Here is a 95099-nt window from a genome sequence, read left to right on the forward strand (position 1 = left end):
AATACGATTATGATGATATTGTTAGAGGAGAGAGTGAATTAATAGCATCATTAGATTTAGAACTAATACCTAATATTAGAAATATCCCGGGAACGGATATAGATGCATATAAGGTAGTTGGAGATATAGCAAGGGAAGTAGGACATCATGCAAAGGAAGCTATATCTGAACTTGGGAATAAAGCAGGTTACTTAGTCCATCCTTTAATGGCTGGAGCCGCAGCAGCGGGCTATGTATGGCATAAATCTACAATCTATGCTGGAGATCCAACAGAAGAAGAATTAAGGCTAAATGAAGTCAAAGGTGGAACAAATGAAAGTGAAGAAACAGATAATGAGTATGAAATTGGTAATAGTGGGGAGACGGGTGGAGCTAATACCAAAACTGGCAAACAACCAGGACCAACTATTGATCCTAATACAGGATGTGAAGTAGAAACTATATATGTTGACCCCGATGGTAATGCTATGATAAAACCAAAAGATGGAGGATTTAATTCTGGGGGATATAGGGGATTAGATACAGAAACCACTTATCCTAATGGATCTTCATACCAGAGGAATAATCCCAATGGTCATGTAAATAGCCCTGGAATAAACCATGGTCATGGTCATTTACCAGGAACAGGACCTGGTAGAGGAGGGACAGGCCCATCAATTGATGTTCATGGTAATGAAGTTCCATACAATAGTCCTGATGCACATTGGCCAACATACCCATACGGTTTCATAGAACGTATAATTATGTAATTTTACTAAGAAAAGGAAGGTAATATAGTATGTTTAAGAATGCAGAAGTTGTTAAAGAAGGGATATGTAAATATAGTGAATCTGTTGAATATAAAGTTAGAATTGTTAAATGGCACATACTTTATGGAACTGGAGATTATGAAGATTTACCAGAATTATCAGATGATAAAGAAGTTGAGTGTTATTACGTTTTACAAGAATCAATTATGGATAAAGGCAAATTTGCAACATCAAGAGGTGGTTTCTCAACAGTTCAAGAAGCTATGGAAGATGTAGAATCTAGTACGCATCAGAACATAGAATGGCTAAAAATGTGACAACGGTTACGGTGACACAGAAGGACGGAGGTTTTACATCATACTAAACAAATATACATACGATTCCGCTAGATAGATAACAAAGGGATTAAATAAACCATTCTGACTGTTCTACTGGTTGCTACGATGTAATAGACATGCTTAGAGGCTAAAAACATCCAGCACATGGGGACATTAACCTATTCACTAAAAGAATTATGGCTGTTTATCGGCGACCAATTTTAGTAGTATTTTGAGTAAAAATATTTGTACTATTAACCCTATGAAATGATATTTCTCATTTTGTGGGGTTGTTTTATTTCAGGGGAGTACACAGTGCCTAGTGAAAGGAGTGCCCAGGGAACGGGCGAATAATCCACTTAGTTTGAATTTGAATACTTATTGTGTGAATAATCCCATACAGTATTATGATCCTACAGGGCACTATTCATCAAAACATGATGAGAAAACCCCATGAAGATGCTCCTATTATGAAAGACCTATATCAGTTAATCCTAGAAAAAACCAAAAAAGCAGCAGAATACAAAGAACTAGCGACACTCCTTAAAGACATAGCAATAGGTGGAGATTCTTTTCTATTCAGAGGACATAGCAGTATAAAAGTAGAGTCAAGATGTGTATGCTTAGATACCTTTTCTCTTCAAAATGCCAGTGATAATATAAATAAAACACAATATTTTAACTTACTTACATGGTGTTGGGATATCATGACCAAAGACAGAACAGAATCAGTTTTATTAATAGCCGACGAAAGCTATCCAATGATTAATCTAAGAGTGCCACAATCTTTAATATTCCTAAGAGATGTGGCAAAACGAGCAAGAAAATATGAATCCGGGTATCCCATTCAGTAGTAGATTTTCTAGCACCTAATATCAAAATGTACGGACAGGCATTACTTGACATATCATGCTTTTTAGAAGAGCAGTACAAATAAAGCGGTCATTTAGAACTAATAGCTGAGCATTACAAAATGAAAAAAATTAACAACGGATATAGATATGACGATATATCCTATGAAGGAATGCATTCAACAAACCAAACCTTATGAGCTATCGTTCTTACAAAAGGCGAAAACAAAAGGAATAGATTACAATCTTATATTAAGTAGAAGTTGTTAATCATAAGATGTTCAAAAGCATATTAGACTTAGTAGAAAAAGCAAATTAATCTATAAATCAAAGTGATTAGAAATAGCCTTAAAGAACAATTACTTTTTAGAATTAATAAAAGCTTGAACCAGAAATATAATCAGGACATTTAGTAAAAAGGTGGTTTTACTTGTGAAAAAAATTATAGTAACAGCTCTATTACTAGTGTTGATATTAATAGGATTTTTTTATGAAGGGAATAGTGAAGAACCATATAATAGAAATTTTGAGTTTGAATATTATGAAGATGAAAGTAATCAGATGGAGTTTGATCAAGTAAAAGATAAATTCTACAGTAGTGAAGAGAAAATCAACTATACAGGTGATTTTAGTTTTGGCAATAGCACATCCACTTATTGGATAAGGATGAAGATAATAAATAGAGATTTTAAAGGGAAAGAGTATATATCTATATATAATCCAACAGTGAAAGAAGCCATTGCATTTTTACCTCAAAGGGATAAAGAAGGATATAGAAAGTTATCGTCGGGTTGGGGTTATGGTAATCATAAGCAAGATGAAAGATTTTTTTATCCCGTATTCAAAATGAATGAGGGATTTGAAAGACATGAGTACATATACCTAAAAGTACATTCGAAATTTACGCAGAATTATAGAATCACATTTTTATCAAGTGATGAATTTGAAAATATTAAACGTAAGTATCTACTCCTATATGGTGTCCTTTTTGGAGTTTTAATAGCTGTCATGATTCAAAACTTTGTCATGTTTATTCAACTTAAAAATAGAGCGTATTTATTTTACTTATTATATACTGCTTCTATGATGATTTATCAAGGAAATCTATGTGGCATATATAATGTATTTATACCTGAAAAGGCTTATGGAATAATGAATAACACCATCATATTATCACTTGTGGGCATGGGTATGATAGTTGTATTTTTTAGAGAATTTTTTCAGACAAAAGATAAATTAAGAACCTACGATAAGTTATTAAAAGGGATATTGATAATTTATGGTAGTAGCATTATTTTGTTCAGCATAATTGAGCAACCGACAATAGCTAATTTTTACGCACACAATATGGCAAGCATAGGAGCTGTCATTATGATGATGGCAACGGTAAAAGCATTTAAAGCAGGTATGCCTCAAGCTAAACTGTTTCTATTAGGATGGACATGTATGAGTGTAAGTATGATATTAAGCTTATTTAGGAATTTAGGTCTTGTTTCTAACAATATTATAACCCTGCATCTTGTGTTGATTACGATATCCCTACAAGCTATCTTCATATCCATTGATTTAATAAGACAATATCAAAAAGTAGAAAGTGATGCAAGATCCTATGAATTTGCTTTTTTACATGCTCAGATAAAACCCCACTTTTTATACAATACACTAAATGTTATTAGCAGTTTATGTAAAATAGATAGTGAAAAAGCAAGAGAGACAGTACTAGACTTAGCCGATTTACTAAGACATTTATTTGATATTTCAGTAGATAAAAAAGTAATATCCCTTAAAGATGAAATGGAATGTGTAAAAGCCTATGTACGAATAGAACAAATTAGGTTTAGAAATAAATTAACCATGACATATAATATAGATGATGACATGGATTTTAACCTACCGCCACTTGTTATACAGCCATTAGTAGAAAATGCTATCATTCATGGTATTAGAAAAAATAAAGGGACAAGTCATGTCATACTAAGTATCAAGGAAACCGAAGAGGGGTATAGAATACAAGTTGGAGATGATGGTATAGGTATGACAGGAGAAATGATAACGGGTTTAATGAAAGGGAAAAGATATAAAGAAAAAGGAATTGGGATTGCAAATATTAACAAAAGACTATATGAACTCTACAAACAAAAACTAGATATAAAAAGTACATTAGGAGAAGGAACAACTGTTTCATTTCTAGTACCAAAGGGGATGGATAAATAATGAAAGCCATATTAATAGATGATGAATATTATGCATTAAAAGGACTTGAAATGGAACTATTAGAATTAGGAGATATTGATGTTGTTGGTATGTATGAAGATGAAAGTATAGCCCTTGAAGAGGTCGAAAAGCTTAAACCAGATATCGTTTTTCTAGATATTAACATGCCAGAGATAAAAGGCACATCATTATTTACACAGATAAAAAAAGTATGTCCATTGACACAAATTGTATTCGTTACAGCTTATGATGAATATGCTGTTGAAGCCTTTGAATTAAATGCTTCCGATTATATTGTAAAACCTATACGTAAAGAAAGACTACAAAAGACCATCAAACGATTGAAAAATAGTAATAAAACAGAAGAAAAAAGCAGTGGTAATAACAAAATATCTATCAAGTGCCTTGGTGCATTTTCTATAAAAATGAATGGTACTGTATTGAATATTAATTGGAGAACAAAAAAAGTAGAAGAATTAATCGCTTACTTAGCCTGTTGCCGAGGTGAATTTATCCCTAAAGCTAAGATTGCAGGTGTATTATGGCCGGATTTGGAAACATCTAAAAGCAAGTCAAATCTATACTTAACTTACCATTACTTAAAAAAACAATCCGAGCAAAATGGTTTTGATTTCCCAATAGAGTCTATCAAAGGCAAGATGAGAATTAAGATGGAGGAAGTAGATATTGATATAGATAGGTTTATAAAAGATGTTGAGAATATAGGTGCAATTAACAAGGAAAATATCCATAAAGCATATGAAATTTTAAGATATTATTCAGAACCACTTTTAGATGGACAATACTACGAATGGATTAGAGAAAAAGAGTATTCATTAACATTACTATATGACCAATTGAAAAATAGAATTAATGAGTTTGTTAGCTGAAAATAATAAAATAAAAATCCTAGAAAATGTTAAAACAACGGCATTTTCTAGGATTTTTTTATGCCAAAACTTTGTATATTTGTAGTTTTGCAAAGGGTTTGTAAAGGTACTGTAGTGTATAATAAACATCATTTTAAAATAGAGGGAATGGCCTTGCAAAAACCAAGAATACACAGGAAAAGGAGTTAAGAAGAATGATAAGAATATCTAGGAACAAAATAGTAACGTATATAATGGCAGTAGCTATTATAGTATCTAGTATATTTCCAAATGTAGCATTTGCACAAACCAATGATAAGGAAATATTTAGTGATATAAATGGACACTGGGCGGAAGATACCATTATAAAACATGCCAAGAAAGGTATGCTAAAAGGATATCCAGATGGTACATTCAAACCAGATCAAGGGATGAAGCGTTGTGAACTCATATCCGTTATTAACCGTTACTTTGGACTAAAAAATAAATCCAATGATAACTATAACGATATTAATGAAAAAGCTTGGTATGCAGAAGATACAGCAAAGGCAAAATACTATGACTATGTGAAGGGTTTAACCGCAGAACCGAACAAAGAAGCAACAAGGGATGATGTTATTGGCATGCTGGCCCTCATATTAGATATGGAAGAACAATCAAAAACAAATAAATCAATAACTTATAGTGATATAGAAAATCTAGCGGAAGAAAATCGTAACAATATAAAGGAATTCTCTAAGATGGGTTATATACAAGGCTACCCAGACGGAAAATTCAAACCGAACAAAGTAATCAATAGAGCAGAAATACTAGCAATAACTGAAGCGGTATTAGGATACATCGTAACAAGTCAAGAAGACTTAAAAAACATTCCAAAGGATGCAAAGAAGATAACCATTATAAACCCTGATATAACAATAGAAAACTTAGAAACAGAGGCGGATATATATATCAGTGCAGGAGTAAATGGAAAACTAAATATTAAAGATAGTAAACTAAAAGGCAAAGTAGAAATAGAGGGAGGAACAGAGAAAAATCCTATCCAGCTTGAAAATGTAGAAGTAGGTAAGCTTATCATAACAAAGGCAAAGGAAAAGCCAACAATAAATATGGTGAGTACAAATGTAAAAGAAGTAAAAGTAAAATCAGAAGCTACCATAAACACCGATAAAAAGTCAGTAATAAAAAAAGCAGATATTAGGTCAAAATCCAATTGGACAGGACAAGGAAAAATTCAAAAAGCCTATGTAAAAACAAAAGATGTAACCATAGAAAAGAAACCACAATATGTAGAAGTAAGCGATAAAAAAATATCTGTAACAATAGGCAAAAAAGATATTACCTATAAAACGGATGATAAAAGACCATACAGTGGAGGGAGTAATTCAGGCTCACAGCAACCTACCAAGACAAACATTACAAAAGTAAATATAGCAGGGCAAATAAAACAAGGAGAAACACTAACTGCTAATATTTCACCTGCACGAGCAACAGCAACCTATAAGTGGCAAAGAGAAGAAGTGGCAGGAACTTATATAGACATAGTAAAGGCAACGGCATCTACATATACACTAACAGTAGATGACGTAGGCAAAAATATACGTGTAGTAGCAACAGGAACAGGAAACTACAAGGGAGAAATAACTAGCCAGACAGTGGGAGTTATACTAAACAATGACCCAATAGCAATAAAAATAAAGGATGGCTGGATACCCGTAGCAAGCAAAGAAGAACTAAAACAGATCAACAGTAATACTGACCAAACATTTGGATTAGGTACGAAGTACGAAGATACCTACACAGGTGGAATGGATAAAAAATATATGCTCGTAGCGGATATTGACTTAGTAGGCGAAAATTTTGAACCAATTGGATACTATAAGGAAAGCCCGATAGCCTTTACAGGAAAATTCACAGGAGAAGGATATACCATCAGTAATCTAACCATAGAAAGAGATGAAGAATATCAAGGATTCTTTAGTAAACTAGGACAAGGTGCAGAGATAACCCATATAAATATTGACACAGTAAAGATGAAAACATCATCCTATTCAGGGGTATTAGCGGGTGCATCAGATGGGGCAAGGATTGCAGACAGTGAAATCAAACATGTGGATTATAATCTTTTTCCTGTTAAGTTTCACGGTGAATGGAAAAGTGCTATAGGTGGATATATAGGAGATAGCACTAGTACAGTATTTGAGAACCTAAAGGTAGAAGATTTTCAATTAGTACTTGATGAAGATTCCATTGAGATTTGGGCAAAAAATCTAGGTGGACTTTCAGGTATAGTCGATGGTGGAACGGTAAAAGGGTGTACAATCAAAGATATTACTCTAAGAGCAGAAGATGATATCACTAAAAATAATTATTCTTTTAGATTAATGGGAGGCTTAATAGGGCAGCTAAATAATTCAACCAGTGAATTACTTAAAATAGTGGATAACAAAGTAGAAAATCTTGATATGAAGATAAGTGGATGGGCAATTGGAGATAATTCAGGTGGATTAATCGGCGAAATTAATAACTCGAAAGAATCTAAGGTTCCTACCAATGGAGATATTTGTATCAGCGATTGTCAGGTGACAGGTACCATTCAAGGTGGGGGTGGAGTTCGTACATCCTATGGAACAACTCTTGCAGGAGGTTTGATTGGTATAGTAGATGGCACAGGGACACCAATGGGTAAAATAGAAATTAGTAATTCAAATACCTCTGTAAGAATGTATGACTTCCTAAAGAGCCCTGGTTATTTAGATACAGCAATAGCACAAGATGGAGTAGGCGGTTTTGCAGGGCGATTAATAAATGTAAAGATAGATAACTGCTATGCAACAGGTGATATGGGTAAATTTGGTGATTTTGATCCTGATTCAGGTAGTGGAGTTAAAATCGATGAAGATGCAGTAATGGCAGGTTTTGTAGGTTGGATACAAGATAGTATAGTAGAAGATAGCTATGCAATTGGAGATATTTATGGTTCAACGTATAGCGCAGGATTTGCTAGTGCGACCATGAACAGTAAGATAAGTCGTTGCTATGCTACAGGGGATATAAATAGTAAGATAAGTACTACAAGTTGGATAGGTGGTTTTATTGCTTGGACAATTGCAGAAAATCATATACAAGATAGTTATGCAACCAGCGATGTTAACAGTGGGCATGAATCCGGAAATTTTATAGGGTTTGAATCAGGAACAACGAAGCTGCATAATGTCTATGGTGCAGGTAAGGTAACAATCAAGAATGGCGATAAAGGTGCGTTTATAGGTAATTGTATAGGTGATCCGAATATCATCAATGCCTTTTACAACATAACAGGTAACGAGACATTAGTACCTATTGGATATAAAGTAAACACTTCATTAAAAGCCAAAACTACAGAAGAGCTAAAACAAATAGCGACCTTTACAGGTTGGGATATATCTGAGGCAGGAAGCGGACAAAATACTGTATGGCTAATAGAAGAAGGTGTTACATATCCATACCTTAATGATAGCTATATACCTGTTATATCAACAGCGTGTGATGTAGCATCATGGAATGTACCATCAAACCCTACAATAGGTGGTACAGATAATACTGCGATAAACAAAACAGTGGATAACGGAACAACCGAGATAACAATAGATGTGACAGTAAGTAGTGGGGCAACTTGGAAACTATATAGTGATAGTGGCTGTACAACAGAAATAGGAAACAAAAAGCTTACTTTATCTATGGGAACTAACACAGCCTATCTAAAAGTAATAGCAAAAGATGGAAGTACAACTAAGGTATATACACTAACCATAACAAGAGAGGGTATCGTTAAAGTAACCTCCATAACCGTAACAGGACAAGGAGATTCGACTACAATCACCGATAATGATGGTACACTACAAATGTCAGCAGAAGTATTACCAACAAATGCTGATAATAAAGAAGTGATATGGTCGGTAAGTGATGAAAGTAAAGCGACAATATCAGAAACAGGCTTATTAACAGCAGTAGATAACGGTACAGTAACCGTAACAACCACTGCAAAAGATGGTTCAGGTGTTGATGGTCAGCTAGAAATAACCATAAGTGGACAATCACACTTACCTGCATTAGGAACACGAGTGGAAAAAGATTCATCAGGTCAATACGTAGTAGCTACAAATCAAAGCAGTAGCAGTAATCCAATAGGTTTATGGAGAATAGAAGATTTAGTTGCCATAGGTAACGATACTGCATCTTTATCAGAAGATTATGTTCTAATGAATGATTTAGATTTTAATAATAGAGATAGCTATCGAAATCCAGATGATACAAGTATAGATGCAGATGGGGATAGTGATAGCAGTGAAACTATCTATGATGAATTAAAACAATCAGGCAATACAGATGTAGGGTTTAAGTCCATAGGAAAAGATGGAAGTCCATTTACAGGGAACTTTAATGGAGGTGGCTATAAAATTGAGAATCTATATATTAATCGAAGCAGTGAAGATGATATAGGTTTATTCGGTAAAACAAAAACAACTGTAATAAAAAATATAGGAATTGAAAATTGTAAAGTAACAGGAAATGCTGGTGTAGGAGGATTAGTAGGATGGAACTCGGAAGGGGCAATAGTAAGCAATAGTTATAGTACAGGGAATATAGAAGGAAAAGGGTATTGTGTTGGAGGGTTAATGGGAGAGAATGATGAGAAAATAAGTAATTGCTACAGTACAGCAAATGTAAAAGGGAGAAATTCCCTAGGAGGATTAATAGGGTGTAATTTTAATGGACAAGTAAGTAACAGTTATAGTACAGGAAATGTAATTGGGATTAGTACAGAGATCGGGCTCGTAGGATTAGGAGGTTTAATCGGAAATAATGGAAATGATAAAGTTGAAAATTGCATTGCATTTAATTGCTCTTTAAGTCATACTTCAGATTATGTTAGTAGAGTAGTAGGGGCTGGTGGAGGAACACTAACCAATAACTATGCCAACTCATCCATGACGGTGACAGCAAGTGGCTCTGCCATTGCTATATCAGGTGGTGCTACTGATAATGAGAAGGGTGCAGATATAACAGCAGAACAATTCAAAGATAGCAGTAGCAGTAATTCACCCTATAACCAGTGGGATTTCACTCCTGATATAGACAATACAGGAACAGAAAAAGATAATGACGGTTATTACTGGCAAATGGGAATAGACAGACCTATTCTATATTGGTTTAACGGAACTGAAGGAGTACAAATCGGTGATGATAACGGCAGAAGATAGTACATTCACAGAGACTGGGTATTGAGAGTGAAAGACTCTATGACCTTAACGGGTTATAGAGTCTTTTGTAGATCATCCTTCTCCAAAAAACTTGACAGAATAGTATACCTATATTACTATTTTAGTATACCAGTATTACAAGAATGTTTATTAATAAAGAAAGAGGGTTATCAATGAAAAAAATAATTGCAGAATTTATGGAAGTCTCCGGCCTATATATGGAGCTTATTAAGAAGACAGAGAAGGTTAAAAGAAAATATAATGGAATAGAGCTACACCCATCTGAGATACATACATTAGTTTTTATTCAAGACAATAATGAAAGTAATATGACTGAGATAGCACAAAGATTAGGAGTTACAAAGGGGGCCATTTTTAAGATAATTGACAAGCTAGGGCAGAAAGAATTATTGAGTCGGTACAAAAAGCCCGACAACAATAAAAATACTTATTTTAAATTGAGTGAAAAAGGGCTGCTTGCCTATGATGGACATGAAAAATTTCATAAAGACTTTTTTGGCGATCCCCCTGAAGAATTTTTAAAATTTATTGATGAAAATCAAGAAACTATATTAAAAATGTTTGGATTTACTAAAGATTACTTGGTGGAGCATATAGAAAAAATAGACGCAAAATAGTAGTTGTAGAGAGAGGATGATAGTTATGTTAAAGACTAATATAGACAATATTGCTAAACCCTCCAGTCCAATGATTATAAATATGTGTACAAAGTAACTAAATGTATGTTTTATGAATTTTTCAAGCATTTAGAGGTGCCTGAACTTACAACAATAATGTGTAGCATTGATAATGCTATATTTAATTCTTACTTGCCAGAAAAAATTACTTTTCACCGTAATGGAATCAATAATAGAATGGTAGATGGGGCTTCTGAGTGCATATTTGTAATGGAAAACCATGAATAACAAATAAAAATGAGGTTTCAAAATCAAGGGGACAGTATTTCGTGACCAAGTACATTTATGTGTAAGTATGCCACACGAATATAGTGTTCCTTATAACTTTAGATATTATTATGGGGGCGATTGCCCTCTATCTAAGGTTTATTTTGGTTTACGGAATAATGATAACTTGATATAATGAGATTAAAATAATGGAATTTTAATTACCTAGATTTTGTACAAATAACTAGGTAGTATTTAGAAAACTATATAAACTTAATAACTGAAACTAGACATGCAGAAGTATTTACTACTTTATTCTCATCTAGTTTAGATCATATACTTTTCATAGGTGAGATGCCGCCTTTCTGTTAATTGAGCAAATTGCATAATTACTTTCTATAAAAACCATCTACTACATGTAGTTTAAAAATCTTCAAAGCTATGCCACCAAATATGCTTATATCCTAAGTAATTAAATTAAGGATGATATTCGCATATGCAATTGTGCCAAGTAAGAGTTATGCAATTTCCTCAATTATTTTTGTGGTAAATATATCATGGAATTTTTATTAAATTACATATTTGTTGTTTGTAGAAAACTTAGGTAATTAAATTGTAATAAGAGGGTAAGCTTATGAAAAAAATAGGTAAAAAAGAAGAAAACGTAGTAAATAAATATAAATTAATATATACACCTTTATTTATTGTGTTATTAGTTGTCCTTATCGTAAGTGTATCCAGTTTTTGTATAAGTAAGAAATTAATGTTATCCCAGATGAAGCAATCAGGACTAAATCTAGTTAAACAGACAACTAGACAGATTGAGGGAAATAATAGGGCATTAGATGTAGTAGAAGAAATGCTTGAAGAAAAAATCAGGATAGCGGGAAAAATCGTGATAAACAATGAAAAGGAATTAAATGAATCATTTTTAATAGAGTTAAAGGAAGAATTAAATGTAGATGAATTGCATTGGATGAATGAAAAAGGAGAAATTCTATATACAACCGTTGAAGGATATAGAGGTTGGGTTGCTCCAAAAGGTCATCCACTGGATGAGTTTTCATTAAGTGATAATGAAGAATTATTGGAGGAGATAAGACTTGATGCAAAGTTTGGAATTCCCATTAAATATGGAGCCATAAAGAATTCAAATGGGTATATTGTTCAAGTAGGGGTCTTAGCCAAAAACATAGAGGAATTAACAAAAGAATTCAGTTATCAGACTTTGGTTAGAGAATTAGGAAAAGAAGAAAATATTGCTTATGCAACAATTATAGATAAGAATTTAAAAACTGTTGTAGATTCAAATATAGAATACATAGGTACTTCATATGATAATGAACAAGAATTTGAAGATATTATAAATGGAAATGTGAATATGAAAGAGTTATATTGTGATGAGATAGATGCTAAAGTATTGGAATTATCAGTTCCCATATTTGTCAAAGAGGAAATTACAGGGATTTTGGTAATAGGAATTTCCATGAAACAAGTATATGTTTATATTTATACTATTTTTATAACATCATTTATTATAGCTTTTATTATGTTTTTTATATTCTTGTGGGTACAGAATATAAATCTTATAAAACCTGTGAATCGATTAAATAAACAAATTAATGAAATAGATGTAGAGAATAATTTGCCATTTAGAATCCCCTTATTGGATAATGATCCTTTTGGAGGAGTGATTATTTCTGTTAACAATTTGCTAGATAAAATAGACAATTATTTCTATCAATTAAAAGAAAATCAACAAGAGTTAGAGGCATCAAACGAAGAGATAATAGCTGCATATCAGCAGTTATCAGCATCAGAAGAAGAAATAAGAGCGCAATATTATGAAATACAAAACTATACTAAAAAATTAGAAAGTTTAAAACAGAAATATTCAATTGCTATTGAAGGTACAAATTGTGCTGTATGGGAAATAAATTTAAAGGATAAAACAATTTATTTTTCTCAAGAAATTAATATTATCTTTGATATTCCCTATCAAAAATCAGAAAAAATCGAGGAAGTTCTTAGAAAGTATCTAAGTGTTGAAGATAGAGAGAAGTTAATAAAGTCCTTTATAGAATATGAAAACGGAGAAAAAGAGGAGATAGATAATCAAATAAATTTAAAAGATAAGGATGGTGATATAAAAAACATATTAATTCGTGGAAAGGGAATTTACGATGAAAATAGGGAAATTGAGTTTATAAATGGTATTTTACTAGATATAACAACATTAAAGAAACAGGAAGCATATATAGAGAAGCTTGCTTACAATGATCCCTTAACAAACTTACCTAATAGGAGATTATTTTTTAAAAAACTTCATGAAGCAATTGTTGAAAATAAATCAGGAGCTGTAATATTACTAGATTTAGATGATTTTAAGCAAATTAATGATACTTTAGGTCATGTAAATGGGGACAAAGTATTGAAAAGAGTTGCAGATGAACTCATAAATACAAAAAGTGAAAAAGTATTTATATCAAGGTTTGGTGGAGATGAATTTCTTCTTTTAATAGAAGGCGAAAAGGATATTGAGAAGATAGAATTTTATGTAAAGAAAATAACGAATATATTTAAGGATAAAATGATCATAGAAGGAAATGAAATCTATATAAGTGCTAGCATAGGAATCACTTTATATCCTTCTGATAGTAACGATGCTGATCAATTGATTATGAATGCAGATATGGCAATGTATAAAATAAAAGATTCAGGAAAAAACAATTATTTGTTCTTTAATGAGAAAATGAATGAGAAATTAAAGAAACAACTTGAAATAAAGAATATATTAAGAAATGCAATAAAAGAAGGTGGATTCAAGTTAGTATACCAACCTCAAATATGCACTTATACAGGGAAAATTGTAGGGTTTGAAGCCCTCTTGAGGTTGAGAGATCATAATATTTCACCAGATATATTTATTTCTATGGCAGAAGAAAACGGTATGATTGTGGAAATTGGAAAGTGGGTTACAAAAGAAGCTATTAAACAAATGGCAGTATGGCAAGGGAAGGGCATGGATATAAAACTTATAGCCATTAATTTTTCAGCCAAACAGTTAAATGATTTAAACTATATTGAATTTTTAAAGGATACATTAAGAGAAACGAAGGTAGAAGCTAAACATATAGAAATAGAGATTACAGAAAGTATTTTTTTAGATAACAAAAAAGAAACTATAGTATTTTTAAATAAATTAAAGGACTTAGGTATAAGAATTGCTTTAGACGATTTTGGAACAGGATACTCATCTCTTAGTTATTTAACATTTTTACCAGTAGATAAAATAAAGCTAGATAAATCATTATGTGATAAGTTCTTAGAAATAGAAAATGTTTCAGTAATGGCTAATATTATTTCACTTGCCCATAGCTTGAATTTAGAAGTGCTGGCAGAGGGAATAGAAAATATTGAACAATATAAGAGGTTGAAGGAAGAGAGATGTAATTACATTCAAGGATATTTATTCAGTAAACCTGTAGAAGTAGATAAGGTAGAAAAAATACATGATCACAATTTTTTAGATAAGATAAAGCTTTCCTAAAAATAATCTTAAGGAAGGCTCATAAAGCAAAGGGGCAGGATGTGCAAAATTGCCTAAACAATTATCCTAATATAAAGGACCCAGCATTCACACTTTCGTTTTTCCTATGCGAAAGTATGCAAGGCTTGGTCCTCTTTTTATTATCTAAATCCATTAATATCAAACCAGATCGTTTTTCATTTATATTCCCTACATACCTTGTCATTAATATTCACTTTTGATTTACTAGCTTTGCCATCATTATACTAATTTTTTCTATATTTCTGTTGTTAGGTTGAGTGCCTTCATACATCCTACCGTCCCTTAGCTTCTTTCTTTTCTAAATATGAGTTGTTAGACAATTGTTGAGAATTTGTTGAGAACAATATGATAAAATATGAAATTATTCGACAAAAAGGTAGATTTAGGAAGTAAAATCAAGAATAATATTCCTATATTAGGCTCCAAGTAAGAGTTATGCAATTCTCCCATGTGATAAAAATAATGACTAGAATTGCAGGCATATCAGTAAATAAAATTTGAAAATTGTAAAACAATGTCTAGAAGCAGAAATTCCGTCCCTTAGCTTCGTCCCTTAGCTTCGCTTGGATTCTGGTTCTAGATATTTTGTAAAATTATATACTAAGGAGGAAATTTAATGAAGAGAACAAAAAAACACATAGCAAATATGCTCGTATTATGTATGATTATGAGCATGTTTGGGTTTGGTAGCTTTGGTATTTCATATGCTGAACCTGTAGCTAAAGCACCTGAAGTACCGGCGGATGGTGGAAATGATCAAACTGATGAAAATTCAATAGATACTGAAGTAGATGGTAAAGAGGTAATAAAAGATACCGGGGAGGAAGAGGGTTCTCCATTACAGGAAAGTGAAGAAAAGTCTGACCCAGAAGTATCTGTACCTAAAACAACCATAGAAGAAAAGCCAAAGGTAGAGGATGAACAAAATAGTGAAAGCTTAGCAGAGCCTGAAGAAAATAGTGGAGAAGTGACAAGAGATACTGATGGGGAAGAAAGCTCCGGATCACAGGCCAGTGAGGCAAAGCCTAATGAAGAAGCATCTGTACCAGAAGCACCTGCAGAAGAAAAGCCAGAGGGAGATGATGAACAGCCCAATGAAAATCCAGTAGATCCAGAGGAAAATGGGGAAGAGGAGCCAAGTGAAGGCGGTGAAGAAGCTACGCCAAAGGAAACAGTTCCGGGAGTACCCACAGAAGTATCGGTGGCCGCAAGAGATAAGCAAGTGGCTGTAAGCTTTACAGCCCCTGAGGATAACGGAGGGGCAGAGATAACAGGGTATACAGTTATATCAAGTCCAGGGGGCATAACAAAAAAAGGAGATAGCAGTCCCATAATTGTAACTGGATTGACAAATGGAACAGAATATACCTTTACGGTAAAAGCGACAAATAGTGTGGGAGATAGTAATGAGTCAGAGGCATCAGAAGCTGTAACACCTCAAGAGATTAACCCTAATGTTAGGCATGCTTTAAAAGAGGGAAATGTATTCTTAGGTGGTAAGTATATTGAACTAGGAATTTCTCCTATGGGATACTTTGGAACAACTGTAGCTGCACCCGATGGATTTCATCCTATAGGTTATGGTAATAGATTAGGAATGCAAGTAGATGGCGATGGTTTTGACAATGGAAAGGAATCTACAACAGGAGATTTCTTTCTTCCAGGCTCTCCAGTAGAAGGGTTTGGGCTTGGGTACAAACTAACTAAAGAAGCAGAACCATTGGTATTAAAAAATTATAACAGTGGATCACCCCAGAATGATATTAACGATATATCTATTGTTGATGGTAGTTCAGGAAATATTTTAGAGGCAATTTCTATAGGAACAACTGAAGATAAGAAGCTAAAAATCACCCAGAAAGTTTGGTTTGAAGTAAATGATACTTTCTTTAATAACGAAGTTACTGTAGAGAATTTAAGTGATTCTACCCTTTATGATGTGAGATATACACGCTCAGTGGATCCCGACCAAGATGCTGATAAACATAATAGGTATGATACTAAAAATTCAGTTATAAAAAATCCTCCCAAAGCTAGTACAGCAGTAGTTATTGCTAAAGGTGCAGTAACCGATGAACCTTTTATATATATGGCAAAGGACAATAGTGCAAGGGCAGCAATTGCATCTGCACCTATTTTAGATCCATATTCTAATAATCTATGGGTTGAAGACGGTGATGCACTAATAACAGAAGAAAGTACTAATGATACAAACATACATCTCACCTTCAAAATTGGAGATATACCAGCAGGGGAAACAAAAACAGTTACAATGTATAGCAGCTTGAATCCCGATTTAGACGACGCATTAAATGATTTAGGTGTTGAAGAAAAATCTAGTAACGCAAATTTAAGTGCATTAAATATTGAGGATAAAGAACTAACACCTAAATTTGCAAGTAATACAACCTCATATGTATTAGGCGTTGACCATAATACAAGGACCATAAAAATAACTCCAACGGTAGAAGATAAAAATGCAACAATAAAAGTCAATGGAGCAGCAGTAAACAGTGGTGATACAAGTGACGATATAAGCCTAAGCTATGGGAAGAATGTCATTCAAATAGTAGTCACAGCACAGGATGAAACTACAACTAAAACGTATACTTTGGAGGTATCAAGAAGCAATCCTCCAAGCCATAAATCCAAGCATAAATCAAAATCCACTCCTGGGGCAACTGTAATAGTAAATGGTGTATCTCAAACAGCAGGAACTTCAAAGGAAAATAGAGTCGATGGACTCTTAGTTGCTAAGGTTGATGTTAATGAAAAAGTTCTTAATGACAAGATAGATAGTATATTAAAAAATAAAAAATCAACTGACAGCATAGATAACCTTGTGGAAGTACCTGTAACATCAAAAAATGCCGATAAGCTTACAGTAGAATTTACTGGAGATGTTGTAAAAAAATTAGATGATAATAAGTTTAAGCTTTCCGTTCAAGCAGATAATATAGATTATATAGTTCCTGCAAAGGAAATAGATATTGAAAATATTGCAGAGCTTCTGGACGTAAAGAAGAAGAACTTGGATGATATTAAACTAGATATTAAGATAGATAAGGTAGATGAAAAGCTTGCTAAGGAAATAATGAAAAATGCGGAGAACCAGAACTATAAAATTGTTTTTCCACCAGTTGATTTCACTATTGTAGCTAAAACATCAAAAAAAGAAGTGAAAATATCCAAGTTTTCAAATTATGTAAATAGAGTTATGGAAATACCAGGGGGTATTGATCCAAAAAAAATAACAACAGGTATTGTGTATAATAAGGATGGTACCTTCTCCCATGTGCCAACAGAAATCTTCAAGAAAAATGGTAAATACTATGCTAAATTGAATTCATTGACAAACTCTTCCTATTCTGTAATTGGGAACCCAATAACCGTGGATTCTGTTGAAAAACATTGGTCTAAGGCTTATGTTAATGACATGGCATCAAGACTTGTAGTTAAGAATCCAGAAGACTTTGTACCCGATGCACATATTACCAGAGGAGATTTTGCAGAGTATATAACAAAGGCCCTAGGCTTATACAGAACTGGTGTAGCAGAAGAGGGTAAATTTAAGGATGTAGAGGTAAGGGATGGATTAGCAGACGCTATAACTATAGCCACTGAATATGGTATCATAAACGGCTATCCAGACAAAACCTTTAGACCAGATGCAGAAATTACCAGGGAAGAAGCAATGGTAATGTATGCAAGGGCCATGGATATAGTAAAGCTTAATGAAATAGATGATAATATAATAACAATCTATCAAGATCAAGATCAAATTTCAAAGTGGGCCTATGAATTTGTTGAAAAGACAATTGGAGCAGGTGTATTTAATGGAAGAACCAAGGATACAATTGTTCCACAGGGGACATTAACATATGCAGAAGCTGCTACAGCCATTAGAAACCTATTGGTAGAATCAGGCTTGATAAATGATTAGATAATTACAAATTAAAAGCCTTCCAATCATTTTATGTGATTGGGAGGTTTTTAATTATGTGATTTTATTTATGATATATAGACACTGACAATGAAAGATTTAGATATTTTCATTAAGAAAATATTAATGAAGAAAGTATCAAAAAAGATATTGGAGAAAAAAGGCGTATCAACGAGGTAATTAACTAGAAACATAGGTGTATAAGTAAATAGGATTCAGACAATGTATAGAAGCGATAACTCTGTCCCTAAGCTTCCGGCGGATTATGTTTTGTATAATAATTCAAGCTAAATCTATAAATAGTCATATGTAAGTTGTTTTGAAAATTAATACCTATGAAAAAATATTTTATTATAAAAGTAAAAAAATGGAATGAAAGTATAATGTTTTAAAAGTAAATAATAAATAATGTCACATATGTATATAAAAAAAATGAAAAAAATATTACAAAGAAGATATAAGTTTTACGATAATTAAATAAAAGAAGGGTGATGGTATAAAATAATATAATGGGTCGGTAAATTTCGGTATTGACATAATAACGTAATATCAAAGGATTTACTAATTGTTACAAATATTTAAATTTATTCATAGACTCAAATCATTGAATTTTTAAACAATTTGAGATATTATAAAAATATAGTAAATCTTTGGACAAGAATTTTTTTTTGCATGCAATTATTTGAAAAATCAATCAAATCGTACATAGTATGCCTGCCGAGAATTGCTTCTCAAAATTGAATATTTATAAAATTCCTATAGAAAAAGTATTAGTTTAATTAAACAAAGTATAGAGAGTTCTAAGTCAATCTTAAATTATACATATTAAAATATCCAATGTTTCTGGGGAGTTTTGATATGTATAAATTAAAGTTTTTGCTGGGATACCTATATAGGGATTTTAGTATAGACTTTAACTTATACAAGTACAAAATGCCTAGAACCATCGCATATTTGTCTATGTATAAATTAAGTTATACTATGAAAAAACTATATAGATGATTTAGGTTAAGATCAATAAATATTTTCTTAAATATATTTATTGATATATAGAGAACACTATATATTAAGATTAATAGCTTAGTTTGATTAAGGGAGGTGTTTGACGATAACTAAGTTTCAAAATATTGGTGTTAATAAAAAGTTTTTGACTATTTTTTTGAAGGGAGTGTAGAATTTGCTTAGATTTCTTGTGAACAGATTGGTTTCTTTATTTATTACTTTATTATTAATTATTACTGTAACCTTCTTCTTGATGCATGCAGTACCCGGTGGACCTTTTACACAAGAGAAAAAACTGCCGCCTGCAATTGAAGAGGCTTTAAGAGAAAAATATCATTTGAATGACCCATTATGGAAACAGTACATTGACTATGTGGGTGGAGTATTGAGGTTAGATCTAGGGCCTTCACTTGTTTATGAAGGGCGAAGAGTTAACGAATTTATAAAAGAAGGATTCCCTATTTCTGCAAGAGTAGGAACCTATTCGATTTTACTGATACTAGGTTTAGGAATACCCTTTGGAGTAATATCAGCACTTAAACAGAATAAATGGCAGGATAATCTCGTAATGTTTGGGGCAACCCTGGGGATTACCATACCTAACTTTGTTATTGCCACGGTACTCTTATATATATTTGCACTTAAGTTAAGATGGGTACCAACCTTCGGAGTAAAGGACCCTAAGGGATGGATATTACCTGCCATAGCTTTATCGGGATATTCACTATCCTTTGTGGCTAGATTGACTCGTTCTACTATGCTGGAGGTACTTCAACAGGATTATATAAGGACGGCTAGAGCCAAAGGGCTATCTGAAGGAGTAGTTATATTTAAACATGCTCTTAGAAATGCAATTATACCAGTTGTATCCTATGTTGGTCCACTGATTGCAGGTATATTAACGGGTGGATTCGTAGTTGAAAGAATATTTGCATTGCCTGGTATGGGTAGATATTTTGTTATAAGTATAACAAATAGAGATTATCCTACGATCATGGGGGTTACAATTTTCTTTGCCGCATTCTTAATGATCATGATTTTAATTGTTGATTTACTTTATGGATTGATCGACCCACGAATTAAAGTTACAGATTAAGGAGGGTTTGACTGACTTATGAATAAGATGAGTGATATAAATAATATAAATTTCACCCCAGATTTATGGGAAAAAGTTCAGGGGAAAGGAAAAAAGGGTGACGAAATAAGTAGACCAAGCTTGACATATTGGCAGGACGCATGGAGAAGACTTAAATTAAATAAGGCCTCTATGGGTGGACTATTTACAATTATCTTGCTAATCATTATAGCGTTTTTTGGACCATTAGTGTCGCCATATACTTACTATGATCAAGACTTGAATTTAGCAAGTATACCTAATAGATTTGAAATACATCAAGTAGATGACAGCAATTATGTTTATCTACATAAAGCATTAAGGATGTATACGGTTACAGCTAAGGGAGAAATATTAGAAAAGCTTCCTCCTGTAGAAAATAATGTAATGAAGAAATATCAGGTTTATGAAGTAAATGGTAAAAAAATCACTGTGGATTATAGTCAAAAGCCTATTCAATTAAAGGCCGAAGATGGAAATGTGATACAGCCACTAAAGAAAGTGTTTAATAAGAAGTTCTGGTTTGGTACCGATGAACTTGGTAGAGATCTATTGATAAGGGTCATTTACGGTGCCCGTATATCACTTTTAATTGGTTTCATAGCCGCAATAGTTAATTTCACTATAGGTGTTTTATATGGAGGAACTTCAGGTTATTTAGGTGGTAGAGCAGATAATATAATGATGCGTATTGTTGATATTATCAATACTATACCTTTAGTTTTATATGTTATACTTATTATGGTGGTTATAGGTTCAGGGCTTAAGAGTATTATCATAACCCTAGGTACCATTTATTGGGTAAATATGGCCCGTATAGTAAGGGGGCAAATTTTAAGTCTCAAGGAACAGGAATTCGTTTTAGCTGCCAAAACCTTAGGAGCAGACACTTGGAGGATATTAATAAGACATCTTATACCAAATGCAATGGGGCCTATAATTGTTACTATGACTATGATGATTCCAACAGCAATATTTACTGAGTCATTCCTTAGTTTTATAGGTCTAGGGGTATCAGCACCTATGGCTTCATGGGGAACTCTTTGTAATGATGCTTTAGGAGGATTGCGTTCTTATCCTTACTTACTGTTCTTCCCATCATTGGCTATATGTATAACTATGCTTGCATTCAACTTCTTAGGCGATGGGTTAAGAGACGCATTAGACCCACGTTTACGTAAATAGGAAGGGGTGATTGTTTTGAAAATATTAGAAGTTAAAGACTTGAAAACGTCGTTTTATATACATCTTGGGGAAGTACAGGCAGTTCGTGGTGTTAGCTTTTCAGTAGACAAAGGTGAGGCTATAGGTATAGTTGGAGAATCTGGAAGTGGTAAAAGTGTCACATCCATGTCCATAATGAAGCTTTTACAATTTCCTGGGAAAATTAAAGATGGAGAAATTATCTTTAAAGGTGAAAATATAGTAAAAAAATCTGATAAGGAAATGATGTCAATAAGAGGGAATGAAATCGCTATGATTTTTCAAGACCCTATGACATCCCTTAATCCTGTTTTTACAATTGGTGATCAAATAATGGAAGCCATCAGAAGGCATCAGGGCTTAAATAAAAAGGACGCTAAGGAAAAGGCTATTGATATGCTTAGACTTGTTGGGATTCCATCACCAGAAACTAGAGTAGACAATTATCCCCATGAGTTTAGTGGAGGTATGAGACAAAGGGCGATGATAGCTATAGCTCTATCATGTCAACCGGATTTACTTATTGCTGACGAGCCTACTACTGCACTGGATGTTACTATACAAGCCCAGATACTTGAACTCATGAAGGATTTAAAGGATAAGGTTAATACATCTATAATTCTTATAACCCATGATTTGGGAGTTGTTGCCGATGTATGTTCTAGAATAGTCGTTATGTATGGTGGATTGATCATGGAAGAAGGAACTTCCGAAGAAATATTTTATGATCCAAAGCATCCTTACACAATGGGTCTTCTTAAATCAATTCCAAGACTTGATCTAGGAGAAAAACAGAGACTAATACCAATAGAAGGAACTCCTCCAGATCTTATTAAACCACCTGTAGGTTGTCCATTTGCATCAAGATGTCCTTATGCTATGAAAATCTGTAAAGAGCATCGTCCTCCATATTTTGAGGTGAGTAAGGGTCACAGGTCAATGTGCTGGCTATTGCATGAAAAAGCACCAAAGGTTGAAGTAGACACAGGTGTTAAAAGGGGGACGGCATAATGAGCGAAATAAATGTGAAAAAAAATGATATTTTATTGGAAGTAAAAAACTTAAAGAAGTACTTTCCCATTAATAAAGGTCTCTTAGGAAATGATATTCAATATGTTAAAGCCGTGGATGATATAAGCTTTTATATTAGAAAAGGCGAAACCCTAGGGTTAGTTGGAGAATCGGGATGTGGTAAATCCACAACTGGTAGAACTATCATAAGATTGTACGATCTTACTGATGGGGAAGTTATATTTGATGGAGCTGAAATAGGTAAGATACGTCAAAGTCAAATGAAACCTTTTAGGAAAAAAATGCAAATGATATTTCAAGATCCATATGCTTCCTTGAACTCAAGGATGACGGTTTCCGATATAATTGGAGAACCATTGGATATTCATGGTCTTGCCAGTGGGAAAGAAAGACAAGAGATAATATATAACCTTCTTGACAAGGTAGGTTTGGGTAAAGATCATGCAAGTAGATATCCCCATGAGTTTAGTGGTGGACAAAGACAGCGTATTGGTATTGCAAGGGCATTAGCTGTAGAACCAGATTTTATAATATGTGATGAACCAATTTCAGCCCTTGATGTGTCAATTCAAGCTCAGGTTGTTAATATGCTGGAAGATTTACAAAGTGAAATGGGACTGACATATCTTTTTATCGCCCATGACCTATCAATGGTTAAGCATATTTCCGATAGAATAGGAGTTATGTATTTAGGTAAGCTTGTTGAGGTGGCGGAAAGTAAGGAATTATATAAAAAACCTACTCATCCATATACCCAAGCCCTATTATCGGCTATTCCTATTCCCGATCCTGATGTAACTAAAACTAAGCAGAGGGTCATATTGGAAGGTGACGTACCAAGTCCTATAAATCCTCCTTCAGGATGTAGGTTTAGAACTAGATGTAGATATGCTATGCCTATTTGCTCAGAAGTTGAACCGGAATTGAAGGATATTGGTGGCGGACATATGTGTGCATGCCACTTGAATGATAGATAGTATTAAATAGAGGGCGTGTTCTATTTGGCATGCCCTTTACACCAAATCACATTAAAAAAATTAAGTATCATAAATATTGTGAATATATAAATTTATTAACATATTTAAATTTTTCATTAAAATTATGCAGGATTTTTAATTTTTTTATAGAATTCTAACTAAATAGAGTGGAGTATATAAGTATATATTGGACTTGACCTTATTGGTCACATATGTGGAATAATTCCTATTAAGTTAGGAGTAAATTTTTTTGCGAAAAAAATATTCAGATTATTTCATAAGATTAATTTATGTTAATAATTTGTTTTTTAAAAAGTCAATAAGTGGTATTTATTATTTGCCACTTATATATAAAAAAAGATAGAAAATTAGGAGGGGTTACTTTGTTTAAAAGAAGCTTTGCATTATTATTAGTTCTGGTTTTAGTAGTAAGTGCATTTGCTGGCTGTGCGCAGAAGGGTGAAGAACCTGCACCAGCTAATGAAGGAGGAAAGGAAGAACCTAAAACTGAAGAACCAGCACCATCCGAAACACCTAAGGATCCACAAGTAGTAACTTATAATCTTGAAGCAGATCCAGAGACTATAGACCCACAATTAAATACTTCAGTAGGTGGATCTATAATAATTTCAAACATATTTGAAGGATTGGTTACTTTCGATGAAAATCTAAAGCCAATTCCGGGTACAGCAGAAAGCTGGGAAGTAAGCGAAGATGGACTTGTATGGACTTTCAAGCTAAGAGAAGATGCTAAATGGTCAGATGGTCAGCCAGTTACAGCTGGAGATTTTGAATATTCATGGAAGAGAGCAGTTACTCCTGAAACAGCTTGTGAATATGCATATCAATTTGATTTAATTAAAAATGGTACTAAATGTTACCAAGGTGAAGTAGCTGTAGATGAATTAGGGGTAAAAGTTATAGATGAAAAGACTTTTGAAGTAACATTAGAAGCTGCTGCTTCTTATATGATTGAAATATTTGGATTCCCAACTTTATATCCAGTAAGAAAGGATATAGTTGAAAAGGATCCTGAGGGATGGTCATTTAACCCTGAAACTGCTGTTTCAAATGGACCATTCAAATTAGCATCATATACTCAAAATGATGTTATGAAGCTAGTACCAAATGAGAATTATTGGGGAAGAGAAAATGTTAAATTAGATGAACTTAACTTAGTATTTATTACAGAACAATCAACAGCTTTATCAGCTATGGAAGCTGGAGACCTTGATGGTATTGATAATGTTCCAAACCAAGAAATTCCAAGACTTCAAGCTGAAAATGAAGACTTTATCATAGCTCCATACCTTGGAACTTATTTCTACATATTCAATGTAGAAGAAAAGCCTTTTGATAATCTTAATGTAAGAAAAGCTTTTGCAAAGGCTATAGATAGAAATGCTATTGTTACAACAGTTACATTAGGGGGACAATTACCAGCAACAGGCTTTGTTCCACTAGGAATAATGACTGGTGGAGAAGACTTTAGAAAAGCTGGTGGAGATTATGGTGTAGATGGAATGGCTGCACAGGTTGAAGAAGCTCAGAAGCTATTAGCTGAAGCTGGATTCCCTAATGGAGAAGGCTTCCCTAAGGTTACACTTAAGTACAACACTAGTGAAAACCATAAGAGAATAGCTGAAGCTATTCAAGAGATGTGGAAGAAGAACTTAAATATTGATGTAGAACTAGAAAACATGGAGTGGAGAGTATTTATACCAGCTAGACAAAATGGTGAATTCCAAGTTGCTAGACATGGTTGGATAGGTGACTATAACCATCCAATGACATTCCTTGATATGTTCTTATCAGACAGTGGTAATAACGATGCTCAATGGAAAAATGAAGAATTTGATAAGTTAATCCTAGAAGCTAAAGTTACTTCTGATGAAAAGAAAGCTGCTGAATTAATGCATAAAGCAGAAGACTTAATTATGCAAGATCAAATAGTAATGCCAATCTACTACTATACTCATCCAATGATGATGGGTCAACATGTTAAAGGTTGGTATAGATCACCACTTGGATCAATGTACTTCAAAAATGCATATGTAGAGAAGTAAGATTATAATCAAGGCGGCCTTTGGGCCGTCTTGATACCTAAAAACCCAAATTTCTTCGTTGTTGCTAAAACCCAGAACCCTTACGTATGTCTATATATGCTGTGGTCTCTGGGTTTTAGCACGCCTCGAACTTCATGTTTTTAGGAAGTCCTTTAAAAGCTTGGAGGTATATCCAATATACCTTCAAGCTTTTATTTTTTTTGAAAAATCAGATCTATTTAAGCCCCAGAATATATACCTTGAAAAATATTAATGAATAAACGAAAGTAAAGTAATAGTAAACAGTTTCTATGGATAAAGTTTAATTATAATAAATAAAATATTGACAAAAATATGAAATGTTATTATAATTATACTATAATGCAAAGCTTCTTTAAAATATTTAACAATCATGAACTTTTGTTTGAAAATATTTTTCTGATGAAACTTCATGATTGTACCCACTCTTTTTAAATGAGCAAATTACATAATTACTTTCTATAGAAACCATCTACCATATTTAGTTTTTAAATCCCCAGAGCAACACCATCAAATATTCCTATACTTTAAGTAATTACACCACAGCTTATATTCCCATATGTAACTCAGCCAAGTAAGAATTATGTGATTTATTCAATTATGTTAAAGTAGTTTCACAAAGTAAAGCTTTCACATTGGCTTATATAAATGCATTTAGATAATGTATTTTATGTATAGTTACCATTAAATTTGAAAAGAAAGAGGGAGGATATTATGGGTAAAAAAGTTATATCATTATTATTAGTATTGGTTTTAATTATTGCTTCATTTACCGCATGTACTCAGAATAACAATCATTCGGCACCAGACAATGATAAAGCTGGAGAGAAGGCGGAGTCCAATGAAAAGACACCAGTTAAAGAAGAAACAAAGGAGCCCCAGAAACTTACATATAACCTTGCTGCTGATCCAGAAACCCTTGACCCACAATTAAATTCTACTGTAGGTGGATCAGTAATATTATCCAACACATTTGAAGGGTTGGTAACCTTTGATAAAGACCTTAAGCCCGTGCCAGGTGTAGCGGAAAGCTGGACAATAAGTGATGATGGGCTTGTGTGGACCTTCAAGCTAAGAGAAGATGCAAAATGGTCTGATGGTAAGCCCGTTACCTCCGAGGATTTTGTATATGCATGGAGAAGGGCCGTAGATCCAAAAGTACCTTGTGATTATTCCTATATGTTTGACTTATTTGAAAATGGAACAGCCGCCTATACTAGTGAAGTTCCACCAAAAGAGCTTGGAGTTAGGGCAATAGATGAGAAAACATTGGAGGTTACTTTAAAGGCCGCAGCATCATATATGGTAGAAGTATTTGGGTTCCCAACCCTTTTCCCAGTTAGAAAGGATATAATTGAACAAGACCCTGAAGGTTGGGCATTTAACCCAGAACTAGCTATATCAAACGGACCTTTTAAATTATCATCATATACTCAAAATGATGTTCTTACAGTAGTACCAAACGAACACTATTGGGATAGGGATAGGGTTAAGCTTGATGAACTTAATTTTGTATTTATAGTAGAACAATCTACGGCTTTATCGGCTATGGAGGCTGGAGACCTTGATGGTATAGATGAAGTGCCAAATCAAGAGATCCCAAGGCTACAATCTGAAAGCGAAGACTTTATTATAGCACCATATTTAGGGGTATACTATTATGTATTTAATCTGACTAAGGAACCCTTTGATGATGTAAGGGTAAGAAAAGCTTTTTCAAAGGCTATAGATAGAAATGCTATTGTGACAACGGTGACTTTAGGTGGTCAGGTACCTGCTACAGGGTATGTTCCTTCAGGAGTAACCTTTGGGGGAGAAGATTTCAGAGAAGCTGGAGGAGACTTTGGAATGGATCCAATGTCTGCTCAAGTTGAAGAAGCTAAGAAGCTCCTAGCCGATGCAGGATATCCTAATGGTGAAGGACTTCCTAAAATTACATTACAGTATAATACAAGCGAAAACCATAAGAGGATAGCTGAAGCTATACAAGAAATGTGGAATGAAAACCTAAATACAAGTGTAGAACTCACAAATATGGAGACAAGGGTACATTATCCAGCCCTAGAAGAAGGTAATTTCCAAATAGCAAGGGCAGGATGGATAGGTGACTATAATCATCCAATGACATTCCTTGATTTATTATTAAGTGATAGTGGAAATAACTATACACAAGTAAGAAATGAAGAGTTCGATAAGATTATAAATGAGGCCAAGATGGCTTCCGATGAAAAAACAGCAAAGGAGTTAATGCATAAGGCAGAAAATATAATTATGGAAAACCAGATGGTGATACCAATTTATTACTATACTCTTCCAATGATGATGGGGCAACACGTTAAAGGTTGGTATAGATCACCACTTGGACAAATATACTTTAAGAACACTTATATTGAAAAATAAATATGACAATAGTATAAACTGTTGTTAAAAGTCTAAAGGAATGACGGTCATATGATCGTCATTTTTTTGTGTGTATTTTTAGTTAAGTAAATTTTAAATGGAAAAAATGGACATAAATTATGTTGATGAGCAATAAATATTACATAGGGTAAGGGGCTGTGATATCGCTAAAAATGTCATATACAGTCGAAGAATAATCAAAAAAATAGAATTGTGTCGGAAAGAAATAATTTATTACAAAAAATTAATATATTACAAAAACTTAAATATTGAAAAAATTCGGAAAATAAATTATAATAAAGCAAAGTTGTCCTATTTAAGGGGGTAGGATTATTTACATAGGTAGGAAAGAAGCTTTAATAACTTTTAGCAGCTTAATTTAGATATAGAATATATAAGCTGGATTTATTTAATAACCTATGGGTGTATATTTATAGGTTAGAAATAAATGATAAAAAATAAAAAAGGTGGGGATTATTTTGTTAAAGAAAAGCTTAGCATTATTTTTAGTGTTTGCTCTAGTAGTAGCGGCTTTTGCTGGTTGTACTCCAAAAGAGGAACCCTCAACAGCTCCTGAAGATAAGCCTAATGAAACTACTGAAGAGCCTGCAAAAGAAGAACCAAAAAAGGATGAACAAATTTTAACCTATAACCTTCTAGCTGATCCAGATAGTATTGATCCACATAAAGCAACTTCTGTTGGGGCATCAATAATTATGCAAAATATCTTTGAAGGATTAGTAAGAACAAACGAAAAGATGGAGCAGGGACCTGGGGCTGCAGAAAGTTGGGAAACAAATGATGAAAAGACTATCTGGACATTCCATTTGCGAGAAGATGCTAAGTGGTCAGATGGAAAGCCTGTAACTGCTGAAGACTTTATATATGGATGGAAAAGAGCAGTTGATCCTGCAACAGCATGTGAATATGCTTATATGTTAGATCCAGTTAAGAATGCAACAAAAATTTATTCTGGTGAATTAGGTGTTGATGAATTAGGAATAAAGGCTATAGACGAGAAAACCTTAGAGGTTACTTTAGAACAGCCTACTGCATATATACTTGAATTATTCGCATTTCCAACATATTTCCCAGTTAGAAAAGATGTAGTTGAGAAAAATCCTGAAGCGTGGGAATTTGATCCTGCAACAGCTATTACAAATGGACCATTTATATTAGGTGAATATACTCAAAATGACGTTATGAAGCTTGTACCAAATGAGAATTATTGGGATAAGGATAGAGTTAAGCTTGATGCAGTGAAATTTGTATTTATTACTGAGCAGTCCACTGGACTAGCTGCATTTGAGGCGGGGGATATCGATGGTACAGATGAAGTTCCAGCTCAAGAAATTCCAAGACTTCAATCCGAGAATGATGAGTTTATCATAGCTCCATATCTTGGAACATACTTCTATTGTTTCAATGTTACAAAGGAGCCATTTGATAATTTAAAGGTTAGGCAAGCATTTACTAAAGCCATAGATAGAAACGCAATAGTTACCACAGTTACTTTAGGTGGACAAATTCCTGCATCCGGGTTTGTTCCTCCAGGAATCATGACTGGTGGAGAAGACTTTAGAAAAGCCGGTGGAGATTATGGAATAGATCCAATGGTTGCACAGGTTGAAGAAGCACAGAAGCTGTTGTCTGAAGCAGGATATCCTAATGGAGAAGGCTTCCCTAAGGTTACATTAAAGTATAATACAAGTGAAAACCATAAGAGAATAGCTGAAGCTGTTCAAGAGATGTGGAAAAAGAACTTAAATGTAGATGTAGAACTAGAAAACATGGAGTGGAGAGTATTTATTCCAGCTAGACAGAATGGTGAATTTACTATTGCTAGACATGGCTGGATAGGTGATTATAACCACCCAATGACTTTCTTAGATATGTTCTTATCTGAGAGTGGAAATAATGATCCACAATGGCACAATGAAGAATACGATAAGTTAATATATGCCGCTAAGAAAGAAAGTGATCCTAAGAAAGCAGCTGAATTAATGCATAAAGCAGAGGATTTGATGATGAAAGATCAAATAGTAATGCCAGTTTACTACTATACTCATCCAATGATGATGAAGAATTATGTTAAGGGTTGGTATAGATCACCACTTGGAGGTATGTTCTTTGATAAAGCCTATATAGAAGGAAGGGCTCAATAATTTAATAGTATAGGTATTGATGGACGATCTGATTAAATCAGATCGTCCCTTTTGTTGTAGGTTGTTTTTTATAGAGAAATCGGTCAAAAGTAAAGTAGCTCTATGACTCCAAGCATTTATTGTATCAATTTTCTTTCCCCATGAATATGATAAATAGTAACACTACTTTAAGGGGGAGAAATATGGTTCAGCTTACTTTAATTCACTGGGTTTATGTAATGATGACTCTAGTTATTTTGGTAGTAATGTTGATGAGAAAGGATACAATAATTCCATGTATTTTAGGAGTGTTTCTTATAAGTTTTATAGCCCAAAATAATATTGTAGGTGCTACAAGGGGAGTATTTGATGCTTTTATTGTGGCGGCAAGGGAATTGATTGGAATAATAATAGTAATATCTTGTATAGTAGCTATGTCCAAGGTACTAGAGGAAATTGGTGCAAATAATCTTATGATTAAGCCCTTCACAAAATTTATAAAGACAGCTGACATAGCATTTTGGTTTATAGGCATAGTCATGCTTGTGGTCTCTTGGTTTTTCTGGCCGACTCCTGCAACCGCCTTAGTTGGAGCAGTACTTTTACCAGTGGCTTTAAAAGTAGGATTGCCGGCTATAGGAGCAGCGATGGCAATAAACCTATTCGGACATGGTTTGGCATTATCTACTGACTATGTTATACAAGGGGCTCCCACTATAACTGCAAGTGCCGCAGGTATACCAGTGGAAAAAATCATATTAAAGGGTACTCCATTATTTTTAACCATGGGTATTGTAACTATTTTAACAGCATATATTTTACTTAAAAGAGATATGAAAAAGGGAAAAATTATTGGCCCACAGTTGAGTCTAGAAGAATTAAATGATTCAAGGAGAATAAGCAAAACTGCTAAGATGGCGGCTGTAATTGTACCCATTGCATTTTTACTTGATATAGTGGCAATGTTCTATTTTGAACTTAGGGGAGGAGACGCAACGGCATTAATAGGTGGAACTGCAGTAGTATTGACTTTAATAATTACTATGGCTGAGTATAGAAAGGAATCTCTAGACAAAATAACTATATTTATCAAACAAGGATTTATGTTTGGTATGGAGATATTTGGGCCCATAATTCCTATAGCGGCATTCTTCTATTTAGGTGAGATTTCTCCTATTGAAGCAGTTTTAGGAGAAGGCGTATTGCCCTTAGGATCTCAAGGCATATTGTCTGATATGGGTAGTGCATTGGCTTCCATAGCAAAAATGAACAGACCCATAGTAGCAAGTATTGAAATGCTGGTAGGAGCCATAACTGGATTAGATGGATCGGGATTTTCAGGTATGTCTCTAGGGGGATCACTTTCTAGAGTTTTTGGTACAGCTATAAATGGTAGTATTCCAGTATTGGCGGCATTAGGTCAGATAGGAGCTATATGGGTTGGTGGTGGAACATTGGTACCTTGGGGACTAATACCAGCTGCAGCGATTTGTAGAGTAAAGCCTATGGATTTGGCGGAGCGAAACTTTATTCCAGTTGTAACAGGATTAATTGTTACGACCATTGTGGCCATGTTTTTGATTTAGACTTTCTATTTTCTCCATCCTGGGGTCTAAAGTATATGCACTGAGGATTATATACTTCTGAAGGAGTTGAAACATGAGTTAATGTACATTTTCCGTTGTTTTCAAAAACACAATCACTAATAATACAATTTATATTTATCACAATATCACCTCTATAATTATTATTTCACAATTGCAAAAAATAATTGCTTTAAAATTTAGTATATTTACAATAAATTTAACAAAACTAATAGGGAGGTGATATCATGTTTTTTTTGGACTATACTGAGACAAATAGGGTTTATCACATAATAAGTATTGTAGATATTAATATGGCCCTTAAGAATGGAATAAAATATGATGATAAAAGAACCTATTTATCTAAGTATTACAAGTTCCATGATTACATAGATAAATATAAAAACCCTAATATACCCGATTGGGTTATAAGGAAGAAAGCGATATTTTCAAGTCTAAACTTTGCCAAAAATCATAAATTTCATTCCCATACTGTTTTATTAGGTATAAAAGTCGATCCAAAAAAATGCTGGGTTGCCAACGAAAATCTAGCAAATCAAATATATGAACCCTTTATATTACAAAGTGTAGATGAGTACAATAAATGTAAAGCATATTTAGATGATAAGGGCGATGAACTTTTAAATAAATATTGGAAAACCTCCTGCTCTTTTTATGATAATCTAGATAGACGGTTGGACAAGGAGAAAGGCTATGATGCTGAAGTATTAATATTTCATGAAATAAAGCCATCTGATATTGAAGTACTGTATGTAATATCCGACCATAGAATGATGACAAAGGAAGAATGGAAAAACCTTTTTTGTGAAGGTAAATCTAAATAAAGTTCTATATGAAAAGTCATTCCTTAAGGTTGCTTATAGACCTAAAGCATATTCAAAAAATAAACTAGTCATCTTACTCGTCCTTTTATTTATTTTTCGTATATGCCTAAAAGAATGACTTTAATCTTAGAACATGGAACTTATCACTTAGAACTTTCCTCTATTCCTAGATTTAGCATTGCATCCGATGCAAATAATGCATGTTCAGAGCTAAATTCATCACAATATTTGTTGATCTTATAATCAGTCTTGTTGATTTCAAAGCCTTTTTCGATAACATAGGATCTATTATTATCAAGTATATTTTCTATGACAGATGTCTGATTATTTGAGTTTCGGAACATACTAAGCTCTATACTAAGACTAGGCAGTGGAGCTTGAAGATTTGTATCATTTATAGAAGAATCGAAGAAACTAGTTAATTGTGAATCAATACTTTCCTTTACCTTTGATGAAGGTGTGATTTTTTGAAGCTTACTAAGGGATTTTAAGATGTAGGATATACTTTTAGTAGAATATTTAATATTAGTATCTTTATTAAGTCTAAATAAATTGATATGTTCATCCCAAGTGGCGGCTAAATTGTTATAGATTTCTTCCGATGTATTTAAAAACAAGTCAAAATTTGTATATTCAAAGGCATCGACCAAAGCTTCCATGGATTTAAAATGGGATGCTAAGGAAGCAGCTTTATCTATTTGCCTGCTGTATATCATAAAGCCATTTTGCTTCTTCCTTGAATAAAGCTCATCACAAAGACTTAATACAAATTGCATATAATTTTTATCTTTATCTAAAATATTTAGTGATTCAATAATAGAGGATGTTAAACTTGAAAGTTTAGCCGTATCAAGTTCAATAATCCTATATTCATTATTTTTTAGAACACTAAGCAAATTAAAGGCATAATCCCTAAACATATTGGATTTATCCAATTGAAAATATCTGTCATGATTTGAGTTGCCCAGGGTCTCATATAGCTTTGCATAGGCCCAAAGCATATATACTTGGTCTTCCCAGTCTATTTTTTTATCCGTCTCTTGTAGTTCAGTATTATTTATATCTAAAGTAATACTTTCCTTCTTTATAAAAAAACCTTCTGAATTTTTAAGTTCATTTTGACAAAATACACCTTGATTTACAGCTGAATCTAGTAAAATCATGCCTATGAGTTTCTCAGAATAAGAGGACTCATCATTTCCCTTGATTAAACCCCTTGTATATAGGAATTGTGATAAATTTACTTCGTTCAAAATAAGTAATCCTTGGTTTTTAGGACTTAACTCTTTTTGTAAATTTCCATCCTTAAGATCTATTCCCATATTTATATCGTCTTTGATAGTATCATTAAAAGAAGAATCAAGCTTTATTCCTGAGTATATTGCTTTTATAGGAGATAAATCCTTAACAAAATATAGGCTATCATCTGAGGTAAGGTCTTGTTTATAGGTTTTCTGATCATCATCTGTATCTTTAATAGCTTCAGTGTATAACTTTTTCTTGAAATCATCAATAAGATCGTCGGATATATTATATTCTACTCCAAATCCTGAGAGCATGGATAGGGTAAATATATTTGAAAAGGAATAAACCAAAGCTTGTCTATGTACATTTTCCTTTGAGTAATCTAAACTCTCAAGCAAATCTTTAACATCCATGATATCACCACCCCAATTTAAAAGATCAGATTATTAGTACTATTATATATATATTTATTATATTTCTTGATATTCTGAGAAAATTGTATAAATTTTATAATTTGAGCAAATTCCATAATTACTTTCTATAAAAACCATCTACTGCATGTAGTTTTAAAATCCTCAAGGATATATCATATATATTATGCAATTTTCTCATTAAATCATAGTAAGTTTAAAAATATTTAAGGTGGTTTTGATATTTTAAAATAATCCATACAACTGAAATAGAAAGTGAGATATAATAGAAAGGGATGATTTAATAAATAGGCAAATCGCAAATGATTAAGAAGTATGAAAAAAATAAATAAGTTGGATCGTGAAGTGATTTTGCTTAGAATTTAAATCCACGATTAGTTGTATTTACATAAAGAAAGGATGAATGAATTGAAGGTTGGTAAACTTGACTCCGAGCTATTAAAAAAAATAATTTTTAATAATATAAAATTCCAGAGGGAAGAAGTTATGGTTAGACCCGGAATAGGTGAAGACTGTGCTGTAGTAGATTTTGGAGAGTATGCTTTAGTAATGTCAACGGACCCTATAACTGGAGCAGCTAGTGAGGTTGGGAAATTAGCTGTACATATAAATTGTAATGATATAGCTTCAAATGGGATAGAGCCCTTGGGGCTTATGATGACAATTTTGGCACCCATAGGTACAACAGAAGGACAAATAGATGGGATTATGAAGCAGGCTTCAAGGGAAGCGGCTAAGCTAGGTGTGGAGATAATAGGAGGTCATACAGAAATAACCGAAGCTGTGAATAGAATTATAATTTCTGCAACTGCCATTGGAAGACAATTAAAATCCGATATAGTAAAAAATTCCGGGGTTAAGGTTGGAGATAAAATAATTATGACCAAAACTGCTGGACTTGAAGGTACTGGTATAATAGCATATGATTTAGAAGGGAAACTCGGTTCGACATTTTCCCGGGAAATAATTAAAAAAGCTCAAAGTATGGTGGATGACATTAGTGTCGTTAAGGAAGGTATTATAGCAGGTGAAATAGGTTTTAGCAGTATGCATGATGTGACCGAAGGTGGCATCTTAGGTGCCATATGGGAAATATGTGAAGCCTCAAAGGTGGGCTGCAATATTTACAATGATAGAATTCCCATTGCCGAGGAAACTAAAGCTATTTGTGGGTTTCTAGACATTGATCCATTAAGATTAATTTCCAGCGGGACTATGCTAATAACCGTAAGTCCAAATAAGGAAAAACAATTGATTAAAGGGCTATATGAAGGGGGCATTAGGGCAAGTGTTATCGGAGAAATTGTAGAAAAAAATAAATATCTTATCAAGAATAATGAAAAGATTGTAATACAACCCCCAAAAAGTGATGAATTATATAAGGTCATATAAGAAATATATTAAATTACAATTACATTTAACTACATCAAGTTGCATAAAGTTACACCAAATGATATAAATAGAATTAGGGAATACATTTTTGGAGAAATGTATAAAGAAGAAAGTTAAAACAATAAAGGGGGCAATGGAATGAAGAAAATGTTATCGTTAATACTGGTAATTACCATATTTATGAGTATGACGATAAGCTCTTTTGGAGCTAGGAAGTTTGAAAAGGAAATGCTGAGTATTATTGATGGAGCTACAAATAATACCTATGATGTTTATACTGTGAACTTAATCATGCAGGGTAGGGATGTTGTATCTGATGTTCCTGGGATGTTGTTTAATGACATAACTTTAGTGCCCGTAAGATTTATTAGTGAAAACCTTGGAGCTGAGGTTAAGTGGAATCAGGAAAAAAAAGAAGCGACCTTAAAGACTGAAGATAAAGAGATCATTCTTAAAATAGATAGTCCTAGGGTTTTAGTAAATGGCAAGGAGTATATGTTACCAAATGGTGTACCGGCAAAGCTTATAGGATATGAGGAAAACTTTAGAACTATGGTTCCTTTAAGATTTGTTTCAGAACAGCTTGGCATGGAAGTAGGCTGGATAGGAGAAACTATGACGGCCACAATAGATAAGCCATTGCAGAAAATAGAAAACATTACATATGATGGTTCGGAAAAGTTTCCTGAGATTGTTATAAAGACTACTGGCGATGTGGCTACTTCATCCTTCTTCTTAAATGGTAGTCAAGTTGGGGGCGAAGATAAATTAGTAGTTGATATTCCCAACTCTATTTTTAATATACAAGATAGTAGTTTGCTAGATGATGAGGGAGCAGTCAATCTAGATATATATGATAGGGAAGTAAAAACCATAAGGGCTTCACAATTTGAACAAAATCCATATAAGACTAGAATTGTCGTTGATGTTGATAGAAAAAAAGGACATGAGATAGTTTATGACGATGAAAACAAGGAATTAAGGATTAAGCTTATTAACTCTGTGAAGAATTTAAAGGTTGACAAAATATATAATGTAGATACTGTAGTAATCCAAACGGCTGAGGAACCAACCTACAATGTTATGTTCTTAGATGACAAGGTTGTAGTAGATGTTCTTGATAGTTTGCTTAAGTATGATGGAGAAGGGATCGACGTCCAGCAAGGGGTTATAAGTGGAGTTAGATATTCTCAATTTAGTCCAGACCACAATTATCATCCAAATGACAAGATAACGAGGGTCGTTGTAGATTTAGAAGATGGGACTAGTCCACGGGATAATGTGTACATAGAACATGCTGAGAATGAGATATATGTTTTTGTAGCTGGCAAACCTCTAGATGGAATAGACTATTATAAAGATGATATTAATTTGGCAAAGCTTGAAATAACAGCTAACAATAAGGGGCAATACATAAAGAATTATAATGTCGCTAAAAAGGAGTTATCCTTAAGAATTTTAAAGGATAATATAGTGTTAGATCCATTGAAAATAGACATAGATGATAGTATTGTCAAATATATAGATGTTGATGGTAGCAGTGATGAATATTATGATATAGACATAAAGCTTGCAGATGGTACAAAGTATGAAGATAATTCAGAAAGTGATGTAACTGATAAAATAATGTTTAGCTTTATAAATAATAAGGTCAAAGAATCTAAGTTTAGGAATAGACTTATAGTAATTGACCCGGGTCATGGGGGACATGATTCCGGTGCATATAATCGTAATTTAGAGGTTAAGGAAAAGGAAGTTGTTTTAGATGTATCCCTAAGACTTAAAAAGCTTCTTGAAAATGAAGGGTTCAAGGTTTATATGACTCGTAAGGATGATACCTTCATTAACTTATATGATAGACCTGGCATTGCAAATGAACTTGGTGCCGATGCTTTTGTTAGTATACATGCCAATTCTGCTACTAACAGTAAGGCACAGGGAGTTGAGGTTCTATATTATCCAAATGATGGTAGAGATAATAAGACTTTCTCAAGGATAATGCAAAATTCCCTTGTTAGAGAATTAAATGCAACGGATAGGGGAATAGTACCGAGACCTAAATTGGTTGTTATTAGAGAAACAAAAATGCCAGCAGTTCTATTAGAGCTAGGATTTTTATCAAATCCTAGGGAAGGAAATTTACTTTTACAAGATGATTATAGACAAAGATGTGCTGAGGCATCTTTAAAGGGTATAATCGAATATTTCAATAGTGTATTGATGAAATAAATATACTGTGGAAAGGCTACCTCCTGTGTGGGGTAGTTTTTTATTGGAAAAATGTAAAACTATCAATTACCTTCTTTAGATTTTATCCTTTAAAAAAGTAAATAAAATAGACATAGTATGCCTATCCCTCTAATATAATTTAATATACAGTTTTGATTTAGGGGGGGATTTTGGCATGAGGCGCAAAAGATTTATAGCACTAGTAGTATCGGCTTGCTTGGTATTAAGTTTAGTAGTATGGAAAGGTACTAGCATGCTGAAGACATTTTTAAGCAAGGAAGAACAGCAAGTTCCAACACTGATTGAGAGCCCAGAAGATGATCAGAATTTAAGAAATACAGTTCTTTATTACAAGGATGACAAAGGCTTTCTTGTTCCAGTTATGAGAAAGATACCGTGGCCTGAAGGAAAGGGAATTGCAAAATCTGCTATAAGATCACTAGTAGATAACCCCGCTAATAGACAAGATATGGAAGCTATTGGATTGATGCCTGTACTACCAGCTAATACTGAAATTCTGGGTATGAGTATAAATGAAGGACTATGCAGGGTAGACTTTACAGCAGATTTTCAAAACTATGGGCAGCAAGAGGAGGAGGCTTCAATTGTTAAGGCTGTGGTATACACATTAACGGAATTCCCAACCGTTGAGAAAGTTCAAATCATGATTGAAGGAGAACAGCCAAAGAAGCTTAGCCAAGGTTTAAATCTCTCACAGCCTATTGCTAGAAAGGATATAAATTATAGTGGCAATGGTAAAAGTAAGGGAAAGGTCATAGTATATTATCAGGGAACAGTTAATGGCATGGAGAATTATTTTGTACCTGTAACCAAGGATATAGACGTAGCAGAAAATGAATCAGTGACAGTTATCAGAACACTTGAGACTTTGATAGAAGGACCATCGGAAGAATCAGGACTATTTAGTGCCATACCATGTAACCTACAAGTAAGAAATGTCGATATACTAGATGGAGTGGCATACGTTGATTTCGCCGAAGAAATTAAGGAAATCAAAGATGAAAGTATAGCCCAAGATATAGTTAAAACAATAGGGTTGACGCTTACCGAATACTATGGAAATGATATTATGATAGAAAAAGTAAGTATAATGGCTGATGGTAAAGAAATTGATTTTGGTGAAGTAGCAAAGGATGAACCGTTGGCGGTTCCAACCTTTGCAAACGAGTATTAAGAAAGTCCAGGCAGCTTGTCATCTTGTTGACTTCGTCAATAATCTGAGTCCAGGGAAACCTGGATTTTTTTATTTTGAAAAAATTGAGATACGTAAGCCATGTAATGGAAATAATAAGATAGAGGTTCTAAAATGTATAACTTCAAGCAAAACAAAATAATAAATTGTATAACAGATATAATAGTTAATATGGTAAAATATATTAATGTATAGGGAAAAACATTGAAGCTTTGGCTATTTAAAAAATCAAGGTGTAGATTTATAAGTTAAAGTCTATACTAAAATCCCTATATAATTGTTATTATTGTTTATTAATAGAAGGGAGAAAAATATGAATAGAGTAGATGGAAGAAGACCAGAGGATATTAGACCAGTGAAAATTACAAAGGACTATTTGATGCATCCCCAGGGGTCAGTTTTAATAGAAATGGGTAATACCAAGGTAATATGCACAGTTACTATAGAGGAAAAAGTTCCTCCATTCTTAAAGGGATCTGGCAAGGGTTGGATTACAGCCGAATATTCTATGCTGCCAGGAGCAACTCATTCAAGGAAGTTTAGAGAAGCTACAAAGGGAAAGTTAGAGGGAAGAACCCATGAAATCAAGAGACTCATAGGAAGAGCATTACGCTCGGTTGTTGACTTGAATAAATTAGGGGAAATAACTTTATGGATTGATTGTGATGTAATACAAGCAGATGGTGGAACAAGAACTGCTTCTATTACTGGAGCCTATGTTGCATTGGTAGATGCCCTAAGTAAGTTAGTTGATAAAGGTGTATTGGAATCTTTGCCTATTACCAGCTATGTTGCAGCAATAAGTGTTGGGGTAGTTAAAGATACTCCTATATTAGATTTATGCTATAAAGAAGATTCAACAGCTAAGGTTGACATGAATGTAATCATGACGGATAAGGGTGAATTTATAGAAATACAGGGAACAGGGGAAGAGTCGCCATTTAATAAGGCCGAATTAATTGATCTGTTGAGTCTTTCTGAGAAGGGGATAAATGAACTCATTGAGATTCAGAAGGAAATCTTAGATATTGAAATATAGAATGGTGGTGTAAGAAATATGAAAATGATATTATCGTCAAAAAACAAACATAAGCTGAAGGAAATAGGTGAAATACTCAAAAACCTAGATATTCAGCTTGTATCAATGGACGAAGCCGGTCTAGGTAGCCTTGAGGTAGTAGAGGATGGAGAAACCTTTGAAGAGAACTCTATGAAAAAGGCCATTGTGGTTATGGAAAAAACCAATACTGTCACTATAGCCGATGATTCAGGGTTAGAGGTAGATTACCTAGGTGGAAGACCAGGAGTTTATTCTGCACGATTTGCTGGAGAAAATGCTATGGATAAGGATAATAATAAAAAGTTATTAAAAATGTTAGATGGAGTTTCCAATAATGATAGATCGGGAAGATTTGTATCAGTAATATCAGCTGCATTTCCCGATGGAAGAAGGATTAGCGTAAGAGGAGAATGTGAAGGAATAATAGGTCTAGAAGAAAAGGGTTTACAAGGTTTTGGATATGATCCTTTATTTATAGTTCCGGAGTATAATAAAACCTTTGCTGAACTTGGAAGTGATATAAAAAATGAAATTAGTCATAGAGCTAAAGCCCTTGAAAAATTCAAAATAGAACTTGAAAGTATGTTAGGTAAAAAGTGATGAAGATTGGATTAATTAGTGATACCCATGGGGATGTTTTTAGTGGTGAGAAAGCCATAAAGGCCATGGGTGATGTTGATTTGATTCTACATGCTGGGGACACATATAGTGACGCTAAATTATTGCAAAAAATTACTGGCATTGATGTGGTAGCAGTAAAAGGTAACACGGACTTTGATTGTGAAGCAGATTCAGAAACTATTTTAACTATTGAAGATAAAAAGATATTTTTAACCCATGGGCATAAATATAGTGTGAAATCTGGTATTTATAGATTGTATTATAGAGCTTTAGAAACTAATTCGGACATTGTTGTTTTTGGACATAGCCATATTCCCATACATGTACAAGAAAATGGGATAGTTTTTATAAATCCAGGAAGTACATCTATACCAAGGGGAGGGAGTAACCCCTCCTATGGCATAATTGATATATCAAAAAAAGATATAGAAATTAAGTTATATAGCTTGTAAATATATTTATGGGTTGGAATAATGTATAAAAATCCATTCCTTAGCAAATAATTATAAAAAAAATCGTAAAAAATGTTGACGAAGGGCTATATATGTTGTATAATAATTTTCGTCAGCTAATCGGGGTGTAGCGCAGTTTGGTAGCGCATCTGGTTTGGGACCAGAGGGTCGCGGGTTCAAATCCTGCCACCCCGACCAGTTATGCGGGTGTAGCTCAGTGGTAGAGCCCCGGCCTTCCAAGCCGGTTGCGAGGGTTCGATCCCCTTCACCCGCTCCAATGTGCCCATAGCTCAGCAGGATAGAGCAACGGCCTTCTAAGCCGTGTGTCCGGGGTTCGAATCCCTGTGGGCACGCCATAAATATTTTGAAAAACATGGCGGCTGTCGTCAAGTGGTTAAGACACAGGATTGTGGCTCCTGTATGCGTGGGTTCGAATCCCATCAGCCGCCCCATTTTAAAAAATATTGGGGATTAGCCAAGTCGGTAAGGCAACGGACTTTGACTCCGTCATTCACAGGTTCGAGTCCTGTATCCCCAGCCATTTATACATAACTGACACTTGAATTTATATTAAATTTATAAATAATGATGCTTCTACATTTTTTATAAATTTGATTACTTTAAAGTTAGTTATTGTTATGACCCATTAGCTCAGTCGGTAGAGCACCTGACTTTTAATCAGGGTGTCCCGCGTTCGAGTCGCGGATGGGTCACCAAAACATACAACATATTATATGCGGGTATGGCGGAATTGGCAGACGCGCTAGACTTAGGATCTAGTGTCTTGTACGTGGGGGTTCAAGTCCCTCTACCCGCACCAGTAAAAAACTAAAAGCAAAATTGCTTTTAGTTTTTTTAAATTTTTGAAATTCCCAAGGAGTATAAATACCAATTAAATAATGAAAATTAATGTCTTACTTCTTTCATTTTATTGAATATATATTAAATGTTTTCCTAAGATTTTGTTATAAATTAGATAAGGTCATATTTTTTAGAAAAAATCCGTTAATATTTTGAAACCACTGGTCTGGAAATAATAACCGTACTAAAGTATTAAGTTTTTGATAATAATATTAATAATAATTAAAAACCTGTACATACTAGTCGTTTCAATGGATATAGCCTGTGTAAAATTGTACCACCATTTAAACTATTGCTTTTTCAAGTGAATTTATTTATTATAGTTATTGTCAACAAAATGCGACAAATGCCATCATATGATCATAATTGTTTGAAAATTCAAGTCATTTGATATATAACAAATCAAAAAACAATTTCTCAGAAAAAGCTATTTCCATTGTATTAAAAATCTATTGGATTGAATTTTTAAAGATTGTTTAATTTAGCTAAAATTTATAGGGGACCCTTAAAATTTAATATTTAGTAAAAAAATTATTTTTAGGGAGGAAAACGTTATGCTAAGAAATAAAAAAATCATAATGATTTTGTCAGCAGTAATGGTTTTTGCTTTAGTTTTAACTGCATGTGGCACAAAACCAGCTGAAGAAGGAAACCCAAGTGGAGATAAAGTGGAAAAGGATAATTTAGTTATTGCTCAAGGTGCAGATGCAAAATCCCTTGATCCCCATTCTACAAATGACCAACCATCTTCAAGGGTAAGCAAGCAAATTTATAATACTTTAGTTGAGTCAACTGTGGATATGGAATTAGTACCTGGTTTAGCTGAAAGTTGGAATCAAGTAGATGAAACTACTTGGGAATTCAACATAAGAAAAGGTGTTAAATTCCACAATGGAGAAGAATTAAAAGCAAGTGACGTTAAATTCTCAATAGATAGAATGTTAGCATCTAAAAAAGTAGCCCATATAGTTGAGGCTATAGAATCCGTTGAAGTGGCAGATGATTATAAAGTTATTGTAAAAACTGCTGAGCCCTTCGGACCACTTTTAGCTCATTTATCCCATACTGCAACTTCAATTGTTAATGAGAAAGCTGTAACAGAAGCTGGAGAGAACTATGGACAAAATCCAGTGGGAACTGGCCCATTTAAGTTTACAAGTTGGGATGCTGGGGACAAGATAACTTTAGAAAGATTCGATGAATACTATAAGGGTGCAGCTAATGTTAAGACTGTTGTTTTCAGAAACATTACTGAAGGAACCAACAGAACAATTGGACTTGAGACAGGTGAATTAGATATAGCCTATGAAATCGAACCAATCGATAAAGATAGAGTAGCAAATCATGAAAGTCTACAATTAATTGAAGGGCCTTCACTATCAATGAATTATATTGGTATGAACAATCAAAAAGAGCCATTCAACAACGATAAAGTTAGAAAAGCAATTAATTATGCAATTGATGTTGATGAAATTATCACAGCCGTTGAAAATAATGCAGCTCAATTAGCAAATTCACCAATAGGACCTAGAGTTTTTGCACATAATGATGCTATAAATGCATATGAATATAATCCAGAAAAAGCTAAAGAATTATTAAAAGAAGCTGGGTATGAAAACGGATTTAAGACTACAATCTGGACAAATGATAGTCCAGTAAGAATGCAAATTGCTCAAATAGTACAAGCTAAATTAAAGGATATAGGAATCGAAGTTGTGATCGAGCCACTAGAGTGGGGAAGTTACTTAGAGAGAACTTCTAAGGGTGAACATGACATGTTTATTCTTGGATGGGTTACTGTAACAGCAGATCCTGATTACGGACTATACGCATTATACCACAGTACACAACAGGGTGGAGCAGGTAACAGAAACTTCTACGCTAATGAAGAAGTAGATAAGCTTCTAGAAGAAGGTAGAACAGCTATAGATTCTGAAAAAAGAGCTGAGGCCTATAAGAAAGCTCAGGAAATCATAGTAGACAATGCGCCAGATGTACTGTTATACTACAAGACTCAAAATGTTGGAGCCCAAAAATCTGTTAAAGGATTTGAATTACATCCAGCAGGACACCACAGTGTTTATGGTGTAAGCTTCGAGTAGTATTAATAAGTTAAATGTAATTCTATGATAATTAAATAATAAAAAGTAGGACCCTAGGGTCCTACTTTTACTTTGAAGAAGAAAAATTACAGAAAGTTAATTTCGTATACAAAAACGTAATAATTTATTAGATGTTCGCTTTTACAAATTAATATTGGATATATATGTATATCCAAGTTGAGTTTTAAAAGCGAGTATCTTAATTGTAAAATTTGAAGGGAGGACAACAATGAGTAAGTATATATTAAAAAGACTATTACTTCTTATACCAGTACTATTAGGTGTTACATTTATAGTTTTTACAATCATGTCACTTACACCTGGTGATCCTGCACAGCTAATGCTTGGAGAAAGTGCGCCACCGGAAGCAGTTCAGGAGCTTAGATCAGAAATGGGATTAGATGATCCATTCTTTGTACAATATTTTAGATTTGTTGGTAATGCAATGAAGGGTGATTTTGGTAGATCCTATGCAACTAAAAGAGAAGTGTTTTCCGAAATATTTGCAAGATTCCCTAATACTTTGATATTAGCAGCAGTTGGTGTAGCTATAGCCGTTGCCATCGGTATACCTGTTGGTATAATATCAGCCACCAAACAGTACTCATTGATGGATAGTATAAGTATGATTGCAGCATTACTTGGGGTGTCTATGCCAAACTTTTGGCTAGGGATGATGCTTATACTGGTATTCTCTGTTGGACTAGGATGGCTTCCATTTGCGGGATTTGAAAGTGCCAAAAGTATAATCTTACCAGCAATAACTTTGGGAACAGGAGCGGCGGCGATTATAACGCGTATGACTCGTTCCTCAATGCTTGAGGTTATAAGACAAGACTACATCAGGACTGCAAGGGCCAAGGGTGTGGCTGAGAAAAAGGTTGTCAATAAACATGCTCTTAAAAACGCGCTTATTCCTGTTATCACTGTAGTTGGTCTACAGTTTGGATATTTACTAGGGGGAGCAGTTTTAACGGAGACAGTCTTTTCATGGCCAGGGGTAGGTAGATTGCTAGTTGAAGCTATTAGACAAAAAGATACCCCTACAGTTTTAGCTTCAGTGGTTTTCATGGCTACAACTTTCAGTTTTGTTAACTTACTAGTTGATATATTATATGCATATGTTGATCCAAGAATTAAATCTCAATATAGCAAGTAATTTTATTTGAAAAGGAGGTATAAAGATGGCTTCAAATATAGGGCAAGGAACAGTGGCTGCTGTAAAGAAGAAAAATAAAAAAAGAAGTCAATGGGCTGAAGTATGGAGAAGATTAAAGAAAAATAAAATGGCTATGCTAGGCTTAGCCATATTAACTATATTAGTGTTAGCAGCAATATTTGCGGATTTTATAGCCGATTATGATGATGTGGTTGTTAGTATGGATCTTACAAATAAATTAAAGGGACCAAGTGCTGACCACTGGTTTGGGACTGACGAATTTGGTAGAGATATTTTTGCTAGAATGGTACATGGAGCTAGAGTATCCCTTAAGGTTGGTATTTTAGCTGTAGGTATATCTATAATAATAGGGGGTTCCCTAGGTGCGGTAGCAGGTTATTATGGTGGAAAACTGGATAATACAGTAATGAGAATTATGGATATTTTTCTAGCAATTCCTAGTATTCTTTTAGCCATTGCTATAGTTTCGGCTTTGGGACCGAGTCTCATGAACCTAATGATTGCCATTAGTGTATCTTCGGTACCCACCTATGCAAGGATAGTTAGAGCCTCAGTGCTTTCAATTAGAGATCAAGAATTTATCGAGGCTGCCAAGGCCATAGGGGCCAAGGACCTTAGAATAATCCTAAAACATATAATTCCAAATGCGTTGGCACCGGTTATAGTTCAGGGTACTTTAGGTGTTGCGAGTGCTATTCTTTCAACGGCGGGACTTAGCTTTATAGGGCTTGGGATACAGCCACCGGCACCGGAGTGGGGAGCAATGCTGGCAACGGGGAGACCTTATTTGAGATATGCATGGCACGTAACTACTTTCCCAGGACTTGCTATTATGATTACAATATTAGCCCTTAATCTTGTAGGTGATGGTTTGAGGGATGCATTAGATCCAAGATTAAAGCAGTAATTTATAGAGGAAAATCATTCTTAGGAGGGAGTGAAAAAAATGAGCAAAAAAGAGCTTTTAAATATAGAAGACTTAACTATTCATTATATAACAGAAGACGGTACGGTAAATGCCGTTAATAATATAGATGTAAAACTTAATAAAGGCGAAACCCTAGGCTTAGTTGGAGAAACTGGTGCGGGTAAAACAACTACAGCACTTGGAATAATGAGACTAATACCAAATCCTCCAGGGAAAATAATGAGCGGGAAAATTGAATTTGAAGGTAAAGATTTATTAAATGTTCCAGAAGAGGAAATGAGAATGACTAGGGGAAATAAAATATCAATGATTTTTCAGGACCCTATGACTTCTTTAAATCCCGTTATGACAGTTGGTGAACAGATTTCTGAGGTTATAGAAATTCACCAGGATTTAAATAAACAAGAGGCAATGAAAAAAGCAGAAGAGATGCTTGAGCTTGTTGGTATCCCAGGGGGAAGGGTAAACGATTATCCACACCAATTTTCAGGGGGTATGAAGCAAAGGGTGGTTATTGCTATATCACTTGCATGTAATCCCCAGCTTCTTATTGCAGATGAGCCAACTACAGCATTAGACGTTACTATTCAAGCTCAGGTTCTTGATTTAATGAACAATCTAAAGAAAGAATTTAATACCGCAATGATATTGATTACCCATGACCTAGGAGTTGTGTCAGAGGTTTGTGATAAGGTAGCTATAATGTATGCAGGTGAGATTATTGAAACCGCAACACTGGAGCAGTTGTTTGAGAATCCTAGACATCCTTATACATTAGGATTATTTGGTTCTATTCCAAACTTAGATGAAGAAACCGATAGATTGAAACCCATAAAAGGTTTAATGCCGGACCCTACTAATCTTCCTACAGGTTGTAAATTTCATCCTAGATGTCCATATGCTACGGATATATGTTCTAAACAATCACCAAAGGACACTGAAATCCAAGGTGGACATAGGGTTAAATGTTTAATATATGAAGGTCTTGTAGATGCGGAGGTGAAAAGATAATGGCTGATAAAATATTAGAAGTAAGAAATTTAAAGAAACACTTTAAGACTCCTAAGGGAATGCTACATGCAGTAGATGGAGTGGACTTTTCTATAGAAAGTGGTAAGACTCTTGGTATAGTCGGTGAGTCTGGTTGTGGAAAGTCAACTACGGGTAGAGTTGTGTTGAGACTTCTAGAGGCTACGGATGGAGACATTATCTTTGAAGGTAAGAATATTAGAATGTTCGATAAAAAACAATTGAGGGAACTTCGTAGAGAAATGCAAATAATCTTTCAAGACCCCTTTGCATCTTTAAATCCAAGGATGACTGTTAGTGAGATCATTGGAGAACCGTTAATAATTCATGGTATTACTAAAAACAAAAATGAGCTTAGCAAAAAAGTTTCAGAGCTTATGGATACGGTTGGATTAGCTGATAGACTTGTAAATGCTTATCCTCATGAGCTTGATGGTGGAAGAAGGCAAAGGATAGGTATTGCCAGGGCACTTTCCTTAAACCCTAAATTTATAGTATGTGATGAACCAGTATCTGCCCTTGACGTTTCTATTCAGGCACAGGTACTAAATCTAATGCAGGATTTACAAAAAGAATTAGGACTTACTTATATGTTCATAACCCACGATTTATCAGTGGTTAAACATTTTTCAGATGATATAGCGGTTATGTACCTTGGACAACTGGTTGAAAAAGCACCTGCAAGAGAACTGTTCAAGAATCCAGTTCATCCATATACAAAGGCATTACTTTCAGCTATTCCTGTACCAAGCTTAAAAAACAAAAAAGAAAGAATAATCCTTAAGGGCGAGATCACATCTCCAGTTAATCCTAAGCCAGGATGTAGATTTGCTAAAAGATGTCCCCATGCAGATAAATGTACAAATGCAAATTCACAACCTGTATTAAAGGATATTGGAAATGAGCATTATGTGGCTTGCCATATGGTAGATAAATTTATATAGTATAAACGATAAAATAATAGGGGTGTCTTTGAAGACATCCCTATTATTTATTTTTGACAATACCCATGGTGTAATCATATATACAAACCCCTTGAAACTATTGATAAAATATTCTGAATATGTTAATATAACTTAACAAACATCGGGTTAAAATTAAATAGGAGGAAGATATTGTTGATTTTAAGAGGGGGTGAAACTATGTTAAATTTCAGGAATGTCAAAGCTAAGGATTTAATGGATAAGTCCATAAAGGGTTTAGATGAGAATTCATCTATTAAAAAAGCGGCTGAGTATATAATTGAGAATAGGGTCGATAATGTACCTATTATAGATGAACATAATATATTGCAAGGTATATTACATAAACAAAAAATCCTTAATAGAATTAATAAACAGGATTTTTTTTCAAGAAAGCTAAGGGATATGTCCTTTAGAGATTGCTTAGACAATTGTATAGGGAAGGAAGACCCAGCAAACATTATATATAATAAGAAGCATGGGGAGCTTTTTGTCGTAGATGAAGAAAATAGATTATGCGGAGTATTAAAGAAGTTTAAATATCTTTCAGAAGAGTTGAACTTTCTTTTGCTGAGCATTAATTCTATCATTGAATCTACCAATCATGCCATAATTGCTATTGATAAGGATTCAAATATTATTATGTTTAATAATGTTGCTGAACATATTTTAGGAATTAAAGCCAGTGAAGCCTTAGGGAAAAGAATTAATGATGTACTGTCTGCATCCCAGCTGCCCGATGTAATTGAGGATAGAAAAACCCATATCAATTCCCTAATACATATAAGTGGAAAGAAAATTATTACTAATAGGGCACCTATAATAAAAAATGGTGAAATTTTGGGAGCTATAGCCCTGTTTTTTGATGTGACCGAGCATGATAATCTATTAAAGGAGCTTGAGGAACAGAAAAATGTTTCCCAAGTTCTCAATACCATATTAGAAACTGTATATGATGGCATATTGGTTGTTGATAAAGAGGGCTATATCACCATGATTAGCAAAACCTATGAAATGTTTCTAGAGGTCGAGGGTCAAGACGTTATTGGTAAGCATGTAACAAAGGTAATAGAAAATACAAGAATGCATATTGTAGTAAAAACTGGTATACCTGAAATAGCAGATATACAGAAAATTAAAGGAAGCTATATGGTTGCTTCTAGAATACCCATAGTAAAAAATGGAGAAGTAGTAGGGGCTGTTGGAAAAGTTCTTTTTAGGAATGTGGACGATTTAAATGATTTGTATAAAAAGATCAGCCTCATGGAACAGGAAATAGAGGAATATAAGGGGGAGCTGAAAAATATAAATAGGGCTAAATATACATTTGCAAATATTATAGGTGTAAGTAAAAGGATATCAGAGACCAAGAGGTTAGCCCGGAGAGCTTCTCATACAGATTCAAATGTATTGATATTAGGAGAAAGTGGAACAGGTAAGGAGCTATTGGCCCATGCCATTCATAATGAGAGTAGTAGAAGCTTTGGCCCTTTTATAAGGGTTAATTGTGCAGCAATACCTTCAGAATTATTGGAATCAGAACTGTTCGGCTACGAAGAAGGTGCATTTACTGGAGCTAAAAAGGGAGGGAAAATAGGGAAATTTGAATTGGCTAATGGTGGAACAATATTCCTTGATGAAATCGGAGATATGCCCTTATCCATGCAGTCAAAATTATTGAGAGTAATACAAGAAAGAGAAATAGAGAGGGTTGGAGCATCGGTGGCAAAAAGAATATATGTTAGGATAATTGCTGCTACCAATAAGAATCTTGAAGAAATGATAGCAAAGGGTGAATATAGGGAGGATATTTATTATAGACTTAATGTATTTACCATTTTTGTTCCAGCGTTAAGGGATAGACCTGAGGATATTGTTCCTCTGAGTAAATATTTTCTTAGTAATTTAGACAATAAATATCATAAAAACATAGAAAAAATTTCCCGTAAAGCCATGAACTATTTAGTAAAATACACATGGCCAGGAAATGCCAGAGAACTTGAAAATGTCATTGAAAGAGCAATGAATCTGGTTGATATGGGTGCTTCTATTGATGTAGAACATTTACCGGAAAAGATTATTGGCAATCAATATAGTAATAATATTAAAAATCTAAAGGATATTTTATCAAAGGCCGAAAAAGAAGCAATAGTAGAGAGTATGAGAATCACTAATGGTAACAAAACAAAGGCTGCTAGTTTGCTTGGAATAGGGCGGACGACATTATATGAAAAATTAGAAAAATATGGTCTGAAAAATATATCATAGAACAATCTGTAGAAAAAGTGTTTGTTTAACTGAACATATTCATAATACTACCAAAATATAGTCCGAGAATCAGTACAATAACTATATAAATGAGAATCCTATGTTCGAAAATCCAAACATAAAAACTCTAATGAAACTTCTTTTGTTTTGTTAGAGTTTTTTTATGTTGCCCTTTTGCCCTCTACTCATATCATAATATGATATTTATGTAAAAAATAAACTGGCATGTAATTTGCATAATTGTATTTTTAGATATAGAAAACTAACTTTATAGGGTTTGTATAGTGAAGCTTAATTAATACATATCAAATACTCAGTGTTTTTTGGAAGTTTTTGATGGATATAAATTAAGGTTTCTACTTGAATTCCTATGGTGTGGAAGGGAGGATTTAATTTGAATTCAAAAGTAATGCCTGCCGCCAGGGCAATTGCTATGATCAAGGATGGGGATATGGTGGCTAGCGGTGGATTTGTTGGTAACTGCCATCCCGAAGAATTAACATCAGCACTAAAAAAACGTTTTCTTGAGAAGGGGACACCTAAAAATCTTAGTTTGGTTTATGCTGCTGGACAAGGTGATAGTAAGGACAAAGGACTGAATCATCTTGGACATGAGGGGTTAGTAAAAAAGGTTGTTGGAGGACACTGGGGATTAGCACCTAAGCTACAGAAATTAGCATTGGAGAATAAAATTGAGGCATATAATTTACCCCAAGGTGTAATAACCCACTTGTTTAGGGATATTGCCGCCGGCAAACCTGGTACAATCACCCACGTAGGATTAAAAACCTTTGTTGACCCTAGAATTGAGGGAGGAAAAATAAATGATGTTACTAAAGAAGATATAGTTAAACTGATAGAATTAGAGGGAAAAGAATATCTGTTTTACAAAGCATTTCCAATAGATGTAGCTTTGATAAGAGCTACATATGCCGATGAAATCGGCAACGCCACCATGGAAAAGGAGGCGGTTTCTTTAGAGGTAACATCCATGGCTCAAGCAGTTAAGAACTCAGGGGGTATCGTAATTTTACAGGTTGAAAAGGTAGTGAAGAGGGGAAGCTTAGATCCAAAGTTGGTAAAGATACCAGGAATATATGTTGATGCCATTGTTATATCTAATCCAGAGAACCATATGCAGACCTTTAAAGAGCAATATAATCCGGCTTATACGGGAGCAATAAGGGAACCCGATGGAGCGTTAGAAGAGCTTGAGCTTGATGCAAGGAAAGTAATCGCAAGAAGAGCCGCCATGGAGCTTATACCAAATGGTGTAACAAACCTAGGAATAGGGATGCCTGAAGGGATAGCCCTGGTTGCGAGTGAAGAGGGTATTGATAGGGAAATGGACTTGACAATAGAATCGGGACCTATTGGAGGAATACCAGCTGGGGGATTAAGCTTTGGAGCGGCAACTAATCCCGAAGCAATAATCGATCAGCCCTATCAGTTTGATTTTTATGATGGTGGTGGTCTAGATGTAGCATTTTTAGGATTAGCCCAATGTGACAAGTACGGAAATATCAATGTTAGTAAATTTGGGCCTAAGATAGCTGGATGTGGGGGATTTATTAATATTACTCAGAATGCCAAAAAGGTGGTATATTGCGGCACTTTTACTGCAGGTGGATTAAGCTTAGAAATATTAGATGGAAAGCTTATCATAGAACAAGAGGGAAGAATTAAGAAATTCACAGATCATGTGGAGCAAATAACCTTTAGTGGAAATTATGCTGCTGAGAATGGACAAAGGGTTATATATATAACTGAAAGAGCCGTCTTCGAGCTTTCTAAGGAGGGTATGGTTTTAATTGAAGTAGCACCGGGAGTAGATTTAAAGAAGGATATACTAGGTCTTATGGAGTTTGAACCAATTATTGCTGATAATTTAAAGCTAATGGATATGAGAATTTTTAAAGATGAACCTATGAATTTGAAAATAGATTAAGAGGAAAGAGTGTATAAACAATAGATTTTTGTACTAATTATTGAATTAGAAAAAGGAGGGTATTGAATGTTAGGAGTTATTGCTATTATCTTAACCTTAGGTGCATTAATGTATTTTGCCTATAGGGGAGTTACGGTTCTTGTATTAGCACCCCTATTGGCCATGACAGCAGTATTAGTTTCCGGTGAGTTTCCACCCCTTTATGCATTATCTAATGTGTTCATGCCGGCGGCTGTTGGGTACATTGGCAAGTATTTCCCTGTATTTTTAGCTGGAGCCATATTTGGAAAGCTTATGGGTGTAACAGGAGCAGCGACATCAATCGCTAATTTAGTAGCCGATAAGTTTGGAGAGAAAAAAGCTATTACAGCTGTGGTAATTGCGACCTCTTTATTAACCTATGGTGGAGTATCATTATTCGTTGTTGTTTTCGCAATGTATCCAATCGGAGCAACATTACTTAGAAGAGCCAATGTTCCTAAAAGATTATTACCGGCAGCTATTGCCCTTGGAGCATTTACCTTCACAATGACTGCCCTTCCAGGTTCTCCACAATATATAAATACTATGCCAACGGTTTATTTTGGAACGGATATTTATGCGGCTCCCATTTTGGGTATCATAGCAACCGCAATCATGATGCTTGGGGGTATATACTATTTAAATCGTAGATCAGACAAACTGATGGCTTCCGGTGAGGGATATGGAGACCATCCAAATGAAAATCTTCATGAGCTTGATGATAATATTCCAAGATTTGGGCTTGCCATTGCTCCCATATTAATCGTATTTATAGTAAACTTTATTCTTACAAATTGGTATTTTAAAATACCTTCAGTTGTTGAAAAATATAAAAATATTGGTGGAGCTGTAAATGGTACTTGGCCGGTTATTCTAGGACTTGGAATAGCAGTTATATTCATAATTCTTACTATGAGAAAGTTCCTTCCACAGACAAATAAAACTGTATTTGAGGGGGCAGTAGGAGCGCTCCTTCCTATATTCAACACCGCATCCGAGGTTGGTTACGGTGGCGTAATCAAGTCATTGGCAGCATTTACAACGGTAAAATTAGGTATAGTAGGTATGGCAATTCCATCGGTATTTAAGGTAGGAATTTCAACCACATTACTTGCTGGTATTGTGGGTTCAGCTTCAGGGGGTACAGCTATAGCATTAGAAATATTGTCAAAGGAGTTTTTGGCGATGGGAATAGCCCCGGAGGCTCTTCATAGAATCATGATCATAGCAGCGGGAGGGCTAGATTCTTTACCCCACTGCGGGGCAATAATTACCTTATTGGCAGTTACTCAGCTTACCCATAAGGAAAGCTATAAGGATATAGCTGTCAATACCATAGCATTACCACTCTTAGCATCTTTCATCATTTCATTATTCTATTTGATTACTGGCTTATATTAGGAATGATTATATAAATATTTAAAAAAAGTGAAATAATGGATTTGTAATTAGCGGAGGTGCCATAGGGCACCCCCGCTAGTTTTCAAAGAAAACACATAATCAAGCTGAGATAAACCCCGTAACTTTTCATTGATTAATTAAAATAATTATGTTAATATATTCTATGTTAAAGAAAATCAAATATCATGCGCCATTGGCTCAATTGGATAGAGTAGCTGACTTCGAATCAGTTGGTTGCAGGTTCGAGTCCTGCATGGCGTGCCATTTGTAACTAAGTAAACTCAACACATATAACGGTGTTGAGTTTATCTTTGTATTGGGATAAGATGCTAGATGGAGATAAAAAAGGAAATTTTATGATGTTTTTTAGTAGATAATCTTGATTTTCATTTTGATATATAAGTCTTAACGGTCCTAATGCCTGTAATTGCCAAGTAATATTCTGTAAACTTTCATTATATAATGTCAAAAAAGATAAAAACAGACTGTTTCTTTCTAAAATTTACATATAGAATAATATATGAATTTGAAGACAATTTAAGGAGGACGAAAGATGAAGACTAAGAAATTAGGAGTTTATTTTGTAGTATCTATGTTAATGGTATCATTTGTGTTTGTGGCGGCAGGGATACAGGTTTATGCGGCAGAGGTTGGTGATCAATTACCGCAACCAGAAGATGGATGGAAGAGGTACGACAATGGGAATGATAAGATTATATATGAAGGTGATTATTGGAGAAATGTTCATGGATTTGCTGGATTTTACAAGGATACGCATCATTCAACATTTCCCAATGCTTCTCTAGGTCATGCTATCAAATTCAAATTTACTGGAACAAAATTAAGAATTCTTTCAGGCTCTAATGCAACTTACTCAGATCATATTATCATAAATATAGATGGTGTTGAGCATTATTTCTCAGAGAAAGGTCCAGAGAATTTCGGAGCATTGAATTTCGAAGCCACGGGATTACAAAACAGTATACATGACGTACAAATTATAGGGACAGATTCAGAATACATGGCGTTAGATGCCATAGACATAGACGAAACAGGTGAATTATTAGATATAAATACTCCTACTTTGGTAACAAACTTAACAGCAACAGCAGGAAATAAAGAAGTAAAGCTTTCATGGGATAAAGTAGAAGGGGCTGAAAAATACGTCGTAAAAAGATCAACAACAAAAGGTGGAGAATATAAGGAAATAGGAGAAACTAAAGAAACAAGTTATACAGATAGTGGTCTTGAAAATGGTACTACATACTATTATGTTGTATGTGCCGTAAAAAGTGGAGTAACAAGTCCAGACTCAAAAGAAGCATCAGCAACACCGCAAAAAAGTAGTAGTGGTGGCGGTAGTGGAGACAGAGCAATATTAAGAATTACCATGGTAAATGGTAAGATAAACGAATATGATCTATCAATGGATGATGTAAATGACTTTATTGATTGGTATGAAGATAGTATTGATGATAAGGATGATCCATATTATACTATTGAGAAAGACTACAATATAGGACCATTTGAAAGTAAAAAGGATTACATAGTAGCCGATAAGATACTACAGTTTGAAGTAATGGAATATGAAGATTAAAAATGAAACCCTTGAATTTTCAAGGGTTTTACTAATATATATATATATTCCTTGTAGAGTTTAAATCTCAAAATATAAATCATTACATTTTTGGAACAAAATAAATACTTATACCGTCTAAGTTCATGAGGAGGGATAGAGAATGAAGAAGGTATCTTTTATATTAGTGATTTCTTTGCTGTTATCAAGTATAACAGGCTGTGCTGATTTAGGGGGAAATGTAGCAATTGATAGTGCAAGTACATTAAAAAAAATTCACATTGATGATGGGAAGGTTGATGAAAAAATAATAAATAGCATCAATAATATAGGAATTGATGTTATGAAGAATGCTAGTGAAGAAGGTGATAATGTTATAACTTCACCTTTAAGTCTTGCAGTTGTTCTTACTATATTAGCTAATGGTGCAGAGGGTGATACAAAAAAGGAATTAGAGTCAATCATTAACCCATCGAATATTTCAAGGGAGCAGCTAAATGATCAATATTGTTTATTGCTAAATATGCTTAATGATTCGGGCTATGAGGAAAATAATAAAAAAACCACTATGATAAATACTGCAAATTCCTTGTGGACATCAAAGGATTTTTCTTTAAAGGATGATTTTATAAAAAATTGTACTTCGTATTATGATGCAGGAATTTATAATGTTGATTTTCATAATAAGAATACTCTTTCCACAATAAACCAGTGGATAAGTGATAAAACAAGTGGAAAGATTAAAGATTATTTGAAGAATATAAACCCAGGGACTGTAATGTACATATTTAACTCCCTATATTTCAAAGGAAAATGGCAAGATGAATTTTCTAAGAAGAATACAAAGTCCGAGGATTTCTATCTTAAGGATGGAAGTAAGAAAAAAGTAAAGATGATGAATGCTGAAAGACAAATGTCATCCTATGAGGATGATGATATTGTTGCAGGAAATTTAAATTATTATGGATGCAGTATGCAGCTTGTTATACCCAAGGGAGATATAGATAAGTATATAGAAGCCTTAGATTATCAAAAACTTCAGGAAAACCTAAAAAATAGTGAATATGTAAAAACAAAAATAAAACTTCCTAAATTCCAATATGAAGGGGAGTATTCCTATAAGAAGATTCTTCAGAAGCTAGGTGTTAATAAGACCTTTGCTATGGATGATGCGAATTTCAGCTATATTTCAGATGATAAACCGTTATTTGTAAATGACATATCTCAAAAGTGTGTTATAGATGTGGATGAAGAGGGAACAGAAGCGGCAGCACTTACAACTGTACATTTATGTGGAGCAGCTCAGCCTCCGGAAAAAATAATAGAACTTTATGCTGATAGGCCATTTATATATTTTATAAAGCACGGTAGAACAGGGGTCTTGATGTTTGCAGGGGTTGTTTATGAACCTTAGACCACTGAAATATAATAATATATACTTGACTGTTAATTATATATGGTTTAATATTTTGTAGTATGGAAATTGCAATAAGTCTTTTACATTTTAATTCTTTGAAAAGCATTGAAGCTTTGGCTATTCAAAAAATCAAAATGTAGATTTATAAGTGCGTTCTATATAGTTTAATTATGTTTAAGAAAGGAAGAACCCAATGGATACACTAGATCAATTTATAAAGTATGTAAGATTAGATGAGGAAAAAAGGATTATAGTTTCTGTTCAAAATCAATTTGAAGCATATTTACAGGATAATAATACAAGGGTTATGCTAAAGCAAAGCGTACAAAACATATTAAAGGATGATTTTGAATTAATGGAAGTTGGGAAAAATACATGTAGAATCACAGTGAAAAAGGGTACGGAAGATAAAAATTTAGAGTTGATAAGGACTGAGCTTGTAAAAGGACTTGAGATGGCCATGGCATTTTTGAGTCAAATGGGTAGCATGAATAAATAAACTAAATATATTCTTTAAGATTTAATAATTGAGCAAATTACATAATTACTTTCTACAGAAATCATCTACTACATAGTTTTGAAAGCCACAAAGATATGCCATATCTTAAATATTCAAATTAAGGATGATATTCGCATATTAGGCTTAGCCAAGTCAGAGTTATGCAATTTCCTCAATTTATGAATCCCCTAAATAATTTAACTGTTATTTAGGGGATTTTATTATGCAACTTAGCCAAGTTAGAATTATGCAAATTCCTCTATTTATAAAGTTAACGGTATGAATATGGCAGCAAGGACATAAAGGGGTAAAATAATTACTTGAAGCAATCATGAATTTTGTCACTAAATATAGTGACATTACATTAATATCTTTGTGTTGAACGACAGAATAAATATATATATAATTAACTTGACAGAATAGTCTGATTAAAACGCATGTTAAGTTTTGTCACTATTAAATCATGTCAGTAATAAATAAGGAGGAGATTTTATGTCGAAAAGTGCTGCTGAAAGCCTACGAAGTTCGCAGCAAGGTGGAGCAAAGGAAAAAATTCAAGAGTTTGGTAGATTTCTTAGTGGTATGGTTATGCCAAACATAGGTGCATTTATTGCTTGGGGATTGATAACAGCACTATTTATACCTACGGGTTGGACTCCAAATGAGAAGCTAAGTGCTTTAGTAGGTCCTATGATTTTGTATTTGCTACCATTATTAATTGGCTATACTGGTGGGAAATTAGTAGGAGGTACAAGGGGAGGAGTCATTGGAGCAGTGGCAACCATGGGAGTAGTTGTTGGAGTAGATATTCCTATGTTTATAGGGGCTATGATAATGGGACCTGTGGGAGGCTATATAATAAAGAAATTTGATGAGGCTATAGAAGGTAAAGTAGTATCGGGATTTGAAATGTTAGTGAACAATTTTTCTGCAGGAATTATAGGTATGATATTAGCTTTAGTGGCTTATTTAGGAATAGGCCCAGTAGTATTAGGATTAAATAATATATTAAAATCTGGAGTAGCGACAATAGTAAATGCCGGTTTACTACCCCTTTCATCCTTGTTTATTGAACCAGGTAAAATACTATTTCTAAATAATGCAATAAACCATGGCGTGTTAGGCCCCCTAGGCCTACAAGAAGCAAAGGAACTAGGAAAGTCAATATTCTTCCTATTAGAAACAAACCCAGGGCCTGGACTAGGAATATTATTGGCCTATTGGGTATTTAGCAAAGGAATGGTAAAACAATCAGCACCTGGAGCAATTATAATACACTTCTTAGGTGGAATACATGAGATATATTTTCCATACGTTTTAATGAATCCGATATTAGTGTTAGCTGTAATGGCAGGAGGAGCAAGTGGAGTTCTTACCTTTAGCCTTTTTGGAGCAGGGCTTGTTGCAACACCATCACCGGGAAGCATCTTTGCATTGCTGGCGATGACTCCAAAGGGTGGCTTTATAGGTGTAATACTGGGGGTAATAGTATCCACAGCAGTTTCCTTCCTTGTGGCTGCATTCTTCATAAAAAGAAAGAGCAATACTATTGTGGAAGAAGGACTAGAAAGTGCAAAGGAAAGGGTAATGGAATTGAAGGGCAAGAAATTTAAGCAAGGAGTTAAGAAAATTGTATTTGCATGTGATGCAGGTATGGGATCAAGTGCCATGGGGGCATCGACCTTAAGGAAAAAATTAGAAAAAGCTGGGATAGATGTTGAGACAGTCAATAGTGCAATTGATCAGATACCCGGGGATGCAGATATAGTCATTAGTCATAGCAGACTGACTCAAAGGGCAAAGGCCACAGCACCCAATGCTGAACATATTTCAATTGATAACTTTATAGGGAGCCCAGTATATGATGAATTAGTAAAGAGATTATCAAAATAGTAAGTGGATGGGGCTTTATATATTAATTAAAGCAGTGAAGATATAGTTCTTCACTGTTTTAGTTATTTGAGGGGGACTGCATAACTCTAACTTGGCTAAGGCTAATATGGGAATATCATCCTTGAATTATACAATTTACTCATTTATAAAATATTGAAAAATGTCATTAATAAATAATGACAAAGAAAATTATGTTTAACTTGATTTCAAGCTTTTTCCAAGGATATAATGAAACTAAAGAGAATTGCTAATTTACTAATGTCACTAATAAAGATAATCGCTTCAGGCCGATGACCAAAGCCCAATTTCTTCTTTGCCGATTAATTCCAGTCTGCTGTGAACTTGAACTTTTGTTGAAACCTGGAATGTTGTGGAGGTTATATACATGCTGAAGCCAATATCTATAACGAATGAGGGTGAGTAAATGTGACTGAGTTATCATTATCTTCAAGGACAAAAGGAATTCTGGAAATAATTAGTAATGAATGCAACACAATTACTATAAAGGAAATAGCAAAAAGATTAGCCGTTAGTTCTAGAACCATATTAAGGGAAATGCCTTCCGTTGAAAAATGGCTTGAAAGTAATGAATTTCAATTAATAAAGAAACCGAGGGTGGGAATAAAGCTAGTGGCTACATTAGACGATAAAGAAAGATTAAAAAGTTTATTGGAGGATGAATCGGTTGAAAAAACCTTTACGCCAGAGGAAAGACAATCATTGATTATTGGAGAGCTTTTACAAAACAAGGAACCCACAAAGCTGTATTACTTTTCCAGTAGTTTTAAAGTGTCGGAAGGAACCATAAGCCATGATCTTGATAAGGTAGAAGCTTGGTTTGAAAAGTACAAATTGACATTAGTTAGGAAACCAGGACTTGGAGTATATTTAAAGGGTAAGGAAAATACATTTAGAAAAGCTATGATTAATTTACTGTATGAGAATCTGAATGAAGAGCAGATATTAAATGTAATTCGTCAAAATTTGACCCCTGGTAACAAATCAAATGGAAGGATTGAAATTAATACTAAAAATAGGCTAATGAACCTAATAGACAAAGAAATAATAAAGACCATAGAACAAACAATACATGAAGCAGAAGGAGACTTGGAATATAGGCTTACAGATAGTTCTTATGCAGGATTAATTGTTCATCTCGCCCTAGCCATACAGAGAATAAAAAATAATGAAAACATCACAATGAAGGATGAATTTTTAACGGAGCTTAGTGAAAGTCAAGAATATACAACAGCGGAGAAAATAGCATATAAGATAGCTAAATCCTTAAATATAGAGATTCCTAATGATGAAATAGGATATATAACAATGCACCTAAAGGGTTCAAAAATGAGAAATGGAGCATATAAGGGGGATTCTAAGGGTGTTGACGAATTTATAATAGGAAATTTTGAACTAACTAAGCTGGTAAATGAAATGATCAAAATTGCAGAGGAAAAATCAGGCTATTCCTTAAAGGGAAATGAAAATCTTTTAGTCGGATTAGTAAGTCACTTAAGACCTACTATTAATAGGTTAAAGATGAATTTAGATATTAGAAACCCCCTGTTGGAAAAGATAAAGGAAATGTATCCTGGGATATTTAGTATCAGTGCAAAATGTGCAGAGGTTATAAATAAAAGGTTCAATTTAGAGATGCCTGAAGCTGAAATAGGGTTTATTGCCATGCACATAGGGGCGGCAATAGAAAAAGAAAGACGAAGGGTAGAAAAAGACAATAGGATTTATAATGTTGTAGTTGCTTGTACTAGTGGAATTGGTACATCTAAGCTTTTGGCCACAAGATTAAAAAAAGAATTTAATAATTTACAGATTATAGATACCATTTCTACTATTGAAATCAATGAAGAATGGCTTAAAAAAAATGAAGTCGATCTGGTCATTTCAACTGTTTATGTAAAGGAGAAGTCTATCCCAATAGTAAATGTAAATCCAGTTTTATTGAAGAATGATATAAATAGGATAAAAAAAATATTAGAAAAGCTAAATGTATATTCGGTAAAGAATTTATACACTAGTAATCAAAAAAATATTGACTTGATGGATAGGGCCAGTGCTTTGAAGGATTATGGGGAGGGTGTAATTGAAATCTTAAGTAATTTCTTTTTTGAAGAAAGCATACATGCTAATAGCATTAATGAATTAATTAGATGTGTGAGTTCCCTGGTAGGTAAAAATAAGGAAGAAGTAGATATTATTGAAAGGGATTTAAAAGAAAGGGAGAAGCATGGGAGTACCATACTAAATGGAAAAGAACTGATCCTATTACATTGCCGAACCAATGGGGTTAATACCCTTAAGCTTGGGGTGGCCAGATTAAGCCCACAAAAACCAATTTTTTGCATGAATACAAATGGAGATAAGGAAAAAATAGTTACAGCTTTGGTCATGATGACTCCCTTTAATAAAAGCAACAGACACTTAGAAGCCATTAGTGAGATTAGTAGAAATCTGATAGACGATCCCATGTTTATCGATGTTTTAGCTAGGGGAACAAAGAAGGATATATATAATGCAGTAAATGGTGTTTTAAATGGATTTCTTGATTCTAGAATTAAAATGTAGGAGGGGATAGATATGGTGATAAAGCTTGGAATCAGCCATGTACCACTTGCAATAATAAAACAAGGGGGGGCCATGGGAATAGTAATACTCGGAATAGTTTTAATCCTATTAACAGCTTTTATTTTAAAAAGGATAAATACAACTAATAACAAGGCTCACCTTAAAAATACTACTAACAATAAAGAAGCCATGGGAAATAAAGGTGCTGAAAAGCATTCTAATGGAATACTAAGAAAAGAAAACATACTATTAAACTTAGGCAAAATAAAAAAAGCTGATGCTATACAAATGGCGGGTCAACTTTTAATTGATGGGGGATATACAGGACAGGGGTATATACAAGCAATGTTAGAAAGAGAAAAGGTTGTATCAACTTATATTGGGAATGGAGTAGCTATACCCCATGGTGTGGGCTCATCTAAAAATCAGATAAAGCAATCTGGGATTGTAGTTCTCCAATTCCCACAGGGAATAGATTTTGGAGATGGCAATACGGCTTACTTGATTATTGGAATAGCAGGTAAGGGGGATGAACACTTGAAGATACTTTCTAATATTGCAGCATCTTTGGAAAATGAAAAAGTAGTAGAAAAGCTTGTGAACACAAAGAATGTAAATGATATTTATGATATATTTATTAGCAACTAATCTAGAGGAAGGAGTGATGTAGTGATTACTACCATAACTTTGAACCCTGCCATAGATAAAACAATGATAATAGACAATTTTCAAGCTGGAAAAGTAAATAGGGAGTTAAGCCTAAGAATAGATGCTGCAGGAAAGGGAATAAATGTATCAAAGGTCATACAAAAACTTGGTGGGAAAAGCCAAGCTATGGGAATACTTGCTGGCAATACAGGAGAATTTATAAAAAATGAATTAGATAGAATGAAAATCGAATATGATTTTATGATGATAGAGGGACAAACCAGGACGAATACAAAGATAGTAGATAGAGAAAATAATTTAGTCACCGATATAAATGAAAACGGGCCATGGGTTTCCCATGAGGATTTAAAGAAATTTGAAAAGAATATTATGGATGGACTATCTAAAGGGTCTATAGCAGTATTTTCTGGAAGTGTACCTAGAAATGTAGATAAAAAAATATACACTCGCTTAATTAATGGAGCCAAGGCTAAGGGTGCAAAAACCATTTTGGATGCCGATGGAGAGCTGTTGATAGAAGGATTGAAGGCAGGCCCTTATCTTGTAAAACCTAATATACACGAGTTAGAAAAAATATTTTCTATAAAGATAGAAAGTACAGAAGAGATTATAAGATATGGAAAGAAAATTTTAGAATATGGTGTAGATTATGTAGTTGTTTCCCGTGGAGAAGAGGGCTCAGTTTTGATAAGTAATAATGAAATTGCCATAGTAAAGGGTATAAAAGTTGAAGCAAAGAGTACGGTGGGGGCAGGAGATTCATTGGTGGCTGCCATATCATTATCAATTAGTAGGGGGTATACTTTGGAAGATACGATAAAATTAGCTGTTGCCACAAGCATAGCCAGTGTCATGACCGATGGAACACAATCAGGGAGTATGGATACCATTAATGAATTAATAGAAAAAGTAGAGTTTAAATTAGTTGATAGGGGGATGATTAAAGATGAAAACTAGAGCAGTAAGAATGTATGGGAAAGATGACTTAAGATTAGAAGAATTTGAGCTTCCAGAAATAAAGGATGATGAGATTCTAGTCACAATTGTTTCAAACAGTATTTGTATGTCTACCTACAAAGCGGCGAAACAAGGAGCAATGCATAAAAGAGTACCTGAAGACGTTGCGATTAATCCAATAATAACGGGGCATGAGTTTTCCGGTGAAATTATAAAGGTTGGGGATAAATGGAAGAATAAATTTAAAGCAGGAAATAAATATGCCCTTCAGCCAGCATTGAATTACAAAGGCAGTCCATATTCACCGGGATATTCCTATAAGTTTTTTGGAGGTAATGCGACCTATGCAATTATTCCCCAGGAGGTTATGGAGCTTGGATGTTTAATCAATTATGGTGGAGAAGGCTTTTTTGAAGCATCTTTAGCTGAGCCCATGTCATGCATAATAGGTGGTTTCCATTCAAATTATCATACCAAAAGCGGAGTATATAAGCATGAAATGGGAATAACCCCCAAGGGTAAAATGGCAATACTAGGAGGAGCAGGGCCCATGGGCCTTGGAGCAATAGATTATATTATTCATTGTGAAAGAAAACCAAAGCTTTTAGTTATAACTGATATTGATGACAAAAGGCTGGAAAGGGCTCAAAGTATACTTACTATAGAAGAAGCAGAAAAAAATGGTGTGGAGTTAAAATATGTTAACACAAAGAATTTTGAAAATCCCGATGAATATCTAATGTCCCTTACGGATAATAAAGGATTTGATGATGTATATGTCTATGCCCCCATTGAAGTTCTTGCAGAGCAAGGGGATAAAATATTAGGTAAGGATGGATGCTTGAACTTTTTTGCTGGCCCTACTAATAAGCAGTTTTCAGCAAAGGTAAATTATTATGATGTTCATTATTCAGCGACCCATATAATAGGTTCTACTGGGGGGAATACAGAGGATTTAATTGAGTCGTTAGAAATGACAAGCAAGGGACTAATCAACCCTGCAGTAATGGTCACCCATGTGGGGGGGTTAAATAGTGCAGGGGAAACCATACTAAATTTACCTAATATTCCTGGTGGAAAGAAACTTATTTACACCAATATAGATATGGAATTAACTGCCATAGAAGATTTTGAAAAAAAGGGAAAAACCGATAAGTTTTTTGCAAAATTAGCTGAAATAACTAGTAGATATAATGGATTATGGTCCTTAGAAGCTGAAAAGTATTTATTAGAAAATAAATAGAAGATAAAATATTGAAGGGAGCCGGATATGTATAAGGTAGAAGTAATATTGACCAATGAAACTGGACTTCATGCAAGGCCAGCTAGTTTGTTGGTAAAGGAAGCATCAAAATATGTATCGGAAATAAAGCTGATAAAAGCTGATAGGGAATATAATGCAAAGAGTATAATGGGCATTTTATCTATGGGAGCTAATAAAGGTACGAAATTGACCATTGCCGCAGAGGGAAGGGATGAAAAGGCAGCAGTTATGGGCTTAAAGGCTTTAGTTGACAGGGGTTTTTCCGAATAGATAGGCGGAGAGTATAAAAATCTCAAAAAATAAAATAAAAACTTATGTTAAAAAAGAAGCTTGATAATAAATCATAGCTTCTTTTTTATCCATTTCTTAAAGGGGCAGGTATTGAATAATTTACTTAATATAAAGTAAGTAAAATTTTCAATACCTGACCAATATATATAGTTAATTAGAACCTAAAAGCTTGTTCAATAATCCCGTTGAATTTAGCAAGATTAAAAAGATAGCAGCAGGAGCTAAAAACTTGATTATGAAGCTATAAAGACCCTTGGCCCTTAATTTATAAAGACCTTGGCTAGTAATTTCTTTAATAGTATTTTCAGTACCCCATACCCATCCTACAAAGATACTGATCAGTAATCCGCCTATTGGTAGGAAGATATTTGAAGTTATAAAATCAAATAGACCAAAGAAAGTTTTTCCAAATATAGTGACATTACTCCATGGGCCAAAGGACATTATGCTAAGTAATGATACTAAGAATATTGCTGAAGATACAAGGATTGTAGCCTTTTTTCTTTTAAGACCAAATTCCTCTATTGCAAAGGACACAACTACTTCTAAAAGGGAAATAGTAGATGTTATAGCAGCAATTCCTATAAGGGAGAAGAATAAAAATCCAAAAATATTCCCAAAGGGCATTTCACTAAATACTGCTGGCAATGTAACAAAGATTAGTCCTGCTCCTTTTGTCGGCTCCAGACCATATGCAAATACTGCTGGGAAGATAACTAAACCAGCCATTAAGGCAATAACGGTATCAGCTATGGTAACCTGAATTGCTAATTTAACTATATCTTCTTTTCTATCAATATAACTCCCATAGGTCAGTATAATACCCATGCCTAAGCTTAATGTAAAGAAGGAATGGCCAAGGGCCTCTAGAACTCCCTTTGTAGTCAACTGTGAGAAATCAGGCTTGAAAAGGAACTCAACCCCCTTTGAAGCTCCATCTAAAGTCAAAGATCTAAACATTAATAGTATTAGAATACCAAATAAAACCGGCATTAATATCTTACAATATTTCTCCACACCGTTTTTTATTCCAGATATCACCACAAGTGCGGTTAGTACAATTACTACAAAGGTACAGATTATAGATTCCGTAGAGTTTCCAATGATTCCTTCAAAATAAGCACCTAAATTAGCAGGAGCTACGGATACTATTTTTCCCGTTGCCGCTCTACCTATGTAGGATAATATCCATCCTGCAATCATTGCATAATATGAAAGTATTATAAAAGCAGTTAATGTAGCTAAGTAGCCCGATAAAAACCATGGTTTTTTAGGTTCTATTTTTTTAAATGAACCAACAGCATTTGCTTGGGTTTTCCTACCTAATACAAATTCAGATATCATTACAGGTAAACCTATTAAAGCTATACAAACTAAATAAACTAAAATAAAAGCTGCTCCTCCGTTTTTCCCAGTAATATAAGGGAATTTCCATATATTACCTAGACCGATGGCAGAACCCGCTGCAGCTGCCAGTATACCTAATTTTGATCCAAAATTATCTCTTTTCATTTTTGTCATCCTTTCAAGTCATATTTGTATAAAAAATTCATATCTTAATCAACAATGCCCATTCTCTAGACTAAAAATAAAAAATCCTTCATCTCTATAGATATTCAATAAATACCTATAGGGACGAAGGATTATAATCTCCGTGGTACCACCCTATTTTACAATAATAATAATTGCATCTTTATTCAGGTCGAAATAAAGTCTAATTGACTTCATATGAACCATAGCCATATATTGGTGGCAGCCATCCTTATTTACTGGGTATTCCTTTCAATTCGGCAACTCAGGAGGGATCATTATATACTTACCTTAACACTAACTTTCAGCAAATGTTAGTTCTCTGTAGTCAAAGTATCAGCATTTTTCTCTCCGTCTTTGTTTTAAAAATATGAATTTTGAAGACAAGTATTATTATACGAATATTATTATAATATGTCAATAAAAAATTTTCTAAATTTTTAAAAGAAAATAAATTGAATTTCATCTAAAGTTAAAGTAAAAAAATGTCGATATTATACTGTCTATGTTTTTGCTGTTTTTTGGAATAAAGGGTGTATATATGAAATAAAGGGGGAGGTTTCTAGTGAAATTGAGGAAATCTAAGTCAAGTATTAGAAATAAGATTTTTCTTAATTCAATTGCACTAAGTATCGTATTAACAATTATACTGATGATTATTTCAAACTATACTATCAATGAGATTAAAGGACATGTAACCCAAGGAGTGGATACCCTACTGAGAGACGAATTTGATAGGTTGATTAAACTGGAAGTTGAAACTGCGGTGGGGATTCTTAAAGGCATCAATAATAAGGTGCAAAAGGGTGAAATCACACTAGAAGAGGGAAAAAAATTAGGTGCCGATTTGCTTAGGGATATAAGGTATGGAGACGATGGCAATGGATATTTTTGGGCGGATACATCAAAGGGAGATAATATAGTCCTATTAGGGAAAAAGGATGTAGAGGGTAAGAATAGAATTAATCTACAGGATTCAAAGGGACTTTATCTCTTAAAAGCGGTTATTTCCAAGGGAATGGAGCCCGGGGGAGGATACACAGACTACTGGTTTCCAAGACCCGGGGAAACGGAACCCCTACCTAAAAGATGTTATACTTTGTATTTCGAGCCATTTGATTGGGTAATCGGAACGGGAGCCTACATAGATGATATAGAATATGTAGTTGATGATTATGAACAAGGGTTAGAGAAATATAAGGGACATAGTATAATTATTATGCTTATTTGGGCAGGTATATGTTTGGCAATAATAGGAGTGGTAGCCATGCTGGTAGGCAGAAAGATATCAAGACCTATTATAAGGCTGACAAGCTTAATTGACAAAACCACTAAACTGGATTTAGTATATGATGAATCCTACGAAGTATTGCTAAAGAATAATGATGAAACAGGTTTAATGGCTAATCAAGTATTTGACATGAGAAAAGTATTAAGAGAAATGGCAGGAAGTATTAAGGGACAGTCAAATGATATACTTAATAATTCTCAATTTTTATCACAAAATACAAATGAAACAGCATTATCTATTGATGAGGTTGCCAAGGCTGTGGAAGAACTAGCTGATGGAGCTACAAATCAAGCTTCGGAAGCCAATGAAGGTACAATGAAATTAGAGTCGTTAAATGAAAAAATTGATGAATTAATTCAAAGTGCAAATCTAATAAATAAATATACAAATGATACAAATGAAGTCAACCATAGATCATTATCCACTATGAAGGAATTACAGCATAATTTTAAAGCAAATAATGAAATGGTTCATCAAGTAAATGAAAATATAAATAGTCTTTCAGAAAAGTCCAGTTATATAGGACAAATTGTTGGAGTCATAAAGTCAATAGCGGAACAAACAAATTTATTGGCGCTTAATGCCGCTATTGAGGCTGCCAGAGCCGGAGACGCAGGTAAGGGCTTTGCAGTTGTAGCCGAAGAGGTTAGAAAGTTGGCGGAAGAAACAGGAAGCTCCACTCAGAAAATCGAGAGTATTACTACTGAAATAGAGCATGAAATAGAAAAAGTAAATCATACTATGGATGAAACAAAGGTGGTTGTACAAAATGCCGATAAAGCAGCCATGGAAGTAGAAAAAGTTTTTGAAGAAACCACAGAATCCATTGAAAAAATTACACAGCAGTTAGAGAGATTAACCAATAACATTGATATCGTAAGCAAATATAAAGAAGAAGTTACTTTTTCAATAGAAAATATTACTTCTGTAATACAACAATCTTCAGCATCTACAGAAGAGGTATCAGCTTCTGTGGAAGAGCAAACAGCTACTATTGCTGAAATTGCTAGTATGGCTGAAAAATTAAAAGTCATAGCTCGTGATTTAGAAGATAAAGTTAACATCTTTAGTATCTAATATAATAAAAAAATCCAGTATATCATGATGATATTCTGGATTTTTTTATTTAAGAAAGCTATATGTAAAGGATTTATTGGGATTTCCATAAGGAGATAATAAGTTTGTTATATTTAGGCTCATTAGTGAAATACTAATAAAAACTATCTCGGAGGAATAATTAGTGAATAAGGAAGTCATTTCTGATAAACAAGGTATAGCTGCTATAGTGCTATATATGTCTGGAACTTCATCAATGCTAGTATTTGGCACGGTAGCCGAAAAGGATATCTGGGTAGCTACTATTTTGGCTATACTTATGACACTATGTATTGTATTAGTATTTTGCCATATGCATTCTATGTTCCCGGGGAAAAACTTATTTGATATTTGTGATATATGCTTTGGTAGATTTATAGGCAAAGGAATTATTATACTATATGTTTGGTTCGCACTTCACAGTGGAACCTTGGTTGGAATGAATATCTATCAATTTATTACAGAGACCATTCTTCCTGCAACCCCTAACACAGCGGTATTTATTCTTCTATTGTTCCTTTGTTCTTGGATTGTCAAGAAAGGAATAGAGGTGATAGGAAGATGGTCAGAGTTCATGATCATTCCCTTTATTATTTTGGTATTTACTGTAATATTATTTTTTATTCCCGACATGGACATTAATAACATTCGGCCAGTACTAAGTAAAGGCATGAAGCCCATTTTAGAGGGAGCCTTTGCTGTTTTTTCATTTCCCTTTGGAGAAATTGTAATATTTACTATAATTTTTTCAGATTTTAAGTCAAATAAATCTCCGTATAGGATATATATAGGAGGGTTATTTATTGCAGGAATTGTTGTATTTATTACGTCTTTAGGTACTATTTTATACATAGGAATAAATTCTGCTTCAGAGCCCTATTATCCTATATATGAAGCTGTGAAAAGAATAGATGTGGGATTTATACTACAAAATCTTGAACCGGCAGTTGCTGTAACCTTTGTATTGGGAGGATTTTTGAAGGTTAGTATATATCTATTGGCTACTTGCAAAGGAGTTGTCAGTATATTTAAGTTAAAGGACTACAGATTTATAGTAATACCAATAGTTTTAATAATGCTTAATATGTCGTACTTTGTACATTTAAATAGAGTTGACTATAATAAATGGAATTTTGAAATATTCCCATACTATGCCTTTCTTTTTGAAATGATTTTACCTATTATTATATGGATTACAGCCCAAATAAAATTTAAGAAATTTAAATATAAAAAATCTATTTAAGCTATAGGATTTATACATGTAGGGAATTTTCATGGTCACAAATCTTAAAGAAGGATTTTTGAGTTTTCCATAGAATAGGTTGGTTATAGAGGATTTAGGTTCAATTTTGGACTGTGCATAATTATTAAGCTTATTAGTGATGATCAAGATTTTTTGACTACGGGAGGAATAAAAGTGCTATATGAAAAAAATACTATTTATATTTTAGGTACGGCTAAGATAGGTAAAAACGATCCTATTTCGGCTATGTATAATATTTTTTTCTTAGGTATTATTATAGAGAGAGGAAGCGGTAAAATAGTAGACTCAACTTGTAATATGGTGAGGGATGTTACCACTGATTTCATTAGGTCTATTCTTATAGGATATAATCTTGTAGATGATATAGAGATGATCATAGATGAAATAAAAGATAGATTCTATGGAATGGCTCAGAAAGCAGTGATTGCCTCCATAAAGGATGCTCGAAATAAATACATGATGATAAAAAATAATTGAAGCATACTATAAAATAAAGTATAATAAAATTACAGTATAGGGATTTTAGTATAGACTTTAACTTATATTATAAAAATCCTATATACAGAGTTCTAAGTAAATCTGAGTTTATGTATGTGCAAATACTCAGTGTTTCTGGGAGTTTTGGATATGTATAAATTAAAGTTTTGACTTGAATCTCTATAAATATATCTCCATGAAAATTTCATATTAAGTTTTGTTTATTAGTATATAGATTAGCCTCTATATATAATTGTAGATAAGACCCAGTTAAACCCCATAGTTTAGCTGGGTTTTTTGTATTCTGACATGAGGAGTTGAAATGATATGAATCAAAACTATTTTATTGATATTGAAAATATAATTAGAAAAAATTTGGAAAAAAGAGGTATGGATAAAATTAATCTATTGGGTGAATTTGAAAATGCCGTAAAGGATATTTATAATGGTTCTACTGTGTTAATAGTTACTGGTTTTGTGATTAGGAGCAGTCTTACGGGTGAAACAGATGGCCCTATTGGAGCAATATCCTTGGCCAGTGCATTGGAGAAGCTAGGTAAAAAGGTAGTGCTTGTAACTGATAAATATTCTAGGGATATGCTATATAATTGCTGTATTGTAAAGGATGTTAAGGCTTCTATAGAAGTGGTTCCACATTATAATACAGACAAGTTTTGTAATGAACTATTAGAAAAATATCAGCCATCTCATATAGTTGCCATAGAAAGACCAGGAAGAGCAAAGGATGGTCACTGCTATTCCATGAGGGGAGAAGACCTTAGTGATTTGGTACCAGATACAGACATATTATTTATAAAATCAAAGGAGCAAGGGATAGTTTCATTGGCTGTTGGAGATGGGGGTAATGAAGTAGGCATGGGAAAGGTATCCTCATTTGTGATAGACTCAGTAAATAAGGGTGAGCAAATATGTGCAGCCATTAGCACCGATTATCTAATTGTAGCCGGAGTATCTAATTGGGGTGGCCATGCTTTGGCTGCAGCTCTTTCCATAATTTCTGGAACCATGCTATTACATGATTCTAAAATAGAAAAAAGATTATTAGAAGTGATGATAGAAGCAGGAGCGGTTGATGGATGTACCAAAAAGGGGACATTAACCGTAGATGGATTAAGCTTAGAAGATAATATAGAAATTCTTGAAAATTTAAGAAGCATAGTAGATATTTTACTAAATACAGTAGAAGAAAATTACATTTATATGAAATGTACTTAAAAAATAGACTTTATTATTTGAGGAAATTGCACAACTCTTACTTGAGGAAATTGCATAACTCTGACTTGGCAGAATTGCATAATATATATGGCTTTTATAGAAAGTAATTATACAATTTCCTCATTTAATACATACACCCAGATTATTCATAATAGGGGAACTCTAAATATTTTCAAATTTGTTATGGGTAATCTGGGTTAAGATTAATGGGTTTAATGAATTTGGTAACTTGAATAGCTTGTACATCCATAGGATAATATTTCGAAAATCATATCATTAGTTAGATTTATTTCTAAATCATTGGCATAGGTCCTTATCAATATACTTTGTGTAGTCATAGGTATGTTTTCTCTCTTTAGCTTATCAACATAATTTAATATTAGAACAATCTTATTTTGAAATGTGCTTAAAGTCATAAAAGCCCTCCTCTTAAATATTTAGCCTAGATTATTTATAGAGCAATAATATAAATAAAAGCAGCTTAAGAATTTTTATAGGTGTTATTGGTTTATATTCTTTTTATAACTATATATAATATAATTCGATAATATGCATAAATTTAGGGTACTTATTTATGTAGCAATATATGGGCCTATTCCAATATTATGTATAATGCCTATGGAGTAGTGATTTTACAGCTTTATAGATTTTAGTCAAAATTTCAATCATTTTTGAGTTTTCTATAAAAAGCAGATATTGTGACTATTAATTATAGACATAGGAGAAAATATAATATAGGGTTTTCATAGATGTTTTAATTTATACTATGTGAATCATATATATTGAGTTGTATTGAAATTCGCCTTAAAAAAATGTATAATTATATGAAATCGGTAACATGTTTTCTAGAATATAATTATTTTAGCTTTTAAACCTTTGAGGAGGACTAAAATGGCTGTTACAATTAATGATATAGCAAAGGTTGCAGGTGTATCAAGGACAACTGTATCAAGGGTTTTAAATGATTCAGGATATGTTAAGGACGAAACTAGAGAGAAAATTTTAAAAGCTATAAAGGAATTAAATTATACACCTAGTGCCATAGCAAGAAGTTTATCTACAAATAGGACGAATACTATAGGTGTCATAGTTCCTGAGATAAATAATCCCTTTTTTGGAGAGATAATAAAGGGTATCAGCCAAGAGGCAGATGAGCATAATTTGAATTTAATTCTCTTCAATACTGACGATAGCAGGAAAAAGGAACTAAAAGCCCTTAAGCTTCTTAAGGAACAAAGAATACAAGGGGTCATTATTACTCCAACATATCCCGAGGACGAGTTTAATAGGGAATATCTAAACACCCTAGAAAATCTAGGTATTCCAGTGGTTTTGATAGATGGACATGTTGAATGCTTTAATTTTAGTGGAGTGTTTATAGATCATATTAAAGGAGCCTATGATGGAACTAATGCTTTAATACAAGAAGGTCACAAGAAAATAGGAATAATAACAGGATGTATGAATTCTAGACCAGCTAAGGATAGATTAACGGGTTACAAAAAAGCATTAGTTATGAATAAGATTCCAGTAAATGAGAAATATATTTTTTATGGTGACTATAAACACGAAAGTGCTTATGATATTACAAAAAATATAATAGCAATGGAAGATAGACCTACTGCTATTTTTGTCATGAGCAATATGATGATTTTAGGATGTATGAAGGCACTGTATGAAGAAAAAATTAGTGTTCCAGAGGAGATTGCAATTATAGGTTTTGATAAGATAGAGGCATTAAATATAGTTGGAATGAATATAAGCTTTATAAATGGACCTACCATAGAGATGGGTAGAACGGGAATGAAGCTGTTAATTGATAATTTGCAAAGTAAAGATGGTAATAAAAAAATAAAAAGAATTACTCTTTTACCTAAAATTGTTTTAAAGGGATCAGAGAAGTATATAAAAAAGTAAATGTGAATAATCTATATAAGACCCATTTATAAATTAAAGTCTAAAAAATTTATTGGGACTTCTACAGTATAATATTCACATTTAAGATTAAATTTCGTGGAACCGTTCACATATGTATGGGAATTAATTATTTATAAATATAAAGGAGAGGATAATAATGGAAATACAAAACTATATCGATCATACTTTATTGAAGCCAGGATCAGAGGAGGAACAAATAAGAAAGGTGTGTGCTGAAGCTAGGGAATATGGATTTGCTTCAGTGTGCGTAAACCCATATTATGCTGGGTTGGTTAGAAAAGAATTAGAGGGAACTAATGTAAAGACCTGTGTAGTTGTAGGATTCCCATTAGGGGCTACTACAAAGGAAGTAAAAGCATTTGAGACAAATCAAGTAATTGAAAATGGGGCACAGGAAGTAGATATGGTAATCAATATCGGAGCATTGAAATCTAAAAAATATGGGGATGTTAAAGAGGATGTTGAAGCAGTAGTTAAAGCAGCAAATGGAAGGGCCTTGGTTAAGGTTATAATAGAAACCTGCCTTCTAACTGAGGAAGAAAAAGTAAAGGCATGTGAAATTTCAAAGGAAGCCGGTGCAGATTTTGTAAAAACTTCAACAGGATTTTCTACAGGAGGAGCAACTGTGGAAGATGTAAAATTAATGAGAAAAACAGTAGGGCCAGATATGGGCGTTAAGGCTTCAGGTGGTGTTAGAACAAAAGAAGATGCTGATGCAGTTATAGCTGCTGGAGCAACTAGGATAGGTGCAAGTGCTTCTATAGCTATTGTGGAGGGAACCAAAAATTCAAATTCAGGATATTAGATTATAGACATGGGGAGGAGTAATTATGGATAAGAAATTGCTTATAAAAAAGGCTTTTGAAGCTAAAAAGAAAGCATATACCCCATATTCTGGGTTTAATGTTGGGGCTGCACTTTTGACCAACAGTGGGAAAATATATACAGGATGTAATATAGAATGTGCTTCATATACGCCAACTATTTGTGCAGAAAGAACAGCCATAGCTAAAGCTGTTTCTGAAGGTGAAAGGGAAATCATAGCCATAGCTATAACGGGAGATTCAGAGTGGACATATCCATGTGGTGTTTGTAGGCAAGTAATAAGAGAATTTGGGAAGGATGCCACAATAATTATTGCTAAATCTGAAGACGAATATAGAGAATATACTCTTAAAGAGCTATTACCCCATAGCTTTGGACCGGAAGATTTAAAATAGATGTAGTACAGTGAGGTGATAAACGTGAGAATGTATGATTTGATAATGAAGAAAAGAAATGGAGAAGAACTTACGACAGAAGAGATTAATTTTTTTGTTGAAGGATATACAAAGACTGAAATTCCAGATTACCAAGTTTCTGCCCTTATGATGGCAATCTACTTTCAGAAAATGAATAAAAGGGAAACCGCAGATTTAACTAAAGCAATGGTAGAGAGTGGAGAGGTTATTAACCTATCAGAAATTAATGGGATTAAAGTTGATAAGCATAGCACTGGTGGCGTTGGTGATACAACTACTTTAATACTTGGGCCTATAGTAGCAGCGGCAGGAGTACCTGTGGCAAAAATGTCGGGTAGAGGATTAGGGCATACCGGTGGAACTATAGATAAATTGGAGTCATTTAAAGGTTTTTCAGTAGATATGCCTATTGAAAAGTTTACTGAAAATGTTAATAGTATAAAAATAGCTATTGGAGGACAAACAGCAAATTTGGCTCCTGCCGATAAAAAATTATATGCTCTTCGTGATGTAACAGCAACTGTTGACAATATATCGCTAATAGCTGGCAGTATTATGAGTAAAAAAATTGCTTCAGGTGCAGATGCTATTGTATTAGATGTTAAAACAGGTAGCGGAGCATTTATGAAGGATGAGGATAGTTCCTTTGAACTCGCCAAGGAAATGGTAGATATAGGAAATAATGTAGGAAGAAATACTATAGCGGTAATTACGGATATGGACCAACCATTAGGCTATGCTGTTGGAAATGCATTAGAAGTCAAGGAAGCAATTGATACATTAAAAGGAGAGGGGCCACAGGACTTAACTGAACTTTGTTTAACCCTAGGAGCCCATATGCTTGTTTTAGGTGAAAAAGCTGAAAATTTTGAAGAAGCTAGAAAAATACTTGAAGACATCATTCGCTCAGGGAAGGGACTTGAAAAATTAAAAGAGCTTGTTAAGGCCCAAGGTGGAGACCCATCCTTTGTTGATGATCCGGCATTATTTCAAAAGGCAAAGATAATAGAGTCTGTTGCTGTTTCACAGGCAGGTTTTGTTAAAGGAATAAAGGCAGACGATATTGGGAAAGCGGCCCTTGTATTGGGTGCAGGCCGTGAAACCAAAGAAAGTGAAATAGATTTAGCAGTTGGAATTGTTCTTCATAAAAAAATAGGAGATTCTATCAAAGCCGGTGAATCCATAGCAACTATTTATGCCAACGATGCTGAGAAACAAAAGGCAGCTACTAAAATGATTATAGATGCCTATGAAATTACTGAGGTTGAAGTTAAAGCGAAATCATTGATTAAAGGCATTGTCACTAAGGACGGAATAGAAAGATTTTAATAAATATCAATTATGATAACAGTATCTATTTAAGGTACTGTTTTTTCTATATTACTCAAGATTATTACAAGAATTTTTTTGAATGTTTTCATATACAATTTATGGTAATATTATCAAAGGGGTCAGACCAGCTAGTAAAAATCTCTTGACTGTTACTAGCTGGTCTGACCCTTATGTCAATTTTTGAAGCCCTAACCTTATCTTTATGATAGGTTATTGGTTTAATATGTAATAAATTACATATTAATTAATAGATTATAATTTGTACTAGTTATGAAAATAAAAGAAAAAAATGTAAAAATAAATTGAATATAATAAGAAAATGTAGTAATATAAATGTATAATTGGAATAAATAGACAAACAACTCGTTTGTATTTGAGTGTTACTAGATGGGAGGAGCTTAGTTGTCAAAAATACATTTAATAATAGCAGACAAAGACGAAGCCTATGTGGATAGTCTTTCCGATTACCTAATTAGTAAGCATTCAAATAGATTTCAAGTTAATGCCTTCACCAAGAGAGAATATCTTTCGGAATATATTTCCCAGAATAAAGGAAAGGCTGATATTCTCTTACTATGTTCGGAATGGTATACAGGTTGTGATTTTATGGATGAGGTTAACACTACAATCATATTATCTGGAGGAATGTTAACCAATGAAGTAATGGATTGTGAGGTAATTAACAAATATCAAAGAGGCGATAAGCTTGTAGGTAGTATATTAAATTGTTTTGCTGAAGTTAATCCCAATAAATATTACATTTCAGATAAGGATAAAAAAACAAAGATGATTGCCGTTTATTCTCCTTTAGGGGGAGTAGGGAAAACATCCATTGCCCTAGGCGCTAGTATCAAATCCGCTGAAGATGGTAAAGCCGTGTTCTATTTGAACTTAGAGAATATACAGTCCACATCAAATTTTTTTGATTGTAAGAATAGTCAAAGTATTTCAAATTTGATATATTACATCAAAGAAAATAAAAAAAATATTGCATTAAAGATTGAGGGAATCAGATGTGTAGATTCTATGTATAATATTCATTATTTTTCGCCACCGGATAGCTGTGTTGATTTGAATGAGATGAGCATAGATGAAATGCAATACTTGCTTAATAAATTAAGATTATCCAAGGATTATGATGAAATCTACATTGATATGTCGTCAAATCTAGATGAAAAGAATATTTCCATATTAAATTCCAGTGATCAAATCATATTAGTAATTGATCAAGATGATATGTCTATGGTCAAAATAAATAGGTTCCTAACTGAACTTAAATTGCTTTCAAAAAGAAATGATATGAACATACTTAGCAAAATCATACTAGTCCTAAATAAATATAATGAAAATGAATACATAAATATAAAATCTGGAGAGTTAGATGGAATGACTGTTTCTGTAAAAATACCATATATATTTAAGCCCATCAGTACCTATGAAGGTAATTATAGGAAAGATATGAAAGTAGAATTTAAAAATGCTATTGCTAAGATTTTAAAAGTAATTGAATAAAGGAGATTTTCTAAGGATATGGACAAGAAGGACAAGCTCATAGAACAAATCAAGAAGATGGTTAGTGATAGTATTGATTTCAAGACAGATCCCACTGATGAAGATATACGGAATATTATTACTGAAATAGTATTTGAAAAGGCCAAACAGTGTTATTTGACCATAACGGAAAAGCAAGAAATTATTAGAATAATATTCAATTCTATGCGTAGGTTAGATATACTGCAACCCTTAATGGATGATAAAGATATTACTGAAATTATGATAAATGGTACTGAAAATATTTTTGTAGAGAAATATGGAAGAATTAAAAAGCTAGATGTCTCCTTTCAAAACCAAGAAAAGCTAGAAAATGTTATACAATCCATAATTTCGAAGGTTAATAGAGCCATAAACGAGGCATCACCTACGGCTGACGCTAGATTAGCCGATGGATCAAGGGTGAGTGCGGTATTACCACCAATCGCTTTAAATGGGCCCATACTGACAATAAGAAAATTTCCTGAAAAACCTATGACTATAGAACAGCTTATAAAATATGATTCATTAAATAGTCAAACAGCAGATGTGCTACAGCGAATGGTTGAGTCGAGGTACAATATTTTTATTTGTGGAGGAACGGGATCTGGAAAGACCACTTTTTTAAATGCTTTATCCAATTTTATACCTAAGGATGAGAGAATTATAACTATAGAAGATTCTGCAGAATTGCAAATAGTAAATGTACCCAATATAGTAAGGCTTGAGACACGGGATCGTAATACCGAGGGAAAAGGAGAAATAACCATAAGGGATTTAATTAAGACTTCATTAAGAATGAGACCAGACAGGATAATTGTAGGAGAAGTTCGTGGTTCAGAAGCCCTTGATATGCTCCAAGCCATGAATACGGGACATGATGGCTCCCTTTCCACTGGACATGCTAACTCCTGCGAAGATATGATGAGTAGATTAGAAACTATGGTTCTAAGTGGTGCAGCCATGCCAATAGATGCGATTAGACAACAAATCACATCTGCCATTGATGTAATTATACATTTAGGTAGATTAAGGGATAAAACAAGAAGAGTTCTGGAAATAGATGAGGTCTTAGGGTATAGGGATGGTGAAATACAATTAAATCCATTATTTCAATTCATGGAAGATGGAGAAAATGATGATAAAAAGATAATTGGAGAGCTGAGAAGGACAGAAAATGAAATGAAAAACACACTAAAATTCAAAATGGCCGGTATTTTTGAAGAGGTATGAGGTGAAAAGGATGCTAATAATTTTCATTGTATTTGGAGCATCTTTACTAGCTTTAGGGGTGTTCCTATTTATTGAGAAAACTAAAGCCCACGAATTTATTAAGGAGAAAAAAGTTAAGTGTAGGGATAAATATCTTATTGATTATGATATTTATATTATGGCTAAGAAAGAAAAAGCATTATATATACTGATTGCTTCCCTTGTAATTTACATAGTAGCATTTATATTCTATAGAAGTTATATTATTTCTACTTTAGTAATGCCACTAGCTTTTTTGTATCCAAAGCTTAAAACCAAAGAAATTATTAAGAAAAGAAAAAATGAACTTAGTATGCAATTTAAGGAGGCATTATACGCCCTATCATCATCCTTATCAGCAGGTAAATCAATTGAAATGGCCTTTAGGGATGCCTTAAATGACCTTTTTATACTTTATCCTAGTCCTGACACATACATAATTAATGAATTTCAGTACATTATTAGGAAATTGGATATGAATGAAACCGTAGAGGCCGCACTTTCTAATTTTGCTCAGAGGGCACATTTAGAGGATGTAAATAATTTTGTTGATGTTCTAAAAACATCTAAAAGAGGTGGTGGGAATATGGTAGAAGTTATAAAAAACACTTCAAATGTAATTGCAGATAAAATATATATTAAACATGATATTGATACTATGCTGGCCCAGAAAAGATTTGAACAAAAGCTACTAAATATAATGCCTATAGCTTTAATTCTAATGTTATCCTATAGTTCCAAAGACTATATGCAGCCTGTATTTGAAACTACTCTTGGAAGGATTATGATGACTGTTTCAGTAGTTCTTCTGGGGATAGCTTATATAATATCTAAGAAGATAATGAATATCGAGGTGTAATATATGATTTTTTTATTTGTGGCTTCATTAATAATTTTTATTGCCCTATATGTGTTATCAAAGGGTAAATATGATGATTATATTGGGCCAGTAGATAAAAAAGAATATCCACTAAAGAGCTTTATACCCCTGGGGCTATATATTATGGATTCTGTTAGATACACATACAATACCAGGTATGACAGGGATCTTTATATAAAGCTCAAAGACTTATATGGGGCTAAAAATGCGAAATATTATTTAGAAATCCATTGGGGGAATAAGATAGGATATTTACTAGTTGTATTGTTATTGATTGGACTATTTGGTATAGGAATAGGAGAATTTAATTCAGGTTTTATTTTAATAAGTATTTCTATACTTGGGGCTGTTACCTATGGACCCGATAGAGATGTGAAGGAAAAATTAAAGATAAGGTATAGGATGATACGTATTGATTTTCCAGATTTTATAAATAAGTTAACTCTTTTAGTCGATGCTGGGATGACCGTACAAAGAAGCTTAGAAAAAATTGTTACCGATAATAAAAGTAATAGACCCTTATATGATGAGTTAGAAACGGTATGGTTAGATATTAAGGGTGGTAAGGCTGAGTCTGAAGCATACGAAGACTTTGCTAGAAGGTGCAAGACTCCAGAAATATCTAAATTTATTTCCGTTGTTTTACAAAATTTGAGGAAGGGAAATGCCGAGTTGGTTGCTATACTTAGAGTTCAAGGTAGGGAATGCTGGGAGATGCGTAAAAACGAAGCAAAAAAATTAGGTGAAGAAGCTAGCTCAAAGCTGCTTTTTCCAATGATGATTATGTTCATTGCAATTTTAATAATCGTGCTAACACCGGCAGTTCTACAGCTTAGGGGTATATAAATATGAATAAATTTAAAGGGAGGGGACAATAATGAAAATTTTAAAAACATTTTTAAAAGAAGAAGATGGTCTTGGAACTGTAGAAATAGTACTTTTGATAGCAGTTTTAGTGGGACTAGCATTGCTTTTTAAAAATCAAATAGTAGGATTTGTCTCAAATATATTGGGAAACATTAATGGTAACGAGATTGACCCATCTGAAATAGAGAATACAAAAATTCCATAAGAATGGAACATTATGAAAAAAATATACAAGAGCTTGACTAATAAAACAGGGAGTATGACCGTTGAAGCTTCCTTGATTTTCCCAATAATAGTGTTAGCTATAGTAGCCCTTATATATATATGCATACTATTGTATCAACAAGCCTATTTGAAATCCATAGCCAATCATGTAGCCGAAAGAGGGGCAGCTTGTTGGAGCAATATCTCCAAGATGGAAATTGACACCAATGGTTACAGACTAAAAACTGGAAAGCTAAATGATTCAAAGGAACTATTAAAAGCCGATTTATATTGGAGTGATAAAGAGGAAAAGATTAATAGGCTCAAAAAATACACCATATATAAAATAAAAAGAAATAATATTCTAGAAAGTCAAATTTCTAAGGTGGATATGGATGATATCATGAATTCAAAGGATAAAGTAGATATTTGCATTAAGGACTATATTGTATATAAGGAGTTAAATGTTGTAATTAAAGATTCCTATAAAATACCCTTGGGAGATATTTTAAGATGTTTTGGATTCGATAATAGATATGATATAAATGTCAACGCAAGGGCAGTTATTAATGATCCAATGGAGTTTATTCGTAATACGGATTTTATAATCAATACATTAGATGAATATGAAGCCACTTCTGAAATTTTAAGTAAATATAAAGTAACTCTAGATAAAATCAAAGAGAATATCAATAGTTTTTTTGGGGATTAAAGGGGGTATATCTTATTGAGAAAAAGGGGACAGGCTGGCGGTATAACTGTATTTTTAAGTATCATATTACTGATTATGATTACTTTAGCAGGAGTTATTGTGGATGCGGCTAGAATAAATATCGCTGAGCCTCAAATTCAAAGGGCAGTGGAGACCTCTATTCGATCTACCCTAGCAGGGTATAGTACTCCCTTAAAGGAACAATATGGTCTATTTGCCCTCAATGAGAATAGCGACCAAAGCATTGAAAAAACTATTAGATATTATTTAAATAAGAATTTAATGATTGACAAGGAATATTTAAATGAAAATAAAATAGGGGATTATGTTGATATATATGATTACGAAATTGAAAGTATCAAGGTAGAGCCAATCTTTAATATGTCTGAAAATCCTGTAACTAGACAACAGATACTGGAGTATATGAAATATAGAGCCCCAAAGGAATTTGCTAAGGAGTTCTTGACCAAACTAGATGGTTTGAAAAAAGCGGGCTCCACATCGGAAGCATATAAAGAAAAAATAGATTTTGAAAAGAACTTAAAGGGCATAGAAAGCATTCAAAGAGAATTGTATAAGAACATACATGGAGAGTATGAGACACGTATATTTTATTTTTGGACAAAACAAGGAATCCTCGATCATTATGTAAGAAAATTTAATGAAAATGAATTTAGTGATTTAATAGATGAATATATACAAGCCATAAAACATTATCAGAATCTAAAGAAAGAACTTAAAAATATCAAAGACGAAAAATCAGAAAAGAAAAAGCGGTTAGCAAAAAAAATTGTTAGGGCAAGGAAGAAAATTGAACAAAGTTATAATGAAATGAAATATGAGATAAATGAATATGATGCTGTAAACAATTCTGCCATGAAGAAAATAGATGAACTTATAGAGAAAAGTAAGAATGCACGGGATGAACTAAGGAAATACAAAACATATTTAAACGAAAGAAAAGATAATATAATGAAGGATTCCTATGAACTTCTTATTCAAGAAGTGGATGAATATGAAAAACAGATTTCCTGTGCAGAAAAGGGCCCTGGATTAAAGGAAGTAAGGGATGCCCTAAGCAATAATATTAAATGTTTGTCGGGAAAAGGGACTAATAAAAATAATGTAATAAGTTTGATTATGATGATTGCTCCAAACAAAGCAAAAAATCGAATAGATTATATTGAAGATATAAAAGAAGATATTCTTGATAGGATCAAGATATATAATAATAGGATTGAATATGACTATACAATTAAGGAGAGGAAAGAAATTTATAAGGACTGTGATACTCGCAAAGACAGTCAAGAATGTGCAAAGGCCAAAACTGAAATTAATGGTAGAGAGGAAAAACAAAAAGGAATAGTTATTGGACATGATGAATATTCAATACTTCCATCTGTCATAAAACTTAAATCAGATCAAAACGGTAGAGGCTTTGATGCCAATTTTCTTTGGAAAAAGAATAATAAAGTGCTGTTAAAGGACAGTAAGACTCTAGATGTTGAATTTTATGAACAAGAAGAAGCAGGATTTAGCGAAGGGGCATTTTCTTTTTTGATAGGAGCTACAGAGGCCATAAATCCTGTAGATATTAGAGATGAAATATATATAAATGAATATATTATGGGAACCTTTAAAAATGCTGTGTCCGATATTGATGAGGAATTTAATCTGAGGCATATAAAAAAATCTGATCTGAATACTTACTTTGATAAAGGAGAGGTAGAATATATTTTGAATGGGAGTAAATCTGAAAGTATCAATCAAACTCTCATGGATTCAAAAATACTACTAATTAGATTTGGTTTAAATTCAATACATGTATTTACCTGTAAAGATAAAAAAATTGTTGCTACATCTATAGCAACAGCGGTGGCAGGATGGTATACGGGTGGAGCAGGTATACCGATTTTGAGGACATTGATACTACTAGGCTGGTCCATGACCGAAGCTGTGTATGATTTAGATGAATTAAAGGAGGGCAAAGATATACCCCTCTATAAAATGGAAGAAAATTGGAAAACCGATTGGAAACCCAGTGTACAAAAAGTATCCAATGAAGCAATGAATAATGGAAAGGATGAAAAAACTTCCTTTGATAAAAGCAAAGCAATGAATACATCATATCAAGATTATCTTAGATTTTCCTTGTTGGTTCAGAATAGGGATATAACAATGAATAGGATTCAAGACCTTATTCAACTTAATATGCAGAAGAATACGGGCAGTAGTGATCTAAAGTTAAGGGAATTTAATACATATATTAAGGTTGAGGTAGTAGTTTCAATTAAATACTTGTTTTTGACTCAAAGTTTTATACCTAGAAAGTTTAAAACAAAAAATAATAGACATGAGTTTAAAGTAATAATGTATCAAGGATACTAGAGGGGATACTATGAATTCTTTTATAAAGAAGCTTTCAAGGAGACAAAGGGGTTCTTTAACTGTTGAAGCGTCATTGGTTTTACCTATATTTATATGTGCAATTTTAACTATTGGGTTTTTAACTAAAATAGTGTATATCCATGAAGTGATTCAGCATGGGATTACAGAAGCGGCAAATGAGATGGCTTCATCAAGCTATTTATATTATGTAAGTGGAAGCTATGATATAGATGATACATTGAGCAGTAACCTTGAGGAAAAAAAGAAAAAATCAGAAGAGCATATTAATAACATAGTTGATTGTTCTAAAGAATTATATGATTGTATTGGTGAAATAAAGGCTGGATCAAAGGATAGTAATAAAGATATAGCTGATTATCCAAAGGATAAAATTATTGGTTTAGCATCATCAATAGTTAAGTCGGAGCTAGATAAAGAAAAAACCCATATTGGCAATACAATAATCAAACAATATATAAGGAAATATGGATTAACTGATAGCAGATTAAAGAAATTAGATATAGAGGGGTTAGATTTTAGCCATTCCTCTTATTTAAGCAGTAATCAAGATATTGACGTTATAGTTAAATATAACGTCAATATCCCCTTGCCCATAAGGATCGTTGATAATATACCAATAGTTCAAAGGGCTACTGCTAGAGCGTGGTTAGGAGGAGATCAATATGCAGATGCTGATGCACTAGCAGATGCTGATGAAGATATAGGGGATAAAAATAAAAAGGTTTATGTTTCAAAAAAAGGATCAAGTTATCATAGGTATGGTTGCTATCGGATATTTAAAGATATTGAAGCTTTAGATTTAAGGGAAGTTAAAAAGCTGGGGTTACAGCCATGTAAAAAATGTCTTCCCCCCCTAGAATGTAATGGGAGATGTATAGTGTTTAAATCTAGGAGGATCAATGATGGAAAATACCATAAAAAGGGCTGTACTCACTTATTTAAGGATATCATGGAAATTGATTTAGAAGAGGCAGCCAAAGGGTATAAGCCATGCAGGATATGCAACCCTCCAAGGGTAGATGATAATTTGGATTAAATCTATATAGATTTCCAAAGGTTAAACTTAATTTATACATCTCAAAATATTCGATGGTTCTGGATATTTTGGACTTGTATAAGTTAAAGTCTATACTAAAATCCCTATAAGTTTAAAAGTACTTAGGGTAGTTTTGAATTCCCTATGAATAATATAGCTTAAAGTTTAGGAGTTATAATATGATTGATTCAACATTAATTTTATTAAAAGTGATATTAAGCTGTATCCTATTATTTATTTCAATAATTGATATAAAAGCTAAGATTATTTCTAATAAGTTGATTATTATTGGAATGATTATTGGAGTGATTATGGTCTTTTTAAATGATAATATCACAATCATGAGTTCATTACTTGTATGTATGATTTGTGGAGGAATAGTAGCTGTGATCTCAATTATAACAAAGGGTTCAATTGGAATGGGAGATGCAAAGCTTTTCGCTTGTGTTGGAATATGGTTTGGTCTACAGACCACTTTAGGAATAATGCTTATAGCAACAATGTTAAGTGGATTTGTGGGACTTATTCTTTTGACATTTAAAAAGGTTAATAGAAAGACTACTATGCCCTTCGCTCCATATGTATTTTTGGCAACTATATTTGTTATGATATTCAATTGAGGAAGTTGCATCGTGACCTTTTTAAAGATAAAAGAAGGGGGGATTGTCTATGCAGGATACCATAAAAGAAAGATTTAAATTTCATTATGAAAACGACTCTACGGAAAGTATTTTAGTGATAAATATGGGTTCAAAGGAAAAAATCTTAGAATATCAAATTGAAATGATAGGTAATAATTCATGTCCAGGAATTCTCAAGCTAGATGTCAGATACAAAAATGGCGACACTAGACTGCATTATAATATTACATCTAAGTTAACTCTATATAAATTTTTACAAAGAAAGAAACTAAATAAAAATGAATTTATAGATATTCTTCTTGGGATTACAAGACCCCTTATTGATTGTGGTGAATACTTATTATATGATAAGAGTTTTTTAATCGATGAAGAGTACATATATATAAACCCTAGTACCCTTGAGATAGGCATGATATATCTGCCCTTAGCCGTTGAGACCAATATCAGTGAGGATTTTAAAAGCTTCCTTAGCAATTTAATTATTTCATCGGCCAGGATGGATGAAGGATCAAATGGAAATTATATGGCAAAAATCTTGAACTATTTAAAAAATGATATTTTTAATATTTATGATTTTGTTAAACTTCTGCAACAGCTTAAAGGCAATGAATCCCAAATAGTAAGAGATATGAAAAACGATATGATGGAGTCTGATATCAATAGAATAAATGATGATAGCATAGCAATTAATCGTGATAAATATATATGCCCAATGGCAGTGGAAGAAGAAAAACATGATAATTTTATAGCTCATAAAGGAAAAAATGCTCCAGAGGCTCTAAAAAATAATGGTATAAAGCAACATGAAAGTGTCATCAAGAATAGATATAAGAGGAAGTATGTATTTATAGCTATAGCATCCCAGATGTTGATAGCCATTGCTTTATCCTTAAGTTTTAATAAAATTAGGGCAGTTGCTGGAGACGATTTAAGCACTTTTGCTGGGATTATTTTAATAGTAGCCGCTGTAGATATTCTATTGTTTAGAAATTTATTTAAGAAGGAAAATATGGAAGAAACTGTTGTAATAAGGAAAAATAGAAAAACTAGAATATCCCATAAAGATAGGGAAAAGAAAATGTTGAAAAGAAATGAAAATGATAGGACAATAACCAAAATAGAACCTAAATTACCACAAGAAAATCAAATCATAAATATGTCTAAAAGAGAAATCTACAATGTTAATAGACAAGAATATAATGTTAAAGGAAATAATCAAGTGGCGGCAGCAAATGAAGCAGATGATATACCATTAGTTAATATCAATGAGACTATAATTTTAGATAAAGAAAGATCGGAATTTCCATGTCTACAAAGAATGAATAATGGGATAATGGATAGGGTATCCGTAACAAAATCAAATTTTATTATAGGAAGGCTTGCAAACTATGTTGATTATGTAATTGACAATAATGCCATAGGTAGAACCCATGCTGAGATTTTATATAAAGAAGAACAATATTTTATTAAAGATTTAAATTCTAAAAATGGAACATATCTTAATGAAGAAAAGCTATGCAGCAATAAAGAATATGCAATAAGCAATGAGGATAAAATTATATTTGCAAATATTGAATATAAATTTATTCTATAATATAGATTTCCCAAAGTTAAACTTAATTTATACATATCAAAATATCCGATGTTTTTAGGGATTTTTGATGTGTATAAATTAATTGTTTAACTGGAATATCTATATAGATTTCCCAAAGTTAAACTTAATTTATACATATCAAAATATCCGATGTTTTTAGGGATTTTTGATGTGTACAAATTAATTGTTTAAATTGTATTAATAAATAAAAAGTAATGTACGGAGAGAATGATATGAGAAAGCGAAGTTTTTCTATTGGAGCATTAAGTGAAATAGGCTATGTAAAAAAAACAAACCAAGATAGGATATTAATAAAAATTGGAGAAGGACAGCATGGGGAGTTTGGTATATTTGTAGTCGCCGACGGTATGGGAGGACTTGCAGCGGGGGATAGAGCAAGTGAAATAGTTATAAAAGAATTTAAAGCATGGTGGGATAATAAACTGGCTTTGATTTTCAATAAAAAAGAATCGGTTAGCATAAATATGATAGATAAGGAGCTTAACAGTCTTATTATTAACGTAAATAAAAAAGTGATGGAATTCGGCAGAGGTATAAATAGTAGAGTGGGAACAACACTTTCCATGATGTTTATACATAGAAACGAGTACATAATTAAACATATAGGGGATAGTAGGATATATAAAATAAATCATGAAATAACTAGGCTTACTCAAGATCATTCTTGGATAGAACAACAGATCAGGAGCGGTTGTATAAGCAAGCAAGAAGCGGTGAACCATCCACAAAAACATATTTTGCTTCAATGTGTGGGGGTCAAGGAAGTATTAGATATATTTGAGACAAAGGGAGAAATATCAGAAGAAGATAAATTTTTACTATGTAGTGATGGATTTTATAATCTTTTGAGGAAGAACGAGATGCTTAAGGCTGTAGGGGCATATGATAAAAATAATGAAGATGTACAGGAAATAGTTGAAGAGCTTATGGGGAAAGTTAGAATAAGAGGTGCTTTAGACAATGCTTCAGCGATACTTATATGCCAAGACAGACACAAACAAAAACTAGGACTATTTGGAAGGCTAAGATATATGATTGGTTGATATGGGGGACAGAAATGATAAACGGTGAACTTTTTGATGGAAAATATGAAATCCTTGAAGTGATTGGTACGGGGGGAATGAGTACAGTATATCTTGCTAAAAATGTAAAGCTCGATACCCTTTGGGCTATAAAGAAAATAAATAAGAATTGTAATTCTTATATAGATTTACTTATAGAACCCAATATACTTAAGAAACTAAATCATCCATCCCTTCCAAGGATATTTGATATTATAGAGGATGAAAGTAGTATTTATATTATTGAAGATTATATAGAGGGGATATCTTTAGATAAAAAACTACTGAGGTGTGGCAAAATACCAGAAAAAGTTCTTGTTAAGTGGGCTGTTCAAATATGTGAAGTGCTTATTTATTTGCATGGGTTTAAGCCAAACCCAATCATATATAGGGACATGAAGCCATCTAATATTATATTAACTAATGATGGGAAAATAAAACTAATAGATTTTGGGATATCAAGGGAGTATAAAGTAAATGTAGATAATGATACCACCTATATTGGAACAAGGGGATATGCGGCACCAGAACAATATGGGAGATCACAAAGTGATGTTAGAACGGATATATATAGCTTTGGTATAACCCTATACCACCTTATTACAGGAAAAAGTCCAAATGAGCCACCCTTTGAGATAAAATCCATAAGAGAAATTGATGAAAATTTTTCTCTCGGTATGGAGTATATAATATCAAGATGTACAAGGCCCGATCCAAATCAAAGGTATCAGTCGGTAAGGGAACTTATTGAGGATTTAATAAATATAGATAGAATTGATTTAGATAATAAGAGAATATCTAAGGTTATATATTATAAAGGGCCTATAATCTTATTCCTAATATCACTATTTTCTTATATTACATATCTTGGAATAGTTGAAATTATAAAGTGTATATATTAGAAGACTAGGAGGAAATAATGCTTTTAAAGGGAATCGTATTAATACTTATTGGGTTAAGTGGAATATTTATAACATTAATATGGACTTTTAAATCCTTTAGCGAAAGAAAAAAGGACAAACCATATTTTCTCCATGATGCAGCACAAGATAGCTGCAATACCTCAGAAATATTTGGAGACATACAAAAAAATCAAAGAATTTTAGATAAAAATATTAAGCCCTTAGAATATAATTTAAAAACAGAAGAAGGAGAATCAACCATATTATTGGATGACATGGTTGTAAATGAATACACGGGTGAAACAGTTTTATTGGAGGAAGAAAAATCAAAGACATAATAAATATTCAAACTTTTACAAAATTATTTTCTAACATAAAAAAATGAACCGGGGGCTTGCAACTTGTACCATGGAACCTGCAACTAAAACGCGTCGTCAGACGCCTTTTTCGAAGAGAGGTGGATGGAATTATAGTAAAATATTTTGAATTAAGTATTGTGCTTGTATTGGCCTTGATAAGCGATATAAGGACCTATAAAATAAAAAATATCATAACCCTTCCCTTTATGATAATAGGAATAGTAACAAATATTTATTTGAACAGTCTACAGGGATTGTTTTTTTCGTTAAAGGGAATAGCTGCCCCAATTCTTTTATTGATAATCTTCTTTATACTAAGAATGCTAGGGGCAGGAGATATAAAGCTTTTTTCCTCTATCGGGGCCATAATGGGAGTGAAGTTTGTATTCTATACTATAATGTATACTTTTCTTACGGGTGGCCTACTAGCATTACTATTGATGATAATAAGAAAAAATGGAGTTGAAAGATTTAAGTATCTTTTGAGGTATATTAAAAGCTGTTTTATAACCTCCTCTATCTTATCCTATACAGATTTTAACGATAAAAATGATAAAGGCAAATTCCCATTTGCCGCTGCCATAGCTTGTGGAGTTTTTGTAAATCTATTTTTTTCAAAGGGAATTTCACTATAGAAATCTCAGTTGAAACCTTAACCTATACACATCTAAACTACTCAAAAGTATAGGATGTTTTGACATGTATAAGTTAATAGTTACCCTAAACCCTATATATTAGCTATTTTATTAAATATTGTTAAATATTATATATTATGATATAATTAATCTTGTGGATTATGAAAATCCATTTCTTAAGAGTAGTGATTTAAACTATGGATAACTGATCTTTACCATGAAGGTAGGGCAATTTTGCTCTACCTTTGTTTATTTTTTGTAAGTGTGCTACATTAATTTAAGTTTACAGCTTACAAAACCATTACAATAAGTTTTGTAAAGAATGAAGGGAGGGAGTATTATGAATTACAAAACAAAGGATTTAATTATGGCAAGCTTTTTCTTAGCACTGGGGTTAATAATACCCTATTTCTTTCATATTTTAGGTATGGCAGGAATAATATTTTTACCGATGCATATTCCAGTATTACTATGTGGGTTCATTTTAGGCTCAAGATATGGTTTGATAGTTGGTCTGATCACCCCATTGTTAAGCTCTGTTTTGACTGGGATGCCTCCAGTATATCCTGTAGCTATTGCAATGGCCTTTGAGCTTGCCACATATGGATTTATTTCAGGATATTTATATAAGTATAAAGGCTTAGATATCATACCATCATTGATATGTGCTATGCTGTTAGGACGAGCAGTATCTGGAATTATAAATTATATACTTATAACATTCGGAGGACATAAGTTTGTGTTAAAAATGTTTTTAACCTCTGCCTTTGTAACATCCATATGGGGAATATTAATACAATTAATATTAATTCCTATTATTATAAGGACAATAAAAAATACGGAAAGGACAAATATACATGGATAATAAAGAGTTTTTTAATAGTCGGGCCTTTGAATGGGATGAAGTATGTGAACATAATGATGAAAAATTAAAGAAAATTATGGAGATTTCATCCCTCAAAAGAGATTCAAAAATACTTGATATTGGCACTGGAACAGGTATTTTAATAAGCTATCTTCTTGATGAATCACCAGCCAATATTACTGCCGTTGATATTTCAGATAATATGATATTGATGGCCAAGAAAAAATATAGGGATAGTAGGGTCAAATTTGTCGTAGCCGATATCCTAGAATACAATAAAAAAGGATTTGATTATATATTCCTTTATTCCGTATATCCTCACTTTGATGATAAAGAAAGACTTTTTTCACATCTTTCAACACTTATAAATGATGGTGGGAAAATAATTATTGCCCATGGGAATAGTAAAGAAGAAATAAATGAAGTTCATCATAAAAACAGCCATACTAAAGATGATAGGTTACCTTCAGTCGAAGTCACAGCCAATATAATGTCAAGATATTTTAAAGTAGATGTAATGATTGATGATGCCGATATGTATTACATATCAGGAATAAAAGCTTAAGAATGCCAGTATGAAATTCATATTCTTTTTATTGTAGGGTATTTGTGGGATAGAAATATGACTAAAAGTTCAAGGACTCCATATCCTTGAACTTTTATTTATAGAGAGTTTAGGGTAAATCTTAATTTATACATATGAAAATATACGATGTTTCTGGGGAGTTTTGATATGTATAAATTAAAGTTTCGACTGGAATCTCTATATCAAGATTATTTATGATATAGGCTTAATATTGTTTTTGATAGAATATCATTATCACATTCTTCTATGGTAGTTATACTAGGAGCAAGAACGTATAAAAATATTGACATATTGTCATCTTTAAAATACTTTACGTAGGTTCTACCCTTTAAAGTAATATTAAAAAAATCCTCATTTCCATAGTACCTGTCTATAGGTCTTCCATATTGAATATATGCCATATGATCTTCTTTAAATTTATGAATTGGACTATTGGTTATAATAGTAGAGTCGATTTTAATCCAGTTCTCAAAATCAATATAATCTACACCATATTCTATATTATCAACTGAAACTTTAAATTCTGCTTTATCCTTTGTACAGCCTAAACTGCTTAATACCAATTTCTCTTGATCGTATTTAGGTACTAGGGATATCTCATCTAAATTAATGGTACCGTCATCATAAAATCCAAAGGCAGATTTTGAGGAGGTATTGTGTCTGACTAAATAGCCTCCATAAAAACTGCTGTAATATTTGGAGCTTGGATCATAATAGGAGGATGAACCATCCTTGAGCTTAAAGTGACCGAAGTTATAAAGTATAGTCAATGACACATCTTTATTTAAGTAGTTTGAAAAGCCTATATTATCGTTGAATGTCATAACAAAGGGATACCAATCTTTCTTTTTTGTACTTAACCCACCGGGGATATGGAGATTTATATTATATTTGTTTAATAAGCTTTCCTTGTAGTGCATCTTACTGTAAAAAAACATGATGCCATAGCTTCTTAATTGAAACCATAAAGAGGTATTTACAATAACAAGTATGGATAAAAAAATAAGTATTAAAATGAAAAATTTTTTCCTCATATTCTAATCACCTAAAATTTATTTTTTGTAGAATGTATATTTTGAACCTACTTGGCGAAAAATGTAGAAATTTGTTGAAAAAAATAATAAAAGGTATACAAAGAATTAATGAATTAATATATACTAGAATTAATATAAACATATTTGTAAAGGAGTATGTATATGATGGAAATGGATGTTTTTAGTAGAATATTATTTTTGATTTTAATATGTTTTTCATTCTTGATTTTTATTTTCACTATAAGTATGAATAAGAAAAATTCAATGTTTAAAGCATTTGGTATGGTTTTTTTTCTACCCTTTTCTTTATGTACTATTTCATTTGTATTTATAAATAAAATATCTTTAGACTATGTATATTGGCTTTCCGAAACTTGTATGTCTATAGTTTTTCTAATATTAATATTGTTTAAGGGAAAACAGAAAAACTATAGTTTGGTTAATTTTATAATATTGAGTATGAGTATAGGTCTATGTATCCTATTGAAAAATAATCTTTTACCCCTTCACTTTGTATCTAGCAAAATTCAAGTTCTAATTTCTGTATTGATTATCATTTTAAATCTAATCCTATTAAAATATAAAGATTTTTTGGAAAAAGAATTTTTGACGGCTAATATACTTTTGATTATTAGCGTAGTATTGAGTCTTTTTAGTAATCAAAAACATGTCTTACAAGGAATCTTGATTTTGAAATTTTTAACTTATTTGACTTTTTATATATTTTTTTATAAAAGAACCTACGGACAATTCATAGATAAGATAAAAGAAGCTAATAAAATAAAAAAAAGCTTAAACAAAGTAATAAATAGGGATGTTAAGAAAAAAATGCTCCATTATGAGATTGCCAGAGAAAAATTACTTATGAAGGCTAAAACTGATTCACTAACAAAGACATATAATAAAGAAGCTATATTTGATATAATCAATGATTTAATAAGTAAGAACAAACAATTTTCTATAATGATGTTTGATATAGATGATTTCAAAAAAATAAATGATACCTATGGGCATATAGTTGGTGATGTATGTATTAAGAAGCTTGTAGATACAGTAAAAAAATGTATACGTGAAGTGGATTATTTAGGTAGATACGGTGGAGATGAGTTTATTCTAGTGCTTCCTTCATTAGAGATAGAACAAGGAATTTTAATAGCTGAAAGACTGATTAAAAATGTCAATATGATTAGTAGTCCTAAATTCACTATATCTATTGGCATATCCATCTATCCACATGATGGGAATACTGCAAAGGATTTGATTTCTATAGCTGATGAGGGATTATATTACTCAAAGAAGGTGGGTAAAAATACATCATCTTATATTAATACCTTTGATAAATAACCTTGAGCCTCTAAGTATTTATAGGGAGTTCACATTAAATCTGTATTTTGATTTATAAGTGTGGTCCATTTAGTTGAGGAAATTGAATAACTCTTACTTGGCTAAGCCTGATATGCGAATATCATCCTATATTTAATTGCTTAAGATATAAGCATATTTGATGGTATAGTTCTTAAGGTTTTTTAACTATATATAGTAGATAGTTTTTGCAGAAGGTAATTATGCA

The 95099-nt window shown here is 33.1% G+C and carries 70 protein-coding genes, 8 tRNA genes, 1 pseudogene and 1 other annotated feature; of the genes and pseudogenes, 75 read left to right on the forward strand and 4 right to left on the reverse strand.

Translation table 11 applies throughout. From position 1 onward, the window contains the following. From N4A68_03805 to N4A68_03890, 18 genes are all read left to right on the forward strand, one after another. A partial coding sequence (locus N4A68_03805; GenBank protein MCT4563430.1) for a hypothetical protein occupies positions 1 to 749 on the forward strand: 749 nt, incomplete at its 5' end. A 29-nt stretch (positions 750 to 778) separates the two neighbouring features. Then, positions 779 to 1066, forward strand: a complete 288-nt coding sequence (locus N4A68_03810; GenBank protein MCT4563431.1) for a hypothetical protein — start codon at positions 779 to 781, stop codon at positions 1064 to 1066. Positions 1067 to 1503: 437 nt separating this feature from the next. Continuing rightward, entirely contained in the window at positions 1504 to 1920 is a 417-nt protein-coding gene (locus tag N4A68_03815) for a type IV secretory system conjugative DNA transfer family protein (GenBank protein ID MCT4563432.1), read from the forward strand. Between the two features lie 429 nt (positions 1921 to 2349). Beyond that, positions 2350 to 4131 (forward strand): histidine kinase, encoded by a 1782-nt coding sequence (locus N4A68_03820; protein ID MCT4563433.1) that lies wholly within the window; start codon positions 2350 to 2352, stop codon positions 4129 to 4131. Continuing rightward, positions 4131 to 5021: a response regulator gene (locus N4A68_03825; GenBank protein ID MCT4563434.1), complete on the forward strand. Its 891-nt coding sequence runs from the start codon at positions 4131 to 4133 to the stop codon at positions 5019 to 5021. The genes N4A68_03820 and N4A68_03825 overlap by 1 nt, the downstream gene beginning before the upstream one ends. Before the next feature lie 194 nt (positions 5022 to 5215). Beyond that, the gene (locus N4A68_03830; protein ID MCT4563435.1) at positions 5216 to 10243 is read left to right on the forward strand and encodes an S-layer homology domain-containing protein; all 5028 of its coding nucleotides are present in this window, start codon (positions 5216 to 5218) and stop codon (positions 10241 to 10243) included. A gap of 173 nt (positions 10244 to 10416) precedes the next feature. Next, positions 10417 to 10881: a MarR family transcriptional regulator gene (locus N4A68_03835; GenBank protein MCT4563436.1), complete on the forward strand. Its 465-nt coding sequence runs from the start codon at positions 10417 to 10419 to the stop codon at positions 10879 to 10881. A gap of 901 nt (positions 10882 to 11782) precedes the next feature. Next, positions 11783 to 14698 carry an EAL domain-containing protein gene (locus N4A68_03840; protein ID MCT4563437.1) on the forward strand — a complete coding sequence of 972 codons (2916 nt, stop codon included), beginning with the start codon at positions 11783 to 11785 and terminating at the stop codon, positions 14696 to 14698. A 637-nt stretch (positions 14699 to 15335) separates the two neighbouring features. Beyond that, on the forward strand, positions 15336 to 18662 hold the full coding sequence (locus N4A68_03845) for an S-layer homology domain-containing protein (GenBank protein MCT4563438.1): 3327 nt from the start codon (positions 15336 to 15338) through the stop codon (positions 18660 to 18662). A gap of 1177 nt (positions 18663 to 19839) precedes the next feature. Beyond that, positions 19840 to 20760: an ABC transporter permease gene (locus N4A68_03850; GenBank protein MCT4563439.1), complete on the forward strand. Its 921-nt coding sequence runs from the start codon at positions 19840 to 19842 to the stop codon at positions 20758 to 20760. A gap of 27 nt (positions 20761 to 20787) precedes the next feature. Continuing rightward, a complete protein-coding gene (locus tag N4A68_03855; protein ID MCT4563440.1) occupies positions 20788 to 21963 on the forward strand; it encodes an ABC transporter permease in 1176 nt (391 codons plus the stop codon). Between the two features lie 6 nt (positions 21964 to 21969). Next, entirely contained in the window at positions 21970 to 22992 is a 1023-nt protein-coding gene (locus N4A68_03860; GenBank protein MCT4563441.1) for an ABC transporter ATP-binding protein, read from the forward strand. After that, the gene (locus N4A68_03865) at positions 22992 to 23990 is read left to right on the forward strand and encodes a dipeptide ABC transporter ATP-binding protein (GenBank protein ID MCT4563442.1); all 999 of its coding nucleotides are present in this window, start codon (positions 22992 to 22994) and stop codon (positions 23988 to 23990) included. Before N4A68_03860 ends, N4A68_03865 begins: the two co-directional genes overlap by 1 nt. Before the next feature lie 383 nt (positions 23991 to 24373). Further along, entirely contained in the window at positions 24374 to 26056 is a 1683-nt protein-coding gene (locus N4A68_03870) for a peptide ABC transporter substrate-binding protein (protein ID MCT4563443.1), read from the forward strand. Positions 26057 to 26788: 732 nt separating this feature from the next. After that, entirely contained in the window at positions 26789 to 28474 is a 1686-nt protein-coding gene (locus N4A68_03875) for a peptide ABC transporter substrate-binding protein (protein MCT4563444.1), read from the forward strand. Positions 28475 to 28953: 479 nt separating this feature from the next. Continuing rightward, positions 28954 to 30639, forward strand: coding sequence for a peptide ABC transporter substrate-binding protein (locus N4A68_03880; GenBank protein ID MCT4563445.1), 1686 nt, complete (start codon positions 28954 to 28956; stop codon positions 30637 to 30639). A 182-nt stretch (positions 30640 to 30821) separates the two neighbouring features. After that, positions 30822 to 32204, forward strand: a complete 1383-nt coding sequence (locus N4A68_03885; GenBank protein MCT4563446.1) for a hypothetical protein — start codon at positions 30822 to 30824, stop codon at positions 32202 to 32204. Between the two features lie 245 nt (positions 32205 to 32449). After that, the gene (locus N4A68_03890) at positions 32450 to 33046 is read left to right on the forward strand and encodes a hypothetical protein (GenBank protein ID MCT4563447.1); all 597 of its coding nucleotides are present in this window, start codon (positions 32450 to 32452) and stop codon (positions 33044 to 33046) included. A gap of 143 nt (positions 33047 to 33189) precedes the next feature. On the opposite strand, the gene N4A68_03895 is transcribed toward N4A68_03890, so the two are convergent. Beyond that, positions 33190 to 34704 carry a hypothetical protein gene (locus tag N4A68_03895; GenBank protein ID MCT4563448.1) on the reverse strand — a complete coding sequence of 505 codons (1515 nt, stop codon included), beginning with the start codon at positions 34702 to 34704 and terminating at the stop codon, positions 33190 to 33192. Between the two features lie 426 nt (positions 34705 to 35130). On the opposite strand from N4A68_03895, the gene N4A68_03900 reads away from it, so the two are divergent. The 32 genes and pseudogenes from N4A68_03900 to N4A68_04055 all read left to right on the forward strand — a co-directional run bounded on the left by N4A68_03900 (position 35131) and on the right by N4A68_04055 (position 65517). Next, the gene (locus N4A68_03900; protein MCT4563449.1) at positions 35131 to 36114 is read left to right on the forward strand and encodes an AIR synthase family protein; all 984 of its coding nucleotides are present in this window, start codon (positions 35131 to 35133) and stop codon (positions 36112 to 36114) included. 138 nt (positions 36115 to 36252) lie between these two features. After that, entirely contained in the window at positions 36253 to 38343 is a 2091-nt protein-coding gene (locus N4A68_03905; protein ID MCT4563450.1) for an N-acetylmuramoyl-L-alanine amidase family protein, read from the forward strand. Positions 38344 to 38518: 175 nt separating this feature from the next. Next, positions 38519 to 39538 carry a GerMN domain-containing protein gene (locus N4A68_03910; protein MCT4563451.1) on the forward strand — a complete coding sequence of 340 codons (1020 nt, stop codon included), beginning with the start codon at positions 38519 to 38521 and terminating at the stop codon, positions 39536 to 39538. 331 nt (positions 39539 to 39869) lie between these two features. Further along, positions 39870 to 40595 carry a ribonuclease PH gene (gene rph, locus N4A68_03915; protein MCT4563452.1) on the forward strand — a complete coding sequence of 242 codons (726 nt, stop codon included), beginning with the start codon at positions 39870 to 39872 and terminating at the stop codon, positions 40593 to 40595. 18 nt (positions 40596 to 40613) lie between these two features. After that, positions 40614 to 41216 carry an XTP/dITP diphosphatase gene (locus N4A68_03920; protein MCT4563453.1) on the forward strand — a complete coding sequence of 201 codons (603 nt, stop codon included), beginning with the start codon at positions 40614 to 40616 and terminating at the stop codon, positions 41214 to 41216. After that, on the forward strand, positions 41216 to 41689 hold the full coding sequence (locus tag N4A68_03925; GenBank protein MCT4563454.1) for a metallophosphoesterase: 474 nt from the start codon (positions 41216 to 41218) through the stop codon (positions 41687 to 41689). The genes N4A68_03920 and N4A68_03925 overlap by 1 nt, the downstream gene beginning before the upstream one ends. A gap of 121 nt (positions 41690 to 41810) precedes the next feature. Beyond that, positions 41811 to 41887 (forward strand) — tRNA-Pro (locus N4A68_03930). A 5-nt stretch (positions 41888 to 41892) separates the two neighbouring features. After that, a tRNA-Gly gene (locus N4A68_03935) sits at positions 41893 to 41966 on the forward strand. Positions 41967 to 41968: 2 nt separating this feature from the next. Beyond that, a tRNA-Arg gene (locus N4A68_03940) sits at positions 41969 to 42045 on the forward strand. A 20-nt stretch (positions 42046 to 42065) separates the two neighbouring features. Beyond that, positions 42066 to 42141 (forward strand) — tRNA-His (locus tag N4A68_03945). Positions 42142 to 42154: 13 nt separating this feature from the next. Then, positions 42155 to 42230 (forward strand) — tRNA-Gln (locus N4A68_03950). Positions 42231 to 42329: 99 nt separating this feature from the next. Next, a tRNA-Lys gene (locus N4A68_03955) sits at positions 42330 to 42405 on the forward strand. Positions 42406 to 42425: 20 nt separating this feature from the next. Then, a tRNA-Leu gene (locus N4A68_03960) sits at positions 42426 to 42509 on the forward strand. A gap of 595 nt (positions 42510 to 43104) precedes the next feature. Further along, complete coding sequence (locus N4A68_03965; protein MCT4563455.1) at positions 43105 to 44652, forward strand: glutathione ABC transporter substrate-binding protein; 1548 nt, start codon at positions 43105 to 43107, stop codon at positions 44650 to 44652. 229 nt (positions 44653 to 44881) lie between these two features. Continuing rightward, positions 44882 to 45811: an ABC transporter permease gene (locus tag N4A68_03970; GenBank protein ID MCT4563456.1), complete on the forward strand. Its 930-nt coding sequence runs from the start codon at positions 44882 to 44884 to the stop codon at positions 45809 to 45811. A 25-nt stretch (positions 45812 to 45836) separates the two neighbouring features. Next, positions 45837 to 46739 (forward strand): ABC transporter permease, encoded by a 903-nt coding sequence (locus tag N4A68_03975; GenBank protein ID MCT4563457.1) that lies wholly within the window; start codon positions 45837 to 45839, stop codon positions 46737 to 46739. 39 nt (positions 46740 to 46778) lie between these two features. Further along, positions 46779 to 47771 carry an ABC transporter ATP-binding protein gene (locus N4A68_03980; protein ID MCT4563458.1) on the forward strand — a complete coding sequence of 331 codons (993 nt, stop codon included), beginning with the start codon at positions 46779 to 46781 and terminating at the stop codon, positions 47769 to 47771. Beyond that, entirely contained in the window at positions 47771 to 48733 is a 963-nt protein-coding gene (locus tag N4A68_03985) for an ATP-binding cassette domain-containing protein (protein MCT4563459.1), read from the forward strand. Before N4A68_03980 ends, N4A68_03985 begins: the two co-directional genes overlap by 1 nt. A 234-nt stretch (positions 48734 to 48967) precedes the next feature. Next, positions 48968 to 49108, forward strand: a pseudogene (locus N4A68_03990) (CBS domain-containing protein). Positions 49109 to 49318: 210 nt separating this feature from the next. Next, positions 49319 to 51019, forward strand: coding sequence for a sigma-54-dependent Fis family transcriptional regulator (locus N4A68_03995; GenBank protein ID MCT4563460.1), 1701 nt, complete (start codon positions 49319 to 49321; stop codon positions 51017 to 51019). A gap of 370 nt (positions 51020 to 51389) precedes the next feature. Continuing rightward, positions 51390 to 52967 (forward strand): acyl CoA:acetate/3-ketoacid CoA transferase, encoded by a 1578-nt coding sequence (locus tag N4A68_04000; protein ID MCT4563461.1) that lies wholly within the window; start codon positions 51390 to 51392, stop codon positions 52965 to 52967. A 66-nt stretch (positions 52968 to 53033) separates the two neighbouring features. Then, entirely contained in the window at positions 53034 to 54389 is a 1356-nt protein-coding gene (locus tag N4A68_04005) for a GntP family permease (GenBank protein MCT4563462.1), read from the forward strand. Positions 54390 to 54576: 187 nt separating this feature from the next. Further along, positions 54577 to 54653 (forward strand) — tRNA-Arg (locus N4A68_04010). Positions 54654 to 54942: 289 nt separating this feature from the next. Further along, on the forward strand, positions 54943 to 55986 hold the full coding sequence (locus N4A68_04015) for a hypothetical protein (protein ID MCT4563463.1): 1044 nt from the start codon (positions 54943 to 54945) through the stop codon (positions 55984 to 55986). Positions 55987 to 56128: 142 nt separating this feature from the next. Then, entirely contained in the window at positions 56129 to 57379 is a 1251-nt protein-coding gene (locus N4A68_04020; protein ID MCT4563464.1) for a serpin family protein, read from the forward strand. A gap of 196 nt (positions 57380 to 57575) precedes the next feature. Further along, the gene (locus N4A68_04025) at positions 57576 to 57881 is read left to right on the forward strand and encodes a hypothetical protein (GenBank protein ID MCT4563465.1); all 306 of its coding nucleotides are present in this window, start codon (positions 57576 to 57578) and stop codon (positions 57879 to 57881) included. Between the two features lie 492 nt (positions 57882 to 58373). Beyond that, positions 58374 to 59774: a PTS mannitol transporter subunit IICBA gene (locus N4A68_04030; protein ID MCT4563466.1), complete on the forward strand. Its 1401-nt coding sequence runs from the start codon at positions 58374 to 58376 to the stop codon at positions 59772 to 59774. Between the two features lie 426 nt (positions 59775 to 60200). Continuing rightward, the gene (locus N4A68_04035; protein MCT4563467.1) at positions 60201 to 62357 is read left to right on the forward strand and encodes a BglG family transcription antiterminator; all 2157 of its coding nucleotides are present in this window, start codon (positions 60201 to 60203) and stop codon (positions 62355 to 62357) included. A 189-nt stretch (positions 62358 to 62546) separates the two neighbouring features. Further along, positions 62547 to 63005, forward strand: coding sequence for a PTS sugar transporter subunit IIA (locus N4A68_04040; protein MCT4563468.1), 459 nt, complete (start codon positions 62547 to 62549; stop codon positions 63003 to 63005). A 21-nt stretch (positions 63006 to 63026) separates the two neighbouring features. Continuing rightward, positions 63027 to 63983, forward strand: coding sequence for a 1-phosphofructokinase (gene pfkB / locus N4A68_04045; protein MCT4563469.1), 957 nt, complete (start codon positions 63027 to 63029; stop codon positions 63981 to 63983). Next, positions 63973 to 65226: a zinc-binding dehydrogenase gene (locus tag N4A68_04050; protein ID MCT4563470.1), complete on the forward strand. Its 1254-nt coding sequence runs from the start codon at positions 63973 to 63975 to the stop codon at positions 65224 to 65226. Before pfkB ends, N4A68_04050 begins: the two co-directional genes overlap by 11 nt. A gap of 27 nt (positions 65227 to 65253) precedes the next feature. Further along, entirely contained in the window at positions 65254 to 65517 is a 264-nt protein-coding gene (locus tag N4A68_04055; GenBank protein MCT4563471.1) for an HPr family phosphocarrier protein, read from the forward strand. A gap of 171 nt (positions 65518 to 65688) precedes the next feature. Here N4A68_04055 and N4A68_04060 read toward each other — a convergent pair whose 3' ends face one another. After that, positions 65689 to 67050, reverse strand: a complete 1362-nt coding sequence (locus N4A68_04060; protein ID MCT4563472.1) for a sodium-dependent transporter — start codon at positions 67048 to 67050, stop codon at positions 65689 to 65691. A 116-nt stretch (positions 67051 to 67166) separates the two neighbouring features. Next, positions 67167 to 67435: a binding site (T-box leader), on the reverse strand. A 198-nt stretch (positions 67436 to 67633) separates the two neighbouring features. On the opposite strand from N4A68_04060, the gene N4A68_04065 reads away from it, so the two are divergent. From N4A68_04065 to N4A68_04080, 4 genes are all read left to right on the forward strand, one after another. Next, the gene (locus tag N4A68_04065) at positions 67634 to 69436 is read left to right on the forward strand and encodes a methyl-accepting chemotaxis protein (protein ID MCT4563473.1); all 1803 of its coding nucleotides are present in this window, start codon (positions 67634 to 67636) and stop codon (positions 69434 to 69436) included. 163 nt (positions 69437 to 69599) lie between these two features. Further along, positions 69600 to 70697 (forward strand): endospore germination permease, encoded by a 1098-nt coding sequence (locus N4A68_04070; protein MCT4563474.1) that lies wholly within the window; start codon positions 69600 to 69602, stop codon positions 70695 to 70697. Between the two features lie 174 nt (positions 70698 to 70871). Beyond that, positions 70872 to 71195 carry a DUF3870 domain-containing protein gene (locus tag N4A68_04075; GenBank protein MCT4563475.1) on the forward strand — a complete coding sequence of 108 codons (324 nt, stop codon included), beginning with the start codon at positions 70872 to 70874 and terminating at the stop codon, positions 71193 to 71195. Between the two features lie 327 nt (positions 71196 to 71522). Next, positions 71523 to 72431 carry a DUF4392 domain-containing protein gene (locus tag N4A68_04080; GenBank protein ID MCT4563476.1) on the forward strand — a complete coding sequence of 303 codons (909 nt, stop codon included), beginning with the start codon at positions 71523 to 71525 and terminating at the stop codon, positions 72429 to 72431. A gap of 212 nt (positions 72432 to 72643) precedes the next feature. Here N4A68_04080 and N4A68_04085 read toward each other — a convergent pair whose 3' ends face one another. Beyond that, positions 72644 to 72847, reverse strand: coding sequence for a hypothetical protein (locus N4A68_04085; protein ID MCT4563477.1), 204 nt, complete (start codon positions 72845 to 72847; stop codon positions 72644 to 72646). 475 nt (positions 72848 to 73322) lie between these two features. Here N4A68_04085 and N4A68_04090 point away from each other — a divergent pair, with 475 nt between their 5' ends. From N4A68_04090 to N4A68_04185, 20 genes are all read left to right on the forward strand, one after another. After that, positions 73323 to 74348 carry a LacI family transcriptional regulator gene (locus N4A68_04090; protein ID MCT4563478.1) on the forward strand — a complete coding sequence of 342 codons (1026 nt, stop codon included), beginning with the start codon at positions 73323 to 73325 and terminating at the stop codon, positions 74346 to 74348. Between the two features lie 157 nt (positions 74349 to 74505). Next, positions 74506 to 75174: a deoxyribose-phosphate aldolase gene (gene deoC, locus N4A68_04095; GenBank protein MCT4563479.1), complete on the forward strand. Its 669-nt coding sequence runs from the start codon at positions 74506 to 74508 to the stop codon at positions 75172 to 75174. A 25-nt stretch (positions 75175 to 75199) separates the two neighbouring features. Continuing rightward, entirely contained in the window at positions 75200 to 75589 is a 390-nt protein-coding gene (locus tag N4A68_04100; protein ID MCT4563480.1) for a cytidine deaminase, read from the forward strand. 24 nt (positions 75590 to 75613) lie between these two features. Further along, positions 75614 to 76939, forward strand: coding sequence for a pyrimidine-nucleoside phosphorylase (locus N4A68_04105; protein ID MCT4563481.1), 1326 nt, complete (start codon positions 75614 to 75616; stop codon positions 76937 to 76939). Between the two features lie 405 nt (positions 76940 to 77344). Further along, positions 77345 to 78454: an AAA family ATPase gene (locus N4A68_04110; GenBank protein MCT4563482.1), complete on the forward strand. Its 1110-nt coding sequence runs from the start codon at positions 77345 to 77347 to the stop codon at positions 78452 to 78454. Between the two features lie 18 nt (positions 78455 to 78472). Further along, a complete protein-coding gene (locus N4A68_04115; protein ID MCT4563483.1) occupies positions 78473 to 79705 on the forward strand; it encodes a CpaF family protein in 1233 nt (410 codons plus the stop codon). Between the two features lie 10 nt (positions 79706 to 79715). Then, a complete protein-coding gene (locus N4A68_04120) occupies positions 79716 to 80582 on the forward strand; it encodes a type II secretion system F family protein (protein MCT4563484.1) in 867 nt (288 codons plus the stop codon). Positions 80583 to 80585: 3 nt separating this feature from the next. Continuing rightward, a complete protein-coding gene (locus N4A68_04125) occupies positions 80586 to 81449 on the forward strand; it encodes a type II secretion system F family protein (protein ID MCT4563485.1) in 864 nt (287 codons plus the stop codon). Positions 81450 to 81477: 28 nt separating this feature from the next. Beyond that, the gene (locus N4A68_04130; protein ID MCT4563486.1) at positions 81478 to 81675 is read left to right on the forward strand and encodes a hypothetical protein; all 198 of its coding nucleotides are present in this window, start codon (positions 81478 to 81480) and stop codon (positions 81673 to 81675) included. Between the two features lie 12 nt (positions 81676 to 81687). Next, on the forward strand, positions 81688 to 82386 hold the full coding sequence (locus N4A68_04135) for a pilus assembly protein (protein ID MCT4563487.1): 699 nt from the start codon (positions 81688 to 81690) through the stop codon (positions 82384 to 82386). A 15-nt stretch (positions 82387 to 82401) separates the two neighbouring features. Continuing rightward, positions 82402 to 84774, forward strand: coding sequence for a DUF5702 domain-containing protein (locus tag N4A68_04140; protein MCT4563488.1), 2373 nt, complete (start codon positions 82402 to 82404; stop codon positions 84772 to 84774). Between the two features lie 10 nt (positions 84775 to 84784). Next, positions 84785 to 85831 (forward strand): hypothetical protein, encoded by a 1047-nt coding sequence (locus N4A68_04145; protein ID MCT4563489.1) that lies wholly within the window; start codon positions 84785 to 84787, stop codon positions 85829 to 85831. Positions 85832 to 86010: 179 nt separating this feature from the next. Then, entirely contained in the window at positions 86011 to 86451 is a 441-nt protein-coding gene (locus N4A68_04150) for an A24 family peptidase (GenBank protein ID MCT4563490.1), read from the forward strand. Between the two features lie 49 nt (positions 86452 to 86500). Next, entirely contained in the window at positions 86501 to 88066 is a 1566-nt protein-coding gene (locus N4A68_04155; GenBank protein ID MCT4563491.1) for an FHA domain-containing protein, read from the forward strand. 233 nt (positions 88067 to 88299) lie between these two features. Beyond that, positions 88300 to 89130 carry a protein phosphatase 2C domain-containing protein gene (locus tag N4A68_04160; protein ID MCT4563492.1) on the forward strand — a complete coding sequence of 277 codons (831 nt, stop codon included), beginning with the start codon at positions 88300 to 88302 and terminating at the stop codon, positions 89128 to 89130. A gap of 14 nt (positions 89131 to 89144) precedes the next feature. Next, on the forward strand, positions 89145 to 90050 hold the full coding sequence (locus N4A68_04165) for a serine/threonine protein kinase (GenBank protein ID MCT4563493.1): 906 nt from the start codon (positions 89145 to 89147) through the stop codon (positions 90048 to 90050). Positions 90051 to 90067: 17 nt separating this feature from the next. Then, entirely contained in the window at positions 90068 to 90388 is a 321-nt protein-coding gene (locus tag N4A68_04170) for a hypothetical protein (protein MCT4563494.1), read from the forward strand. Positions 90389 to 90507: 119 nt separating this feature from the next. Then, positions 90508 to 91044: an A24 family peptidase gene (locus tag N4A68_04175; GenBank protein MCT4563495.1), complete on the forward strand. Its 537-nt coding sequence runs from the start codon at positions 90508 to 90510 to the stop codon at positions 91042 to 91044. 340 nt (positions 91045 to 91384) lie between these two features. Next, complete coding sequence (locus N4A68_04180; protein MCT4563496.1) at positions 91385 to 91909, forward strand: ECF transporter S component; 525 nt, start codon at positions 91385 to 91387, stop codon at positions 91907 to 91909. Continuing rightward, a complete protein-coding gene (locus N4A68_04185; protein ID MCT4563497.1) occupies positions 91902 to 92474 on the forward strand; it encodes a class I SAM-dependent methyltransferase in 573 nt (190 codons plus the stop codon). The genes N4A68_04180 and N4A68_04185 overlap by 8 nt, the downstream gene beginning before the upstream one ends. Before the next feature lie 209 nt (positions 92475 to 92683). Here N4A68_04185 and N4A68_04190 read toward each other — a convergent pair whose 3' ends face one another. After that, on the reverse strand, positions 92684 to 93529 hold the full coding sequence (locus tag N4A68_04190) for a hypothetical protein (GenBank protein ID MCT4563498.1): 846 nt from the start codon (positions 93527 to 93529) through the stop codon (positions 92684 to 92686). A 162-nt stretch (positions 93530 to 93691) separates the two neighbouring features. Here N4A68_04190 and N4A68_04195 point away from each other — a divergent pair, with 162 nt between their 5' ends. Then, positions 93692 to 94873 carry a GGDEF domain-containing protein gene (locus tag N4A68_04195; protein ID MCT4563499.1) on the forward strand — a complete coding sequence of 394 codons (1182 nt, stop codon included), beginning with the start codon at positions 93692 to 93694 and terminating at the stop codon, positions 94871 to 94873. Positions 94874 to 95099: the final 226 nt, after the last annotated feature.

This window comes from Maledivibacter sp. (assembly GCA_025210375.1).
Classification (GTDB): Bacteria; Bacillota; Clostridia; order Peptostreptococcales; family Caminicellaceae; genus JAOASB01.

What these genes read in the sequence shown, in the direction of transcription:
- N4A68_04085 (MCT4563477.1), bottom strand. Translation starts at nt 72,847, where the DNA reads ATGACTTTAAGCACATTTCAAAATAAGATTGTTCTAATATTAAATTAT.
- N4A68_03980 (MCT4563458.1), top strand. Translation starts at nt 46,779, where the DNA reads ATGAGCAAAAAAGAGCTTTTAAATATAGAAGACTTAACTATTCATTAT.
- N4A68_03855 (MCT4563440.1), top strand. Translation starts at nt 20,788, where the DNA reads ATGAGTGATATAAATAATATAAATTTCACCCCAGATTTATGGGAAAAA.
- N4A68_04195 (MCT4563499.1), top strand. Translation starts at nt 93,692, where the DNA reads ATGATGGAAATGGATGTTTTTAGTAGAATATTATTTTTGATTTTAATA.
- N4A68_04125 (MCT4563485.1), top strand. Translation starts at nt 80,586, where the DNA reads ATGATTTTTTTATTTGTGGCTTCATTAATAATTTTTATTGCCCTATAT.
- deoC (MCT4563479.1), top strand. Translation starts at nt 74,506, where the DNA reads ATGGAAATACAAAACTATATCGATCATACTTTATTGAAGCCAGGATCA.
- N4A68_04040 (MCT4563468.1), top strand. Translation starts at nt 62,547, where the DNA reads ATGGGAAATAAAGGTGCTGAAAAGCATTCTAATGGAATACTAAGAAAA.
- N4A68_04145 (MCT4563489.1), top strand. Translation starts at nt 84,785, where the DNA reads ATGAATTCTTTTATAAAGAAGCTTTCAAGGAGACAAAGGGGTTCTTTA.
- N4A68_04170 (MCT4563494.1), top strand. Translation starts at nt 90,068, where the DNA reads ATGCTTTTAAAGGGAATCGTATTAATACTTATTGGGTTAAGTGGAATA.
- N4A68_04090 (MCT4563478.1), top strand. Translation starts at nt 73,323, where the DNA reads ATGGCTGTTACAATTAATGATATAGCAAAGGTTGCAGGTGTATCAAGG.
- N4A68_03920 (MCT4563453.1), top strand. Translation starts at nt 40,614, where the DNA reads ATGAAAATGATATTATCGTCAAAAAACAAACATAAGCTGAAGGAAATA.
- N4A68_03825 (MCT4563434.1), top strand. Translation starts at nt 4,131, where the DNA reads ATGAAAGCCATATTAATAGATGATGAATATTATGCATTAAAAGGACTT.
- N4A68_03905 (MCT4563450.1), top strand. Translation starts at nt 36,253, where the DNA reads ATGAAGAAAATGTTATCGTTAATACTGGTAATTACCATATTTATGAGT.
- N4A68_03830 (MCT4563435.1), top strand. Translation starts at nt 5,216, where the DNA reads ATGATAAGAATATCTAGGAACAAAATAGTAACGTATATAATGGCAGTA.
- N4A68_04150 (MCT4563490.1), top strand. Translation starts at nt 86,011, where the DNA reads ATGATTGATTCAACATTAATTTTATTAAAAGTGATATTAAGCTGTATC.
- N4A68_03845 (MCT4563438.1), top strand. Translation starts at nt 15,336, where the DNA reads ATGAAGAGAACAAAAAAACACATAGCAAATATGCTCGTATTATGTATG.
- N4A68_03925 (MCT4563454.1), top strand. Translation starts at nt 41,216, where the DNA reads ATGAAGATTGGATTAATTAGTGATACCCATGGGGATGTTTTTAGTGGT.
- N4A68_03910 (MCT4563451.1), top strand. Translation starts at nt 38,519, where the DNA reads ATGAGGCGCAAAAGATTTATAGCACTAGTAGTATCGGCTTGCTTGGTA.
- N4A68_04030 (MCT4563466.1), top strand. Translation starts at nt 58,374, where the DNA reads ATGTCGAAAAGTGCTGCTGAAAGCCTACGAAGTTCGCAGCAAGGTGGA.
- N4A68_04060 (MCT4563472.1), bottom strand. Translation starts at nt 67,050, where the DNA reads ATGAAAAGAGATAATTTTGGATCAAAATTAGGTATACTGGCAGCTGCA.
- N4A68_03895 (MCT4563448.1), bottom strand. Translation starts at nt 34,704, where the DNA reads ATGGATGTTAAAGATTTGCTTGAGAGTTTAGATTACTCAAAGGAAAAT.
- N4A68_04160 (MCT4563492.1), top strand. Translation starts at nt 88,300, where the DNA reads ATGAGAAAGCGAAGTTTTTCTATTGGAGCATTAAGTGAAATAGGCTAT.
- N4A68_03810 (MCT4563431.1), top strand. Translation starts at nt 779, where the DNA reads ATGTTTAAGAATGCAGAAGTTGTTAAAGAAGGGATATGTAAATATAGT.
- N4A68_04050 (MCT4563470.1), top strand. Translation starts at nt 63,973, where the DNA reads ATGAAAACTAGAGCAGTAAGAATGTATGGGAAAGATGACTTAAGATTA.
- N4A68_03985 (MCT4563459.1), top strand. Translation starts at nt 47,771, where the DNA reads ATGGCTGATAAAATATTAGAAGTAAGAAATTTAAAGAAACACTTTAAG.
- N4A68_03975 (MCT4563457.1), top strand. Translation starts at nt 45,837, where the DNA reads ATGGCTTCAAATATAGGGCAAGGAACAGTGGCTGCTGTAAAGAAGAAA.
- rph (MCT4563452.1), top strand. Translation starts at nt 39,870, where the DNA reads ATGAATAGAGTAGATGGAAGAAGACCAGAGGATATTAGACCAGTGAAA.
- N4A68_04185 (MCT4563497.1), top strand. Translation starts at nt 91,902, where the DNA reads ATGGATAATAAAGAGTTTTTTAATAGTCGGGCCTTTGAATGGGATGAA.
- N4A68_03890 (MCT4563447.1), top strand. Translation starts at nt 32,450, where the DNA reads ATGTTTTTTTTGGACTATACTGAGACAAATAGGGTTTATCACATAATA.
- N4A68_04020 (MCT4563464.1), top strand. Translation starts at nt 56,129, where the DNA reads ATGAAGAAGGTATCTTTTATATTAGTGATTTCTTTGCTGTTATCAAGT.
- N4A68_04120 (MCT4563484.1), top strand. Translation starts at nt 79,716, where the DNA reads ATGCTAATAATTTTCATTGTATTTGGAGCATCTTTACTAGCTTTAGGG.
- N4A68_04165 (MCT4563493.1), top strand. Translation starts at nt 89,145, where the DNA reads ATGATAAACGGTGAACTTTTTGATGGAAAATATGAAATCCTTGAAGTG.
- N4A68_03965 (MCT4563455.1), top strand. Translation starts at nt 43,105, where the DNA reads ATGCTAAGAAATAAAAAAATCATAATGATTTTGTCAGCAGTAATGGTT.
- N4A68_04025 (MCT4563465.1), top strand. Translation starts at nt 57,576, where the DNA reads ATGGATACACTAGATCAATTTATAAAGTATGTAAGATTAGATGAGGAA.
- N4A68_03815 (MCT4563432.1), top strand. Translation starts at nt 1,504, where the DNA reads ATGATGAGAAAACCCCATGAAGATGCTCCTATTATGAAAGACCTATAT.
- N4A68_03885 (MCT4563446.1), top strand. Translation starts at nt 30,822, where the DNA reads ATGGTTCAGCTTACTTTAATTCACTGGGTTTATGTAATGATGACTCTA.
- N4A68_04100 (MCT4563480.1), top strand. Translation starts at nt 75,200, where the DNA reads ATGGATAAGAAATTGCTTATAAAAAAGGCTTTTGAAGCTAAAAAGAAA.
- N4A68_04055 (MCT4563471.1), top strand. Translation starts at nt 65,254, where the DNA reads ATGTATAAGGTAGAAGTAATATTGACCAATGAAACTGGACTTCATGCA.
- N4A68_03840 (MCT4563437.1), top strand. Translation starts at nt 11,783, where the DNA reads ATGAAAAAAATAGGTAAAAAAGAAGAAAACGTAGTAAATAAATATAAA.
- N4A68_04015 (MCT4563463.1), top strand. Translation starts at nt 54,943, where the DNA reads ATGAAGACTAAGAAATTAGGAGTTTATTTTGTAGTATCTATGTTAATG.
- N4A68_04005 (MCT4563462.1), top strand. Translation starts at nt 53,034, where the DNA reads ATGTTAGGAGTTATTGCTATTATCTTAACCTTAGGTGCATTAATGTAT.
- N4A68_03875 (MCT4563444.1), top strand. Translation starts at nt 26,789, where the DNA reads ATGGGTAAAAAAGTTATATCATTATTATTAGTATTGGTTTTAATTATT.
- N4A68_03835 (MCT4563436.1), top strand. Translation starts at nt 10,417, where the DNA reads ATGAAAAAAATAATTGCAGAATTTATGGAAGTCTCCGGCCTATATATG.
- N4A68_04155 (MCT4563491.1), top strand. Translation starts at nt 86,501, where the DNA reads ATGCAGGATACCATAAAAGAAAGATTTAAATTTCATTATGAAAACGAC.
- N4A68_03970 (MCT4563456.1), top strand. Translation starts at nt 44,882, where the DNA reads ATGAGTAAGTATATATTAAAAAGACTATTACTTCTTATACCAGTACTA.
- N4A68_04135 (MCT4563487.1), top strand. Translation starts at nt 81,688, where the DNA reads ATGAAAAAAATATACAAGAGCTTGACTAATAAAACAGGGAGTATGACC.
- N4A68_04190 (MCT4563498.1), bottom strand. Translation starts at nt 93,529, where the DNA reads ATGAGGAAAAAATTTTTCATTTTAATACTTATTTTTTTATCCATACTT.
- N4A68_04180 (MCT4563496.1), top strand. Translation starts at nt 91,385, where the DNA reads ATGAATTACAAAACAAAGGATTTAATTATGGCAAGCTTTTTCTTAGCA.
- N4A68_04080 (MCT4563476.1), top strand. Translation starts at nt 71,523, where the DNA reads ATGAATCAAAACTATTTTATTGATATTGAAAATATAATTAGAAAAAAT.
- N4A68_03865 (MCT4563442.1), top strand. Translation starts at nt 22,992, where the DNA reads ATGAGCGAAATAAATGTGAAAAAAAATGATATTTTATTGGAAGTAAAA.
- N4A68_04000 (MCT4563461.1), top strand. Translation starts at nt 51,390, where the DNA reads ATGGTGTGGAAGGGAGGATTTAATTTGAATTCAAAAGTAATGCCTGCC.
- N4A68_04115 (MCT4563483.1), top strand. Translation starts at nt 78,473, where the DNA reads ATGGACAAGAAGGACAAGCTCATAGAACAAATCAAGAAGATGGTTAGT.